Origin of the sequence: Natrinema sp. CGMCC1.2065, assembly GCF_051225675.1 — an archaeon.
Taxonomy (GTDB): domain Archaea; phylum Halobacteriota; class Halobacteria; order Halobacteriales; family Natrialbaceae; genus Natrinema; species Natrinema thermotolerans.
In genome coordinates this window covers 165056-273862 of the sequence record NZ_JBPJSJ010000002.1, presented here as the reverse complement: position 1 = coordinate 273862, position 108807 = coordinate 165056, and the positions used below count along the sequence as shown (strand labels likewise).

Annotated in this window: 120 protein-coding genes and 1 tRNA gene (2 of these 121 only partly in view); 49 read left to right on the top strand and 72 right to left on the bottom strand. The window is 66.2% G+C overall.

Going from position 1 to position 108807, the window contains the following annotated elements; translation table 11 throughout:
- Positions 1-276: the end of an amidohydrolase family protein gene (locus ACSBP4_RS04690; RefSeq protein ID WP_435551497.1), read on the top strand. 777 nt of this gene lie to the left of the window's left edge; only the last 276 of its 1053 coding nucleotides appear in the window; its start codon lies beyond the left edge, outside the window; the stop codon is at positions 274-276.
- Between the two features lie 7 nt (positions 277-283).
- On the opposite strand, the gene ACSBP4_RS04685 is transcribed toward ACSBP4_RS04690, so the two are convergent.
- From ACSBP4_RS04685 to ACSBP4_RS04670, 4 genes are all read right to left on the bottom strand, one after another.
- On the bottom strand, positions 284-784 hold the full coding sequence (locus ACSBP4_RS04685; RefSeq protein ID WP_049804830.1) for a gamma carbonic anhydrase family protein: 501 nt from the start codon (positions 782-784) through the stop codon (positions 284-286).
- A 310-nt stretch (positions 785-1094) separates the two neighbouring features.
- Positions 1095-1439 (bottom strand): DUF3006 domain-containing protein, encoded by a 345-nt coding sequence (locus ACSBP4_RS04680; protein WP_435551496.1) that lies wholly within the window; start codon positions 1437-1439, stop codon positions 1095-1097.
- Positions 1436-2482 carry a ComEC/Rec2 family competence protein gene (locus ACSBP4_RS04675; protein ID WP_435551495.1) on the bottom strand — a complete coding sequence of 349 codons (1047 nt, stop codon included), beginning with the start codon at positions 2480-2482 and terminating at the stop codon, positions 1436-1438. The genes ACSBP4_RS04680 and ACSBP4_RS04675 overlap by 4 nt, the downstream gene beginning before the upstream one ends.
- 137 nt (positions 2483-2619) lie before the next feature.
- Positions 2620-3015 carry an OsmC family protein gene (locus ACSBP4_RS04670; protein ID WP_006650478.1) on the bottom strand — a complete coding sequence of 132 codons (396 nt, stop codon included), beginning with the start codon at positions 3013-3015 and terminating at the stop codon, positions 2620-2622.
- Positions 3016-3148: 133 nt separating this feature from the next.
- On the opposite strand from ACSBP4_RS04670, the gene ACSBP4_RS04665 reads away from it, so the two are divergent.
- Both ACSBP4_RS04665 and ACSBP4_RS04660 read left to right on the top strand, forming a co-directional pair.
- Complete coding sequence (locus ACSBP4_RS04665; RefSeq protein ID WP_006650479.1) at positions 3149-3343, top strand: hypothetical protein; 195 nt, start codon at positions 3149-3151, stop codon at positions 3341-3343.
- Between the two features lie 11 nt (positions 3344-3354).
- Complete coding sequence (locus tag ACSBP4_RS04660) at positions 3355-3939, top strand: metal-dependent hydrolase (protein WP_435551494.1); 585 nt, start codon at positions 3355-3357, stop codon at positions 3937-3939.
- Between the two features lie 69 nt (positions 3940-4008).
- Here the strand turns inward: ACSBP4_RS04660 and ACSBP4_RS04655 are convergent, their stop codons facing one another.
- Positions 4009-4737, bottom strand: coding sequence for a metal-dependent hydrolase (locus ACSBP4_RS04655; RefSeq protein ID WP_049966445.1), 729 nt, complete (start codon positions 4735-4737; stop codon positions 4009-4011).
- A gap of 329 nt (positions 4738-5066) precedes the next feature.
- Here ACSBP4_RS04655 and ACSBP4_RS04650 point away from each other — a divergent pair, with 329 nt between their 5' ends.
- Complete coding sequence (locus ACSBP4_RS04650) at positions 5067-5330, top strand: hypothetical protein (RefSeq protein ID WP_435551493.1); 264 nt, start codon at positions 5067-5069, stop codon at positions 5328-5330.
- A 79-nt stretch (positions 5331-5409) separates the two neighbouring features.
- On the top strand, positions 5410-7629 hold the full coding sequence (locus tag ACSBP4_RS04645; protein ID WP_435551492.1) for a DHH family phosphoesterase: 2220 nt from the start codon (positions 5410-5412) through the stop codon (positions 7627-7629).
- Between the two features lie 81 nt (positions 7630-7710).
- On the opposite strand, the gene ACSBP4_RS04640 is transcribed toward ACSBP4_RS04645, so the two are convergent.
- The 3 genes from ACSBP4_RS04640 to ACSBP4_RS04630 all read right to left on the bottom strand — a co-directional run bounded on the left by ACSBP4_RS04640 (position 7711) and on the right by ACSBP4_RS04630 (position 9124).
- The gene (locus ACSBP4_RS04640; RefSeq protein ID WP_435551491.1) at positions 7711-8031 is read right to left on the bottom strand and encodes a hypothetical protein; all 321 of its coding nucleotides are present in this window, start codon (positions 8029-8031) and stop codon (positions 7711-7713) included.
- Positions 8018-8407 carry a HalOD1 output domain-containing protein gene (locus ACSBP4_RS04635; RefSeq protein ID WP_233274361.1) on the bottom strand — a complete coding sequence of 130 codons (390 nt, stop codon included), beginning with the start codon at positions 8405-8407 and terminating at the stop codon, positions 8018-8020. Before ACSBP4_RS04635 ends, ACSBP4_RS04640 begins: the two co-directional genes overlap by 14 nt.
- A gap of 72 nt (positions 8408-8479) precedes the next feature.
- The gene (locus tag ACSBP4_RS04630) at positions 8480-9124 is read right to left on the bottom strand and encodes a helix-turn-helix domain-containing protein (protein ID WP_435551490.1); all 645 of its coding nucleotides are present in this window, start codon (positions 9122-9124) and stop codon (positions 8480-8482) included.
- A gap of 134 nt (positions 9125-9258) precedes the next feature.
- On the opposite strand from ACSBP4_RS04630, the gene ACSBP4_RS04625 reads away from it, so the two are divergent.
- Entirely contained in the window at positions 9259-9735 is a 477-nt protein-coding gene (locus tag ACSBP4_RS04625; protein WP_435551489.1) for an SHOCT domain-containing protein, read from the top strand.
- An 85-nt stretch (positions 9736-9820) separates the two neighbouring features.
- Here ACSBP4_RS04625 and mnhG read toward each other — a convergent pair whose 3' ends face one another.
- From mnhG to mbhE, 7 genes are read right to left on the bottom strand one after another with little or no spacing between them, the layout of a single operon-like run.
- Positions 9821-10195: a monovalent cation/H(+) antiporter subunit G gene (gene mnhG / locus ACSBP4_RS04620; RefSeq protein WP_049966450.1), complete on the bottom strand. Its 375-nt coding sequence runs from the start codon at positions 10193-10195 to the stop codon at positions 9821-9823.
- Positions 10192-10482, bottom strand: coding sequence for a monovalent cation/H+ antiporter complex subunit F (locus tag ACSBP4_RS04615; protein WP_006179456.1), 291 nt, complete (start codon positions 10480-10482; stop codon positions 10192-10194). The genes mnhG and ACSBP4_RS04615 overlap by 4 nt, the downstream gene beginning before the upstream one ends.
- Positions 10475-11080, bottom strand: a complete 606-nt coding sequence (locus ACSBP4_RS04610) for a Na+/H+ antiporter subunit E (protein WP_006179454.1) — start codon at positions 11078-11080, stop codon at positions 10475-10477. Before ACSBP4_RS04610 ends, ACSBP4_RS04615 begins: the two co-directional genes overlap by 8 nt.
- A complete protein-coding gene (locus ACSBP4_RS04605) occupies positions 11080-12729 on the bottom strand; it encodes a complex I subunit 5 family protein (protein WP_435551535.1) in 1650 nt (549 codons plus the stop codon). The genes ACSBP4_RS04610 and ACSBP4_RS04605 overlap by 1 nt, the downstream gene beginning before the upstream one ends.
- A gap of 11 nt (positions 12730-12740) precedes the next feature.
- Positions 12741-13094, bottom strand: coding sequence for a sodium:proton antiporter (locus ACSBP4_RS04600; RefSeq protein ID WP_006650486.1), 354 nt, complete (start codon positions 13092-13094; stop codon positions 12741-12743).
- Complete coding sequence (locus tag ACSBP4_RS04595; protein ID WP_006650487.1) at positions 13091-13555, bottom strand: MnhB domain-containing protein; 465 nt, start codon at positions 13553-13555, stop codon at positions 13091-13093. Before ACSBP4_RS04595 ends, ACSBP4_RS04600 begins: the two co-directional genes overlap by 4 nt.
- On the bottom strand, positions 13552-16008 hold the full coding sequence (gene mbhE, locus ACSBP4_RS04590; protein ID WP_049966452.1) for a hydrogen gas-evolving membrane-bound hydrogenase subunit E: 2457 nt from the start codon (positions 16006-16008) through the stop codon (positions 13552-13554). The genes ACSBP4_RS04595 and mbhE overlap by 4 nt, the downstream gene beginning before the upstream one ends.
- A gap of 160 nt (positions 16009-16168) precedes the next feature.
- Between mbhE and ACSBP4_RS04585 the strand changes: the two genes are divergently transcribed.
- Entirely contained in the window at positions 16169-17830 is a 1662-nt protein-coding gene (locus ACSBP4_RS04585) for a tRNA uridine(34) 5-carboxymethylaminomethyl modification radical SAM/GNAT enzyme Elp3 (RefSeq protein WP_435551488.1), read from the top strand.
- A 377-nt stretch (positions 17831-18207) separates the two neighbouring features.
- Here the strand turns inward: ACSBP4_RS04585 and ACSBP4_RS04580 are convergent, their stop codons facing one another.
- From ACSBP4_RS04580 to ACSBP4_RS04570, 3 genes are all read right to left on the bottom strand, one after another.
- Positions 18208-18561, bottom strand: coding sequence for a hypothetical protein (locus ACSBP4_RS04580; protein WP_049966454.1), 354 nt, complete (start codon positions 18559-18561; stop codon positions 18208-18210).
- A gap of 65 nt (positions 18562-18626) precedes the next feature.
- Positions 18627-19460: a ZIP family metal transporter gene (locus ACSBP4_RS04575; RefSeq protein ID WP_435551487.1), complete on the bottom strand. Its 834-nt coding sequence runs from the start codon at positions 19458-19460 to the stop codon at positions 18627-18629.
- 60 nt (positions 19461-19520) lie between these two features.
- Complete coding sequence (locus ACSBP4_RS04570) at positions 19521-20165, bottom strand: hypothetical protein (RefSeq protein WP_435551486.1); 645 nt, start codon at positions 20163-20165, stop codon at positions 19521-19523.
- Between the two features lie 238 nt (positions 20166-20403).
- On the opposite strand from ACSBP4_RS04570, the gene rqcH reads away from it, so the two are divergent.
- On the top strand, positions 20404-22563 hold the full coding sequence (gene rqcH / locus ACSBP4_RS04565) for a ribosome rescue protein RqcH (RefSeq protein ID WP_435551485.1): 2160 nt from the start codon (positions 20404-20406) through the stop codon (positions 22561-22563).
- Between the two features lie 147 nt (positions 22564-22710).
- Here rqcH and ACSBP4_RS04560 read toward each other — a convergent pair whose 3' ends face one another.
- The 3 genes from ACSBP4_RS04560 to ACSBP4_RS04550 form a co-directional block, all read right to left on the bottom strand.
- Positions 22711-23754 carry an NAD(P)/FAD-dependent oxidoreductase gene (locus ACSBP4_RS04560; protein ID WP_435551484.1) on the bottom strand — a complete coding sequence of 348 codons (1044 nt, stop codon included), beginning with the start codon at positions 23752-23754 and terminating at the stop codon, positions 22711-22713.
- Positions 23751-24110 (bottom strand): thioredoxin, encoded by a 360-nt coding sequence (trxA, locus tag ACSBP4_RS04555; RefSeq protein WP_435551483.1) that lies wholly within the window; start codon positions 24108-24110, stop codon positions 23751-23753. The genes ACSBP4_RS04560 and trxA overlap by 4 nt, the downstream gene beginning before the upstream one ends.
- Before the next feature lie 224 nt (positions 24111-24334).
- On the bottom strand, positions 24335-24988 hold the full coding sequence (locus ACSBP4_RS04550; RefSeq protein WP_049966460.1) for a class I SAM-dependent methyltransferase: 654 nt from the start codon (positions 24986-24988) through the stop codon (positions 24335-24337).
- A 111-nt stretch (positions 24989-25099) separates the two neighbouring features.
- Between ACSBP4_RS04550 and ACSBP4_RS04545 the strand changes: the two genes are divergently transcribed.
- Entirely contained in the window at positions 25100-25483 is a 384-nt protein-coding gene (locus ACSBP4_RS04545; RefSeq protein ID WP_006650497.1) for a DUF302 domain-containing protein, read from the top strand.
- A 64-nt stretch (positions 25484-25547) separates the two neighbouring features.
- Here the strand turns inward: ACSBP4_RS04545 and ACSBP4_RS04540 are convergent, their stop codons facing one another.
- Together ACSBP4_RS04540 and ACSBP4_RS04535 are read right to left on the bottom strand one after the other, a co-directional pair.
- Complete coding sequence (locus ACSBP4_RS04540) at positions 25548-25973, bottom strand: universal stress protein (RefSeq protein WP_006650498.1); 426 nt, start codon at positions 25971-25973, stop codon at positions 25548-25550.
- Between the two features lie 341 nt (positions 25974-26314).
- Positions 26315-27463: an MBL fold metallo-hydrolase gene (locus ACSBP4_RS04535; protein WP_049966462.1), complete on the bottom strand. Its 1149-nt coding sequence runs from the start codon at positions 27461-27463 to the stop codon at positions 26315-26317.
- Positions 27464-27779: 316 nt separating this feature from the next.
- On the opposite strand from ACSBP4_RS04535, the gene ACSBP4_RS04530 reads away from it, so the two are divergent.
- Positions 27780-28229, top strand: coding sequence for a pyridoxamine 5'-phosphate oxidase family protein (locus tag ACSBP4_RS04530; protein ID WP_049966463.1), 450 nt, complete (start codon positions 27780-27782; stop codon positions 28227-28229).
- A gap of 236 nt (positions 28230-28465) precedes the next feature.
- Here the strand turns inward: ACSBP4_RS04530 and ACSBP4_RS04525 are convergent, their stop codons facing one another.
- Positions 28466-28906, bottom strand: coding sequence for a universal stress protein (locus ACSBP4_RS04525; RefSeq protein ID WP_435551482.1), 441 nt, complete (start codon positions 28904-28906; stop codon positions 28466-28468).
- Between the two features lie 186 nt (positions 28907-29092).
- Between ACSBP4_RS04525 and ACSBP4_RS04520 the strand changes: the two genes are divergently transcribed.
- Positions 29093-29509, top strand: a complete 417-nt coding sequence (locus ACSBP4_RS04520; protein ID WP_049966465.1) for a CBS domain-containing protein — start codon at positions 29093-29095, stop codon at positions 29507-29509.
- Positions 29510-30026: 517 nt separating this feature from the next.
- Positions 30027-30617, top strand: a complete 591-nt coding sequence (locus tag ACSBP4_RS04515; protein WP_049966466.1) for a nitrous oxide reductase accessory protein NosL — start codon at positions 30027-30029, stop codon at positions 30615-30617.
- Positions 30618-30650: 33 nt separating this feature from the next.
- Here the strand turns inward: ACSBP4_RS04515 and ACSBP4_RS04510 are convergent, their stop codons facing one another.
- The 9 genes from ACSBP4_RS04510 to ACSBP4_RS04470 all read right to left on the bottom strand — a co-directional run bounded on the left by ACSBP4_RS04510 (position 30651) and on the right by ACSBP4_RS04470 (position 39642).
- Positions 30651-31559 (bottom strand): ABC transporter permease, encoded by a 909-nt coding sequence (locus ACSBP4_RS04510; RefSeq protein WP_049966467.1) that lies wholly within the window; start codon positions 31557-31559, stop codon positions 30651-30653.
- On the bottom strand, positions 31556-32293 hold the full coding sequence (locus tag ACSBP4_RS04505; protein WP_049966468.1) for an ABC transporter ATP-binding protein: 738 nt from the start codon (positions 32291-32293) through the stop codon (positions 31556-31558). Before ACSBP4_RS04505 ends, ACSBP4_RS04510 begins: the two co-directional genes overlap by 4 nt.
- The gene (locus ACSBP4_RS04500; protein ID WP_435551481.1) at positions 32290-34275 is read right to left on the bottom strand and encodes a NosD domain-containing protein; all 1986 of its coding nucleotides are present in this window, start codon (positions 34273-34275) and stop codon (positions 32290-32292) included. The genes ACSBP4_RS04505 and ACSBP4_RS04500 overlap by 4 nt, the downstream gene beginning before the upstream one ends.
- 241 nt (positions 34276-34516) lie before the next feature.
- Positions 34517-35641, bottom strand: coding sequence for an aminotransferase class V-fold PLP-dependent enzyme (locus ACSBP4_RS04495; protein ID WP_435551480.1), 1125 nt, complete (start codon positions 35639-35641; stop codon positions 34517-34519).
- 98 nt (positions 35642-35739) lie between these two features.
- Positions 35740-36363: a class I SAM-dependent methyltransferase gene (locus ACSBP4_RS04490; protein ID WP_049966471.1), complete on the bottom strand. Its 624-nt coding sequence runs from the start codon at positions 36361-36363 to the stop codon at positions 35740-35742.
- 8 nt (positions 36364-36371) lie between these two features.
- Complete coding sequence (locus ACSBP4_RS04485; RefSeq protein WP_049966472.1) at positions 36372-36584, bottom strand: YgaP family membrane protein; 213 nt, start codon at positions 36582-36584, stop codon at positions 36372-36374.
- 138 nt (positions 36585-36722) lie between these two features.
- A complete protein-coding gene (locus ACSBP4_RS04480) occupies positions 36723-36959 on the bottom strand; it encodes a hypothetical protein (RefSeq protein ID WP_084158334.1) in 237 nt (78 codons plus the stop codon).
- Between the two features lie 5 nt (positions 36960-36964).
- Positions 36965-38311 carry an FAD-dependent oxidoreductase gene (locus ACSBP4_RS04475; RefSeq protein WP_435551479.1) on the bottom strand — a complete coding sequence of 449 codons (1347 nt, stop codon included), beginning with the start codon at positions 38309-38311 and terminating at the stop codon, positions 36965-36967.
- A 68-nt stretch (positions 38312-38379) separates the two neighbouring features.
- Positions 38380-39642, bottom strand: a complete 1263-nt coding sequence (locus tag ACSBP4_RS04470; RefSeq protein ID WP_435551478.1) for a hypothetical protein — start codon at positions 39640-39642, stop codon at positions 38380-38382.
- 137 nt (positions 39643-39779) lie between these two features.
- Here ACSBP4_RS04470 and ACSBP4_RS04465 point away from each other — a divergent pair, with 137 nt between their 5' ends.
- Positions 39780-40451: a helix-turn-helix domain-containing protein gene (locus tag ACSBP4_RS04465; protein WP_435551477.1), complete on the top strand. Its 672-nt coding sequence runs from the start codon at positions 39780-39782 to the stop codon at positions 40449-40451.
- Positions 40452-40502: 51 nt separating this feature from the next.
- Here ACSBP4_RS04465 and ACSBP4_RS04460 read toward each other — a convergent pair whose 3' ends face one another.
- On the bottom strand, positions 40503-40736 hold the full coding sequence (locus tag ACSBP4_RS04460; RefSeq protein WP_049966476.1) for a hypothetical protein: 234 nt from the start codon (positions 40734-40736) through the stop codon (positions 40503-40505).
- A 240-nt stretch (positions 40737-40976) separates the two neighbouring features.
- Between ACSBP4_RS04460 and ACSBP4_RS04455 the strand changes: the two genes are divergently transcribed.
- Both ACSBP4_RS04455 and ACSBP4_RS04450 read left to right on the top strand, forming a co-directional pair.
- Complete coding sequence (locus ACSBP4_RS04455) at positions 40977-41417, top strand: DUF302 domain-containing protein (protein WP_049966477.1); 441 nt, start codon at positions 40977-40979, stop codon at positions 41415-41417.
- Positions 41418-41419: 2 nt separating this feature from the next.
- Positions 41420-41980: a class I SAM-dependent methyltransferase gene (locus ACSBP4_RS04450; protein WP_435551476.1), complete on the top strand. Its 561-nt coding sequence runs from the start codon at positions 41420-41422 to the stop codon at positions 41978-41980.
- A gap of 44 nt (positions 41981-42024) precedes the next feature.
- Here ACSBP4_RS04450 and ACSBP4_RS04445 read toward each other — a convergent pair whose 3' ends face one another.
- The 4 genes from ACSBP4_RS04445 to ACSBP4_RS04430 form a co-directional block, all read right to left on the bottom strand.
- Complete coding sequence (locus ACSBP4_RS04445; protein WP_435551475.1) at positions 42025-42327, bottom strand: hypothetical protein; 303 nt, start codon at positions 42325-42327, stop codon at positions 42025-42027.
- Complete coding sequence (gene cydB, locus ACSBP4_RS04440; protein ID WP_435551474.1) at positions 42327-43328, bottom strand: cytochrome d ubiquinol oxidase subunit II; 1002 nt, start codon at positions 43326-43328, stop codon at positions 42327-42329. The genes ACSBP4_RS04445 and cydB overlap by 1 nt, the downstream gene beginning before the upstream one ends.
- Positions 43321-44745, bottom strand: a complete 1425-nt coding sequence (locus ACSBP4_RS04435) for a cytochrome ubiquinol oxidase subunit I (protein WP_435551473.1) — start codon at positions 44743-44745, stop codon at positions 43321-43323. Before ACSBP4_RS04435 ends, cydB begins: the two co-directional genes overlap by 8 nt.
- A gap of 208 nt (positions 44746-44953) precedes the next feature.
- Entirely contained in the window at positions 44954-45679 is a 726-nt protein-coding gene (locus tag ACSBP4_RS04430; protein WP_435551472.1) for a DsbA family protein, read from the bottom strand.
- Positions 45680-45786: 107 nt separating this feature from the next.
- Between ACSBP4_RS04430 and ACSBP4_RS04425 the strand changes: the two genes are divergently transcribed.
- From ACSBP4_RS04425 to ACSBP4_RS04410, 4 genes are all read left to right on the top strand, one after another.
- The gene (locus ACSBP4_RS04425) at positions 45787-46335 is read left to right on the top strand and encodes a hypothetical protein (protein WP_435551471.1); all 549 of its coding nucleotides are present in this window, start codon (positions 45787-45789) and stop codon (positions 46333-46335) included.
- On the top strand, positions 46332-46808 hold the full coding sequence (locus ACSBP4_RS04420) for a hypothetical protein (protein ID WP_435551470.1): 477 nt from the start codon (positions 46332-46334) through the stop codon (positions 46806-46808). Before ACSBP4_RS04425 ends, ACSBP4_RS04420 begins: the two co-directional genes overlap by 4 nt.
- A 156-nt stretch (positions 46809-46964) precedes the next feature.
- Positions 46965-47327 carry a winged helix-turn-helix domain-containing protein gene (locus ACSBP4_RS04415; RefSeq protein WP_435551469.1) on the top strand — a complete coding sequence of 121 codons (363 nt, stop codon included), beginning with the start codon at positions 46965-46967 and terminating at the stop codon, positions 47325-47327.
- Positions 47327-47590: a DUF7521 family protein gene (locus tag ACSBP4_RS04410; RefSeq protein ID WP_435551468.1), complete on the top strand. Its 264-nt coding sequence runs from the start codon at positions 47327-47329 to the stop codon at positions 47588-47590. The genes ACSBP4_RS04415 and ACSBP4_RS04410 overlap by 1 nt, the downstream gene beginning before the upstream one ends.
- A 13-nt stretch (positions 47591-47603) precedes the next feature.
- Here the strand turns inward: ACSBP4_RS04410 and ACSBP4_RS04405 are convergent, their stop codons facing one another.
- Positions 47604-48527: a sulfite exporter TauE/SafE family protein gene (locus ACSBP4_RS04405; protein ID WP_435551467.1), complete on the bottom strand. Its 924-nt coding sequence runs from the start codon at positions 48525-48527 to the stop codon at positions 47604-47606.
- A gap of 332 nt (positions 48528-48859) precedes the next feature.
- On the opposite strand from ACSBP4_RS04405, the gene ACSBP4_RS04400 reads away from it, so the two are divergent.
- Complete coding sequence (locus tag ACSBP4_RS04400) at positions 48860-49231, top strand: thioredoxin family protein (RefSeq protein WP_049966486.1); 372 nt, start codon at positions 48860-48862, stop codon at positions 49229-49231.
- A 374-nt stretch (positions 49232-49605) separates the two neighbouring features.
- Here the strand turns inward: ACSBP4_RS04400 and ACSBP4_RS04395 are convergent, their stop codons facing one another.
- From ACSBP4_RS04395 to ACSBP4_RS04385, 3 genes are all read right to left on the bottom strand, one after another.
- Positions 49606-50013: a helix-turn-helix domain-containing protein gene (locus ACSBP4_RS04395; RefSeq protein WP_006179413.1), complete on the bottom strand. Its 408-nt coding sequence runs from the start codon at positions 50011-50013 to the stop codon at positions 49606-49608.
- A 102-nt stretch (positions 50014-50115) separates the two neighbouring features.
- Positions 50116-51156, bottom strand: coding sequence for a sulfite exporter TauE/SafE family protein (locus ACSBP4_RS04390; RefSeq protein WP_006650527.1), 1041 nt, complete (start codon positions 51154-51156; stop codon positions 50116-50118).
- Positions 51156-51302 carry a DUF7512 family protein gene (locus ACSBP4_RS04385; protein WP_006650528.1) on the bottom strand — a complete coding sequence of 49 codons (147 nt, stop codon included), beginning with the start codon at positions 51300-51302 and terminating at the stop codon, positions 51156-51158. Before ACSBP4_RS04385 ends, ACSBP4_RS04390 begins: the two co-directional genes overlap by 1 nt.
- 362 nt (positions 51303-51664) lie before the next feature.
- On the opposite strand from ACSBP4_RS04385, the gene ACSBP4_RS04380 reads away from it, so the two are divergent.
- Entirely contained in the window at positions 51665-52510 is an 846-nt protein-coding gene (locus ACSBP4_RS04380) for a universal stress protein (protein WP_049966487.1), read from the top strand.
- Positions 52511-52777: 267 nt separating this feature from the next.
- Here the strand turns inward: ACSBP4_RS04380 and ACSBP4_RS04375 are convergent, their stop codons facing one another.
- From ACSBP4_RS04375 to ACSBP4_RS04360, 4 genes are read right to left on the bottom strand one after another with little or no spacing between them, the layout of a single operon-like run.
- Positions 52778-53401 carry a DUF1641 domain-containing protein gene (locus tag ACSBP4_RS04375; protein WP_435551466.1) on the bottom strand — a complete coding sequence of 208 codons (624 nt, stop codon included), beginning with the start codon at positions 53399-53401 and terminating at the stop codon, positions 52778-52780.
- On the bottom strand, positions 53402-54544 hold the full coding sequence (locus ACSBP4_RS04370; RefSeq protein WP_435551465.1) for an NAD(P)/FAD-dependent oxidoreductase: 1143 nt from the start codon (positions 54542-54544) through the stop codon (positions 53402-53404).
- A gap of 1 nt (position 54545) precedes the next feature.
- Positions 54546-54785, bottom strand: coding sequence for a sulfurtransferase TusA family protein (locus ACSBP4_RS04365; RefSeq protein WP_006650532.1), 240 nt, complete (start codon positions 54783-54785; stop codon positions 54546-54548).
- Positions 54786-54789: 4 nt separating this feature from the next.
- Entirely contained in the window at positions 54790-55140 is a 351-nt protein-coding gene (locus ACSBP4_RS04360; protein ID WP_006650533.1) for an SHOCT domain-containing protein, read from the bottom strand.
- Positions 55141-55478: 338 nt separating this feature from the next.
- On the opposite strand from ACSBP4_RS04360, the gene ACSBP4_RS04355 reads away from it, so the two are divergent.
- Positions 55479-55919, top strand: coding sequence for a thioredoxin family protein (locus ACSBP4_RS04355; RefSeq protein ID WP_435551464.1), 441 nt, complete (start codon positions 55479-55481; stop codon positions 55917-55919).
- A 103-nt stretch (positions 55920-56022) separates the two neighbouring features.
- On the opposite strand, the gene ACSBP4_RS04350 is transcribed toward ACSBP4_RS04355, so the two are convergent.
- The 6 genes from ACSBP4_RS04350 to ACSBP4_RS04325 all read right to left on the bottom strand — a co-directional run bounded on the left by ACSBP4_RS04350 (position 56023) and on the right by ACSBP4_RS04325 (position 61746).
- Complete coding sequence (locus ACSBP4_RS04350; protein WP_006650535.1) at positions 56023-57420, bottom strand: sodium-dependent transporter; 1398 nt, start codon at positions 57418-57420, stop codon at positions 56023-56025.
- 191 nt (positions 57421-57611) lie between these two features.
- A complete protein-coding gene (locus tag ACSBP4_RS04345; RefSeq protein WP_435551463.1) occupies positions 57612-58094 on the bottom strand; it encodes a cupin domain-containing protein in 483 nt (160 codons plus the stop codon).
- Positions 58095-58254: 160 nt separating this feature from the next.
- A complete protein-coding gene (locus ACSBP4_RS04340) occupies positions 58255-59427 on the bottom strand; it encodes an inorganic phosphate transporter (RefSeq protein ID WP_049966492.1) in 1173 nt (390 codons plus the stop codon).
- A gap of 53 nt (positions 59428-59480) precedes the next feature.
- Positions 59481-59942 carry a YeeE/YedE family protein gene (locus ACSBP4_RS04335; RefSeq protein ID WP_435551462.1) on the bottom strand — a complete coding sequence of 154 codons (462 nt, stop codon included), beginning with the start codon at positions 59940-59942 and terminating at the stop codon, positions 59481-59483.
- A 46-nt stretch (positions 59943-59988) separates the two neighbouring features.
- Complete coding sequence (locus tag ACSBP4_RS04330; protein WP_006650539.1) at positions 59989-60546, bottom strand: YeeE/YedE family protein; 558 nt, start codon at positions 60544-60546, stop codon at positions 59989-59991.
- A gap of 6 nt (positions 60547-60552) precedes the next feature.
- Complete coding sequence (locus ACSBP4_RS04325) at positions 60553-61746, bottom strand: MBL fold metallo-hydrolase (RefSeq protein WP_006650540.1); 1194 nt, start codon at positions 61744-61746, stop codon at positions 60553-60555.
- A gap of 246 nt (positions 61747-61992) precedes the next feature.
- Here ACSBP4_RS04325 and ACSBP4_RS04320 point away from each other — a divergent pair, with 246 nt between their 5' ends.
- The 3 genes from ACSBP4_RS04320 to ACSBP4_RS04310 all read left to right on the top strand — a co-directional run bounded on the left by ACSBP4_RS04320 (position 61993) and on the right by ACSBP4_RS04310 (position 63281).
- Positions 61993-62238, top strand: coding sequence for a sulfurtransferase TusA family protein (locus tag ACSBP4_RS04320; RefSeq protein ID WP_006650541.1), 246 nt, complete (start codon positions 61993-61995; stop codon positions 62236-62238).
- Position 62239: 1 nt separating this feature from the next.
- Positions 62240-62818: a DsrE/DsrF/DrsH-like family protein gene (locus tag ACSBP4_RS04315; protein WP_435551461.1), complete on the top strand. Its 579-nt coding sequence runs from the start codon at positions 62240-62242 to the stop codon at positions 62816-62818.
- A 169-nt stretch (positions 62819-62987) separates the two neighbouring features.
- Complete coding sequence (locus ACSBP4_RS04310) at positions 62988-63281, top strand: hypothetical protein (protein ID WP_015298865.1); 294 nt, start codon at positions 62988-62990, stop codon at positions 63279-63281.
- 29 nt (positions 63282-63310) lie between these two features.
- On the opposite strand, the gene ACSBP4_RS04305 is transcribed toward ACSBP4_RS04310, so the two are convergent.
- On the bottom strand, positions 63311-63922 hold the full coding sequence (locus ACSBP4_RS04305) for a hypothetical protein (protein WP_435551460.1): 612 nt from the start codon (positions 63920-63922) through the stop codon (positions 63311-63313).
- 193 nt (positions 63923-64115) lie between these two features.
- On the opposite strand from ACSBP4_RS04305, the gene ACSBP4_RS04300 reads away from it, so the two are divergent.
- Positions 64116-65183: an mRNA surveillance protein pelota gene (locus tag ACSBP4_RS04300; RefSeq protein WP_435551459.1), complete on the top strand. Its 1068-nt coding sequence runs from the start codon at positions 64116-64118 to the stop codon at positions 65181-65183.
- Between the two features lie 25 nt (positions 65184-65208).
- Here ACSBP4_RS04300 and ACSBP4_RS04295 read toward each other — a convergent pair whose 3' ends face one another.
- From ACSBP4_RS04295 to ACSBP4_RS04285, 3 genes are all read right to left on the bottom strand, one after another.
- Complete coding sequence (locus tag ACSBP4_RS04295) at positions 65209-65961, bottom strand: TrmB family transcriptional regulator (protein ID WP_006650544.1); 753 nt, start codon at positions 65959-65961, stop codon at positions 65209-65211.
- A complete protein-coding gene (locus tag ACSBP4_RS04290; RefSeq protein WP_435551458.1) occupies positions 65958-68954 on the bottom strand; it encodes an MMPL family transporter in 2997 nt (998 codons plus the stop codon). The genes ACSBP4_RS04295 and ACSBP4_RS04290 overlap by 4 nt, the downstream gene beginning before the upstream one ends.
- Positions 68955-69134: 180 nt before the next feature.
- Positions 69135-69884, bottom strand: a complete 750-nt coding sequence (locus ACSBP4_RS04285) for an MBL fold metallo-hydrolase (RefSeq protein WP_435551457.1) — start codon at positions 69882-69884, stop codon at positions 69135-69137.
- Positions 69885-70167: 283 nt separating this feature from the next.
- Here ACSBP4_RS04285 and ACSBP4_RS04280 point away from each other — a divergent pair, with 283 nt between their 5' ends.
- A complete protein-coding gene (locus ACSBP4_RS04280; RefSeq protein WP_049966495.1) occupies positions 70168-70428 on the top strand; it encodes a hypothetical protein in 261 nt (86 codons plus the stop codon).
- A 55-nt stretch (positions 70429-70483) separates the two neighbouring features.
- Positions 70484-71317: a hypothetical protein gene (locus ACSBP4_RS04275; protein ID WP_435551456.1), complete on the top strand. Its 834-nt coding sequence runs from the start codon at positions 70484-70486 to the stop codon at positions 71315-71317.
- 31 nt (positions 71318-71348) lie between these two features.
- On the opposite strand, the gene ACSBP4_RS04270 is transcribed toward ACSBP4_RS04275, so the two are convergent.
- Positions 71349-71690, bottom strand: a complete 342-nt coding sequence (locus ACSBP4_RS04270) for a DUF7344 domain-containing protein (RefSeq protein ID WP_435551455.1) — start codon at positions 71688-71690, stop codon at positions 71349-71351.
- 121 nt (positions 71691-71811) lie between these two features.
- On the opposite strand from ACSBP4_RS04270, the gene ACSBP4_RS04265 reads away from it, so the two are divergent.
- The gene (locus tag ACSBP4_RS04265; RefSeq protein WP_435551454.1) at positions 71812-72357 is read left to right on the top strand and encodes an acyltransferase; all 546 of its coding nucleotides are present in this window, start codon (positions 71812-71814) and stop codon (positions 72355-72357) included.
- A gap of 60 nt (positions 72358-72417) precedes the next feature.
- On the opposite strand, the gene ACSBP4_RS04260 is transcribed toward ACSBP4_RS04265, so the two are convergent.
- Both ACSBP4_RS04260 and rocF read right to left on the bottom strand, forming a co-directional pair.
- Positions 72418-73587 (bottom strand): NAD(P)/FAD-dependent oxidoreductase, encoded by a 1170-nt coding sequence (locus ACSBP4_RS04260; RefSeq protein ID WP_006650551.1) that lies wholly within the window; start codon positions 73585-73587, stop codon positions 72418-72420.
- Positions 73588-73694: 107 nt separating this feature from the next.
- The gene (gene rocF / locus ACSBP4_RS04255) at positions 73695-74615 is read right to left on the bottom strand and encodes an arginase (RefSeq protein ID WP_006650552.1); all 921 of its coding nucleotides are present in this window, start codon (positions 74613-74615) and stop codon (positions 73695-73697) included.
- Between the two features lie 97 nt (positions 74616-74712).
- On the opposite strand from rocF, the gene ACSBP4_RS04250 reads away from it, so the two are divergent.
- Entirely contained in the window at positions 74713-75420 is a 708-nt protein-coding gene (locus tag ACSBP4_RS04250; protein ID WP_435551453.1) for a metal-dependent transcriptional regulator, read from the top strand.
- 139 nt (positions 75421-75559) lie between these two features.
- Complete coding sequence (locus tag ACSBP4_RS04245) at positions 75560-76093, top strand: Rrf2 family transcriptional regulator (protein ID WP_006179387.1); 534 nt, start codon at positions 75560-75562, stop codon at positions 76091-76093.
- A 109-nt stretch (positions 76094-76202) separates the two neighbouring features.
- On the opposite strand, the gene gyrA is transcribed toward ACSBP4_RS04245, so the two are convergent.
- The 4 genes from gyrA to psmA all read right to left on the bottom strand — a co-directional run bounded on the left by gyrA (position 76203) and on the right by psmA (position 82374).
- Positions 76203-78692 carry a DNA gyrase subunit A gene (gene gyrA, locus ACSBP4_RS04240; RefSeq protein ID WP_435551452.1) on the bottom strand — a complete coding sequence of 830 codons (2490 nt, stop codon included), beginning with the start codon at positions 78690-78692 and terminating at the stop codon, positions 76203-76205.
- Positions 78693-78893: 201 nt separating this feature from the next.
- Positions 78894-80825, bottom strand: a complete 1932-nt coding sequence (gene gyrB / locus ACSBP4_RS04235) for a DNA topoisomerase (ATP-hydrolyzing) subunit B (RefSeq protein WP_049966500.1) — start codon at positions 80823-80825, stop codon at positions 78894-78896.
- Between the two features lie 111 nt (positions 80826-80936).
- Positions 80937-81641, bottom strand: a complete 705-nt coding sequence (gene psmB / locus ACSBP4_RS04230; RefSeq protein ID WP_006650557.1) for an archaeal proteasome endopeptidase complex subunit beta — start codon at positions 81639-81641, stop codon at positions 80937-80939.
- Positions 81634-82374, bottom strand: coding sequence for an archaeal proteasome endopeptidase complex subunit alpha (gene psmA / locus ACSBP4_RS04225; protein WP_049966501.1), 741 nt, complete (start codon positions 82372-82374; stop codon positions 81634-81636). Before psmA ends, psmB begins: the two co-directional genes overlap by 8 nt.
- A gap of 480 nt (positions 82375-82854) precedes the next feature.
- On the opposite strand from psmA, the gene ACSBP4_RS04220 reads away from it, so the two are divergent.
- The 11 genes from ACSBP4_RS04220 (at position 82855) to ACSBP4_RS04170 (ending at position 94172) form a co-directional block, all read left to right on the top strand.
- The gene (locus tag ACSBP4_RS04220; protein WP_049966502.1) at positions 82855-84093 is read left to right on the top strand and encodes an NRAMP family divalent metal transporter; all 1239 of its coding nucleotides are present in this window, start codon (positions 82855-82857) and stop codon (positions 84091-84093) included.
- Positions 84094-84170: 77 nt separating this feature from the next.
- Positions 84171-84692 (top strand): hypothetical protein, encoded by a 522-nt coding sequence (locus ACSBP4_RS04215; RefSeq protein ID WP_233274362.1) that lies wholly within the window; start codon positions 84171-84173, stop codon positions 84690-84692.
- Between the two features lie 54 nt (positions 84693-84746).
- Positions 84747-86006, top strand: coding sequence for a hypothetical protein (locus ACSBP4_RS04210; protein WP_435551451.1), 1260 nt, complete (start codon positions 84747-84749; stop codon positions 86004-86006).
- Positions 86003-87007 (top strand): two pore domain potassium channel family protein, encoded by a 1005-nt coding sequence (locus ACSBP4_RS04205; RefSeq protein WP_435551450.1) that lies wholly within the window; start codon positions 86003-86005, stop codon positions 87005-87007. Before ACSBP4_RS04210 ends, ACSBP4_RS04205 begins: the two co-directional genes overlap by 4 nt.
- 107 nt (positions 87008-87114) lie before the next feature.
- A complete protein-coding gene (locus ACSBP4_RS04200; protein WP_435551449.1) occupies positions 87115-88572 on the top strand; it encodes a dihydrolipoyl dehydrogenase in 1458 nt (485 codons plus the stop codon).
- Positions 88573-88830: 258 nt separating this feature from the next.
- On the top strand, positions 88831-89124 hold the full coding sequence (locus tag ACSBP4_RS04195; protein WP_435551448.1) for a hypothetical protein: 294 nt from the start codon (positions 88831-88833) through the stop codon (positions 89122-89124).
- A gap of 104 nt (positions 89125-89228) precedes the next feature.
- Positions 89229-89471, top strand: coding sequence for an amphi-Trp domain-containing protein (locus ACSBP4_RS04190; protein ID WP_435551447.1), 243 nt, complete (start codon positions 89229-89231; stop codon positions 89469-89471).
- A 242-nt stretch (positions 89472-89713) separates the two neighbouring features.
- Positions 89714-90070, top strand: a complete 357-nt coding sequence (locus ACSBP4_RS04185) for a DsrE family protein (protein WP_435551446.1) — start codon at positions 89714-89716, stop codon at positions 90068-90070.
- 122 nt (positions 90071-90192) lie between these two features.
- A complete protein-coding gene (locus tag ACSBP4_RS04180; protein WP_435551445.1) occupies positions 90193-92664 on the top strand; it encodes a DNA topoisomerase VI subunit B in 2472 nt (823 codons plus the stop codon).
- A complete protein-coding gene (locus tag ACSBP4_RS04175) occupies positions 92661-93752 on the top strand; it encodes a DNA topoisomerase IV subunit A (RefSeq protein ID WP_015298872.1) in 1092 nt (363 codons plus the stop codon). The genes ACSBP4_RS04180 and ACSBP4_RS04175 overlap by 4 nt, the downstream gene beginning before the upstream one ends.
- A gap of 114 nt (positions 93753-93866) precedes the next feature.
- Positions 93867-94172 carry a hypothetical protein gene (locus tag ACSBP4_RS04170; protein WP_006650568.1) on the top strand — a complete coding sequence of 102 codons (306 nt, stop codon included), beginning with the start codon at positions 93867-93869 and terminating at the stop codon, positions 94170-94172.
- Positions 94173-94190: 18 nt separating this feature from the next.
- On the opposite strand, the gene ACSBP4_RS04165 is transcribed toward ACSBP4_RS04170, so the two are convergent.
- Positions 94191-94889, bottom strand: a complete 699-nt coding sequence (locus ACSBP4_RS04165) for an MBL fold metallo-hydrolase (protein ID WP_435551444.1) — start codon at positions 94887-94889, stop codon at positions 94191-94193.
- 92 nt (positions 94890-94981) lie between these two features.
- Positions 94982-95719: a fumarylacetoacetate hydrolase family protein gene (locus ACSBP4_RS04160; RefSeq protein WP_006650570.1), complete on the bottom strand. Its 738-nt coding sequence runs from the start codon at positions 95717-95719 to the stop codon at positions 94982-94984.
- A gap of 276 nt (positions 95720-95995) precedes the next feature.
- Between ACSBP4_RS04160 and ACSBP4_RS04155 the strand changes: the two genes are divergently transcribed.
- Positions 95996-96070 (top strand) — tRNA-Glu (locus tag ACSBP4_RS04155).
- 321 nt (positions 96071-96391) lie between these two features.
- Here the strand turns inward: ACSBP4_RS04155 and ACSBP4_RS04150 are convergent.
- Both ACSBP4_RS04150 and ACSBP4_RS04145 read right to left on the bottom strand, forming a co-directional pair.
- Entirely contained in the window at positions 96392-96715 is a 324-nt protein-coding gene (locus tag ACSBP4_RS04150; RefSeq protein ID WP_435551443.1) for a zinc ribbon domain-containing protein, read from the bottom strand.
- Between the two features lie 126 nt (positions 96716-96841).
- Entirely contained in the window at positions 96842-97216 is a 375-nt protein-coding gene (locus ACSBP4_RS04145) for an aspartyl protease family protein (protein ID WP_006650572.1), read from the bottom strand.
- 200 nt (positions 97217-97416) lie between these two features.
- On the opposite strand from ACSBP4_RS04145, the gene lrp reads away from it, so the two are divergent.
- The 3 genes from lrp to ACSBP4_RS04130 all read left to right on the top strand — a co-directional run bounded on the left by lrp (position 97417) and on the right by ACSBP4_RS04130 (position 101127).
- Complete coding sequence (lrp, locus tag ACSBP4_RS04140) at positions 97417-97881, top strand: HTH-type transcriptional regulator Lrp (RefSeq protein WP_006179369.1); 465 nt, start codon at positions 97417-97419, stop codon at positions 97879-97881.
- A 412-nt stretch (positions 97882-98293) separates the two neighbouring features.
- Positions 98294-99232: a hypothetical protein gene (locus tag ACSBP4_RS04135; RefSeq protein WP_049966572.1), complete on the top strand. Its 939-nt coding sequence runs from the start codon at positions 98294-98296 to the stop codon at positions 99230-99232.
- Complete coding sequence (locus ACSBP4_RS04130; protein ID WP_435551442.1) at positions 99229-101127, top strand: pyrroloquinoline quinone-dependent dehydrogenase; 1899 nt, start codon at positions 99229-99231, stop codon at positions 101125-101127. Before ACSBP4_RS04135 ends, ACSBP4_RS04130 begins: the two co-directional genes overlap by 4 nt.
- A gap of 70 nt (positions 101128-101197) precedes the next feature.
- Here the strand turns inward: ACSBP4_RS04130 and ACSBP4_RS04125 are convergent, their stop codons facing one another.
- The 4 genes from ACSBP4_RS04125 to ACSBP4_RS04110 form a co-directional block, all read right to left on the bottom strand.
- Positions 101198-103162, bottom strand: a complete 1965-nt coding sequence (locus ACSBP4_RS04125) for a PQQ-dependent sugar dehydrogenase (protein ID WP_435551441.1) — start codon at positions 103160-103162, stop codon at positions 101198-101200.
- 247 nt (positions 103163-103409) lie between these two features.
- Positions 103410-104486, bottom strand: a complete 1077-nt coding sequence (locus ACSBP4_RS04120) for a sodium:calcium antiporter (RefSeq protein WP_049966575.1) — start codon at positions 104484-104486, stop codon at positions 103410-103412.
- 89 nt (positions 104487-104575) lie between these two features.
- Entirely contained in the window at positions 104576-105679 is a 1104-nt protein-coding gene (locus ACSBP4_RS04115; protein WP_435551440.1) for a sodium:calcium antiporter, read from the bottom strand.
- A gap of 131 nt (positions 105680-105810) precedes the next feature.
- Positions 105811-106107 (bottom strand): ArsR/SmtB family transcription factor, encoded by a 297-nt coding sequence (locus ACSBP4_RS04110; RefSeq protein ID WP_006179363.1) that lies wholly within the window; start codon positions 106105-106107, stop codon positions 105811-105813.
- A gap of 133 nt (positions 106108-106240) precedes the next feature.
- Between ACSBP4_RS04110 and ACSBP4_RS04105 the strand changes: the two genes are divergently transcribed.
- Positions 106241-106543 carry an amphi-Trp domain-containing protein gene (locus tag ACSBP4_RS04105; RefSeq protein WP_006650578.1) on the top strand — a complete coding sequence of 101 codons (303 nt, stop codon included), beginning with the start codon at positions 106241-106243 and terminating at the stop codon, positions 106541-106543.
- Between the two features lie 17 nt (positions 106544-106560).
- On the opposite strand, the gene ACSBP4_RS04100 is transcribed toward ACSBP4_RS04105, so the two are convergent.
- A complete protein-coding gene (locus ACSBP4_RS04100) occupies positions 106561-107871 on the bottom strand; it encodes an ABC transporter substrate-binding protein (RefSeq protein WP_435551439.1) in 1311 nt (436 codons plus the stop codon).
- 337 nt (positions 107872-108208) lie between these two features.
- Between ACSBP4_RS04100 and ACSBP4_RS04095 the strand changes: the two genes are divergently transcribed.
- Both ACSBP4_RS04095 and ACSBP4_RS04090 read left to right on the top strand, forming a co-directional pair.
- Entirely contained in the window at positions 108209-108469 is a 261-nt protein-coding gene (locus ACSBP4_RS04095) for a HalOD1 output domain-containing protein (protein WP_049905924.1), read from the top strand.
- Between the two features lie 104 nt (positions 108470-108573).
- Positions 108574-108807 carry the 5' end (the start) of an MOSC domain-containing protein gene (locus tag ACSBP4_RS04090; protein WP_435551438.1) on the top strand. Its footprint extends 540 nt past the window's final position, so 234 of the gene's 774 nt are visible here — the first part of the coding sequence; it begins with the start codon at positions 108574-108576; its stop codon lies beyond the right edge, outside the window.

Here is a 108807-nt window from a genome sequence, read left to right as displayed (position 1 = left end):
TTCCGTGAGATGGAATTTCTCGCGAAGCTGTCGGAGCTGCCTGCCCCCGAGATCCTCCGGATGGCGACGGTCAACGGGGCCGAGATCGCGGATCTGGAGTACGGTTTGGTCGAGCCCGGGCGGGAGGCCCGCCTGCTGGTGCTGGATGGCGACTCCGATAACCTCGCGGGCGCTCGCGATCCGGTTCGAGCCGTGGTCCGGCGGGCCGGCGTCGACGACGTGCGAGAGGTTCTCTACGGTACGGGCGCGACCGCGGCCGGCGACGGCGACCGCTGAGGGACGGTCAGTCCAGCCGTTCCGACGTCTCGGCGTGTTCCGACGCGAGTTCGACGTACCGGTCGGCCGTCGCCTGCAGGTGGGCGTCCTCGATCTCGGTCTTCGGCTCCGCGGGGGTGCCGGCGACCAGCGTGGACTCGGGGATCTCGGTGCCCTCGGTGACGACGCTGCCGGCGGCGACGACCGATCCCTCGCCGACGTGGGCACCGTCCAAGACGACCGCGTTCATGCCGACCAGCGCGCGCTCGGCGACGGTCGCGGCGTGGACGATGGCGCTGTGGCCGACCGTCGAGTACGGCGCGAGTTCGGCGTCCTCGTGGAGGACGGCGTTGTCCTGGACGTTCGCCCCCTCGCCGACGACGATCCGGCCGTGATCCCCGCGGATCGTAACGTTCGGCCAGACGCTCGCCTCTTCCTCGATGACGACGTCGCCGATGACGACCGCCGCGTCGTCGACGTACGCGGAGTCGGCGACCTGCGGTTCGGTCCCGTCGAACGATCGTAACATGGCCGTTCCTGTCTCGAGGACGGTCTTCAACCTGCCCATCCCGACTCGCATGCACGTCGTCGACTCGAGCGATCGGTTCCGGGCGTTCAGCGCCGTAAGGGGGACGATGCTGCCGACTCGCTGGATTCGTTCGTCGCGAGGCCCAATACGTTTTGGCAGTAGGGCTAATGCCGAGACTTCCCAACGTGGGGATGGCGACACGCCATCGTCGCACCGACGGCCGCGTGTCGCCTGTCATCCCCCCGAACCCACCCGCGGTTCGGTACTTCCCCTTTCCGTTTCGTCCCCTCCACTCACCCGTCCGCTGGCGCTACTCGTCGGGCAACCGCTCGGAGAGTCGGTCGAACCGCTCCCGGGCGGACTCCCGACGCGCCCCTTCCGCGTCCGCTCGGTAGGTCGCCTCGAGCAGCGTTCCGTCCGTCTCGACTCGAACGTCGAAGACGGCCCCCTCGTGGCGGCCCTCGGCCGGCAGGGCCTCGACGCCGACGACGAGTTCGTCGACGACTGTCGGCCGTCTGGCCTCCGTTCTGTCCCTGGGTACCTCGCCAGGCACGTTCTCGGCCGCCCCGTCGTCGTCACCATCGTCCTCGAGCAACAGCACCGCTTGCTCCCCGTCGACGATGCGGTCGAGGACCCCGGTGTAGGGTTCGCTCATCGGGGGAGCGTACGGGCGGGAGTGCTATCAAACGAGGGTCGGACCTTGTCGGCGCGCGGGCGCTCGCCTCCGTTCGGTTCTGTCGCGAGCGACGACTGCGCATCGGCTTTCCGCTCGAGCAGCGCTTCGGGATCGGTCGGCCCCTCGCGTTCGGTCGCAACGTCGATCTCACTGCCGTCGGTCGCGAGAACGACGGTCCCGTGGACGCCGGTCCAGTAGGTCTCGACGCCACGGTCGGCAAAGGCCGCCAGCACCTCGTCGTGGGGGTGGCCGTACCGCGAGTCGAGCGGGCTCGAGACGACGGCCACCTCGGGGGCGACCGCGTCGAGGAACGGATCGGTCGAAGCGGTCGAGGAGCCGTGGTGGCCCGCCTGGTAGGCGTCGGCGGCGAGGTCGTCGCCGCGTGTTTCGACCAGTCGGCGTTCGGCCTGCTCGTCGATGTCACCGGTTGTCAGGTAGGAAAAATCACCGTACTCGAGCGCGAGGACGACGCTGTTGGCGTCGGTGTCGTCACCGGTCCCGTCTTCGGGCGGGTTCAGGACGGTCGCCTCGAGGCCGTCGCTCTCGAGCGGGAGGGTATCGCCCGCCGCGACCTCGTACAGCGTCACGTCGTGGGCCTCGATCGCGTCGAGATACGCGTCGTAGGTGGCGGTCGTGTGCGGGACGCCGGAGTCGTAGACCGCGCCGACGCCCTCGCCGTTCGTCTCGAGGTACTCGATGACGGCGGGGTGGCCGCCGATGTGGTCGGCGTGACCGTGGGTCGTGACCAGGTGGTCGATCCGGTCGATGTCGTGGGCTTCGAGGTAGTCGACGACCGTCGCACCGTCGTCGCGGTAGTCACCGGTGTCGATCAGGATCGTCTCGTTCGACGGCGTGATCACGAGCGTCGAATCGGCCTGCCCGACGTCGATGTGGTGGATCTCGAGGTCGCCGCCGGATTCGGCTGCCGCGGTCCCGTTGCCGTCGTCCACGCCACCGAATCCGCCACAACCGGCGAGGACGAGCAGTCCCGCGACCACGACGACCGTGCTGGTTCGACCCATTCGTATCGTGACGGACGGCCGCGGGGACAATGTGCGTTCGGACCTCTCCGATCACGGAACTGCTTGGACGGCTGACCGGAACGGGCAAGCGCCTACGGGGGCAAAACGGGAGTGGCGGCCGTGGAGCCGGACTGTCCTCAGAACGCGTCGCCCTCGAAGCTCGTCTCCGCGTGCAGCCCGTCTTTGAGCGCGTCGTGGACCTTGCAGAGTTCGAAGGCCCGCTCGAGGATCTCCTCGCCGGTGTCGTCGTCGACGTCGGCCGCGACGCGGATATCGAAGCTGATCGACTCGAGTTTGTCGTCGTCGTTGAGTTCGCCGTCGATGTCGATCTCGATCCGGCCGAGATCGTCGGCCCCGCGCTGTTGGCCGCCGACCCGCAACGCCGGTACGTAACAGGAGCCGTAGGCCGCAAGCAGCGTCTCGAGCGTTCCCGGGGCGTCCTCGCCGTTGGCGTCGATGGTCGTCTCGAAGTCGCGGATCTCGTTGGTCGCGCTGTACCCCTCGTCGGAAACGGTGGTGACCTGCTTCGCCATAGCACTCGAGTCGTCTACGAGCGATGGTGTAAACGTTTGGTCGTTGGCTCCGTGAGTCGGAATCGCGGCGTCTGGCCTGCACCTGCAGCGTGGTTCGACTTGCCGGTCGCGGGCCAACGTCCGCGGACGAACGATGGTGTCTCTCGACAGACGGTCGATCAACAGGCTCAGCGTCCTCTCGACGCTGATCGACAGCGCGCTGGAGTTTCGACGGGGGCGGCCGAAGAGCGGACTCCTGCTTCTCGGCGCCGCCGCGCTCTCCGCACGGCTCCCGGGCATCGGAACGGGCGCGTCGCTGGCCCTTCGAGCAATACGGCGGCTCCGCTAGCGGGTGATTCGATGGTCGATGTCACCGGTCACCTCGCGATGGCGCTGTTGTTCGCTGCCCCAGCGTGGCTCGTCTGGGGTCGCCGAGCGGCGCTTGTGTTCGCCGGCTTCACGCTGGTGACGGCCATGCTCCCGGACACCGATCTCGTCTTGCAGGGCGTTCTTCCGATCAGCCATCACGGCGTGACCCATACCGTGCTGTTCGTGGCGCTGAGTAGCGTCCTCGTCGGCACGGTCGCGGCCCGCTATCTCACCGACTGGTTCAACGCTACCCGCTGGATCCGAAGCACCGACATCGGGAGCGAGGCGGTCTTCGTGTTCGCGACAGCGGGGCTGCTTACCGGCGGTATCAGCCATCTGTTTGCCGATGTCCTCTCCGCGCCGGACATCGCGCCTCCGCTCTCGCCGTTCTGGCCGGTCTATTCCGACCCGGTGATCGTCGACGTCATCTACTACGACTCGCCAGTGTGGAACTTCGGCCTGTTCGGCGTCGCCGTTGCCCTCCACTTGCTGCTCGTCCGGGACGATCGGTATCCGCTCGAGACGCGCTACCGAATCGGAAGCACCGAGCCGTCCGCTACCGGTACTGACGACTGATTGCTCGGTCGGGCCAAGAAAAGGCGATCGCGGGTCGCATCGACCGACTCGCTCGTCGCGGCCCTCCGCTCAGCCCTCGAGTTCGAACGGCTCGTCGGCCTCGATCGTGTGGACCTCGGCGTCGCTACCGGTGCCCGTGACTTCGCTGGCGAAGTCGTCGGGGTCCTGTTCGATCGGCGGGAAGGTGTCGTAGTGCTGCGGGAAGGCGTGGTCGACGTCGAGCCAGTCGACGGCGACGGCGGCCTGCATCGGTCCCATCGTGAAGTGGTCGCCGATCGGGACGATCGCCGCGTCGGGCTCGAGATAGGGGCCGATGACGTCTTTCATCTCGCTCATCAGGCTGGTGTCACCGGCGTTGTAGATCGTCGTCGACTCCCCGTCTTCGACCTGCGTGGGCTTCGTGTCCGAAATGACGAAGCCGGCGGGCATGCCGGCGCTCATATCGTTCTCGGTCATGATCCCGTTGGTGTGGTCAGCACGGGTCATGGTGACGTAGGCGTCGCCACACTCGACGGTGCCGCCGAGGTTCATCCCCATCCCGCCGACGGCGTCCTCGAAGCCGAACTCGTCCTCGCAGTAGGAGACGAGTTCCGGCGTCGCGACCAGCGTCGCATCCGAGAACTCGCCCGCGTGAGCGATGTGGTCGGCGTGGCCGTGCGTCAACAGCACGTAATCCGGCGTATCGACGTCCGCCGGCTCCAGATCCGTCTTCGGGTTGTCGAAGAACGGATCGATCAGCAGCTCCGTCTCCCCCACGGTGACGTGCCACGTCGAGTGGCCGTGCCAGGTAAGTTCCATAGCATCCGCCCGATTCGGGCGAATGTAACTTAAAAGTGGGCGAGGCGGACGACTCCTCGAGCTGACGGCGTCGGCGATGTCGCGGTCAACGGGTACCTGACCCACCATCGGGGACCGTCGGCCCGCCGTCCCCGAAGTGGACGATCACCATAATTTATGCCTCAGCTCTTGCTACGCCAGCAAGCCGCAGGCGAACTGACACACCACGCATGCGGCGGTGGTCCCCGTGCCCGGCCCTGACAGGTCGTTGCGGGGATCACTGGCTTTCGGCAACTGCCGGTCGACCGGCGATGCCGTGGCGTTTTTTAGCTCCGGTCCGTACGGCGACTATGCTCGCGCTTACGCTCGAGGAGTTCATGGTGGAGTTGAACGACGGTGCGATCAAGAACGTCGGTCCCAACAACAAGGCGGCGACGGCCAAGCTGTTCGACGTCGAGTCGGCCGAAGCGCGGGAGTTCGGCGACAAGCGCGTCAAGCTGGTCTTCGAGGACGAGGACGACAACGAGATCCAGATCTCGCTGTTCCCGGAGGACGTTCGCGACCTCGTCGAGGACATCGAGGCCCTCGAGGAGGAGTCGCCGGTTTTCGACTGAGATCGGGGTCACGGACGGGGTTCGGCTGGCGAACGCATTCCGACAACCGTTTTAGGGCGAAACTGCTTGGTCCGAGTAGATGGGTAACTGTATCATCTGCGGCACACCCGTTGACGGCGAGATCTGCGAGAGCCACGAGGAGGACGCCGTGTTCGAATTCCGCGGCACCGCCGCCTCACAGCTCACCCCCGGTCGGTACTACCGGGGTACCGTCGATGGGTACGCCGACTTCGGTGTCTTCGTCGACATCGGAGATCACGTCACCGGACTGTTGCATAGAAGCGAACTCGACCAGCGACTCGAGAGTCTCGACTGGGAACCGGGCGACGACGTCTTCGTTCAGGTCCTCGACGTTCGGGACAACGGCAACGTCGACCTCGGCTGGTCGATCCGCCAGCGCGAACGCGAGTTCCGTGGCAAACTGATCGAAACCGAGGACGACGAGTTCCAACCCGACGACCTCGAGGACGATGCCGACGCCGAGAACGGCGACGACGGCGCGACCGAGTCGTCGACCGACGACTCCGACGCCGCCGAGGAGACAGAAGCGACGACGACCGACGACCGCGCCGCGAAGGCCGGCGAGTTGCAAGCCGCCGCCGAGGAGACCGAAACCGAAGCCGAAACGGTCGACGAGCAGCCCGCGGCCGCCGAGGCCGCCGGCGCTGTCACGAGCAGCGGCTCGGTCGCGACCGAGTCCGCCGCCGCCTCGACCCCGGCCACCGACGACGCGGCCGACGCCGAACCCGAGGCCGAGGACGAACCCGCGCTCAAGCGGACGACCGTCGAGGCCATCGAGAACCAGGTCGGTAGCGTCGTCCGCCTCGAGGGCGAAATCACCGGCGTTCGACAGACGAGCGGTCCGACGGTGTTCGAACTGACGGACGAAACCGGCAGCGTCGAGTGTGCGGCCTTTGAGGAGGCCGGCGTTCGCGCGTACCCCAACGTCGAGATCGACGACGTCGTCGCCCTCGAGGGCGAGGTCGAACACCACCACGGCGATCTGCAGGTCGAGACCGAATCCCTCGACGTTCTCGAAGACGACGACCGCGAGCGCGTCGTCGACCGCCTCGAGACGGCGATCGAACGCGAGGCCCGTCCGGCCGACGTCGCGCCGCTTGCCGACCACGAGGCCGTCGCGGCCGTCGAGGACGGCGTTGCCGACGCGGCGACCGCGATCCGACGTGCCGTCATGGAGGCGCGGCCGATCGTCGTCCGCCACGGTGCGACCGCCGACGGCTACGTCGCCGGTGCAGCGATCGAACGCGCCGTCCTCCCGCTGATCCGGGAGAAACACACCCGCGACGACGCCCAGTATCACTACTTCGAGCGCCGCCCGCTCGACGGCCGCGTCTACGACATGGACGCCGCCACGGGCGATGTCACCTCGATGCTCGAGGCCCGCGACCGCCACGGCGAGCAGCTGCCCTTGGTCGTACTGGTCGACGCCGGCTCGACCGTCGAATCCGTCGACGGCTACGACCTGCTCTCGCTGTACGACGCCGACTCGCTCGTGATCGACGACAGCCGAGCCGACCAAGAGGTCACCGACGCCGTCGACCTCGCCGTCGCGCCCTCGCTCGCCGGCGTCGATGTCTCGGACGTGACCTCGACGGCACTGGCGGCCAACGTCGCCGCCCACGTCAACGACGACGTCCGGGCCGACCTCGAACACCTCCCCGCGGTCAGCTACTGGGAGGACGCCCCCGAGGCCTACCTCGAACTCGCCCGCGAGGCCGGCTACGACGAGACCGGCATCTCCGAGCGCCGCGAGGCCGTCGCCTTGCAGGCCTACTACCAGTCCTACAAGGACAAGCGCGAACTCATCATCGACCTGCTGTTCGGCGACGGGGACACCGAGCGCCCCCGCGACGGCGACCTCGCCGCCCACGTCTCCGAACAGTTCCGCGACAAACTCGAGACCGAACTCGAGACGGCCCGCGAGAACCTCTCCGTGCGGGGCGTCGACGGGGTCACCGTCTCCGTCCTCGACACCGACGCCTTCACGCATCGGTACAACTTCCCGACCACGATCCTGCTGCTGGACGCGCTCCACCGCAGCGAACGCGATCGTGCCGACCCGCCGGTCGTCACGCTCGGCGTCGGCGACGACGAACTCCACGTCCGCGCGACCGAATCGGTCGACGTTCGCGAACTCGGCGACGCCATCGCCGAGGCAGTTCCCAACGGCGGCGTCACCGTCGTCGGCGGTCAGGACGGCCACGTCGAGTTCCTGCCCGGCGAACGCGATGCGGTTCGTGAGGCCGCGCTCGAGGCGCTCGGCGAGACGCTCGCGTAAGCCCCGTTCTTCCTCCGTCGTCCGCTCGATCCGCGAGCGGCGGCGCTGTGGTGGTCGGAACTCGAACCGGGACCGCGATCACTAACGCGTTCCGTCCGACGACTCGCACGTGCAGTCGGCTCGCGCGGACGCCGCGTCGAACCGCTCCCCGCGCGTCACCGCGTCCGCCTCTCGGTCGAAGCGGACGAGACCGTCGGCCGCCAGTTCGGGGAGTACGACGTGGTGGAACTCGTAGACGAGCGTGACGTAGGCGTCGCAGTCGAGGCGTTCGTCGGGGCGGAGAATCGGCGTGGCCTCGAGCGAGCCGTCGTCCGCGAGCGCGGCCAGCACTCGGTCCCGCTGGGCTCGCAACGCGGTCGCGAGGTCCGTACCGCGTTCTGCCGTTCGGCTATCGGGTCCCACTCGAGACACCCGTGGTCCCGTCCGGGGCGTTCGCCGCCGGCTGCTTCCCTTGAGGATCGATCTCGATCGCGCCAGCGCCGGACACCGTCACCTCGAACCCCTCGTAGGGGAACGAAATCCGAGCCGGCTCCGCGTCGTCGACCGACCCCGGAAAGAGGGAATCGAGCGCGGCCGTCTCGACGGCGGTGTGGAGCGGCTCCAGATCGACCGGAGTAGTGCTGCTCGCGACCGCGACCGCTGCGACGACGGCGAGACTCGCCCGATCGCGGGTCCGATCGTACGTCGCCCGGAACAGCCCCGCGTCGGGATCGAACTCCACGGCGTGCATCGAGTCGACGATCTCGAGGGCATCGATCGAGCCTGCTGGCGTATTCATTACCTGTAAAAGGGTATCGACGGGGATGACGGTGGGTTTTGCTCGAGCAACATGCATTTAAGTCGGTCGGACTCACTCCGTTATCAGCGAACTCGCGACGAGTCGCCGCAGCCCGCGTTGCAGCCGCGAGGACACCGCTTGCCGGCTGATGTCGAGTTCGTCGGCGAGATCGGCCTGCGTGGCCTTCCGCGGCGAGTCGAAGTAGCCCCGGGAGTAGGCCAGTACCAGCGCGGTCCGCTGGCCCTCGGTGAGATCGTACTCTCCGTCCGACTCGAGCGGCGAGAGCGCGTGTAGTTGCGCGAGCCGAACCGGGATCTCGTTCGCACGGCAGTACGACTGGAACTCGGCGACCGACGCTTGGTCGGCGCTTCTGACTTCGAACGTCCAGTTCTCGCTGTCGCCGAACCCCGAGAGGAGCGTCACGTCGGTCTCGACGAGTCCGGTGAGGACGCTCGCGTAGTCCAGGTTCCAGTCGATGCGGACGAACAGTTGCGCCTCCAATCGGTCGATTATTTTGAACGCCTCGATCCCCTCGTCCTCGCTCAGATCGGCCGTCAGCTCGTCGATCCCGGCCGCGGAAATCCAGAAGTAGGGAACGACGGCGTTGTCCGTCGGGACGACTCGGTCCAGTTCGATGGTCGCGTCGGGGAACGCCTCGAAGACGGCGGTCAACGGGAACTCGGTCCGGTCGATGGTGAACGACGCCTCGATAGCCATACTCGTGAGAGGTGCCGACACACCGTGAACGATCGGGTTGCGGTGCCGTCGGACCGTCGATCGGTGCCGCCTCGCGACGCTCGGTGATCCCTCGGACCACCAACGTATTTCCCCTCCACGCCGAATGCACACGCATGAGCGGACCCGAGGGAATCGGCCGCGAACCGGCCGGCGACGATCCGTGGACCCGACTCCGCGAGAACGCCACGGGGATCGTCTCGCTGCTCGTGACGGCGATCTGGATGGGGGCGATGTTCACCGGGCAGGACTGGTGGCTCGCGGCGTTGCTCGTCGGTTATATCGCCGTCGTCCCGGTCGTCGCGATCCTGTTCGGCGACGAGGATGACATCGAGGAGTGGGCCGACGAGTTCCGTTCGTCGGCGGAGACCGAACGACCCGAGTCGACGACCGACACCGCGACGGACTCGCGTGACGCCCTCGAGACGCTGCGCGAGCGCTACGCCGCGGGTGAGTTGAGCGACGAGCAGTTCGAGCGCAAACTCGAGCGTCTGCTGGATACGGAGTCGCTCGAGGACGCCCGGGAGTGGACACGAGAGCGCGACCGGACCGGCGACGGGGTTCCTGAACGGGACCTCGAGTACGACCGGTGACGGGGGAGACGGACGGCTGACAGTCGCTTTCGGTCCGTCCGCGACGTCCTGCGATCGTACTGGGGACCCGTTCTAACGGTCCGGCTCAGTCGTCGGTCGGTTCGGCCTCGTCCGTTCGCTCGGCGCGGTCGGGGCGTTCGACGGCGTCGGGATCGGGCCAGGTGACGCTCCCGAGGAACGGGACGCCGATCTGTTCTGCGGCCCGGGCGATCATGTGGGTGCCCGTCGGCACCGTCAGGAACAGGAAGCCGATGCCGATGAGGGCGGTCAGTCCCTCCGAGCCGGGGCCGAACTCGACGAAGCCGGCCAGGAAGATCGCGGCGGTGCCAAGCGTCGTGGGCTTGCTCGTGGCGTGCATCCGGTTGTAGACGTTGGGCAGGCGAAGCAGCCCGATCGTCCCGACGGTCAGGAAGAAGACCCCGATGGCGATCAGGCCGACGACGACGGCGGTGTGGATCATTCGATCACCTCCCCGTCGGTGACGAACTTGGCGACGGCAACGGTCGCGATGAAGCCGATGATCGCCAGTACGAGGCTCACCGTGATGAAGAGGCCCCGACCGGTCAGCAGCGCGAAGAGGACGGCAATCGCGATGACGTTGGTCGCGATGGCATCGAGCGCGACCACTCGATCCGGGTTCGTCGGCCCGCGGATCACCCGGTAGCCACAGGCGACACAGAGGCCACTGACGACCACGAGCGCGGCCCGGATCGCCGTCTCGAGGACGGCGGGATCGCTTTCAGTCATCGCCGACACCTCCCCGTTGGCGGTCCGCCGTACTGTCTCTTTCCCCGCCGGAGACGACGATCGGCCGCGGCTCGTCGTCGGGCGAGGCGTCCTCGGCGAATATCTCGAGGGCGTAGTCCTCCCAGGTACGGATCGGTTCGGCGATGGCCTCGGGGTTCCGGCCGTTGACGCCGTGGACGTACAGGGCGTTGGTCTCGTCGTCGTAGTCTAGGGTCACCGTGCCGGGCGTGATCGTGATACTGTTGGCGATGACCGTGACCGCGACGTCGGACTCGACACGCAGCGGTACCAGGATCACCTCGGGCTCGATCGGCATGCCCGGTGAGAGGACGCGGTAGGCGACGTCGACGTTCGCCCACAGGAGTTCCCGCGTGAACGCCCCCAGATAGAGCCCGGCGTAGGGGAGCGCACGAACCCCGCGGCCGAGATCGAGTCGCCGACCGTAGAGCCGGCGGAACACGTACGCGATCGGCAATCCGACGATCAGTCCCGAGAGGAAGCCCCGAAGCAGCGAGATCGGCGTCAGCGGCTGGCCGACGACGAACACCCACAGGACGGCGAAGACGACGCCGACGACCGGCCAGGTGCGAACCCGCATTAGTGATCACCCCCGCTCGAGCCGCCGAGGTCGCTCGCTTTCTGCGGGTCGACCGCGTCGACGTAGGTATCCGTGTCGAGGGCGGCCTCCGCGGCCGTTTCCGCGAACTCGTAGACGGGATCGAAGCCGACCCCGACCACGACGATCGTGGCCGCAAGGACCATGAGGACGCCCACTTCGACGGGATCGATCGTCGCCGCGTCGACGGCGTCGGTTCGAGCGCCCCAGAAGCTCCGGTTCCACATGCGAGTCGCGTACGCGATCGTCAACAGTGAGCCGACGAGCAGGAGGACGAGAACGGGGCCGGCCCCCGCCCGCGCCGCGGCGTCGAAGACGAGGAACTTACCGAAAAAGCCCGACAGCGGCGGAATGCCGACGAGCGCGAGCGAGGCGATAAAGACCGCGATGGCAAGCGGTGGCGACCGGCCCGCCAGCCCGCCCAGATCGGCGAAGCGGCTCGTCCCCGTCGCCGAGCGAACCGTTCCGACTGCGAGGAAGAGCAGTCCCTTCGCCAGCGTGTGATTCAAGGCAAACACCAACGCGGCGATAATCGCGAACTCGCGAAGCGTCGGGTCGACCGTCGACGCCGCGATCGCGACCGGAACGGCGATGAATCCGACCTGGCCGATGCTCGAGTAGGCGAACACGCCCTCCATGGTGTCGCGGCCGACGGCCCCGATGCCGCCCACGAGGATGCTGCCGGCGCCCATGACGAGCAGCGCCGCACCGACGAACGGCAGCGGCGAGTCGCCGGCGATCGCGGCGTCGACGACCGGCAGCGGGAGGTCGACGGCGACCTCGGCACCGGCGAAGACGGTAAAGGAAAGCCGGATGATCGCGTAGATGCCGACCTTCTTGGTCGCGCCGGCGAGCAGGGCGGTGATCTGGGGCGGTGCGGCCCGGTAGGCCGTCGGGATCCAGAACTGGAAGGGGACCAGCCCGGCCTTGATCGCGAACACCGACAGGAGCATGCCGAGCAGGCCGACGACGGGAACGGGCTCGAGGCCGTAGGCTGCCGGCTCGGCGAGCCGTTGGGCGAGATCCGCCATGTTGAGCGTGCCGGTCGTCGCGTAGATCCCGCCGACGCCGAGCAGGAAGACGGCGCTTGCAAGCAGATTGAGCGCGACGTACCAGAACGCGGCGCGGGTGTGTTGGGGGCCGCCGCTGTAGGCAACGAAGACGTAGCTGGCCATCAGCATGACCTCGAACCAGACGAAGAGGTTGAAGAGGTCGCCGGTGAGGAACGCTCCCGTCACGCCCAGCGCGAGGAAATGAAAGAGCGGGAAGTAGTAACTACGGCCCTCCCCGCCGGGGAGGTGTCTGGTCGAGTAGACCAGCGATCCGATGCCGAGGACGGCGACCATCGTCAGCATGAACGCCGAGAGGCCGTCCGCGACCAGCGTGATCCCGAAGGGGGCCGGCCAGTCGCCGACCTGGTAGGTCGCGATCCCCGGCGCCGACGGCGCGAGGACGATATACCAGTCGATCGCCGCCACCGCGAGCCCGTAGCCCGCGCCGGCTGCGAGACTCACGGCCGCTCGAGCCCGGGGGTGGCGGCCGAGAAACAGCGTCGCGGCGGCCGCGACCAGTACGATCAGCATCGGCGCGATCACGAGCTGTGACTCGGTTCCGACCGGCGTCGCGGTCATCGTCGTCATCGTCATTTCCGATCACCCAGTTCCGTTACGTCCAACGTGTCGTGTTCCTCGTAGACCCGATACGACAGCACGAGCGCGAAGGCCGTCATGCCGAAGCCGATGACGATCGCGGTCAACACCAGCGCCTGGACCAGCGGATCGGCCGTCTCCGGGACGTGGTCCCCATGACCGGCGAGTACTGGCACCGAGTCGGCTGTCGCTGGCGCGATCCCGCCCATCGCCAGCAGGTAGACGTTCGCGGCCTGACTGATGATCGCCAGCCCCCAGACGACCCGGATCAGGTCCCGCCGCAGGAGCAGGAAGGTCCCGAGGGCAAACAGCGCACCGACCGCGGCCGCCAGAACGATCGCCGTCATTCGGCTCCCACCACCGAGAGGATCGTGAGCAGTCCGCCGACGACCACGCAGTAGACCCCGAAGTCGAAGGCCATCGCGCTCGCGACCTCGAGGTGGTCGTAGATCGGCACCCCCTCGAGCATGACGAACGTCTGGGTCAGGAAGGGCCGATCGAAGACCAGCGGGACGAGTCCGCTGAGGACCGCGATCGCGAACCCGTAGGCGAACAGGCGGCGATACGCCAACACGACGCGGTCCCGGGAGGGTTCCTTGCCGGGATCGACCTCGCGGCCGAGGACGCCCCGCTCCAGGAAGTCGAGTCCGAACGCCATGTAGACGATCCCGAAGGCCGTCACCGTGAGGACGCCGCCGATGAACCCGCCGCCGGGCAGGTTATGGCCCTCGAAGAACAGCGAGATCGCGACGACGAGGACGATCGGGACGATCGCCCGCGCGGTCGTCCGCATGATGACCGTCGTCACGCGTCCTCACCTCCGCTGGGGCCGCCGTCGGTGCTGGCGTCGGCGGCGGTCGGTCCGTCGCCGCTCGAGTCGGCGGGCGATCCGTCGTCGCCGGCGGGACTCGCGTCGCCGCGACCGCGCATGACGATCAGCGTCAGGATCGAGATCGAAGCGAGCGCGATCACGGCGAGTTCGCCGAGCGTATCGAAGCCGCGGAAGTCGACGAGGGTCACGTTGACGATGTTGGTCCCGCCGCCGCCCGGAACCGCCCGCTCGGCGTAGGCGCGGGCGATCTCGGTCGGCCCGTCGGGCCGAGCGTCGGTCGTGACGAGGATCGTCACGAACACGGTCACGCCGACGGCGACCGAGAGGACGGCATCGCGGGCGACCCGCCCGACCTCGATCTCGTAGCGTTCGGGGATCTCCTCGACGACCAGCAGGAAAATCACCAGCACGAGCGTCTCGACGACCAGTTGGGTCAACGCGAGATCGGGCGCGCTCGCGAGGATGTAGAAGATCGCGATCATAAAGCCGAGGATCGAGAGGGTGAGGATCCCGGCGATGTGGCTGTCGGCGCGTGCGACCGCGACCGCACCGACCACCGCCACGAGCAATACGAGGGCGATGGGGATCGTGACCTCGAGTCCGATCGTCGCCGGGACGATGGCACCGGCGGCCACGAACCCGGTGAGCGCGAGCGCACAGGTCGCCGCCAGCGTCCACGTCGCGTACGTCCGGAGATGGCCGTTGTGGACCCACTCGGCGAACAGCCGTCCCTCGTCGGTGAGTCCCTCGACGATGCGGTCGTACCACCAGTTCGCGCGGATCGGTGGGACCGCTGCCAGCCCCGCACGGATGCCGTCGTGGATCCGTCCGTAGGCCGGATACGCGAGGACGCCGGCCCCGATCGTGACTGCGCTCATGCCGACCGGCGTCGAGTACGAGGTCGGAAGGCCGACGTGCATCGCGTGGGGGTCGACCGCCGTCGCCTCGAGTCCCGACTGAACGATGAGGTCGACCGCTCGCTGCGGGTCGACGCTGACGGCCGCGGCCAGCAACGCGAGGACGGCCGGCGGGACGAGCAGGCTCACGTTCGGCCGGTGGACGTGGCCGAGCGCCTCGGGGCGCTCGCCGAAAAACAGCGAGAGGAACTTCAGCGAGTAGAGGACGGTGAAGATACTGCCGAAGACGGCGACGGCGGGGTAGAGCCATCCCAGGAGTCCGATCTCGTGGTGATGGCTCGCCTCGACAGCGGCCTCGAAGAGCAGTTCCTTGGAGTAAAAGCCGTTGAAGGGCGGAATACCGGCCATGCTGAGCGCGACGACGCCGGTGATCGCCGCCGTGACGGGGAGATCGTGACGGAGGCCACCCAACTCCCGGATCTCGCGGGTCCCCGCTTCGTGGGCGATGATACCGGCGACGAGAAAGAGCGCGGCCTTGAACAGTGCGTGGTTGAGGAGGTGGAACACACCGGTCTCAGCGCCGTAGACGGAGGTAAAGCCGAAGCCGGCGACCATCAGTCCGAGGTGACTCGCAGTCGAGTAGGCAAGCAGTTCCTTGATGTCGGTCGCGGCGACGGCCATGATCGCACAGACGGTCATCGTCGTCAGCCCGAGCGTCGCAAAGAGGAAGAGCCACTCCTCGCCGACGAGCATGGGTCGGACGCGACCGATGAAGTAGACGCCGACCTTGACCATCGTCGCCGAGTGGAGGAAGGCGGAGACCGGCGTCGGAGCCGCCATCGCGTTGGGCAGCCAGAAGTGGACCGGCACCTGTGCGGACTTGGTGCCCGCACCGATCGCCAGCAGGCCGAGAACTGGGAGGAACAGGCCCCGCTCTCGCAAGGCATTGCTCATGGTCTCGGGGTTTTCGAGCATCGTGGCCAGGTCGAACGCGGCCCCCGGGCCGAGGACGTCGCCGGCGACGATCGAGAGCAAGAGGAGGCCGACGAGCAGGAACAGGCCGCCACCGACGGTAATGAACATGGCCATTCGGGCGGCGTACTGCGAGGAGTCGTCGGCGGTGTAGTAGCCGATCAGGACGAACGAACAGAGACTCGTGAGTTCCCAGAAGAGGAAGATCGCGACCAGGTCGGCGGCCAGCGCGACGCCGACGATCGAGCCCATAAACGCAAGCAGGGCGGCGTAGTACCTCGGGAGACCGGCCTGACCGTGCATGTATGCGGGGGAGTACGTGAACACGAGCGCGCCGATACCGGTGGCAAGCATCGCGAACAGCAGTGCCCAGCCGTCCACGTAGAACTGGAGTGCGATATTCAGCGACGAGATCCACTCGAGGGAGACGCTGCCTTCGGTGCCGTACTGTGTGGCGAGCAGGCCGAACGACGCCAGCGAGACGACGGTTCCGACGAACCCGGTCGTTTCGCCGAAGAGACGGAAGACGAGCGGCGTCAGTGCTGCCGCGACGAACGGCAACGCGACCGCGGCGACGACGACCGCCAGGTCGGGAGACATTCGGTACGCCGAGGATAGGGTGAGACGTCCCTTAAGCGATTACCTTTCGGAAGCCCGACTGATAGACGGAACCGTTACACACGGACTGGACGTCGCGGTAGTAGCGGCCGGATCGAAGAGTCCGACACGCTTATTCGCGAACGGCGACCATTCGTACGTAGTGAGTACCGAGACGCCCGAACCGACCGAAACCGAAGCGTTCGAGCGGGTCTGTGAGACGCTCGTCGAGCGGATCCTCGCCGGCGAGATCGAGCGCGACGAGGTCGAGAAAGCGAAGCTCGAGGCCTGCTCGGAACACTCGGCACCCAAGGTGCCGAAGAACTCCGAGCTACTGGACTACGCGCCCGAAGAACACCGCGAGGACCTGGAAGCGGTGTTACAGCGCAAACCGGTCCGAACGGCCTCCGGCGTCTCGCCGGTCGCGATCATGACCTCGCCCGAGCGCTGTCCTCACGGAAAGTGTCTCTACTGTCCCGGCGGCCCCGACTCGGAGTTCTCGAGTTCCCAGAGCTACACGGGCGAGGAGCCCGCCGCCGCCCGCGGCGTCCAGAACGACTACGACCCCTACGGGCAGGTCACGCTCCGACTCGAGCAGCTGCGCCAGATCGGCCATCCCGTCGACAAGGTCGAACTCATCCTGATGGGCGGGACGATGACCGCTCGCAGCCACGACTATCAGGAGTGGTTCGTCAAGCGCGCCCTCGAGGCGATGAACGACTACGACGTCGACAAGGAGCCGGAGCCGGCTCAGGGCGTCAGCTTCGCCGAGGACCCCGAGGAGTACGAGTGGCAGTACCTCGAGGACGTCATCGCCGAGAACGAGACGGCCGACGTTCGCAACATCGGGACGACCTTCGAGACCAAGCCCGACTGGTGCGATCCGGAACAGATCGACCGGATGCTCGATCTGGGCGGGACGAAAGTCGAGGTCGGCGTCCAGACGACCTTCGAGCGGATCAACCGGGAGATGCACCGGGGCCACGGCGCGCAGGTGTCGATCGACGCCAACCGCCGGCTCCGGGACTCGGCGTTCAAGGTCGGCTTCCACATGATGCCCGGCCAGCCCGGAATGAGCAAGGAGATGTGTCTCGAGGACTTCCGGCGGCTCTTCGAGCAGGAGCAGTGGAAGCCGGACTACCTGAAGATCTATCCGACGCTGATCGTCCGGGGAACGGCGACCTACGACTGGTGGCACAACGGCGAGTTCGAACCGCTGGGCAACGACGAGGCCGCGGAGCTGATCGCCGAGATCAAGGACATGATTCCCCGGTACACGCGACTCCAGCGCGTCCAGCGGGACATCCCCGCGGACTTCATCGACGCCGGCGTCTGGAAGTCCAATCTCCGCCAGCTCGCCCGCAAGCGCATGGACGAACACGGCTGGTCTTGCGACTGTATCCGTTGTCGCGAAGCGGGGATGAACGACGAGGACGCCGAGAACGTCGACCTCGACGTGTTGACCTACGAGGCCTGCGGCGGCACCGAGCATTTCATCTCCTTCGAGGACTTCCAGAAGGACCTGCTGGTCGGCTTCTGCAGGCTCCGGTTCCCCAACGACCCTGTCCGCCCGGAACTCGAGAACGCCGCGCTGATCCGGGAACTGCACGTCTACGGCTCCGAGGTCGCCATGGGTGACGAGAGCGAGACGGATCAACATCAGCATCAGGGCTACGGCCGCCGGCTAATGAATCGCGCAGAGGACCTCGCGGCCGACGCCGGCTACGACAAACTGAGCGTCATCTCCGGCATCGGCGCGCGGGAGTACTACCGGAACAAACTCGGCTACCATCAGGACGGCCCGTACGTGAGCAAACGTCTCTAGGCCGTTCGTGTGTGGACGGACCCGCTCGAGAGTCGATCGGGACCGCTGCCGGCCGCTCCGACTCCCGACTGCGACGAATCGAGACACGAAATCGCGTCGCGCTTCGCATTTTCCCTGCGGAAATAGTTCATCTTCTGAACTCGAAAAATTTATTATTCTATATGTCGTATACTCGCGTGCCGACAATCGTCGGCACCGTTGTCATCCCCTCCACCCCCCATCCCACTCCGACAGCGGCACACCGCACTGTCCCGCGAGCGCGCCGGCACCCATCCCATCGCTCGACTCCCCCTAGAGCGACACCGGCACGCTCGGTTTCCGTTCTCGCAGCTCGTTCAAGGTGACGCCACGCTGCCGTGATCAGTACGGCCGCTCCGTCAGCGGCTCGCAATTTCGCGCAGGTATCCCGTCCGAACCTCGTAGACGAGAGCCGTCAGGAGGAATCCGGTCCCGATCCCCCAGAACAGCCGCCGCTCCGCGTCGGTACCGGCGGTCCCGAACAGCAGACAGAGACCGCCGCCCAGCAGCAGGGCCGTCCGGATCCGAGTCGGCGCCGGCACCGCCTCGTCGCCGGTGGCCGCCAGGTACAGTTGCGGCCCGACGATCGGGATCGCGATCACCACCACGAACGCGTAGATCGGTCCCTCGAGGCCGAGGGCTGCACCGAGCAGGAAGGCGGCCAGACAGAGGGCGAACGCGACGGCGAGGACGCTATTTTCGCGGGAAACCATACGTTCGTGTGGCTCCGGTGACGTATGTTTCCTTTGACCCGTGGGCCGGTGGACGAGACACCCGGTCAGACCGCGAGGACGGTGTCGACGAGCAGCATGACCGCGAAGCCGAGGACGAACGTCGCCGTCGCGGTGTCGGCGTAGCCGTGGCCGTGGCTCGAGGGGACCAGTTCCCGGAAGACGACGGCGATCATCGCCCCCGCGGCGAAGCCGGCGGAGAGGGGGAAGAGCCCGGAGACGACCGCGACGAGCGAGAAGCCGATTGCGGCGGCGATCGGTTCGGGGACGCCGCCCGAGAGCGTGGTATAGAGGAGCGTTCGGGGGGCGGAGACGCCGGCCCGGACGGCAGGCACCGCCATCGCGAACCCGTCGGGGACGTTCTGGACCGCGATCGCCGTCGCGATGGCGAGGCCGAGCGCCGTCTCGCCGCTCGCGAAGGCGATCCCCACCGCCAGCCCCTCGGGGACGTTGTGGATGGTGACGGCACCGCCGACCAGTGCGGCGCGACGCAGGTCGTCGGCGTCGTCGCCGAGCGGTTCGAGGTCGCCGTCAGCCTCGGCCGACGGTAGCTCGCCGGCGGGGTCGAACGTCGGTCCCGTCCCTTCGACCCGTTCCCCGCGAAAGAGGAGATGCAAGTGCGGGAGAACGGCGTTGACGACCAGCAGGAAGCCGCCGCCGGCGAGGAGACCGGCGGTGACCTCGAGCGGCGACCCCATCTCGAGGCCGGGCAACACGAGGGCGAAGACCGCGGCTCCGACCATGATGCCGGCTGCGAGGCCGAGCGACCCGTCGTAGACGCGGTGGCTGATTCGGTCGGTGAGCAGGAGTGGTAACGCCCCGATCCCGGTGGTACAGCCGGCGATGGTCGCGACGACGACGACTTCCTCGAGCGACGACATACGGGTTCTCTCCGAGGCCGGCTCGAAAACGGTTGCGGTCGGATACCGCGGCGCCCGTCCTCAGTCGATCGAAACCTCGAGTTCGAGCAGTCCCAGATGTGGCGGCGCACCGCCGCCGTTGGTCCGGAACTCCTGGGGCGTCGAGTTGACGACGCTGTAGAAATCGTCCTGACTGGTCGGCACGAGCGTGCTGCCGTCGTCGCGCTGGAGGAAGGCGGGCGTATCGGTTCCCTCGATGAGTTCCAGCTGTTCCTGCCAGTCCTCGTCGGCATAGATGAACGTGCCAAAGGAGAACCGGCCGGCGGCGAGGGCGTCGTGTTTCGAGAGGAACATCCCGGACTCCTCGGCGTTGTACTCCTCGTCGCTCACCCAGGCGATCGCCGCGATCCCCTCGGCCTGAAGGAGATAGAAGTCCCACGAGAGCGTCGCGTCGAAGACCGCCCAGACGCTTCGGGGGCCGACGGTGTGGAGTTCGACGCTGAACGCGGGTCGAAGTCGCTCACCTTCGGGCTCGGGGACGAACGTCGCGTCGTAGCCCGGCGAGCGAATGCCCCGATCGTGATAGACGACGCCGTCCATGTCGACGTCGGCATCGATCCGGTCGACGATCCCGCGGACCGTCGCGCCGCCCTGTTGCTCGAGGTGATCGAGAAAGTCCGGAAATCGGGAGACGTCGGACCAGGGCGGTTCCTCGTTCGCGCTCATCGGGTCGACCCCCCGTTCCCGACCGTCCGCGTTCGGTCCGTGTCCCCTCGCAGTCGCTCGTTCGACTCACGGGTGACGCCACCCACGGCCTCGTGCATGCTCCCTACTGGGTGCCCGCGAGGATTAGATGTTCCGACAGCGACCGACGAGTCGGTCGCCCGCCTTGCGGACGCTCGTCGACGCGATCGCCCCGGACCGGAGCGACACCCCTTTTTGACCGGACCGGGCAGTGTGTAGTATGGATTCGAAGCGGGAGCTGACAAGCGTCGACCTCGCGGCCCTCGTCGGGGAACTCGGCACCTACGAGGGAGCGAAAGTCGACAAGGCCTACCTCTACGGCGACGATCTCGTCCGCCTCAAGATGCGGGACTTCGACCGGGGCCGACTGGAACTAATTCTCGAGGTCGGCGAGGTCAAGCGGGCCCACACGGTCGCCCCCGAACGGGTGCCCGACGCCCCCGGCCGGCCGCCCCAGTTCGCGATGATGCTCCGGAACCGACTGTCGGGAGCGGACTTCGCGGGCGTCGAACAGTACGAGTTCGACCGCATCCTCGAGTTCGTCTTCGAGCGCGACGACGGCACCACCCGGATCATCGTCGAACTGTTCGGGCAGGGCAACGTCGCGGTCACCGACGGCGAGTACGAGGTGATCGACTGCCTCGAGACCGTCCGACTCAAGTCCCGAACGGTCGTCCCGGGCTCGCGCTATGAGTTCCCGGATACCCGGACGAACCCACTGACGGTCTCCCGGGAGGCGTTCGACCACGAGATGGACGACTCCGACACCGACGTGGTCCGGACGCTGGCGACCCAACTCAACTTCGGCGGGCTCTACGCCGAGGAGATCTGTACCCGCGCCGGCGTCGAGAAGGGGCTTGACATCGACGACGCCGACGAGGACGTCTACGACCGGATCTACGAGGCCATCGAACGGCTCGCACTCGACATTCGCAACGGTAACTTCGACCCGCGGCTCTACTTCGCGGGCGACGACGAGGCCGACGGGGACGACGAAAGCGAGGGAACCGACGCAGGCGACGGTCCCGTCGTCGACGTCACGCCGTTCCCGCTCGAGGAACACGCGGACCTGCCCGCCGAGGGCTACGACTCGTTCCTGTCGGCGCTGGACGACTACTTCTTCCGGCTCGAACTCGCCGAAGAGGAAGAGCCCGATCCGACCGATCAGCGCCCGGATTTCGAGTCGGAGATCGCCAAACACGAGCGGATCATCGAGCAACAGCAGGGGGCGATCGAGGGGTTCGAGCAGGAGGCCGAGCAGCTTCGCGAGCGGGCGGAGTTGCTCTATGCCGAGTACGGACTCGTCGACGAGATCCTCTCGACGGTCCAGCAGGCCCGCGAGCAGGACCGCGCCTGGGACGAGATCCGGGAACGGTTCGAGGAGGGGGCCGACCGCGGTATCGCGGCCGCCGAGGCGGTCATCGACGTCGACGGCAGCGAGGGGACCGTGACCGTCGACCTCGACGGCGAGCGGATCGAACTGGTCGCCGATCGGGGCGTCGAACAGAACGCCGACCGGCTCTACACCGAGGCCAAACGCGTCGAGGACAAAAAGGAGGGCGCGCTGGCGGCCATCGAAAACACCCGCGAGGACTTAGAAGACGCCAAGCGACGCCGCGACGAGTGGGAAGCCCAGGACGCCGCGAGCGACGACGAGGACGAGGCGGACGACGAAGGGCCGAAACGGGACTGGCTCGCCGACCCCTCGATTCCGATCCGCGAAAACGAGCCCTGGTTCGACCGCTTCCGCTGGTTCCACACCAGCGACGACTACCTCGTGATCGGCGGCCGCAACGCCGACCAGAACGAGGAGATCGTCAAGAAGTACCTCGAGCCGGGCGACAAGGTCCTGCACACGCAGGCCCACGGCGGTCCCGTCACCGTGCTGAAGGCGACCGACCCGAGCGAGGCCTCCTCGAGCGACATCGAACTCCCCGAGTCGAGCATCGAGGAGGCGGCCCAGTTCGCGGTCTCGTACGCCTCGGTCTGGAAGGACGGCCGCTACGCGGGCGACGTCTACGCGGTCGACGCCGATCAGGTCTCGAAGACCCCCGAGAGCGGCGAGTACTTGGAGAAGGGTGGGTTCGCGATCCGCGGCGATCGGACCTACTACCGCGATACCCCGGTCGGCGCGGCGGTCGGGATCCAGTGTGAGCCCTACACGCGAGTGATCGGCGGCCCGCCGTCGGCCATCGAAGACCGGACGGAGACGACGATCGAACTCGAGCCCGGGCAGTACGCCCAGGCGGACACGGCAAAGCGACTCTACCGGCGGTTCCGCGAGCGCTTCGAGGACGAGTCGTTCGTCCGCAAGATCGCCAGCCCGGACCGGATCCAGCACTTCATGCCGCCGGGCGGTAGTCGGATCAAAGAGGAGTAGTCGCGCCGATCCGCACGCGATGGCCGCGGATCACCGTGTCGAGTCGGTGTCGGACCGGACCCCATCCTCGAGGGCGTCGAAATAGAGAGTCAGGGTCGAATGCGCGTGCCAACCCGCGCGAGGGAACTCTACCAGTGACGTGGACGACTACTGCGAGACTTCGAGCGCGGGCGCCGTCGTCCGCTCGAGCGCCTCGAGGTACGCTTCGGCGTCGAGGGCCGCCATACTGCCGGTTCCGGCGGCGGTGATCGCCTGTTGGTAGTTTGGATCGGCGACGTCGCCGGCGGCGAAGACGCCTTCGACTGCGGTCTCGGTCGTCGCGCGGCCGGCGTCGTCGGTTCGCGTGTGGAGGTAGCCGCTCTCGTCGCGGTCGACGGCGGTTCCCGCGAGGAAGTCGGTGTTGGGCGTGTGGCCGATCGCGTAGAACACGCCGCCGACGTCGACCGTCTCGCGCGTCACGTCGGCGCCGTTCGCGGCTTGCTCGAGGGGATAGCCCTCGGGGTGCGAGACGAGCGTCGCGCCGGTGACGCCGTCTTCTTGGGAGCCCCGCAGCGCCTCGAGTTCCGTGTTCCAGCGGAACTCGATGGTCTCGTTGTCGCGGGCACGGTCGGCCATGATCTCGGACGCGCGCAGTTCCTCTCGGCGGTGAACGACGGTCACGCTGTCGGCGAACTTCGCGAGGAAGAGCGCTTCTTCCATCGCCGAATCGCCGCCGCCGATCACGAGGACGTCGTCGCCGCGGTGGAACGCGCCGTCGCAGGTCGCACACGTCGAGAGGCCATACCCCATCAGTTCGGCCTCGTTTTCGGCACCGACCCAGCGAGCGCTCGCGCCGCTCGCGACGATCAGCGCACGCGTTCGCAGCCGATCGCCGTTCGAGAGGTCGAGTTCGAACGGCCGGTCTCCGAGCGTCGCGTCCTCGACGGTTCCGTGTTCGAATTCGGCGCCGAAGCGCTCGGCCTGGTCCTTGCCGTTCCCGATCAGTTCCATCCCGCCGACGCCCTCGGGGAAGCCGAGGTAGTTCTCGACGTCCGTCGTCAGCGTCAGCTGGCCGCCCGGTTCGGGTCCCTCGAGTACCAGCGGCTCGAGGTCGGCCCGCGCGGCGTAGACGGCCGCCGAGAGACCGGCGATGCCGGAGCCGACGATCACGACGTTACGAACGTCCGCGGTCGCGTCGGTTGCCTCGTTCATTCGGTGTATCTCTCGATCAGGGCTCGGAGTCGGTTTTCCGGTAACACGCCGGACTGCTGTTCGACCTGCTCACCGTCCGCGAAGAAGACGAGCGTCGGCACGCCACGAACGCCGAACGACCCCGCGAGCTGCTGGTGTTCGTCGACGTCGACCTTGGCGATCACGGCGTCGGTCGTGTCGGCCAGCTTCTCGAGGACGGGATTGAGCATCTGACAGGGGCCACACCAGTCGGCGTAGAAGTCCACGAGAACGACCTCGTGTTCCGCCGTGACGTCCTCGAGGTGGCTTCTCCCGTCGATGTAGAGCGGTTCGTCGAGCGATCGTGCCGAAACGTCGTCGCGTGCATCAGTTGCCATCACCACTACGTATGGACCGACACCGCTTAAAGGTTTTGTACATAGTGTACAATATAGTGGCAGCTATTCTCGGGCGATCACTCCCGTTACACGGAGTACGTGGTTCGACGGCTGTGAGAAGTACATGCGTGGCCGTCTTCGGGATTGGCGGCGGGGTGAAAACCGGTTCCACCCCGTTCGGTTCGGTACGAGTAGTTTTGTGCATATACCTAATAACCGTTCGTTCAACGAGGCGGCCGCTCCGCGGCACTCGCGTCGAAGCGGGCGAAATACCCCGCTCGCGTCCCGACGCGACCGTTGAACGTCAATCCGCGTCGTTCGGCGCGGCGTCGTAGCCGTTCGAACCCGACGAAGTGCGGGTCGGGGAGCGATTCGCCGACGACGAGTCGGCCGTCAGGCTTGAGGACCCGCTCGAGTTCGTCGAGCGCCCGCTCCTGGTCGGGAACCTCGCCGAGGACCAGGACCAGATACGCGGCATCGAACGTGTCGTCCGGATACGGAAGCGCTCGTGCGTCGCCGCGGACCGGTTCGACGGGCAGGTTACCCGCCGCTCGCGTCCGCGTCCGGAGGTGTTCGACCATCTCCGATTGGACATCTACGGCGTGTACCGTCCCCGACGGCTCGACCGCCCGCGCGACCGTCCCCGTGTAGTAGCCCGTTCCCGGCCCGACCTCGAGAAGACGTTCTCCGGGCCGGGGCTCGAGTACGTCACACAGCCTCGAGCGAGTGATGACCGGACGCGGCAGATCGATCGCGTTGCGCTGAGCGTACGGACACGGTGACGGGTTCGACCGCCACCGGAGGGCGTATCCGAGTCCGGCGAGCAACACGAGCCCGAGCAGGGCGGCGACCGCTCGCGGGAGACGACGAGAACTCATAGGAGTACAGTCTCCACGGACGGACTACTGTCTTCCCCCGAACCGACGCGAGCCCTGCGGGCTTGCCGTTGCTACCCCAACGACGATCACGATCGAAATCGACCGTCTACTATGTCCGACACGCTTCGCACGCGAACGGACGGCGAGTTCGACGACGTCGTCGCGGAAACGATCGGCGCCCTCGAGGACGAAGGATTCGGCGTCCTCTGCGACATCGACGTTCGGGAGACGCTGCAGCAGAAACTCGACGAAGACTTCCGACGGTACCGGATCTTGGGCGCGTGCAATCCGGGGTTGGCCCATCGGGGACTCGAGGACGACCTCGACCTCGGGACCGTACTCCCCTGCAACGTCGTCGTCTACGACGATGACGGCGGCGTCGTCGTCAGCGCCGTCGACCCGCGACGGCTGATCGGCGTCACCGAGAACGACGACCTCGACCCGATCGGTGACGACGCGTACGAGCGCTTCGAGCGGGTTCTCGAGTCCCTGTAACACCGCGGTTCTAAGCGTACGGCACCACGATCTCCGCTCGTGTCGTGGCGCGTTCCGGTCGCCACTACCGGACCACGAGAACGGGAACCGGTGATCGTCGAACGACGGTTTCCGCGACGCTCCCGAGCAGGACGCGGGAGACCCCCTCCTTGCTGTGGCTGCCGATGACGATCAGATCGACCGATTCCTCCGCCGCCTGCGCGACGATGCGGTCATCCGGTTCGCCCGTGACTATGTTCGTTTCGAGACTGCGACCGTACTCGGTTGCGAGGTCCGTCGCTGTCTCGAGGACATCGGCTGCGTGTTCCTCCGCTTTTTCGGAAACGGGTACTTGCAGTTCCGGTCCCAGGAGTTGTGCCCACCGCCCGTCCGGCACCTCGATGACATACAGCGCGATGACGGTCGCATCCGGGAATTCGTCGAAGGTCAATTCGAGGGCTTCCGTCGCCTGCGGCGTCCCGTCGTAGGGAACGAGAATTCGGTCGGCCATGACGAATGGTTCGCCAACCCGGTATAAAGTCGTCACGCCGATCTCATGGCTGAAAAATAGATCTGAAGGGCGCTGTCGGACGTTTGCCGTGTCCTCCGTTCCGTGAACTTCGGTCAGTTTCGGCTCGGTCGCTGACGCGTCGAGGCGGACCTCTATAGTCAATGGCACCGAATCGCACGACAACGCTGTGATCAGTGTATCCGATCCAGTGACTCCGACAGCAATGAGTGTCCGCTATCCACTGTGGCAGTACCACACTGAACGGAACGGGTGAAACCGGCCACGGAGTCGCCTGCTGACACCGTCTGGCAGTGATCCCGTGTCCGACGCTCGCCGGCGAATCAGGCCGCGCAGTTGTTGGGGCCGAGTTCGAGTTCCGTCGCCTCGGACTCGTCCTCGGGGGGCTCCGTCCCCGTGTTGATCTCGAGTACGCGCTCGTAGTTCGGCGGCTTTTCCGGGTCGTTCTCGACTATCCGATCTACGAACTCGTCTTCGTCCAATCCGAGCAATTCGAGATCGTCGCGGAGATCGCCCAGACGAGCGCCGATCAGTTCGCCCGGCGAACCGACCTCGTATCGGTTGTCCGCCGTGACGGATACGTGTCCCGGGAGGATTCGCGTCTCGTCCGGTAACTCGAGAACGGTGTCGTGGAGCGATTCGTACAGTAGTTCGGCGCCGTTGGCCGCGTCCTCGTCACCGAACTGAAGCTCCGTCCGGCCGACGGACTCGACGAACAGCGTGTCACCCGTCAGCAGCGCCTCACCGTCGACGAGATAGTTGACCATCTCGGTCGTGTGTCCCGGCGTCTGTAGCGTCTCGATTTCGACGTCGCCGAGGGCGATCGTCTCGCCGTCGACGAGGGGTTCGTAGTCGTATTCGACGCCCCGCTCGCTCGCACGTTCGCCGAGATGGTAGGGAACGTCCAGCTCGGTCGCCAGTTTTCGCCCGCCCGAGATGTGGTCGGCGTGGACGTGGGTATCGAGGACGCGCTCGATCGCGAGTCCGGCCTCCTCAGCGGCGATCTTGAACTGATCCGTCTGTCGGGTCGGGTCGACCACGACCGCCGACTCGGCGGCCGTCGAGCCGACGACGTAGCCGAGACAGCCCTTTGCCCGGCGCTGTAGCTGCAGGACGACGAGATCCTCGTTTGCCGTCTCGACGGGAACGACCTCGTACACCTTGCTCCAGTCTTCCATGCCGCCTTTCACGACGGCCACGTCGTCGTAGCCGCGTTGCTCGAGTTCGAACCCGAACGGCGTCGACGTGAGCCCCTTCCCACAGATCGCGACGATCGAGTCGCCGTTGCTCGCTGCCTCGATGCGCTCGATTTTCTCGTCACCGAACTCGTCGCGCGGGTCGAACGGGACGTTTTCGGCACCGTGAATCCGCCACCCCTCGTAACTGTCTTCGGGGCGCGTATCGACGAGCGTGAACGACTCGTCCGAGTCGATCATCTCCGCGAGCCGTTCGGGAGATAGTTGGGTCACCATTGGACTCACCTTGCAAGACTCATACTGCGAGCCCGTTGATAGGTATCGTCCCTGCACAGGCACCCTCGACGACCGGGACGGGATTCGACCGACTCGAGGGCGTGTCTCGCGGCCGATCGGCTCGCTTCGGGACACGCTTGGCCGCCGCTATCGGAGCCGCTGAAACGAATGACAACGCTGTCGTGCGGTCGGGTGTGCAACGATTGTCAGTGGCTACGAGACGATCCCGGCAGGTCGGTGGCGACGTTCCCGTTCCCGTGATAGTACGGCCTCCAATAATAGGGGGACTTTTAGCCAGCGCATCGTCGGGGACCGTATGCAGGACCCTCGATGGCTGCAACTGAGCGAGGACGAACTAAACGAATTCCTCGGTCGCGGCGGGACCGGCGTCATCTCCTTCGCCACGGATCCCGACGAACCACCGGTTTCGATCCCCGTCTCGTACGGGTACAGCGCGGACGTGAAGCGGTTTTACTATCGACTCTCGATCCCACAGGACAGCAGAAAGGAGGACCTCGTGGACAACCCCGTCTCCTTCGTGACACACGACGAGACCGACACCGGCTGGCGAAGCGTCGTCGCTACGGGACGGCTTTCGGATACGGCCGATGCGCCGTACGAATCGACGGAAATTCAGGGGATGTGGGGGATCCAGATCCCGATCGTCGACGTGTTCGAGCGACCGCCGAGGGAGATGACGTTCCGCTATTTCAGCCTCGATCCGGACGAGATAACGGGGCGGAAAGAGGTCCGGACCGATGCGTAGCGAGCGGACGTCCATCAACGGCTCATACGGGCAACTGTCCCGATTCCCCGTGCAATCGCGGGACGGTCGGGTCTCGTCGGAACTGACGGACGGCAGTCCGTGTGATACGGTAACGCTGTTGGGCAGAACGGCGTGAAGATCGGGCGCTCTGCTGTGGCCGTCGCCGGTAGGCCGCGAATTGGCGACCGACTTCGTAGTGACTTCTGTCCGACAGTGTAAGCGACGGGCGTGTTCCGTTATCGAACGATCGTCACCGGGACTGGGGAGCGCCGCGTGACGGTTTCGGCCACGCTTCCGAGCAGGACACGAGTGACGCCGGACCGACCGTGACTTCCCATGACGATGTGATCGACGTCGTTTTCGTCGGCGTACTGGACGATCGTTCGAGCGGGCGGTCCAGTTTCGACCGCGGTGTCGATCGTAGCCGTCTCGAGAACTCCCGCTTCCTCCGCTCGGTCGCGCGCGTCTTCGCCGAGTTCGTTGCCCCGTTCGACGGCCTGATCGTGGATCTGTGGATCGTAGTAGCCGCCGCCCCCGTAGTCGCTGTAGACGCCAGCCATCGGATCGACGACGTGTAACGTCGTGATTCGCCCGCCGTCGTGATTCGAGACCGCGTGATCGAACGCGGCCCACGCTTGCGATGAGCCGTCCAACGGGACGAGTACGTGCGTTCCCATACGGGAGACACGTCAGCAACGCACAAGAAACCCGCCGGAAACGGCCCGCTCGCGATCGGTTCGAGCGCGACCGTCGAGGACTCGAGTACGGTCGCGTGACGGTCGTACCGACGAGAGAGTCCGCCGTCGTCACACTTGGGCCCCGAGACTAAGACGTCTCGCGTGGTCGGCCTATCCGGTGTCCTCATGCCGATCGATGACTTAGCCCGCAGCGATGTCGTAACGGCCGCACCCGACGCGTCGGTCCCCGAACTCGCGGCGATGATGGACGAGGAGAACGTCGGGAGTATCGTGATCACCGATGACGATGCGCCGGTGGGTATCGTAACCGACCGCGACCTGACTGTGCGCGTCCTCGCCGACGGGGCCGACGCCGAGCAGACGGCAACGGACGTAATGACCGAGGATCCCTGTACGATCGAACGGGACGGCGGGTTTTACGAGGCGACGGATCTGATGGCCGAACACGGCGTGCGCCGCCTCCCCGTCAGCGACGGCGACCAGCTCGTCGGCATCATCACGGCCGACGATCTGACGGAACTCATCGCCGACGAGGAACAACAGCTCGCGGACGTCATTCGGGCCCAGCGACCCGAGTACTGATCCCCGGCGATCTGTGGCCCGTCACCGTTCGCCGTCACGAGGCAACTCCGTTGGCGTGCGGCCGGCCTCGGCGACGACCGAGACACACCGACTCGTCCGCCGGTCGCTTGACGGTCGCCGGTGACGACGTGGTCGACTGCCGATCGTCCGGCAGTTCCGAACGCTCGAGCGCCTCGGACGGCCTCCTTTTTCGGAGCGTTTGTGTGTACTTGGGACAAGTCTGCCATCCGATTCCGTGGCCGGTGACGGCGCGCCCGCTTGCGACCGGTGCATGGTGAGGCCGCCGTAGACGACGGCCCGCTGACGAGCAGTGCTGCACCGAGTGCGATCGCCGGGTTCGCCGTCTCGCGGTTCCAGCGTTCCCGGTACGCCCCCGGTCTCGCGAACGGCAACCACGATCGAGCCGAGCAACAGCGCGGTGCCGGCGTCGATCTCGTGGTGGTTCCGTGCGGACGGCTGCACACTGTTTCGTCGATTGGACCAGACTCCACTTATCGGTCGCTACCCAAGGACGCACATGGACGAATACCACGGGAGTGACGGCGAACGAAGCGTGCCGCGTCGAACGATCCTCGCCGGATCGGCCCTCACCGGACTGGCCGCGCTGGCCGGGTGCCTCGACGGTGACGAGGCGAGCGGTCCCGACCCGGTCACGATCGAGGACGGGACGAACTGTGACAACTGCACGATGCCGATCGTCGACTACCCCGGACCGGTCGGGGAAGCGTTCTACGACGACGCCGAGGCGTTGCTCGACGAAGACCGTCCGGCACAGTTCTGCAGTTCCCTCTGTACGTACGCGTTCACGTTCGAACACGAGGACGATCAGGAGCCGAGCGTGACCTACGCGACCGATTACTCGAGCGTCGACTACGAGATCGATACCGACGGCGACGCGCCCGAAATCACCAGCCACGTCGAGGCGGACGACTTCGCGCCGATAACCGACCTCACGCTGGTCGTCGACAGCGAGGTGGAGGGCGCGATGGGGCCGTCGATGATCGGCTTTTCCGACTCCGACGACGCGGACGCGTTTCAGTCGGAACACGGCGGCGATCTCTACGAACACGGCGACGTGAGTCGCGACCTCGTGATGTCGATGATGTAGCGACCGACCCCACGACCGCGTTCGAAACGACGGCTACCGATTTATCGCGCCGGTCGCGACGGCGAGGGACCCGATCGTCCACACCGCGAGCCCCGCCAGACTCGCCGCGGGCGAGGCCGTCTGTGGCCCGGTTCCCGCCGCCGTTATGACGACGGTTTCGAAGACGAGCCCGCGGTACGCGCTGAGCGGGCTCGCCGCGAGCGCGTAGACGAGCGACGACTCGCCCAGATAGCCGCTTGCGAGGCCGTAGACGAGCGCGAGATCCAGCCCGACCAACACGACGACCAGCGCGACGACGGACAGCGCGAGGGCGCTTCGCGTTCCGCTTACGAGCGCCGAGATCGCGATCGCGACGGCGAGGATCGATAGCGCGAACAGCGCGGTCAACACGACGAACCGCGCGAACAGGAGCGGGGAGTCGGCACCGGCGTGCGACGCGTACCGGCTGAACGGTTCCTCGCGACCGACGACGACCGCGCCGCCGACGAGCAGAAGCGACGCGACGACCGTCCCGAGGAGCCCGACGGCCCTGCCGACGAAGACGCCGACGACGTGTTCGCGCGGTGCGATCGGATACGTCTCGAGGACGTCGAGTTCGCCCCGTCGGCGGTCGCCGAGGATCGCCCGGTAGCCGAACGCGACGGCCACGATCGGGACGAGCAACTCGAGCGGGGTCAGGAGATCGACGATCGTCGGGACGTAGCCGGCCCCGACGCCGCCACCCACCCACGCGATTCCCAGCAGGACGGCTGCGAACGCCGCTCCGAGGAGGACGAACGTCCGGGTCCGGGAGAGGGTTCTGAGTTCGCGGACGACGACGCGTTCGATCCGGCGGGTCGGCTTCGGCGCACGGTCGGCCGACCCTGAGGGCTCGAAGTCGGTCTCGTCGTCGGTCGCCGTCGTCGCGTCGTCGTCGCGGACCGAGCGTGGCGTGCCGGTCACGCGGTCTCACCCTGAACCCGAACGCGACTGAGGTCGCCGGTGATCGACGACTCGTAGACGTCCTCGAGCGACTCGACGCCGAGGCGATCGCAAAGCGCCGTCGGGCTCCCGCGTTCGACGACGGCGCCGTCGTCGAGGACGACCACCTCGTCGGCCGTCCGCTCGACGAGTTCGAGATCGTGCGAACTCACCAACACCGCGGTTCCGGTGGCGGCGAGTTCGTCGGCCACCGCGAACACGTGCTTGCTCATCCCCGGATCGAGTCCGGACGCGGGTTCGTCGAGGGCGACCAGCGGCGGGTCACCGATCGTCGCCTGTGCGATCCCGACGAGTCGCGTCATCCCCCCGGAAAGCGCCTCGACCCGACGCGTCGCGGCGTCTTCGAGTCCGACGCGCTCGAGTCGTGCCATCGCCTCGTCGCGTCCACCGCCGACGAGCGACGCGTAGAACGCGAGCGTTTCGAGGACGGAGAACCCGGGCCGAAACTCGGGCTGCTGAGGGAGATACCCGACCTCGCGGGCGGCCGCCGGCCCGTGATACGCGACTGACCCGCCGGTGGGTTCCTGGAGTCCGGCGAGCGTGCGAAGCAGCGTCGTCTTTCCGGTCCCGTTCGGACCGATCAGGGCCGTCACCGCGCCCGGTCGGACGGGGACGGATACGTCCTGTAGGATGGTCACGTCTCCGTACGCGAAATCGACGTTCGATGCCTCGAGTAGGGGTTGGGCTGTCGTCATGGTTCGATCGTAAGTGAGCCGTCGCAGGATCTGGCGCGATCGGCGTACTCGGTCCGTTCGAGCAGTTCCGGGTTGTTCGGTTCGCACGTGGGCTCCGTGTCGGTGACACTACCCGTCCGCATTCCGGACACCGACGCTTCGAACCCCGAGAGCGCGTCGAGCGCCGGCGCTCGGGCGAGCGTCGCTGCCCCGTCGGTGCGGTGCATCCGGCCGTCGACGGTGTCGGTCGGTGAATACGACCGGGACGGCGGGTCGCCGTCCGCGATACTGGTGGCCCCTTGCCAGTAGTTCCCGCGACCGTCGTACGTCCAGACGCGCAACGGTCCGGCGCCCGCGGTGGCGTGGTCGTCGTTGCCGACGAAGTCGTTCTCGACGACCCGGTTCGTCGGCAGTATCACCCGATCGTTGACCCCGACCCGGTTCCCCGCGAAGACGTTTCGCTCGTAGATCGAGCCGGACGCCGCAAGCTCCAGTCCGACGTCGTTGGCTTCGAGGACGTTCTCGGCGACGTACGTGTCCGAACCGCCGATGTAGGCGCCGACCTGTGAGCCCCTGATCTCGTTGCCGACGACCGCGTTCCGCTCGGGCCCCGTCATGACGTAGATCCCCGTATCGATGACGCCGTTCAGTCGGTTGTCCGTGAGTAGCGTGCCGTCGGTGTGCATCAAGTGGATTCCCAGTAGGCTTTCGTCGATCGTGTTCTCCCGGATCACGATCCCCTCGGATCGGTACGCGTAGATCGCGTCCCGCCCGTCGACGATCGTCGTTTCCTCGATCACGCCCGGCGACCGGAACGCCATGATTCCGGCGAACCCGTCCTCCCACCGTTCGTTGCCGCGGACGGTCGCGTTCCGAACGACCGTCTCCGGGCTCTCACGAAGGATGATCCCGTTCGAGGGCGTCTCGATCGTCACGTTCTCGACCGACAGCCCCGCGGCGACGTGGGCCGAGATCCCGGCGTCCGCACCGGTGTAGTACGTCAGGAACTTCTCGTCCCAGGCGTCGTCGTCGATTGCCTGTCCGGGGACGTCCTCGGCACCGGAGGTCAGCGGCCCGACGCCGGTGATCTCGAGGTCACGGATCCCGACTCGCGGTTCGGTGACGGTCACGACCGAGCCGTTGCCGTCGCCGCTGATCGTCGGCGTTCCGTCCCCGGCGAGCGTGATCGGCCGGTCGATCTCGAGGGTCTCCTCGTAGGTCCCCTCGGAGACCAGAACCGTGGTGTTTGCGGGCGCTTCGTCGATGCCTGCCTGGACGGTATCGACGACGGTGATGTTTTCGGGGGCCGTGTCGATGCGTTCCCGAACGACGTCGGCGTCCGCTCCGACGACGGTCGAGACCGGCCGATCGGTGCGGGCCTGCGTCGACTCGACGGTCGCATCGGCACGGCGGTCCTGCTCGGAAACGCGGTCGCGGACGCCGGTCACGTCGTCAGTGTCGAACGACTGCTCGAGGGTTTCGTCCCACGAATACACCTCGCCGCCGTGAGCCGTCGCGAACGCCGCCGCGTCCGCTCGGTCAGCGAACGAAACGACGGTCTCGCCCGACGGCGCTCGGGCCTCGCTGCCGACGACGAACCACGCGTCAGTGGCGTCGATCCACGGGAGCTGTCGGTCGGTGACCGGATATCCCTCCTCGTTCAACTCGACCGCCGCGTCGCCGTAGTCGGTGACGTACACCGCCAGCGGATAGCCAAAGCGCTGTTCGTGTCCGTCCTGCCGCTGGGCCTCGACGAACGTCTCGACGCCGTAGTAGCCGACGACGTACTGATACTGCGAGTAAAACGCCTGCGCTCGCGGGAGCGTGACGTTCTCGTCGAGTCGCTGTTCGTTCTCGAGCGTGAGTCCTACGGAAACGGTTTCGTCGAACGGGGCCGGTTCCGGGGGCGCCGGATCGGCGTCACCGACGAAGAGGCCACCGAGTCCGACGGTGCCAACGAGTACAATGGCAGCCAGTACGATCTCTCGAGATGGCCGGGACACAGGTATCCTTGGATCGTCGGCGAAAAAGCCCCTCTGGTCCGTCTATCGAAAGATCCCGGCAACAGCCGTAACACGGATCAGACGGAAGTCGGTTCCCTTCGGGGCGGCAGCTGCCCCCGGATCACGGATGTCCGGGTCCGGTCTCATACGGACCGTTGTCCGTCGGTTCCGGTGCAACGGCGACCGTCCTGTGGTTACACTGCGAACTCGGGACGACGGTCCGTGTGAGCGGGCGATTCCGTTACCACTCCGGTTGCAAGGACTCGAGCAGCCGATCGACCTCGTTCTCGGTGTTGACGGCGTGGACGGACGCCCGAATCGCGTTCGGGGAAGGGAGGTCCCGCAGGACGATCCCGTCGGCGGCCAGCCGCTCGACCGTCGCCGCCGGGTCGTCGACATCGATCGTCACGAGCCCCGACTCCGGCGTTGACGGACTGAGCAGACGATCGGCGGGGACACCGTCCGCCAGTCGGCCGGCGAGACGGCGAACGCGGTCTTCGGTCTCGACGTCGTCGATCACATCGATCGCTTCCCGGAGCGCGACGTGCGGTGCCGGGTTCGCCGATCCGACTTCGAACCGGCGCGCGCCGGCCGCGTACTCGTAGGGGTCGGCCGACGGCGTCTCGACGCTTCGGTAGCCGACCGTCCGCGGCTCGAGACGCTCGGCGACGTCGCGGGCAACGTAGAGGAAGCCGCCGCCCCACAGCCCGAGCAGCCACTTGTGGCCGGCGGCAGCGACCGCGTCGGCACCCCACTCTCGGACGTCCATCGGCAACTGTCCGGGGACCTGCACGGCGTCGACGAGGGCGAGCGCACCGGCGTCGTGGGCGATATCGACCATGTCCGCCACGGGAAGCCGCGTCCCGTGGGTCCACGTGACCGCGCTGAAGCAGACGACGCTGGCGTCCGCGACGGCCTCGGCGAAGCGCTCGAGATCGACACGACCGGCCTCGGTCTCGACGACGCGAACCTCGACGCCGTCCCGCTCGAGGCGTTGCCACGGGAGGATTCCGGCGGGGTGTTCGAGGTCCGTCCGCACGACGACGTCTCCGGGCTGCCAGTCGATCGCGTTAGCGACGGCGTTGATCCCGGCCGTCGTACTCTCGGTGAGCGCGATCTCGTCCGCGTCGGCGCCGACGAACGACGCGACCCGCTCTCGAGTGCGGTCGAACGCTCGAAACGCCGTCTCGTAGGGGTGGTCCCCGATCGGCGACTCGTACTCGTGTTCGCGGACGAACTCGTCGGCAGCGTCGACGACGTATTTCGGACTCGGCCCGTGAGCGCCGAAGTTGAGGTAGGTCCCCTGCTGGAGGGCGGGGATATCCGCCCTGAGTTCGGCGGGTGTCGTCGTCGTACTCGGTTGCATACTACTTCCTACGGACTCGTGTGGTAATAATATTGGGTGTGGGGCGAAATACTACTATGGGCGGTCGGACGCGTCTTGACACTGGGTCTCGGTCACCGTCAGTCGGTCGTCGATCCGCCCGTCGTCCGTTCGAACAGCAGTCCGTAGTGATAGGGTGGGAGTTCGATCCGCTCCACGAGGGAAAACGCCCCGCCGTCTAGCACGGCAGCGGCCGCGTCGTCGGGCGGCAACCGCAGGTCGGTCGGCGGTCCCCGCGGCTCGCCCGCGACGGTGGTCGTCTCGCGTGGCCGATCGTGCCAGTTGACGACGGCGAGGTGCCCGCTCGGTCGGAGTGACTCCGCCGCCTCCTCGACGAACGCCCGTTTGTCGTCGATGCCATGGAACGTGTTCGCGAGCAGGACGACATCGACCCGCTCCGGGAGCAATCGGGCCATTCGCCGCGCGTCGCCGTGTACGGGGACGACGTTCTCGATTTCCTGTCGTTCGGCGAGGCGGGTACACTCCTCGAGCAGCGACTCCTCGAGGTCGAGCGCGTAGACCGGTTCGGGAGCCGTGATCCGGGCGGCGGGAAGCGCGAAGTAGCCGTTCCCGCAGGCGACTTCCGCGACCGTCAGGCCGGGGGCGATCCCCAGACGACGGAGCGTCGCCCCCGGCGTCGGCCACAGTCTGCCCCACCAGTCCCAGTCGGGCTGGCCCGTATTTCGAAATCGTTCCGCGTCCATGGGTGGGGTTACGAAGACGTGTCGACGCCCAGAATCCGGTACAGGAGACAGGTTCGAGTCAGCGCCGTTCCGACCAGGACGCCCCCGATCAACAGCGCGACGGCACCTACTGCCGTCCCGAACTCGAGCGCGCCGACGAGCGTTGCGACGCCGACGGCGGCCAGTACCGCACCGCCGACCGCACGGACGTTCCGGTCCATCGTTCCGATATTGTGCTTCATGTCCACAAGTACGCACAGAACACCCTTAAACGTTTCTCGACTTCCGAGTTCCGGCGAGCTGTCGTAGCCACTGAAACGGTTGCCACACCGATCGCAACACTGCCGTGCGGTCGGGTGGGCAACGACTGTCAGTGGCCACTATGGCCGGACGTCCGCCCCGTCGGCCGCGGCCGCCCACCGTTCGGGGAGGCGCGCGTAGATCGTCGCGTTGCCGACGAGCGCGTCGACGGTCGTGTACTCGTCGATCGCGTGGACGGCGACGATCTCGCGCGTGTCGCCCGGCGGGTTCGCCGTGTCGATCGCCAGCAGATCGAGCGCGAGGGCGGCCAGCTCTCCGCGGCGGTCGGCGACGAACGCCTCGAGTTCGTCGGTCATCGCCGTCACTCGAGGTTCCCCGAGAGGACTTTCGCCGCCGTCAGGATCGGGTCCCAGACGGGACTAAACGGCGGCGCGTAGGCCAGGTCCGCGTTCTGCAGTTCGGTCACGGTCATGTCGGCCGTCAGCGCCGTCGCGACCGTGTCGATTCGCTTTGCACCTTCGCGACCGACGACGCTTCCCCCGAGCAGCCGGCCGCTCTCCCGATCGGCCAGCAGGGAGACGGTGAGTTCCGCGCCGTCGGGATAGTAGTGTGCGCGCGACGACGCCGAGATCGTTACCGAAGCGGGATCGAAGCCCGCCTCGCGGGCCCGCTCCTCGTCGACGATTCCCGTCCGGGCGGCTCCCAGTTCGAACGCCTTCACGATGGCCGTCCCCGCGATGTCGCCAACCGGCGTGGGATCGCCGGTGACGGTCTGGCCGATCGCCCGGCCCGCGCGGTTGGCGGTCAGCGCCAGCGGCACGTGGTCCGGCTCCCCGGTCACGACGTGGGTCGACTCCGCGCAGTCGCCCGCCGCGTAGACGTTCTCGTCGTTCGTCCGACCGAACTCGTCGGTCGCGACCGCGCCAGTCGGCCCGCGTTCGATCCCGGCCGACTCGGCGAGGTCGGCGTTCGGGGCGACGCCCACGCCGACGATCGCGATGTCCGCGTCGACGGTGTCGTCCTCGAGTTCGACCCCGTCGATCCGCTCGTCGCCGACGAACCCCGACACGGCGGTCTCGAGGTGGAGATCGACGCCCTGCTCGCGCAGGTGGTCTTCGACGACCTCGGCGACCGGCTCGCCGAACGGCTGGAGGACGTGGGGCAACATCTCGTAGAGGTGGACGTCGGCCCCGCGGGCCGACAGCGCTTCGGCCATCTCGATCCCGACGTAGCCGCCGCCGACGATCGCGGCGGTCTCCGGGCCCTCCTCGGTGACGTAGTCCTCGATGGCGTCGGCCTCGTCCATGTCGTGGATCGTGAACACGCCCTCGAGGTCGAGGCCGTCGAAGGGCGGTTCGATCGCGCTCGCACCGGTCGCGACGAGGAGGTCGTCGTAGGACTGTTCGTACGTCCCGTCGTCGGCCTCGACCGTCACCGTCCGTCCCTCGCGGTCGATGTCGACGACTTCCGCGCCGGTTCGCAGGTCGATGTCCCGTTCCTCCCTGAACGCCTCGGGCGTCACGGTAACGAGATCGTCGAGGTCGTCGACCGCGCCTTTCACGTAGTAGGGCATCCCGCAGGCGGCGTAGGAGACCCACTCCCCTTTCTCGAAGACGATCACCGCTCGGTCGGGATCCTCGCGTTTCGCCTTGCTCGCGGCGCTCATTCCCGCTGCGTCACCGCCGATAACGACGAACGTCTCGTTCATATTCGGCGGTAGGGTCGCCGTGCGTAAAGTATTTTCCAAAATCCCCAATATTATACAAGCATGGTGGGCTATCCGAACGGGGTCTCCTCGAGCCGTCGCCGGACGGAACGCCCGCCCGCGAGAGCCGTCCAGAGATCGACGACGAACGCCGCCCATGCGGCGGCGAGCAGGAGATAGCCGCCGAGCGTGAGAAGCGATGCGACGCCGTCGGCCAGTGGCACGGCCGTCAACCAGAGGAGGAGCATCCCCGCGTTCGCGATCCCGACCTGTATCCAGGACGGCTGTGGCCCCGTCTCGGCCGCCGTCGCGATCGCGTCGACGAACGCAGCCGGGTCCCGTCTGGCCGCGACAGCGACGACCGGGAGGAAGGCCATCGCCAGTTGCAACAGCCAGCCGAAGACGAGTCCGTTGATCGCCGCGCGTTCGATCGCGGCGGCCGGGACGGCAGTCGGGAACAGCAACACGAACGGGGCGATCGGGACCGGAACCAGCAGCCAGAAATACGCGCCCAACACGAGCGCGATCCGGCTGTCCTGCTGGCGATCGCTGTGTCGGTACGTCCCGACGACCGACGCGAGCAACGCACCGGTCCCGACCACGTAGAGCGCCAGCCCGCCGATCGTGAGTTCGTGCCGGGCGGTCCACGGCCCGACGACCAGCCCCGCCGCGCCGATCGTGAGTCCCCAGTACGTGATCGTGCGAGCGCGGGGGAACCGACGGTCGGTCCCCAGCAGTTCCGGGAGTACCGTCAGGAGGACGCCAGCGACGACGAGCGCGAGGAACCCCCAGACGTTGGCGTGGACGTGGGCCTCGAGCGACCCGAAGTAACCCCCCGGTCCGTGAACGCCGAACAGCATACCGAGCGCGGCCAGGATGCCGACGACCAGAAACCACGGCGCCGTTCGGAAGTACCGCGCCGAGCCGGCGGCCGCGGTCGACGACGGCAGTCGAAACACCGTCACCAGCAACGACAGGAGCGCGCCGAGGACGAGAACCGCTCCGGCCCCAGCGGTAGTCGTCGACCCCGTTGTCATCCCAACCAGCAGCAGCGGATAGCCGGCGTTCACCGACACCCATTGCAGCCATCGGCTTCGGCCGGCGGACGATCGCCGACCGGTCGACCGCGCCGCGACGAACGTCGGCAGGACGCCGAACACCGCCTGGGTCAGCCCGCCGATCGTAACGAAGTGAACCGTCACCCACCGGAGGCGGGGGAGCGGCTCGAGGAGTCCGGCCTCGACGGTCAGCGTTCCGATCGCGGCGAGCAGGCCGACCGTCAGGTACACCCCTGCCATGAGGATGAACGGATCGTTCCGCGTCTGCATGTTCATAGTTGTGTCACTACTCTCGCGTTCGCTTCCCCGTCGCGTAGGCGTTCGGCCGTACGGGTAGCCCCGTCGCGAACATATAGTTCTGCCACTAATATGTTAGCAGAGAACGTAAAAGGGAGCGACGAGTCAGGTCCTGTATGCCACGAGCCACGCTCTCGATCTCGTTGCCGGACGGGATCTGGATCCGAGACGTCTCGAGGACGCACTCGGAGGCGGTCTTCGAGATCGTCACCGCACTCGCGGGAGAGCAGGCGGGGATCGCACTACTCAACCTGACGACGGACGACCCGCTCCCGATACTGACGGCCATCGAGCAACGGTCCGACGTCGTCGACGTGGAACTGCTCTGGAAGCAGGAGGAGACGGCGCTCCTCCAGGTCGAAGCGACCAGTCCGCCGCTTCTCTTGCCGATGTGGCAGGCCGGGGTGCCGATCAGACTGCCGTTTTCGATCCAGAACGGCGAAGCGACGTGGGAACTGGTGACGTCCTCGTCGCGATTTTCGGCTCTCGGGGAGGCCCTCGAGGCCGCCGGGATCGAGTACACGCTCGAATCCGTCGCCGAAATCGGGACGACACAGGCGGACCGACTGCTCACGGACAGACAACAGGAAGTAATGACGACGGCACTGGAAGCCGGCTATTACGCGACGCCGCGGGAGGCGACGTTGACGGACGTCGCCGATCGGTTGAACGTCTCGAAAGCGACGTGTAGCGACGTGCTACATCGGGCCGAGGGGAGCATCATCTCGTGGTTCGCCGACGAACAGTTCGGGCCGGCATCGGAGCCGCGATCACACCTCGAGCGGTGAACGACGGGAAGGGACGACAGGCGCGGCCGGTTCGGTTTCCGCGGGTTCGATTCAGGTGTCACAGTCCGAACAGCGGGTCCGAAACCGCAGTCCGATCCCGATCACGCCGATCGTGACGAGGGTGACCGCCAGTTGCACGACCCCGCTGCTCGCGTTCCCGGCCGCGGCTCCGCCGGCGACGGCAGCGGTCCCGCCGACCACCAGGCCGCCGGTTCCGAGACAACAAAGGCTCGCAACGCCCGCGAGTCCGAGAAGCGACCGTCGGGAGGCCGAGTCGGAGTCCATGCGTCGGTTTTCGATCGGGTGTGCGTAAATGTATTGGGGCGTTTTTCCGCCCTCGCGGACGGGACGGGGTCTCGGAACGAGCGAAGCAGCGGACCGTCGATTCGGTGACTCTCGACGAGGCGTCGAGACCGTGTCCCGGTCGGGAGGCGGCCTCGACACGCCGACACGCGCCGAGCCGTTTTCGTGTGCGGAGACGAGCCGTCGAAAGGCATTTGTCTTAAACGCCCAATACTCCACACAATGGCGTTACCCATTGACCCGAGTCAGATCGATCCGGACGACATCGGTGCCACACAGACGACCCTCGAGATGGACCACGAGGAAGCCATCGAACACGTCCGCGAGGTGTTCACCGACGCCGGCTTCGGGGTCCCCGTCGAGTTCTCCCCGTCGGAACTGTTGAACGAGAAGGTCGACGCCGACCGCGACCCCTACTACGTCCTCGGGGCGTGTAACCCGGCAGTGGCCGACCGGGCGCTCGAGGCGACCGACGGGAAGATGGGCGGACTCTTCCCGTGTAACGTCGTCGTCCGGGAGGAAGCGCCCGGCCGCCAGCTGGTCTATCACGTCTCGATCATGCGGATCGCACGGCTCGTCGGGATGGCGCCGGACGACGACGAGATGGCCGATATAATCGCGGATACCGGCGAAATCGTCGACGACGCCTTCGAGGCCCTGTAACCATGGGTCACCACACGTTCGACGCCGAGCGAGCGGACAAGTTAGAGGAAGCCGAGCAGCGATATCGGTTCGTATCGGCCGAGGAACTGCTGTGGGCGCTCTCGCTTTCGCCGGACGACACCGTCGCCGACCTCGGGAGCGGGACCGGCTTCTTCACCGACGACGTCGCTCCACACGCTGGGGCGGTCTACGCGGTCGACCTGCAGGCGGCGATGCACGAGTACTACCGCGAGAAAGGCGTTCCGGAGAACGTCGATCTCGTGACCAGCGACGTGAGCGACCTCCCGTTCGACGACGGCGACGTCGACGCCGCGTTCTCGACGATGACCTACCACGAGTTCGCGAGCGACGAGGCGATCGCCGAGATCCGGCGGTCCCTCGCTCCGAACGGGCGACTCGTGATCGTCGACTGGGCGGCGACCGGCACCGGCGAGGCCGGTCCGCCGGTCGAGGAACGGTACAGTGCCGACGAGGCGGCGGACGCGCTCCGCGAGGCCGGGTTCGAGATCGAACACGGGGCCGTCCGTCCGGAGACGTTCCTGTTGATCGCGACGCTCGAGTGAGCCGGCTGCTCACTCGAGCGGGTCGTGACTGGGAGGCACCCGTTTCAGTCCGTCACCTCGGGTGGTCCATCGGCTCCCGTCGCTCGAAGCCAGCCCTTGATCAGTTCGTTGACGTTGTGGAAGACGATCCCGACCGACAGGAGCGTCGTCGTCAGATAGACGACGAACCCGGGCGGGCCGCCGACCGTCGCGCCGAGGAAGCCGCCGGTGATCCCGACGACCGTCAGCTCGAGCCACGTCAGCAGGACTCGAGAGCCGAGTCGGGGTTGCCGTCCGGTCGTCGTCCGGTCGCCGGTGCGGCCGTCGTCGCGAGCCGCGGGTCGACCATCATCGCCGTCGGCTGCCATCAGTACGACTCACCCGTTTCGATCGGCCCGCTGAACGCGGTGTAGAGGACCGCGAAGTAGACGAACACGAGCGGCAACAGGACGGCCGCGCCGACGGACATGAGATTGAGCTGCAGCGTCGAGACGATGGCCGTCTCGACCGTCAGTCCGGCCGCTCGATCGATGGACGGGTACATCAGGCCGGCGACGATGGCGACCAGCGCGAAGACCAGCCCCGCGGCCGCGCCGAACGCCACGTAGTAGCGGTCCGCCCGCGTCGCCGCCGCGTACGCGCCGGCGAACGCGAGCGTCGCGAGGACGAGCGCCAGCACCGGTGCCGAGAGCAGGGCCGACCGCAACGCCGGTTCGGCCACGTACACGGAGCCAAGCGCCGCGACGACGAGGACGAGGTACGCGCCGAGCGCGCGGTAGCCGTCCGTCCGGAGGTCGTCGCGTAAGTCGCCTCGAGTCTTCAGTCGGAGGAAGGCCACGCCGTCGACGACGGTGAGCGCGACGACGGCGAGACCGACGACCAGCGCCGGGAGGGTGACGATCGACGTCGCGCCGGTCACCCAGTTCGCGGTGAACATGCCCAGAAAGAAGGGGGCGGTGAGGCTGCCGACGACGAACGCCCGGCCCCACCAGCGCTGCCAGCCGTCGTCGTGGCGCTGTTCGTACATCTCGGGCGCGAGCCCTCGGACGATGAGCGCGCCCAGAATGGCGAACATCAACAGGTAGTGGCGGCTGAAGAGGTTGGCGTAGACCGACGGAAAGGCCGCGAACAGCGCGCCGCCGAAGACGACGAGCCACACCTCGTTGCCGTCCCAGAACGGCCCGATGGCCGCCAGCAACCGTTCGCGTTCGTCGTCGTCCTCGCGCGTCGCGAACAGCGCGCCGACCCCGAAGTCGAAGCCGTCCAGAAAGAGGAACATCGCGAGGATGAAAAACACCAGTCCGAACCAGAGGTCGGCCAGCGGGAGACCGAACAGCGGCTCGGTCGCGAGCGCGGCCGGCTCAGTCATCGGCGCTCACCTCCGATGCGGGCCGGTCCGACGCGTCCCGCGTCGCGAGGTCGTCCCCGTCCGGCGGGCCGGCCCGAACGATGCGGACGACGACATAGGTGTAGAGGGCCAGGAGGCCGAGGTAGACGACCGCGAACCCCACGAGCGTCACCGTCGCCTCGCCGGCGGTCAACCCCGGCGAGACGCCGTCTGTCGTCCGCAAAACGTCTTGTACGACCCACGGCTGGCGGCCGACCTCCGTGACGATCCAGCCCAGTTCGACCGCGACAATGCCGAGCAGCGTCGAGAGCATCAGGGCCTTGTGAAGGAGATCGTCCTCGAGGAGTTCGCCGCTCCACCAGCGGTAACCGCCCCAGACAGCGAGCAGGACGAACCAGAACCCGAGCCCGACCATCATCCGGAACGACCAGAAGACGATCGCCACGGGCGGCTGTTTTCCCTCGAACTCCTCGAGTCCCTGAATCGTCGCCTGCGGATCGCCGCCGCTTGCGAGCCACGACGCGCCGCCGGGGATGCCGATGCCGAAGATCTCCTTGGCCCGCGGATCCAGCAGCTGGTCGAGGCTGGTCGGGAATGCGACGATGTACTCGGGGACGTAGGAGTCGGTCTCCCAGACGGCTTCCATCGCGGCGAACTTCTGGGGCTGGGTCTCGACGATGTGTCGCGCGTACAGGTCGCCGTGTAGCACCTGCAACGGCGCAGTAACGAGCAACGCGATGAGGCCGAACTTGAGCGTCGTCTCCCAGAACGCGACGTTCTCGACCGGGTACTCCCAGACGTGGTGTCTGAAGACGAAATACGCGCCGAGCCCGGCCATAAACAGCGCGACGGACTCGACGGCGGCGTTTTGCATGTGGACGAACATCCAGGGGAACCGGGGGTTGGCGTAGGCCGCGACCGGATCGACCAGTTCGACGATCGTGTGGCCGTTCGCCGTCGTCAACTCGTAGCCCCGCGGGGTCTGCATCCAGGAGTTGGCGACCAGGATCCAGACCGCCGAGAGCCACGTCCCCAGTCCGACCGCGACCGCCGACACCATATACAGCGCGTTCCCGACCCGCTCGCGCCCGAAGACGAAGATGCCGAGAAACGTCGCCTCGAGCATGAACGCCATCATGCCCTCGAGCGCGAGCGGGCCGCCGAAGAGTTCGCCGGCGGTCGTCGAAAACGCCGCGAAGTTGGTCCCGAACTCGAACTCGAGGACGATACCGGTCACGGTGCCGACAACGAAGCTGACGGCGAAGATCCGGGTCCAGAACCGGCGCAACTGCTCGTAGATCGGCTCGCCGGTACGGATGTCCTTCCACGTGAAGTAGACGAGGAAGGGGGCGAGCCCCATGCTCATCACCGGGAAGATGATGTGAACGATCGTGGTGAGCGCGAACTGCAGCCGACTGCCGAGGACTGGGTCGATCATGGCTGTTGGGAGCGGAACCTGTGTCGGTCGTCCGTCCGTTCTCGTGAACCGCGAGCGGCGTCGATTGGATCTCGGTCCTGCCGGGAAGTAGGGCTTGGGGTACGAACGTCGAAACAGCGCCTGACGCGGCCGTTTGCCGACGCAACGCCGATAGCCCGGACGACCGCCGAGCCCGTCGGACGGACGCCGGATCCGACGCCGTTCGGTGCTACGCGTCCCTGACCCGTTCGATCGCGTCGTCGAACCGTTCCGGCGGCTGGGCACCGGTGAGCGATCCCGCCGCCTCGGACTCCGGATCGAAGACGACGAACGACGGCGTGCCCGAAATACCGAACTCGGTCGCCCGTTCCGCATCGGCTTCGACCGCGGCTTCGAACTCCGACCGTCGGTCCTCGAGACACGACTCGAGGGCGTCCGCGTCGACGGCGTCGACGGAACGGGTGTACTCGAGGAGGTTGTCCGTCGACGCCCACCCCGAGTTCTTCTCGCCCTGTTCGTCGAACACCGCCGTGTGCCAGTCCCAGTATGCGCCGGGATCGTCGTCGCGAACCCGCTCCCAGACGCACTTGCCGGCAACCGCGGCGGTCATCGAGTCCGCACCGAAATAGGGCACCGAGACGAAGACGATGCGAACGTCGCCCGGTTCGACGTACTCCCGAACGAGATGGGGGAGCGTCTCCCGCTCGAACTGCTCGCAGAACGGGCACTGGAAGTCGGTCCAGTAGTAGATCTCGAGCGGTGCCGCTCGCGAGCCCATGATCGGCTTTCCGCCGAGATCGACGCCGAACGCGGACGTCTCGTCGCTCGAGTGAAACGACGGGGAGAGGTGCTGTGCGGTGTCGTCGGATCGCGTGAGATAGTAGGCGCCACCGGCGCCGAGCGTCACGGCGGAACCGGCGAGAACGGCGCGACGGGATGGCTGCTCGAGTGACATCGGTGTTGCCGAGCGTTTCTGGTCCGTGTTCCTAACGGAACCGCCGATTTGCTGGGTCAGCAAATCGGAGTTGGTGATTTCAGGCCGTCTCCCGTCGGTTCGATCGGATGACTATGCGCGCCGCGGGCCGGGCGTATCTGACGAACCTTCGCGCAGCGGTCTCGTACCCGTTCGAAACGTGGCGGGGGACGATCGGGTTCGTGTTCGTCACGGTCGCCACCTACGTCCTCCTGATTCTGAGTACGATGCCCGAGTTCTCGCTTCAGATGCTCGGCGACGGCCTCCACTGGTTCGAGTACGTCGTCGTCTCGCTCACGGAGACGGTGTACCGCACCGACGGCTGGACCGGACTCGGGATCGTCGTCCTCTACGCGCTGCTGTCGGGGATCGCCGTCGTCAACGCCGTCACACAGCTGCGAATCGTCGGCGTCTCGAGTCTCGCCGACCTCTCGGGAGTCGTCCCCGGACTTCTCGCCTCTGGCTGTGCGAGCTGTGGTGCCGGTCTCCTCGGTTTTCTCGGGTTCGCCGGAGGCCTCGCGACACTCCCGTACGACGGCGCGGCGCTTCGCGTCGCCGGGCTCGTGCTGTTGCTGTTCTTCCTCGGACGGGCGGGCCATCCCGAACGGTGTGTCATCGCGACGGAGGGGGCGAAATGACGGGCCGGGGATTCCTCCGACCGATCCGCTCGGATCGCCGGGCGATGGGGTACGGAGCGGCCGCTGGAATCGGCGTGTTCCTGCTGTTCGGACTCGTCACCGGCCTGATTCCGAACCCGCTCTACGTTCGGATGGTCCCGCGGACGCCCGTCGACTACCTGTTCCTGACGTCGACCGCACTGCTCGCCGGTGCGTACACCGCACAGCGGCTGGCGACCGAGAGAGTCGAACCCGGACTCGAGGACGGCGACACGAGCGGCGAAGATCGCCTGGCGCTTGGCGGTCTCGTCGGCGGGTTTCTGGCAGTCAGCTGTCCGATCTGTAACGTCGTTTTGCTCGCGTTGTTCAGTTCCTCCGCGATCATGACGTACGTCGATCCGTTACGACCGGTTTTCGGGGCCCTCTCAGTGGTCCTGCTGCTCGGGCTGATCTACGTCCGCCACAGCCGGACGTGTCCGACCTGTGCCGTCTGATCGGTTTTGAACTGCGTTCGAACAGCCGTCCGCCCCGACGAGTCGCTATGACGGCATCTCACCGACGCCGCTCGAAGGGCAATACAAGACGGTTGCGGTGATTTGCCGGGTCAGCGAATCGTGGCCTATTTGCCGCTGAACGAGAGGGTCTCTCGTGTGCAACCCGGTGGTTCCTCGGACTCGGCGGCGATCTTCCAGCTCCTCGCGGACGAGTACGCACGGAAGATACTCCTCGCCGCCGATCGGGGCGGACCGAAGACAGCGAAGACGCTCAGCGAGGAGTGTGACGCCTCGCTGACGACGGTTTATCGCCGTGTGTCGACGCTGCAAGAATACGACCTCATCGAGGAATGCAGAACCGTCGACGCGGACGGCTCTCACCGAAGCGAGTTCGAAACCACACTCGAGGAACTCCACGTCGACGTCACCGACGGACAGCTCTCGCTGACGATGGAGACGCGCGACGAACTCGCCGACAACTTCACCGACCTCTGGCGCGGGATCCGGGGTGAGGAGTGATGGACGCGTCGTTCCTGCTCGCCAAACTGATCACGCTCGTTTTGAGTCTCGCCGTCGCGTATCTGGCGTTTCACGGCTATCGGCGGAGCGGACGGACGCCGATGCTGTACGTCTCCGGCGGGTTCGTCTTCATCGGTGCCGGGGCGATCTGTGAGGGACTCATCTATCACGTGTTCGGGACGACGATCGCGTCCGCCGCCCTCGTGCAGGCTGTCATCGTCTCGAGCGGGATGGGACTCGTTTTGCTCTCGCTGACGAAGTGACGTTGCCCCGAATCTAGAAGAACAGTGCCGGCACGGTGTTCCGGAAGATGTTGAGCGAGATGACGAACAGGAGCCCGACGACGAACCAGTTGAACGTCCGCTCGTCGAACTCGAGGCGCCGGAGGTACGTGCCCAGCAACAACCCGACGATGGTGACCACCGCGATCATCGAACCGAGCCAGAGCCGGTAGGTCGTCAGGAGGTCGGTGAACAGCGCCATCTGCACGAGACGGACCGTGAAGATCGTCCCGAGTACCATCGACAGTCCGCCGATGTATCGCTCGGTGTCGCGTTCGAAGGTGTGGAAGTACGCCGGGAGGAGCGGCCCGAGGTTCGCGAACGCAAGCAGGAAGCCCTGAAAGAACCCGGCGGCGCCGAGGGCGAACGGGTGGTGGGCTTGCTCGACCGTGACGAAGTTCTGTACGAACTGAAAGGCCACGTAACCGAAGAGGACGAGACCGATGACGAACGCGACGATCGGGCCGACGCTGAACGTCGCGAGCGCCGCAACGCCGACGATGGTCCCCGCGATCGCGAGTACCAGCAGCGTCCACTCCTCGCGAACGAACGCCCGTCCCGTCCCGGTTTCGGCGATCTGGAACATGTTGAGCATCCACGGCGGGATCGCCAGGACGACGACGGCGACGGTCGGATCGATCACCGATGCGACGATCGGCGTCATGATGAGCGAGTAGCCGAACCCGGTCATGCCCTTGACGGCGCCGGCGACGATCGCGACCAGGACGATCCCGGCGAGCAACCCGACCGAAAGGTCGGACTGGACACCGTTCCCGACGTTCTCGAATCCGGGGAAGAAGACGACCGCGGCGACGAGAACGGCCACCGTCGCGCCGACCATCGTCACTTCCCGGTATCGGAACGCGAGGAGGTTGGTGAGAAACTGTTCGACGTCGACTCTGGATTCGGAGGCACTCATGCTAGTTCGAAGGTTGGTGGAGACGGGACGGGACCGTCGTTTGCAGGCAATCATCGGGCCCGACGTATTCGACTGTGCGATACGGCGAGATTCATCATCGCTCGAGTCACCGGTAGTCGGCGCCCGTCTCGAACCGGGCCTTCTCGAGGGCATTCACGAGGGGTTCCCGGAAATCCACGCGTCATAGATGGCGGCGATATTCACTGCCTCCTCCGACCATGGCGGGGCGTCACCGTCGACCGCGTTCAATCAGTGGCTCGGTCTAGCAAGAGCAGTCGGTATTGTACACTGGACACAAAACACTGAAATACGCTCGGGACCTACCAACAGTGATGACCGACTCAACGCCGCCGGAGTCAACCGGCAACGGCCCCACGACCCGAAGCCCCGTCCAGTTGACCGACGGGACCGACTACGACGAACTGCTCGCGACACACGACCTCGTCTTGCTCGAGTTCGTCACGTCCGGCTGTGGTATCTGTGCGTCCATGGAGCCGGTACTCGGTGTGGTCGCACGCAGCGCACCGGGAGTCGTCGCGACGGTCAACGCCGGTCACGTCCCGGATCTCACCGCCGAATTCGACGTTCGGAGCGTCCCGACGCTCGTCGTCCTGCGTGACGGCGAGGCGGTCGCTCGCTTCGACGACGGCTTCCAGCAGGCCGACACGCTCGTCGACGCGCTCGAGACACACGCAGTGCAGTAGCGCGGCCGCAGCGGCCGACTGCGTCGCGTTCCTTCGGAGCCGTCTTCGTTCCCGACTCGAGACTGACGCGGTTCACTGGTCGGTCTCGTCGATGCGTCGAGCGACTGTCGTCGGACCGACCCGATCTTTCTCAGAAACGCCATACCTACGCTATCGCGGATCTCGGTTCGTCGGTCGGATCCGTCGAGTATGGTACTCCCGACCGGAAAGTCCCGTCCCTTGCTTTCTCACGAGGGGCGTCCGCTGCCGGCGGCCGGACTGGAGACGGGGTCGAATCAAGCGTTCGATTGCTACTTCCGCTACAGCCGCGGGCTTTCGCGGGGCTACTGCTGTGAGAAGACGCGTATAATTAGCGGATATCGACCGGGAGACGGTTAGCTCTGGGCAGGGATCTCGGTATCGGCCTCCGCATGTTCGTACTTGTCCTCGAACTCCTGGATGAGTTGCCCCATCTTCGCGTACCAGTCGTTTAGTTTTCGCTGCATGTCGTTTGCGATCTGGGTCGGGTCCGTCGGGTAGTAGACGTGATAGTACCCGCCCTGATCGTAGTTGATCTGCTCTTTTTGGATGAACCCGCTCTTGAGCAAGCGCTGGATCGATCGGTACGCGGTCGAACGCTCGCGGTCGACCCGATCGGCGACCTCGTCGATCGTCAGCGCTTGCTCGCTCTCGACGAGGACGCGAAAGCAGTCCTTGTCGAGTTGCTTGAGTCCGTGGATACACTCCAGTAACCCCTCACACTCCATGTCCTGCTGTAGTTGCTCTGCCATCGAGTTTGCCATGTTACTATCCGGTGATAGGGGCCGCATCGCTATAAGGGTTGTGTGAATATCGTGCAATCTCGATGAACTGCGATGAAACGCAACGAGCGGCGGAGAGCGTCCTCAGTCCGCCGACGGTACGGACGCGTTCGCCTGTGCGCGCATCTCCGTCACAGTGCTGTAGATCACGGCCCCGCTGACCATGAACGCCGAGAGCAGGATCAGGGCGAAGCCGACGGTGTTGAAGATCTCGATGGCGAAGTAGTCGCCGGCCTGCTGGAACGCCACGGCGATCGACCCGCCCAGGAGCATCAGTCCGAAGTAGATCTTGATGTCGTCTTCGTTGACGATGCTGGTCGCGGCCGAACCGATCCTGGCGCCCAGCGCGCTCCCTGCGAGCAGCGGCGCGACGATCGAGAGGTCGACGCCGCCTTCCATCCCGTAGAGGAACGACCCGATCCCGCCCGAGAACACGATCTCGAAGAGGTCGGTCCCGACCGCGACGGGAACGGGCACCCCGATGAGGTAGAACATCGCGGGCATCCGGATGAAGCCGCCGCCGACACCCAGGAAGCCCGACAGCAGTCCCGTCGCGAACGCGACGCCAAGGACCATCCACAGCGAGACCTGGATGCCGCCCGCGATCGTCATCATCGGCGGGACGCGGTAGGACTGGATCTTCTTCGCGATGTCGGGGATCGCGTCCGGATCGATCTCGTCGTCGGCCGCGTCGTGGTGGCCGCCACCGGACCCACTACTGCCGTCGTTTTTGAGCGCGTTCCGCGTGACGAACACGCCGATCGCGCCCAGCAGGACGACGTACGTGATACCGATGACACCGCTGGCGAGGCCGAGATCCTCGAGGTAGAACACTCCGATTCGCCCGACCTCGATACCGACCGATGTCCCGACGATCATCAACCCGCCGAGTTTGTAGTCGACTTGGCCCAGGTCGTGGTGCTTGAGCGTCGCGATGACTGCCGTCCCGAAGACGAAAGCCATCCCGCTCCCGACGGCGACTCTGGCGGGATACCCCATCACGAGCAACGCGGGCGTGACGAGGAACGAGCCGCCCATCCCGAAGAAGCCGAACAGGACGCCGACCATGAAGCCGAAGCTCACGAACAGTACGAGCGTCGTCAGTGCGATTCCAAACGGTTCCATTATGCGTGTTTGATCCGTTCAACGACCGGCGTTGCGACTCGCTCGAGCGCGCCGTACCCGACGTAGAGGACGAACGCCTCGAGGAGGACGGCACCGACGAGGGCGCCTGCCTGTACTGCTGACGAAGACGTGGCGAGATCGATCATCGGGATCGACCACCGCCGTTCGGTTGTGTACTTCTCATGGGTTTCTGCTCAGTACTGTCTACCCGGAGGACGACTATAACGCTTTTGGGAATTGCGCACAATATTACTGCGATCTATCTCACGGCTATCCTACGAAGATATGCGAATAACTTACGAGAATATACGGGTCGGGCCAGGACTCATCCGTGCGGTTCGCGCGCGGTCAAAACGATCGAATCGGGCGGTTCCATCGGTCACGCCCTCGTCGTCTGCTCGGTTGACACTTGCGGAGTTCGAGTCACTGTCCGCCCGTCCACGACCGCGTGGCCGACGCCGGTATTGGTAGCCGGAAACAATATAGTGTCGTCGGCCCTACGAGTAGTATGAAAGCGATCTGTGCGACCGACCTCTCCGCCGCCAGCGAGGCGACGATCGAGAGCGAGACCTGCCTCGAGTGTCTCGGCCGAATCGGCGTCGAGGAGATCCATCTCGTGACCGTGATTCCGTCGAACGTCCACGCGGGCATGCCCGGGATGAACTTCGAGAAACGCCGCGAACAGGCGCTCGAGCGCTACCGCCGCGTCGTCGAAGACGCGGGCTTCGATGTCGAGACGCACGTCGTCCGCGGGACGCCCCACCGACGAATCAACGGCATCGCCGAGGCCGTCGGTGCCAGCCTCACGGTCGTCGGCTCGCGCGGGAAGAGTCCGCTCGAGAACCGTGTCATTGGTTCGACCGCGCGCAACCTCGCGCGCACGACGGTCGTGCCGTTGCTGGTCAACCGGATCGAACGCGAGGCGGATGAGCCGGACGTCGTCCGCGAACACCTGTTCCGGCGGGTGCTGTACGCGACGGACTTCTCCGAGAACGCCGAGCGGGCCTTCGAGGCGTTCTCGTACCTCCGCCACGCGACCCAGGAGGCAACGCTGGTCCACGTCGAAACGCCGAAGGACCCGGGGCTTCCGGAGGACGACGATCCCGAAGCGCGACTAGCGGAGTTGGCGACGCGACTCGAGGACTGGGGGATCGAGACGCGAACCGTAGTCCGACGGGGCGATCCCGCCGACGAGATCCTCGCCGCGGAGGCCGAGTACGAGCCGACTACGACCCTCGTCGGCTCGCGCGGGCACAGCCGACTCCGCCGACTGTTGCTCGGGAGCGTCTCCGAAGACATCGTCGCACGGGCGGACGGGAACGTCATGCTGATCCCGCCGAACCGAGCGGCCTGACCGGCGATCCGAAACCGAGCCCGGCTTGCCATGCAGCGACACGAGTGCCGACGCGACCTCCGTCGCCGTCGCCTCGCGGGTACCGCCGTCGTCCCGTTCCTCGAGAGCGGTAGCGACGACGTCGAACCCGACAGCGACGGCAGACGGGCGAGTGACCGGTCGTCGGCTTCTCCCACTGCCAGGAGCCACACGTCCACGCCGACAGCGGCGACTCACGCCCGGTGAACGCGGACGGCCCGAATTCGCTGTGAGAGGCGGGGTGACCAGTTATCCCGTCGTTCGTCCCAGCGCTTTCGCGAGTGCGAGCAGAAAACCGATTCCGGCCTGAGTATCCGGATCGCGCAGCGCTTTGGCGACGCCGACCGGACCGACGGGGTCCGCAGGCTCGGCCCCGGCCTCGCCGACGGCCTCGAGCAGGTCCCCGAGCGTCCGAGCCACGTCGTCGTCAGCCGCCGTGTCGGCTACCTCACCGAGACGTGTCCCGGTCGCCGCGAGGTCCGTGACCATGTCGTCGTCCATCGCCGACGACGCGAGCGCGAACAGGTCCGCCAGCGCCAGCAGGTCGTCGAGCGTCCCCGACCGCTGGAGGCGAGCGAGCGTCTCGATCGCGTCGGCCAGGTCGTCGGCGTTCTCGCCGGTCGCCTCGCCGAGCCGCGCGGCCTCGGGCGTCGCCAGTTCGTCGGCTGCCGCACCGAGGTTCGTCGCCGTCCCGGCCACCTCCTCGACCATCCGGTCGTCCATCGCGGCGGTCGCGAGATCCGCCGTATCGAGCAGTTCGTTGACGACCCCGAGGCGCTCGATGAACCGTGCGACCTCCTCGGGGTTGTCGGCGACGAGTTCCTCGAGCGTCGGCTCCCCGGTGTCGGTGGTCTCGGTTGTGGATTCGGACATCTACAGCAACCCCCGTGCGGTGAGCCAGTAGGACTCGTTGTAGCCGAGCTTCGCCCAGTGGAGCGGTTTCGACGGTTCGCGGACGTACGGTTCTTCACCGTACTCGAACTCGATGAACGTCGCCTCGTCCATGCCGGCCTCGAGGAAGCAGACGGTCTTTCCATCGTAGGTCGCAGTCGGCGTTTCCCCGCGGGCGCGGCTGGCGATCCGATCGGCGACGGCGCCCGCCTCGTAGTGGGCGACGCTGCCGGCCTTGCTCGTGGGAACGTCCGCGACGTCACCGATCGCGTAGACGTCCTCGGCCTCGGTCGCCTCGAGCGTGTGCCTGTCGACGTCGACCCAGCCGTCCTCGCCCAGCCCCGCGTCGATCACGAGATCGCTGCCCCGGTGGGGTGGAATCGCCACGAGCAGGTCGTACTCGAGTTCGTCGCCTTCGACCGTCTCGATGACCTCCGCGTCGGGATCGACCTCGTCGACGTTGAAGAACGTCTCGAGGGCGATGTCGCGTTCCTCGAACAGGTCGGTCGCCCAGTCGGCGACCGACTCGAGGCCGTGGGCGCGGTTGATCGGGTACGTGTAGGTGATCTCGACGTCCTCGCGCCGGCCCCGCTCGCGGAGCCAGTCGTCGACCATCAGCGGGAACTCCACGGGCGCGGCCGGACACATGTGTGGGACGCCGACGACGCTCAACACGAGGTGGCCCTCGGTGAACTCGGCGAGTTCGTCTCGGAGTCGCGTTGCGCCGTCGGGGCCGTAGAAGTGATGGCCGCCCTCGGCGAGTCCGGGGACGGCCTCGGGCTCGAGGTTCGCGCCGGTCGCTAGCACGAGCTGGTCGTAGCGCAGCGATGCCGTCCGGTCGGCCAGCGAGAGCCGGTTTCGGTCCGTATTGACGTCGGTGACTTCGTCGATTGTCAGCGAAACCCGGGAGTCGACCAGGTCCTCGATCGGCCGTTTCGCGTCGTCGACCGTCTTCTTCCCGAACGGCACGTACAGGAACGTCGGCTTGTAGACGTGGTTCGGATCGGCCGTGATCAGTCGGACCTCGACCGTGCCGGCCTCGATTTCGGACTGTAGCTCGTCCGCGAGTCGATTCGCGAGGACCGTTCCGCCCGTTCCGCCGCCGACGATAGCGATTCGGTGCATTTCAGTTGACCTCCAGGTAGATGCTCCAGTACTCGTCGCGCTCCTCGATCTCGAGTAAGTCGTGGCCGGCCTCCTCGAGCCACTCCGGAACGTCCGTCGTGGAGTTCCGTGCGGTGGTCTGGAGTTCGACCACGGTACCGGCGTCGAGTGTCTTCACCTTCCCGATGAGGTCCATCAGCGGGCCGGGACACGATGCGTCCTTCGAGTCGATCGTCACGTCCGGATCGTCTGTGTCAGTCATTGGTCTACGATTGCAGGTTGCGTCGTCGTCGTTCGAACTCGTCCGTCGAGAGTTCCCCGCGGGCGTAGCGCTCGCGGAGTTGCTCGAGCGCCCGGTCGGATCGGTCGGCGCGATCGATGCGGTCTCCCGGGCGTCGACTGCCGGCCCAGACGACCAGCAGTGCGAGCAGCCCGAGTAGCAGGACCGGCCAGCGGAACAGCCAGCCGCCGACCGCTCCCCAGCCGCCCATCGATCCACCGGCGCTACCGCCGTGGGGCTGGGCGGACGCCGTCGTGGCCGCGGCGACGAGGAAGACGACGCCGAGGGCCGTCGCTCGTCCCGCATACCGTTCGATCGCGTCGCGTGGGTCGGTCATCGTTCGATCACACTCGGAGAGAAGTATTGTATAGTAATGGCATTATTGAGAAAGCCACCTGTTCAGGAATCAGCAGTGGATATATATGCGACGACCGTCCTCGTCCGGTTTCTCGGTCGTCGGCCCGAACCCTGCGATCTCCAGAGAGCGATAGAAACGGATCCTTCCCCCGAAAATCCGCTCCGAAGGTGTACTACCCATTCGACTCGGTGCGACTGCCGCGACCGTCGATCGGTCGGTCACGTCGTCCGCGAAGAGTGGTTTCGGCCGTTTCGTCGAGCCAATATTGCCCTAGAAGTACAAAATCATTATAATCGTGGAGTCCCTACTGGTAGCCGATGAGCGAGTCCATCGACGACGAACGACAACGGATCCGCGAGCGGAAGAAACAGGAGTTGCGGGAACGCCTCGAGAACGGTGAGAGCCTCGACGCGGCCGACGCCGGCGAGGGTGTCGACACGCCCGACGAGCCGATCGCGATCACGGGGCAGGACCACCTTGACGAGGTCGTCGGCGAGTACGACGTGGTCCTCGTGGACTGTTATGCCGACTGGTGTGGCCCCTGTCAGATGCTGGAGCCGACGATCGAGGCCCTCGCAGCCGAGACTGACGCCGCGGTCGCGAAAGTCGACGTCGACGCGCACCAGCGGATCGCCCAGCAGCTGGGCGCTCGCGGCGTGCCGACGCTCGTCCTCTACGCCGACGGCCAGCCGGTCGAACGCATGGTCGGCGCACAGGACCGCGGGACGCTCGAGGGGCTGATCGCACAACACGCGTAGCGACCCAGCAGCAGCGACCCAGCAGTCGTCCTGACTGTTCGAACAGTGTCTCTCCTCGTTCGTGAACACCGAGCGACGGCAGCTCGAATCCCGGTGGGCCGTGTCAGTCACCAGTGGCGCTTGCGACGGCGATCCGGCAGACGATCGTCCCGGTGATAGCGACGACGGCGCGCCCATTCAGCCCCAGTGAGATGCCGGCAAGAGACGTGAACGTACTCAGCAACGAAAACAGAACGACGACGGGTAGTACCCAGCTGACGGTCATTACCCACGGCGTGGCCAGCGCGTCCAAGCGGCCGGCACCAGCGCTGAACTCCTCGATTGCCTCCGTCCGCAGGATCCACCCGGCGATCGCGAGAAACGCGAACAGCCCGACCGACAGCATGATATCGACGAGCGGTCCGGAGACGAACCGGAAGACCGAACTCGCGAGTGCCAGTCCGCCACCGGTCACTGCGATCAGGAGCGAGACTCCCACTGTCGCCCGTCGGCGCGAGACGCCGTACTCGTCGACAAGTGTTGCAACAGGTGTCTCGAGGAGGCTGATGCCACTGGTCACGGCGGCCAGCAACACGGTTGCGAAGAAGACCGTCGCGACGACGGCACCGCCCGGCAGCGAGCCGAACACCGATGCGAGCGCGACGAATAGCGCCCCCGGACCGCCCTGTCCCGGATCGATACCCTGTGAGAACAGCAGCGGGATCACGATCAGTCCGGCGAGTACCCCGATGACCGTATTCGAAATCGCGATGACGAGCGTGGCACGCGGAAGCGACGCATCGTCCTCGAGGTAGGACGCATAGGTAAGCATCGCACCGGCGCCGAGCGAGAGCGTGAACAGCGCTTGTCCCGCCGCCGGGCCGAGAATACTCACGAAGTTTGCAGCGAGGTACTCGCCGTCGAAGCCGAGATAGAACGCGTAACCGGCGGCAGTATCCGGCTGCGTCATCGTCCACGCCGCGAGACCGATAAGGAGTACCACGACGGCCGGGAGCATGACCTTCGAGACCCGTTCGATGCCGCGGCTCACACCGAAGAAGACGATCGCGGCGATGATAGCGAGAAAGGCCAGATGGAACCCCACTGCCTGCAGGCCGTAACTCATCTGCCCGAAGTACTGCGCTGGCTGGCCGAAATACGCACCAACCGGCGAAACCAGCGTATAGCGGAGGATCCAGCCGCCAACGACCGAGTAGAAAGAGAGCATCACGATCGTCGTGACCACGTTAAACGACCCCAGCGCCGGTCCCTCGGGGGAACCGATGAGCGAGCGAAGGGCCCCGGTCGGCGTCTGTTTTCCGCGTCGCCCCAGCACGAATTCGGCAAGGAGGCCCGGTACACCGACGCCGATGATCAGCAGTAGATACATCACGAGGAACGCACTCCCACCGTTCTCGGCCGTCAGCCACGGGAACCGCCAGATGTTCCCGAGTCCGGCGGCGCTGCCGACCGCAGCGAGAACGAACCCCAGATTCGAAACCCACGAGTCACGAGTAGCCATCAGTGTGGACGCTCGTTAAGGGAGAGGTAAGTCGGTATTGATTCGGCCGGTTACACGCTGTTCGCCGTCCACGACCTCCCACGCTGGATCCGGACGCGGTAGTGCCGAGCCGACGCCAGTACTATCGTCGCTCTTGAAAGTCACTGCACACCCGATCGCAGGACAACGTTGCGACCGGTGTGGAAATCGTTTCAGGAGCTACTATCGACCTCGAGTTCGGTACCACAGTCCGGGCATTCCATCGCCGGCTCCCCGTCGACCATCGTGAACTCCATGTACTCGCTTTCGCCACAGTCCCGACACGGCACTGCGACTCGGATGTCGGTCGACTCCTGTGGCGTGCCGAGCGCGAGCGCCCGGAGGGGCTCGTCGGCTTCGTTTCGCCCCTGCTGGTACTCCCCCGCATCGAACCGGATCATCTCGCCCTCGCTGACCGTGACGGTTTCGCTAGCCGCCCCTAGCTCCGGTTTCGTCTCGAACGTGGCCTCCCCCTCGAGGACGAAAAACGTCTCCTCTTGGTCGAGATGTGTATGGAGTCTGCCGGCGAACTCCTCGCCCGGCTCGAGTGCGTAGTAGTTCATCGAGAAATCCGTGGCGTCGAGCGGGTCCGATACGCTTCGTCGCTTCTGGCCTCCCGATTCCGGCGTCATGTCGTCGAGATTTATTTTCTGCATGCAACCATGGATAGCAATCTCGAGGACGAAAAGGATACTGCGACTCGCAAGCGGTACCCGGTGTCCGTCACCTCTCGAGAACGCATGGACGACCGCGACAGCGACCGGGAGCCGACCGAAACGGGCCAACTCGAGGAGCCGACCGCGTCCGCCCGCGACCTCAGAGTTCCAACAGCAGCATCGCGCCGTAGCCGAGTCCGAACGCGAGTCCGAACGACCCGACCCACGCGGCGACGGTGAGTCCCAGCTTACGGGGGCTGACACCGTCCCCACCGGTGACCGCGAGCCCGCTACCGATGATGGCGCTGACGATGATCTCGTTGAACGAGACCGGGACACCCAGCAGGACCGCGGTCTGTGCGATGAGAAACGACGGGACGAGCGTCGAGATCGATCGGCGCGGCCCCAGCGACGCGTACTCCTGCGAGATCGACTTGATCATGCGGGGTGCGCTCGTCCAAGAGCCGACGAGGATCCCGACTCCGCCGCCGAGCAACACCACCAGCGGCGAGACTGACGGCACGGCCTCGAGGAGCGGGAACAACGGACCGACCGCCAGCCCGACCTGACTCGCGCCCGCCGAGAACGCCACGAGCGAACCGAGCGCGAGCAGGAACCGACGCAGACCGCCGGCCTGATCGCGACCGACGTCCCAGCGAACGACGGCCGCGGCGATCGCTCCGAAGCCGAGCGAGATCGCGGTCGCGGTGGCGACGCCGTCGACGGGAACCAGCGTGGCCCCGGCGGCGGCGAGCGTCCCCCCGACCGACGAGAGAAACGAGAACTCGAGGTTCGCGACGACCGTGCCGACGATCCCGGCGAGGATCGGGACGCTGACGTCCTCCGGGACGTCCGGTCGCGGGAGGATACTGGCGAGCCCATAGGCGATCCCGCCGCCGACGAACGGCGTGAGTAGCCAGACCGCGCCGATCTCGACGTACTTCCCCCAGGCCGGATCGCCGCCGAGCGCGAAGCCGACGCCGATGACCGAGCCGGTCACGGTGAACGCGGTCGCGATCGGGTAGCCGGTGGAGATGCCGATCGCCATCAGGCCGGCGCCGAGCAGCAACACGACGATGACGCCGGTGGTCGGGAGCGTGACGCCCTCGACGAGGCCGCTCCCGACGGCTTCCGAGACGCTCGCGCCTTGTGTCACCGCGCCGGCGAACCCGAGGATACCGACGAGAAACGCCGCGCGCATCGTCGAGATGGCGTTCGCCCCGACGGCCGGGGCAAACGGCGTCGCGCCGCTCGAGCCGGCACCGATCACCCAGGCCATAAACAGGCTCGCGAGCGCGGCGGCTGCAAACAGTAGTATCGTTCCTGGATCCATTAGTGTATGAACCGCCTGTCTTTCAGGTTGTGAAACACGAGCTGTGAACGGCGTTAGTCGGCACCTGCCGGGGCTGTGTCGGCCGCGGCGCGCTTGCTTCGCCAGGCTCCCTGCAGGTACGCGCCGGCGAACATGCCGGCGAGCGCCCACAGGATGGAGACGTTACCGATCCCGAGGCTGGCGTAGGCGGCACCGGGACAGATGCCCGAGAGGCCCCACCCGACGCCGAAGAGCGCCCCGCCGATCAGGACGTTCCGGTCGAACGGCTTCAGCCGACGTTCGTATCGATCGCCGGTCAGCGGCGCGCTATCGCGGAGTCGGGGCATCACGGCGAAGGCAATTCCCGAAACGATCGCCGCGCCGAACATGACGAACAGCAGTCCGAAGTCCTCGAACTGCAGGAAGTGCAGCACGACCTCCGGACGCGCCATCTGGCTGAACCCGAGCCCGAACCCGAAGATCAGGCCGCCGACGAGGATCAGCGGCATGAACAGGGGATGGCGATCGCCGCTCACGGGCCGTCACCTCCCTGTTCGCCAACTCGAGCGATGACCGTCTCGCTCATGGCGACACCCCCAGTGCCGAAACGACCTGTGCGGTCACGATCGCGACCGTCAGGAACGTCGCCACGCCGACCAGCGACGTCTTCGACGCCGAACCGACGCCACAGACGCCGTGACCGGACGTACACCCTTTGCCGATTCGGGTGCCGATCCCGACGAACACGCCGCCGACCAGCAGTCGCCAGGGCTGTACGTCGGTCGACCAGAGCGTCACGCCGCCGACCTCGTACAGTTCGCCGGTGGTCCCGGGCTCGTAGAGCGAGGTCGTCAACACGCCCGACTGGACCGTCGCCGCGAACGCGAACGCACCCAGGATGATACCGAGCGTGAACACGACCCGCCAGTCTCGCGACGAGACGTACTGCTGGAACCGGGACTGCCCCGAGACGTACGACAGCGTCGACTCGAGGAACGTACTCGCCCCGGCCGGGATACCGGTCCCGACGTAGATCACGACCGTGCCGAGACCGACGAGCAGTCCGCCGATGGCGTACCGGCTGATCCCGTTGGGGAACAGCTCGGCGGTCAGTTGGAGCGCGATTGGATCAGCTACCATGTGGCGTTAGTCACCGGCGAGCGACTCCTGGCTCGCCGCGCAGTTGTTCGGGCCGAGTTCGAGTTCGAACGCCTCCTCGTCGTCGGCCGCTTGCTGCCCGAGGTTCGTCGCGATGATGGCCTCGTAGTTGGCCGGTCGGGGCGGCATGTCCGAGAGGATCAGCTCGACGAACTCGTCCTCGTCCATCGTCAGGGCGTCCATCTCCTCGACGAGGTCGCCGATCGGCGCGGTGTAGGTGCCGTCGGCGGCCGGGACGGCGGAATCGCTGAAGTGAGCGCCGCCGATCAGGGTCTCGTCGGGCAGGGTGAGGACCCGCTCCTGGAGCGACTCGTAGAGGGTTCGGGCCGCGTCGGGGGCCCCGTCGTCGCCCTCCTCGAGGTCGGGGCGGGCGACGCTCTCGATGAACAGCCCGTCGCCGGTCGCGAGCAGGCTCGCATCGAGCAGGTACGAGGTCATCCCGGTCGTGTGGCCGGGCGTCGCGATCGTCTCGATGGTGGCGTCGCCGACCTGGAACTGGTCGCCGTCCTCGGCCTGGGTCAGCTCGTCGGCGTAGGTGACCCCGCGGTCGACCGCCGCTGCGGGGATGACGCCCTCGACCCCGTCGTCGTCGAGGTCGCGGACGCCAGAGATGTGGTCGGCGTGGATGTGCGTATCGAGTGCGTACTGCAGGTCGACGCCCAACTCCTCGGCGTCAGCGAGGTAGCGATCGGTAAACGCCCGCAGCGGATCGACGACGGCGGCCTCACCGCCGTCGACGAGCAGGTACCCGAGACAGCCCGAGGAGGGGCGCTGGTACTGGTAGAGCGTCCCCGAGCCGTCGTAGCCGGTAACCTCGACGCGCTCGTAGATGCGCGCCCAGCCGTTCATCCCGTCCTCGAGGTGATTGACATCGTACCCGCGGTCCGCGAGCGTGCCTGCGACGAACTCGCTGGCACCACCCTTGGCACAGAGGACGGTTACCTCGCGGTCCTGGGGGATTCGTGCAAGGACGTCGTCGTCGATTTCGTCCTCGAGGAACTCGAAGTACGGGACGTTGATCGACTCGACGGTCTCGCCGTCGACGTGCCACTCGTCGTAGTCCGATTCCATACGCGCATCGAGGAGCGTGACGTCTTCGCCCGCGTCGATGCGGCTCTTCAGCGTGTCCGGCGTGATCGTTTCGACTTCTGCGTCCGGGGTCGGGAAGTCTTCTGGGTTCATTGTCGTACATCCCTCTGTATTGGCTGGTCGCATAAAAGGATTTGCATAGTAGTTCCTCCATCGCACAATATAGCGCCAGTAGGATGTGGGAGGAACCACCTTAAGAGACCATAAACGCAATCTAGATGGTTGTATTGCGCCTGTGCGGGGGACCGGTTGTTTGTGTATTCCACAATAACCGACATCCTTTTAACCTCGTGGCCAATATTGTGTAGTAGCTCCAATACAGATACGGAGTATCCAACTATGAGTGACGAATTCGACATCACGGAGACGCTCGACGTCAAAGGTGCATCGTGTCCCATGCCAGTCGTCAAGACCAAGTCCGCCATCGACGACCTCGACGAGGACGACGTCCTCGAGGTCGTAGCGACGGACTCGGGTAGTATGAGCGACATCGACGGCTGGGCGACCGGGACCGATGGCGTCGAACTCCTCGAGCAGGTCGAGGACGGCGACGTCTACAAACACTACGTGCAGAAGACGGCGTAAGATGAGTACGGACACACAGTCGGCGACGGACGGCGAGCCGATGACCGAGGAGGAGCTGCGGACACAGGTCGCGGAACTCGAGGAGAAAGTCGCCGCGCTCGAGACGGCGGTCGGCGACGATCAGCAGAAGATGACCATCGTCGCCACGCAGGGCAGTTTCGACATGGCGTATCCGCCGCTGATCCTCGCGAGTACGGCGGCCGCCTTCGGCTGGGACGTCGTCGTTTTCCACACGTTCTGGGGGCTCGACATCCTCCACGAGGAGAAGTCGAAGGACCTCAAGCTGAGTGCCGTCGGCAACCCGAGCATGCCGGTCCCGAACGCCGTCGCTGCGCTGCCCGGGATGGACATGATGGCCACGAAGATGATGCAAAAGAAGATCGACGAGAACGGGACCGCCACCATCGAGGAGTTGATCGATCTCTCACTCGAAAGCGGCGTCGACCTGCAGGCCTGCCAGATGACGATCGAGTTGATGGACTACGACGAGGACGACTTCTACGACGGCGTCACGACGGGTGTGGGTGCAGCCACTGCGTTGCAACACATGGCCGAATCCGACATCCAGCTCCTCGTCTGATCGCTGACCGACACCGAGTCTACGCTTTCGAAGCCGTGCCTTCCGTCCTCGAAGCGAGTGCCATCGGGGCAGCCCGGATCCCGCCGTCAGCTACGGGCCACCCTCCCGCTGGCCGGTGGCTGCATCTGCCGGCCCCACGACTACACCGCGGTTCGTGGACGTGACCACCATGGTCGATATCGATACCGACACCGATTCGGACCCCGAACTCGGGACCGCGACGATCGTCTACGAGACGCCCGGCGAGACCGACGAACGGGCCACGGTCGACAACGACCGCATCGCTTACTTCCAGGATCACTGGCTGTTCGCGTACGGGACCGACGACGACGGCAACGACGTCGTTCGCCGGGTCCCCAAAGAGCGTGTCCACTACGTCGAACGATCCGTCGAGGAGATCGAGGCGACCTTCGAGTCCGGCCTCGAGAAGGCCAAAGGAAAACTCGAATCGCTTCGGGACTGATGAACCCGCTCTGGCAGTGTCGTCCGCGTCTACCGGTACTCCGAGGCCGGTTCGTCCACGTGTGATTCCCGGATCGAGATCCTGATGTCGGAGCCATCCTCGAGTTCGCCCGACGATCGGTCGGTACCTCCGGGTTCGGACGAGTCGCGCTCGACGGTCCGCATCCGTTCGCGTTCGGACGCGTCGTACGCTGAACTCATCGCGATCAGGAACCCGACCATCGCCGTCACGAGCGCCACGACGCCGATTGCGACGGCACCGATCGAGGCCACGGTACCGGAGAGGACTTCCCCGGAGACCAGAAGCGAGACGGCCGTCACGACCGCGATCAGGGTCAGGAGCCGGGCGAGTCGGCCAGTGTCGAGCCCTCGGTAGCTCTTCTCACCGGTCGTGTCGGCCAACACCGAGAGGATCCCGTCGTAGGAGTCGTCGGTGCGGGCGTTCCCCAGCGAGTGGGTCGACTGTGCGACCCAGACGCCGGCGGTGAAGTTCAGGAACGCGACGAACGACACGAGTCCGATCTGGCCGTCGATGAACAGTCCCGACACGATCGCCCCCGTAAACGTCATCGCCATGATGGCGTGAGTCACTAACGACCGTGTTCCGAAGTCTTCCAACCGAGCCATGTGTCCCAGGTTCATACGTGAACGAGGACCGCAGCGCGGATAGCCTCGCGCCCTTACTATGTTGAATGATGACAATTAACACGAAGGTCTCTGCCGACTGATACGACCGTCGATTCCCGCGTCGCGGCGGCTCGCGGGCGGTCCGGGACGAGAACCGCCGGACGACCCGATCGCAGTCCACTTACCGCCACCCCGCGAACGACCGGCCATGCAGATCAAAGACCGGGAGCAGGTCGAAGGCGGCCGCGAACGGGTCACGGTCGTCCCCGAGAGTGTCGACGACCTCTGGCACCTGCAGTACGTCTTAGAGCCCGGCGACCGCGTCGCGGGCGATACGACCCGGCGGATCCAGCGCAACGACGACCAGATGCGCGATACCGGCGGCGAGCGCGAACACATGTGGGTCGCCATCGCCGTCGAGGACGTCGAGTTCCACAAGTTCGCCAACCGACTGCGCGTCGGCGGCGAGATCGTCGCCTGCTCGCGCGAGGACCAGCTGAACTTCCATCACACCCTCAACGTCGAACCACGCGACGAACTCTCGATCGAGAAGCGGTTCAAACCCGACCAGGAGGCCCGCCTCGAGGAGGCCGAAGAGGCGACCGAAAACCCCGACGTGGCCATCGCGACCGTCGAGGAAGGACAGGCCCACGTCCACACGGTCGCCCAGTACGGCACGGAAGAGCGGGCGACGATCACCGGCACGACCGGGAAAGGCGAGTACGCCCGCGGCCGGTCGGAGCTGTTCGAAGAACTCGGCGACGTCCTCAAACGCCAGGACGTCGACGCGATCATCCTCGCCGGCCCCGGCTTCACGAAACAGGACGCCTACAAGCACCTCGAGCAGAACGAGCCCGAGGTCGCCGAGACGGTCACGATGGTCGATACGGCCGCGGTCGGCGATCGGGGCGTCCACGAGGTCCTCAAACGAGGGGCGGTCGCGGACGTCCAGGAGGAGACCCGCATCGAGAGCGAGGCCGAGTACATCGACGAACTCACGCGGCGCATCGCGGACGGTGCCAAGGCGGCCTACGGCCCCGAACAGGTCGAGAAGGCCGCCGAGTTCGGCGCGATCGAACACCTGCTCGTCCTCGACGACCGCTTACAGAAAGAACGCGGTCCCGACGGCGAGTGGGCGATCAGCGTCGACGACGTCATCCGGACGACCGAGCAGAAAGGCGGCGAGGTGACGGTCTTCTCGAGCGAGTTCCCACCCGGCCAGCAGCTGTCGAACCTCGGTGGGATCGCCGCCCTGTTGCGGTATCGCCTCGAGTGAGTCCGTCGGCTTCGCCGACGGGCGCTTAGTCGCCCCTGACCTCGTCGCTGGCTTCGATGAGTTGGATCAGCACCGAGGCGAACACCGACTCCGAACTCCAGATCGCCGTTTCGCCGCTCTCCCCGCCGAGGACGCTCAACAGGATGCTGTCGTCGTCAGCGACGGCGATACGGCCGGAGCGTTGATCGTCCCCCCGGTGGCTCGGTGGGGTGTCGACGACGATCCCCTCATGGTCGGCGAACCGCTCGTGGATCGCCGGCGTCCTGCTGACGATGACGACCGAGACGCCGGCCGCCGCCCGCTCGGAGAGGGTCCGTTCGATCGAGTCGGTCACCAGTTCCGAGAGGCGCGTCCCGAAGATGATCCGATCGTCGGCCTTCGAGACGAGTTCGATGATCCGGTCGGTAACGCGGTCGCGACCGCGGACCGTCCAGATGTCCTCCTGGGTTTCCTCACCCGAGGGTTCGTTCTTGACCGTTTCGACGTACTCGAAGGCCCGGTCCTGTTCGCGTTCGAACTGATTCCGGAGCGTCTCCCGGGCGGTGTCGACGCTCACCGGCCGGTACCGGATCGGGTTCGACTGCTGGACCTCGAGCAAACCCTTCGATTCCAAACTCTCGGCGACGCTGTAGACCTGCGACCGGGGGACGTCGGTGACGTCGGCGACATCGCGGGCGGTCCCCGCGCCGAGCCGGTGCAAGGCGATGAAGACCTTGGCCTCGTAGCTGGTCAGCCCCAGCGTTTCGAAGGCGTCGACGGCCGCGTTCTCGTCGCTCACTCGTTGCTCCCTCCGTCGTCGGTCGGTTCGCCGCCGTCACTGGCGGTCGGTGCGGAGCCGGTGGCGCCGGCCGTATCGAACGAGACGTCCGGGCCGAAGTACCGCGTCCACAACACGAGCAGCGACGGGAGGACGACGACGCTCGCGAGGAACGCGTACGTGATCGTCAGCCCGGTGATGATCCCGAACTGCTGGAGCGCGGGGAGGATCGCGAAGGCGAGCGTCCCGAACCCGCCGACGGTCGTCGCCGCGCTGCCGAGCAACGCGCCGCCGGTGCCGGTGACGGTCGTCCGCAGCGCCGACCAGACGTTGCCCTGGCGCTTGAGTTCGAGCCGGTAGCGTTCGCTGATGTGAATGCTGTAGGCGACGCCGAGTCCGACGGTGAGACTCGTGATCATCCCCGTGAGGACGTTGAAGGGCATCCCGATGAGATACATCGTGCCGAGGATCCAGGCCACGGAGAACGCGACCGGGAGCAGGGTGACCGCCCCCAGCGACGCGCTGTTGCCGGCCAGCCAGTAGGCGGCGGTGAGGAACAGGAACACCGCCACGAGCGTGATCAGCAGACTCTCGAGGACGGTATCGAGCAGGTCCTGTTCGACGATGTGGCTGACGACCGGATCGCCGGTCGCGATGGCGCTCCACTCGCCGTCGCCACGATCCTCGAGATCACCGGCGATGGCCCGCATCTCGTCGGTCGTCTCCGCGCTTGAGGCATTACCCTGAACGCCGACGATCAGCCGTGCGGACTCGTACTCGCCGCCGTCGGTCCGGTGGATGACCTGACTCGCGGCGTCTTCGTCGATCTCGAACAGCTGGTCGTACAGCGCCGAGACGTTCTCGTCGGGGACGCCGTCGCCGTCCGTATCGGCCGCGGTGAACGACTCGTTGAACGACTCGTTCTGGCCGGCGACTTGTTCCATCGTCGAGAGCGGGCCCTGGATGTCGGCGTCGCCGGTCGCGAGCGTGTAGGCGACGCCGCCTTCCGCGGCGGCCTCCTCCTGTGCCTGCGCGGTCGCGTTGAGGAACTCGTCGTCGGCGACGTCACCTTCGACGAGGATCTGTGCCTGACTGTTTTCCGGCTGGAAGTGTTCGTTGACGTACTCGAGGTTGTCCTTGGCGTGGTACTCGCCGGGAGCCATCCCGCCGGGCAGGTTCTGCGTCCACTCCGGCGGGCTGTCGGCGAGGAAGTCCTCCTGCTGGAAGCTGGTGTCGACCTGCGTCGCCCCGTAAGCGCCGCCGGCGGTGATCAGCGCGACGACCAGCAGGACGGCAAGCGGGAACCGACGGGCGGCGGTCGAGCCGACCGTCAGCACCTCGCTGAAACGGCCGCCGCCGGTCCCGAAGGCCCGTTTGCGGCGGTCGAAGCCGCGGGATTCGAGGAACTCGTCGATCTCGACCTTGGCGGCGGGAATCAACGCGCCGAAGACGATCAGCGCGGCGACGATACCGACGGAGCTGACGACCCCGAACTCGCGGATGGGGCCGATCGGACTGACGAGGTTCGAGAGGAACCCAATGACGGTCGTGGCCGTCACCCAGACGAGGGCGGCGCCGACGCCGGCCAGCGCGACCGTCATCGAACCGCGGACGGTCCCCTCGGCGCCGTCGGCCTCGCGCTGTTCGCGGTGGCGCATGAAGACGTGGATCGCGTAGTCGATCGAGAGCCCGATCAGTAACACCGGGACCGCGACGAACATCTGGTTGAACGCGATATCGGCCCAGCCCATGAAGCCGAACGTCCAGACGAGGACGGCGACGATGCCGGCGACCCCGAGGACGATATCGAGCAGGTCGCGGTAGGCGACGAGCAAGGCGACCACGACGAACAACAGCGCGAGCGGACCGACGATAGCGAGGCTGTCGCCCATCGAGCGGTCGATCTCGTCGGTGATGACACCGGCACCGAAGACGAGATAGTCCTGTTCGTGTGTCTCCGCGATATCGCGGATCTCGAGTTGGTTATCGAGGATCTCGTCGCTGATCATGCCGCCTTCGATCCCGCCCGCACTGCCACCCGCGGTCGACTGCGTGATCGCCGTCATTCGCGTTTCGGCCTGCGTCGAGCCGGGTTCGTACGACGACGGCATGAATCCGATCGCCAAGTTGTCCTCACTCTCGCCCGACAGCGTCGACTCGAGGGTTCGCTCGAACTCCTCGTCGTCGAGGCTCTCGAGGGCCTCGATCTGTTCCTCGAGCGGCGGTTGCTCGCTGCTCTGGAGGGCGGCGTACTCGGCCTCGAGGACGCCGACGGTTCCGTTCCGATACGCTTGCTGGCGTTGGGCCGAGAGTCGCTGGTACTCGGGATCTTCCGCCGGCTCGTCCGTCTGGGACCGAATCTCGTACTGCTGTGACTCGATCTCACGGACTTCCTGAACCGCAGCCTCGTACCGTGCGGTCTGGGTCTCGGTGAGGCCGACCGTCGCGTTCTCGATGGTCGCGTTGAGCTGTGCCTCGAGTTCGGCGGCCTGTCGCTGGTACTCCGGATCGGACTCGTTGTACGACTCGTTCAGTTGTTCGTACTGTCGCTGGATTCCGACGGTCGTGTTGAGTCCGTCGCTGAGCCGCGACCGCGTCGCGTTGAGTTCGGTCGCCTGTTCGTTTTTGATCACCGACGTCGCGATGACGTTCTCGACACCGACCATCGACTGGTTCTCGACCAGCGTCTCGTTGATCGACTCGTCATCGCGGATCTCCTGTTGTAACTCTAAAGAGTCGAGCAGCGACTCCTTCGTGAGAACGTTGTCATCCTCGCCACCCCGAACGATCAGTTGGACGGTAGTGGCGTTTTCCCGTTGCTCACTGGTGAAGTTCTCATCGATGCGCTCGAGGGCTTTCGCTTCGTCGGACTCGCTCTCGAACTGGGAGAGCGAAGAGTCGTCGTCGACCATCGGCATACCCGCGCCGACGAGTGCCGTCGCGAGCAGAAGGACGACGAGAACGATTCGCGTGTGGGACATGAGGGCGTCCGCGAGCCGATCGGGCAGGCTCATGCGGTCACCTCTCGGTTCGGCCGTGTGGATTCACGTTGGACCATTCTGTTGTTATGATCCTACAAACGCGACTATACATATTTGTTTGGAAATGGGGTTTTAAAACAGATAAAACTCAATATGCCTGGTTGGAAATTTCAAAAAATACTTACAACGCTGACTTTCTTCAGCTCCTGACCGTCACTCGTTTCGACCCGACTCGATCGAGATTGTCTGAAGATCCTCGGCGAACCGAACGTCGCCGTCGTAGTGGGCTCCGATCGACTCGAGCATTTCCTCGTGCTGGCCCTCGGTGTGGGGGTAGAGGTGGGTCAGGTAGACCCGGCCGATCTCCCGGCCGGCCAGTGCGCGGCCGAGGCTGTCGGGCGTCGGGTGGTTCGAGACGTCGACGCCGTCGGGGAACGAACAGTCGTGGGCGAGGATCGCCGATCCCTCCGCGAAGTTGGCCAGCCCTTCGAAGGCCTCGCTGTCGCCGCTGAAGGTAAACCGGTCGTCGAACCGATAGGACAGACACGGCAGCGAGTGGCGCGTCTCGTAGGCCGAGACGTCGAACCCGGCGACCGAGAACTCGCCGGGGACGACCTCCCGGACCTGCAGGTCGATCTTGTCCTGCATGTACTCGTGGACCGCGAGCAGGTCGTCGAGCAACGCCTTGGTTCCCTGCGGCCCGACGACCTCGAGGTGGTCTTCGCCGGCGAGCCAGCGGGCCTTCACGAGCGGGAGCAGGTCGGAGACGTGATCGAGGTGGTGGTGGGTCAGCAGCACCGTCGAGACGCCCTCGTAGCCGACGCCGGACTGTTGGAGCCGCTGGAGGGCCCCGGCTCCGCAGTCGATCAGGACGGTCCGTCCGTCCTCCTGGACGAGGATGCCCGCCTGAAACCGTTCGCCAGTGGGCAACGCCGAGCCCGTTCCGAGAAAGGTGACACGCATACGCTGGAGTGGCACGTCCGCCCCGATAAGGGTACCTCTCGCGAGCGCACCGGTCGGGTCCGAACGGATCACAGCGACGACCGACGAGGACGCGACCGGTTTCGCGGTCAGCAGGTGTTCCGACTCCGTCCCGAGGACACGAAGATTCAAGCGGTTCGACGCCACATCGTCGGTATCGATCGATGGCATCGCTTCCGACGGCCCGCAGTCACGGACGCTCGAGCGGCGACGTGACCGCCGTCGCCGACGACGGTGATCGGCCTCCCGATCGGACGGTGAGCCGATGATCGAGGGCCTCGAGGACACGCTCCCGCCGGCGGTCACGAGGGCGACGCTCTATCGGATCGCTGGCTGGCTCCTGCGGCTCTACGTGGCCGGCTGTTTGCTCCTCGGGTCCTACAGCCTGCTGTGGGTCCTCGAGGTCGGTGGCGTCCTCCCCGACCGGTGGCTGTCGACGGCCTGGATCGGCATCGCCGGGCTGGGGTCGGTGTTCCTCGCATTCGCGATTCCCCTGTTCTATCTCGCTCGCGGCGCGGACGGGTGATCGAACGCGACCGGGGGCTTTACCCTCTCGCCGTCCCGACGGGACGACGAACACCATGACGGTCGTCCTCGCCGGCGTCGGCGCCGACAGCACGAACCTCGGTGCCCTGGCCCCGCTGTACGACGACGGGCGGTTCGAGTACGTTCCGATCCCGGAGAAGACCCGCGAGACGGCCGAACCCGAAACGCTCGGCTCGTGGAAGCTGCGGGCCGGTGACGGCGTCGCCGCGGACTTGACGACCCGCATCACGCCACAGCCGGTCCACGACGGGACCGAGACCGTCGCCGGCGACGCCCTCGAGTCCTGGCCGCTCCATCGTGACCCCAACTTCGCGGCGCTGACCTACGGCGAACACCGGACCAGCGGCTACGTCTCGCGGTTACGCGCGCTCGAGCCGGGCGACGTCGTCGGGTTCTACGCCGGCCTGCGACGCCCCGACGGCGACCGCGCGCACCGCTATCTGATCGGGTACTTCACCGTCGACGAGGTGGCCGTCGTCGGCCCGGAGACGCCGCCGGCCGAGCGGGCGGCGATCCTCGACGCCCATCCCGAGAATGCCCACGCGAAACGCGCACAGAACGGGGATCTCTACCTCGAGAAGCCGGTCGTGATCGTCGACGGCCGCGAACCCGGCGGGCTCTTCGAGCGGGATCCGATCCGGCTCAGCGACTACTACGTCAAGCCGGGCAACGAGCGGGCACAGTACTACCTCCGCGAGGAGATCGCTTCGCAGTGGAACGTCCGGGCCGGCGGCGAGAACATGATGTACAAACCGGCCTATCGCTGTGCCCGCTCGGGGTCGGCCTTTCGGGACCTGGTCGGGGTTCCGGGCGCGCGGACGGCCGCGGAACGCGACCGCTGGAACCCGGATCACCCTCGGCAGCCGTAGACAGCGGCCGCCGGGGAATCGACTTCTGCCGTCAGGACGAGACCCTTTCGATCCCGTCGAGAAACGGTGCAATGTCGTCGACGTTCGATCCGGTCGTGACCGTCGCGTCCGACCGGTCGTACTCGACGACGTCGTGATCGTCGAGTTTCGGCAGGTAGTAGTGGATCAGTTCGACGGTGACCGCACGACGATCAGTCCATCCGGCGGAACTCTCTTCGAGGGAGCGATCCGACGCGGCGAGGCGACGACCGAGTTCGTCGGGCGACGCCGGCTCGCCCGCCCGAAGCGCCTCGAGGACGGTCCGGTGTGTTTCGTCCGCGAGCAGTGCGTAGATGGTCTCGGTCTCGAGGGCGGTCTGTCGGGAACGGGACATAGCGGTGGGTCAGTTCGGAGCGCAACAGCAGTATCCCCTTACTAGTTGGGCACCTAGCGATAGTCACACGCGGTTCCGCATCGCTCGGTTTCATGTGCCAACGGCTCGAAACCGCGATCCAGTGACGGGTTCCGACGATACGACGCCACGACACGAGCGCGTCGAACGCCACGCGACGCCCGGGCCGCGCAACTCGCTGGCCCACTGGACGGCCGCCCGCAACCCGCTCCGGGTCGCGATCAACTACGTCGTCGTCTGGCTGGTCCGGATCTCGCCGAGTCTCAAACTCAAGCGCTGGCTCCTGCGTCGGATCGGCGTCACGGTCGGCGAGGGAGTCTCGTGGGGGCTCGAGGCCACGCCGGACGTTTTCTGGCCGGACCTGATCACCGTCGAGGCCGACGCGATCGTCGGTTACGACGCGACGATCCTCTGTCACGAGTTCCTCTTCGAGGAGTACCGGACCGGCGAGGTCGTTGTCGGCGAGCGGGCGATGATCGGCGCGGGTGCAATCGTGTTGCCCGGCGTCGAGATCGGAGCGGGCGCTCGGGTGGCGGCGAACTCGCTGGTGACCCGCGACGTGCCGCCGGGGACGACGGTCGCGGGCGTCCCCGCGGAACCGATGGGCGAGGCGACCGGTGACGGATCGACAGACGAACGGCCGGACTAGGGCGTACTCGCTCGAGCGGGCAAGAAAACGGACTCTCGAAGTCGGGGCGTCAAAACCGAGCTACAACGACGACCAGGACTTGCGGGCCTCGTTCCAGGAGGTGATGTCGGCGATCCAGCGGGCGGCGATCATCTTCTTCAGGTTCTTGGCCGGGATGCCGCCGAAGGTGTCGACGGGCAGGGAGATGCCGAATGCGGGCTTGACCTCGTGGGCGACGGCTTCGTCACCGACGGAGATGACGGTCCCCTTGTCCTCGTGTTCCCAGGTCTTCAGCGGGCGGTTCTGGATCGCGCGGGCGATGTTCTCGCCGGCGACTTCGGCGGCCTGCCAGGCGGCCTGTGCCGTCGGCGGTGCGGGCTGGTCGCCCTGATCGATGATCGCCGAGTCGCCGATGGCGAAGACGCGCTCGTCCGAGGTCTGGAAGTTCGCGCTCGCGTTGACGCGGTTGTGTTCCTTCTCGAGGTCGGCGTCGTCCATCGCGTCGCGACCCGTAATGCCGCCGGTCCAGACGAGGACGTCGTGATCGAGGGGTTCGCCCTCGTCGAACTCGATGTGGTCTGCGGTGGCTTCGGTGATCGGGTCGTCGGTGTGGATGTGGACGCCGGCGTCCTCAAGGAGGTCCCGCAGGGCCTGCTGGATCTCGGGGTCGTTGCCGGGGAAGATCTCCTCGAGCGCCTCGACGAGGTGGATCTCGATCGGCGCGCGGTGTTCGTCGCGGAACTCGGCGATCTCGCCGGCGGTCTGGATACCCGAGAGGCCGGCACCGCCGATGACGACCTGTGCGGGCTCGCCGCGGGTCGCCTCCTGGCTGGCCTCTGTGACCGCTTCGTGGATCTCCAGCGCGTCGTCCAAGCTCTTCAGGGTCAGGGAGTGTTCCTCGAGGCCGGGGATGCCGTAGTAGGCAGTCTGGCTGCCCAGTCCGACGAGAACGTAGTCGTACTCGACGTCGTCGGTGTCTTCGAGTTCGACGACCTGCTCGTCGACGTCGAGGCCGACGACCTCGTCCTGAATGAAGCGGGTCGCGGGGTCGGCGATCTCCTCGACGGGGAAGGTGATGTCCGATCGGACGCTGGGATCGCGGATGACGCGGTGGGATTCGTGGAGAACGAGGTGATAGTCGACATCGGCGATCCAGGTCAGTCGCGCGTTGCCCCCGAGTTCGGATTGGAGCTTCGTGATCGCACCGGTTCCGGCGTAGCCGGCTCCGAGCACGACGACGTTCTCAGTCATACGGCATACTGAGAAACACTATGATACAAAGCTGTTGAAACCGGTTGCTCCACGAACAATGTTGACAAACGTCTCGTTTCGTAGAGCGGGCGTCGACGACTGGTCGGTCAGAAGATGCGCTTGCCGAACGTACTCGCGGTCAGTTCGGCTGCCAGCGTCGCCGTCTCGTTGCCCTCGTCCAGGATCGGATTGACCTCGACGACGTCCATCGATCTGAGGACGTCGTCCGCGCGGTCGCGCCGCGAGAGGGCCTCGAGGGCGGCGTGGGCCTCCCGGTAGGTGACGCCGCCGCGGACGGGAGTGCCGACGCCGGGCGCGGTCTTGGGATCGAGCCAGTCGAGGTCGAGACTGACGTGGACGCCGTCGGTCCCGTCGGTTGCGACAGCGAGCGCGTCCTCGACGACGGACGAGACGCCCCGCTGATCGATGTCGGACATGGTAAAGACGGTCAGTTCGCTCTCCCGGAGCAGTTCGCGTTCGCGATCGTCGATGCTCCGGAGACCGACGTACGCGATCGAAGACGCCCGGAGCCGGGGGGCGGGAGCCCACTCCGTCTCGCCGAACGACCCGTGGCCAAGCGCCGCGGCCAGCGGCATCCCGTGGACGTTGCCGCTGGGCGAGGTCTCGGGCGTATTGATGTCGGCATGGGCGTCGAACCAGATCGCGCCGAGGTCGGCCTCGCGTGCCGATCCCGCCAGTGAGCCGATCGCAACCGAGTGGTCGCCACCGAGAACGAGGGGGAACTCCCCGTCCGCGAGCGTCGCCGCGACGCGGTCGCTCACTCGCCGACAGACGTCTTCGACCTCCCGGAGGAACTTCGCGTTCCCGTCGGTGGGCTGGTCGGCGTCCGGATCCCGTTCTTCTGCTCGGGGCATCGTCAGGTCGCCGTCGTCGACGGGTTCGACGTCCGCCTCGGCGAGTCGGTCGGCCAGATCCGCGTACCGGATCGCGGACGGTCCCATGTCGACCCCCCGGCGGTTCGCCCCGTAGTCCATCGGCGCGCCAATGATCCTGACGGTTCGGTCCATATCCACGATAGAGGGTCGACCGGCTTGGTCGTGGCGATCCCGCGGCGTTCTCGGGGGCGACAGGTTTAGGGTTAGACCCGTCTAATTCCGGGACAGCATGATGCTGAGCGACGTGATGGAGGACTACCTCAAGGCGATCTACCAGCTCCAACGCGGGACCGACGAGCGGATCCGCACGTCCGAGATCGCCGGGGAGTTAGACGTCACGTCGCCGACGGTCACCAGCATGCTCGACAAGCTCGAGGAACGGGAACTCGTCGACCGCGAGAAGTACCGCGGCGTCACGCTGACCGACGAGGGCGAGACGGTCGCCCTCGAGATCGTTCGCCACCACCGCCTGCTCGAGGCCTACCTCACCGAGCATCTCGACTACGACTGGTCGGAGGTCCACGCCGAGGCCGACCGACTCGAACACCACATCAGCGAGGATTTCGAGGCCCGCGTCGCCGACGCGCTGGGCGAGCCCACGGTCGATCCCCACGGCTCGCCGATCCCGGGCGCCGACCTCGAGCCGCCCGAGCGGCCCGCAGGCAAGGCTATCTCCGAGTTCGATGAGGGGGCGGTCGTCACCGTCGCGGAGGTTGCCGACCGCGACCCCGAGGTTCTCTCCTATCTCGCTGACCGCGGCGTCGAACCCGGCGTCGAACTCGAGATTCTCGAGGTCGCCCCCTTCGGCATGGTGACTGCTCGCTCGAGCGAGAGCGAGGAGCCGGTATCGCTGCCCGAAACGGTCGCACACCACGTCCGCGTCGTGACCCCGGCAGAGCCGGATCCGGATAGTTCGCAAGCGTTTGACTCCCAGTGAATCGTGCCAACGGACACCTAGTTTCCGTCGCGGAACGAAAAGAAACATCTTCACGTCCCCCGTGCAAACGTCACGTTCCCCCACGAATCCGACGGACTCACCCGCCGGGTTTAAGGAAACCAAATACGAATAAATACCTATGTCATCCATCGAACTCACACCCAGCCAGAAGAAAATCCTCCGCGCGCTCACGAACCTCCACAAAGAGTCCGAAGATGCCATCAAAGGCGAGGACATCGCGGAACAAGTCGACCGTAACCCCGGCACGATCCGTAACCAGATGCAGAGTCTCAAAGCCCTCCAGCTCGTCGAGGGTGTACCGGGGCCGAAAGGTGGCTACAAGCCCACTGCAGCCGCCTACGAGGCACTCGAGATCCAGCAGATGGACGAGCCCGCCGCGGTCCCGATGCAACACGAGGGCGAACCAGTCGACGCCACCATCATCGAGGAAATCGACCTCTCGAGCGTTCACCACCCCGAACTCTGCCGGGCCGAGATCCACATTCAGGGGACGCTGAGCGACATCCACGAGGACGATTCGGTCACCGTCGGTCCGACGCCGCTCTCGAAGCTGCTGATCGAGGGAACAGTCGACGGCAAGGACGACACGAACAACATCCTGATCCTGCGGATCGACGACATGGTCGCGCCCGCCGAGGAACCGGCCCACTGATCGGCACTCGACCGCCGTCTCTCCGTCCATCTAGCGTCTGCTCTCTCCGCCGTATCGGTTCGAAAACAGCGTTTTTCGCCCGCTCGAGCAGCGCCGAGGCGCGGCCGGCTCAGTCCGTCGCGTCGACCGGTTCGTCGCCGGTTTCGGCGGCGGCTGCTGGGATGTCGTCGACCGCAGCGACTGCGTCGCCCTCCTCGACGTCCATGACGATCACGCCCATCGTGTTCCGGCTGACGGTCGAAATCTCGTCGACGCGGGTCCGAACGATCTGCCCGCGTTCGCTCATCAGCACGAGCTGGTCGTCGTCGGAGACGGCTTTGACGGCCGTCACGGGCCCGTTTCGCTCGCCGGTCTTGATGTCGATCAGGCCCTTGCCGTACCGCGACTGCGTGCTGTACTCCGAAAGCGGCGTCCGCTTGCCGTAGCCGTTCTCGGTCACTGTCAGCAGCGCCTGCTCGTCGCCTTCGTCGGTCGCGACAAGTCCCGCCACGGCGTCGCCGTCCTGCAGTTTGATGCCGTTGACACCGCGGGCGTTCCGTCCCATCGCGCGGACCTCGTCCTCGTCGAAGCGGATCGTCATCCCGCCCTCGGTCGCGATGACCAGGTCCTGCGAGCCGTCGGTGACCTCGACGTCGACGAGTTCGTCGCCCGCCTCGAGATCGGCGGCGATGATCCCCGTCGAGCGGATGTTGTCGAACGCCTCGCCGGCGGTGCGTTTGACGTAGCCGTTCCGGGTGGCCATGGTCACGTACTCGTCGTCCTCGAGGGCGTCGGTGTCGACGATGGCTGTGATGTCCTCGCCGGGGTCGAGATCGAGGATGTTGACCGCCGATTTCCCGCGGGCCGTCCGGCCCATCTCGGGGATCTCGTAGGTCTTGAGCCGGTAGACCTCGCCCTGATTCGTAAAGCAGAGCAGGTAGTCGTGGGTGTTAGCCCGGAAGACCGTCGCGACGCGGTCGTCTTCCTTGACGTCCGCGCCGATGATGCCCTTGCCACCCCGGCCCTGGGGGTCGAACTGGTCGATCGGCATCCGCTTGACGTAGTCGTCTTCGGTCATGACGACGACGACCTCCTCCTCGGGGATGAGGTCCTCATGGGTGACCGTCCCCTCGTCCTCGACAATCGAGGTCCGGCGGTCGTCGGCGTACTCGGCTTTGATCTCGCGGAGTTCGTCTTTGATGACCGCAAGCAGTTCGGCCTCGCTCTCGAGGATGGCGGTCAGGCGCTCGATCTCGGCCTGGACCTCCTCGTACTCCTCGTTGATCTCGGCGGCCTCCATCGAGGTGAGACTCCCCAGTTGCATCCGGACGATGTGGTCGGCCTGGTCCGCGGAGAAGTCGTAGGCGTCCTGGAGGTTCTCCTTTGCGTCCGACCGCGTCTCGCTGTTCTGGATCAGCTCGACCACGTCCTCGGCGTTCTCGACGGCCGTCAGCCGCCCCTCGAGGATGTGGGCGCGGTCCTCGGCCTCCGCGAGGTCGTACTCGCTGCGCCGGCGGACGACCTCGCGGCGGTGGGCGACGTACTCCTCTAACGTCTCCTTGAGCGAGAGGACCCGCGGCTGGCCGTCGACCAGCGCGAGGTTGATGACGCCGAAGGTCTTCTCGAGATGGTTCTCGAGCAGTTTGTTCTTGACGACCTCGGCGTTTGCCCCGCGGTTGAGTTCGACGACGATCCGGACGCCGTCGCGGTCGGACTCGTCGCGCAGGTCGGAGATCCCGTCGATCTCGCCCTCGTTGACGTCGTCGGCGATGCGCTCGACGAGGCGGGCCTTGTTGGCCTGGAACGGGAGTTCGGTGATGACGATCCGCTCACGCCCGTTCTTCCACTCCTCGACCTCGAACTCGGCCCGGACGCGGAGGCGGCCACGCCCGGTCTTGTAGGCGGAGTAGATCGCGTCGCGCCCGACGATGTTCGCGCCGGTCGGGAAGTCGGGGCCCTTGACGTGTTCCATCAGGTCTTCGACCGTCGCGTCGGGGTCGTCGATCAGTTCGATCGTCGCGTCGATCACCTCGCCGAGATTGTGCGGCGGGATGTTCGTCGACATCCCGACCGCGATCCCGGAGGACCCGTTGACGAGTAGGTTCGGGAACGCCGCCGGCAGGACGTCGGGTTCCTGCAGGCGGTCGTCGTAGTTCGCGGAGAAGTCGACGGTGTCTTTCTCGATGTCCGCGAGCAACTCCTCGGAGATGGGCGACATCCGGGCCTCGGTGTATCGCTGTGCGGCCGGCGGATCACCGTCCATCGAGCCGAAGTTGCCCTGGCCGTCGACCAGCGGATAGCGCATCGAGAAGTCCTGGGACATCCGAACCATTGCGTCGTAGATCGGGCTGTCGCCGTGGGGGTGGTAGTCACCCATCGTCTCCCCGACGATCGAGGAGGACTTCCGGTGGGACGAGCCGCTCGAGACCCCCATCTCGTGCATCGCATAGAGGATGCGCCGGTGGACGGGTTTCAGGCCGTCCTCGACGCGGGGGAGCGCACGGCCCGCGATGACGGACATCGCGTAGTCGATGTAGCTCTGCTCCATTTCGTCCTCGATGCGGACGTTCTCTACCGCTCGCGCCTCGATATCAGTCGGATCGGGTACGTCTGAACTCATGTCTTCATTTGGTTTCGTGGTGGTATCCGGTCAGCTTACAAGCACTGCATCCGTGAGAGCGTCCGCTCTGCGGACGCTCGAGCGGGCCGACGACCGACCCGGAGCGCGGCTTACCGCGCGGCGGGGAGGGAGGAGTGCTTTTCATCGAAGTTTTACCGAGTGCGGTCGCGAAGCGACCGCACGCAGGGTAAAAGTTCGGGTCTAGATGTCGATCCACTCGGCTTCCGGCGCGTGTTCCTTGATGAACTGCTTGCGGGGTTCGACGGCGTCGCCCATCAGGACGGAGAACATCTTGTCCGCCGCGGCCGCGTCCTCGATCGTGATCTGCTTGAGGATGCGGTTGTCCGGGTCCATCGTCGTATCCCAGAGCTGTTGTGGGTTCATCTCGCCTAAGCCCTTGAACCGCTGGACCTGCGAGGGGTTACCGTCGCATTTCTCCGCGACGATCTCGTCGCGTTCGGCCTCCGTCATCGCGTCGTAGGTCTCGCCGCGATAGCGGATGCGATAGAGCGGCGGCTGGGTCGCGTAGACGTAGCCACCCTCGAGCAGCGGGCGCATGTGCCGGTAGAAAAACGTCAGCAGGAGCGTCCGGATGTGAGCCCCGTCGACGTCGGCGTCGGTCGCCATGATGATCTTCTTGTACCGGACGTCCTCGATGTCGAACTCGTCGCCGATCCCCGCGCCGATGGCGGTGATCATGTTCCGGATCTCGTCGTTCTCGAGGATGCGATCGAGCCGGTGTTTCTCGACGTTGAGGATCTTCCCTTTGATCGGCAGGATGGCCTGAAAGTCGGGGTTGCGGGCCTGTTTCGCGCTGCCGCCGGCGGAGTCTCCCTCAGCGATGAACAGTTCGGCCTCCTCCGGGTCTTTGGTCTGGCAGTCGGCCAGTTTCCCGGGCAGCGACGTGGACTCGAGGGCGGACTTGCGCCGCGTGAGTTCCTCGGCCTTCTGGGCGGCCATGCGGGCCTTGGCGGCCTCGACGGCCTTGTTGACGATCGACTCGGCGGTGTCGGGGTGTTCTTCGAAGTAGGTACCAAGCCCCTCGTGCATCGCGCTCTCGACGATCCCTCGGACTTCGCTATTGCCGAGTTTGGTCTTCGTCTGGCCCTCGAACTGGGGATCGGGGTGTTTGATCGAGATGACCGCCGTCAGCCCCTCGCGGATGTCCTCGCCCGTGAGGTTGTTATCGAGGTCCGAGAGGAGGTCGTTCTCGTTGGCGTAGTCGTTGACACACCGCGTCAGGGCGGTCTTGAAGCCGGTGAGGTGGGTCCCGCCCTCGCGGGTGTTGATGTTGTTCGCGAAGGCGTGGATCGAGCCCTGCAGTTCCTCGGTGGCCTGCATCGCGACCTCGATCTGGATGCTCTGTTCCTCGTCCTCGAAGTAGATGACGTCCTCGTGCATCGCCGAGCGCGTCTCGTTCAGGTACTCGACGAACTCGCGGATGCCGCCGTCGTACTCGTAGGTCTCGGTGACCACGTCGCCGTCGTCGGTCTCCTCGCGCTCGTCGCGGAGCGTGATACGGACGCCCGAGTTGAGGAAGGCCAGCTCGCGGAGTCGGTTCGAGAGCGTCGAGAAGGACATCTCGCCAGTCTCGAAGATGCCCGTATCGGGCCAGAACTGGATCTGCGTGCCGGTCTCCTCGTCGGGCTCCATATCGCGGACCCGCTCCATGTCGCCGACGGGTTCGCCGCCTTCGAACGCGTGGCGGAAGACGCCGCCGTCGCGTTTGACTTCGGCCTCGAGTCGTTCGGAGAGGGCGTTGACGACGGAGACGCCGACGCCGTGGAGGCCGCCGGAGACCTGGTAGGACTTGTTGTCGAACTTGCCCCCGGCGTGGAGGACGGTCAGAATGACCTCGAGTGCAGGGCGGTCGTACTCCTCGTGTGTGTCGACGGGGATGCCGCGGCCGTCGTCGGCGACGCTCACCGAGCCGTCCTCGTGGATGGAGACGGTGATATCGTCGCAGTGGCCGGCCAGCGCCTCGTCGATCGAGTTGTCCACCACTTCGTAGACCAGATGGTGGAGTCCTCGAGAATCGGTAGAGCCGATGTACATCGCCGGTCGCTTTCGTACAGCCTCCAGGCCCTCTAAGACCTGAATCTGCCCGGCTCCGTACTCGCTTTCCTGGGACATGTAAAACCTGCTTTCGGATAGCGGTCCGGCCCTAATAAAAGTCACGTGTACGCGCGCGAGCGCGGATCCGGTGAATCGCGGCGGCGAACCCGAAACGACCGTCGAAGCGGCTTAGATGACCGCGTCGAACTCCTCGTGGCCCTGAATGTCGACGCCCTCGCCGGTGACTTCCGCGAGGAAGACGCCGTTGCCCGAGCCGGTGTCGCGCTCGACGGCGCTTTTGATCGCGCGGGCCGCGACGGACTTCGCGTCCGCGAGCGAGAGGTCGTCCTCGTACTCCTGCTCGAGGAGGCCGTAGGCCAGTTGCATCCCGGAGCCGGTGACGGTGTAGTCGTCGGCCATGACACCGCCGGCGGGGTCGATGCTGTAGACGTGGCTGCCCTCGCTGTCGACGCCGCCGAGGATGGGGTTGATCGCCCGGAACGGGCCGCCCCGGGCGAAGTTACCCGCGAGCGTCGCCAGCGCCTCGATCGGCATCGGCTCGTCGCGCCGGGATTCATAGAGGTTGACCTCGGCTCGCAGCGTCGAGATGAACGACTGCGCGCCGCCGACGGAGCCGACCAGCGTCAGTGCGCCGGTCGGGTGGATCTGCTCGACCTTCTGGACGTTCTTGTTCGAGACGAACCGGCCGCCGAGGCTGGCGCGCATGTCCGTCGCGATGACGACACCCTCGTCGGTCGTGATGCCGATGGTCGTCGTCCCGGTCTTGTTGACCGTCTCGTCGTCGGTGCCGGCCGCTCCGCCGTTCGGCAGCGACCCCAGTTCGGGCTCGTACGGCGAGGGGTCGCCGTTGCCCTGCGAGAGCGGGTTATTCATCGCTTTCCTCCGTGTCGATCTCCGCGACGATCGACTCGAGGCGCTCGTCGTCGACCGTACTGAACGACTCGTCCTCGGTCGTGATCGTCGCGACGTCGACCGCTTCGGCCGCGACGGACTCCTCTTCGGGCTCGTTGAGCGCGCTGATGGCGAGTTCGATGCCGGCGTCGATGTCCAGATCCTCGCGGTACTCCTCCTCGAGGTAGCCCTGGATGACGTCGCGGTCGCCGCCGACGGCGGCGGCCTGCCACTCGTAGTCGGTGCCGGAGGGGTCGGTCTCGAACAGCCGCGGCTGGCCGTCCTCGACGCCGCCGACCAGCAGCGCGACCCCGAACGGCCGTGCGCCGCCGGTCTGGGTGTACTCCTGGATGTGATCGGTGATCGATCGAGTCAGCGTCTCGACGCCGATCTCCTGACCGTAGCGGAGCTGTTCGCCCTGTGCGCGTCGCCGTGCGAGGTCGATCAGCTGGCGCGCGTCGGCGACGTGGCCGGCGCTTGCGACGCCGACGTGGTCGTCTGCCTTGTGGATCTTCTCGACGCTCGAGCGCTCCATGAGCGGCGAGCTGATCTGGCGGTTCGCGGCGAGGACGACGCCGTCGGGCGTTCGAACGCCGACGCTCGCGGTGCCGCGTTTGACGGCCTCGCGGGCGTACTCGACTTGATAGAGGCGTCCGTCCGGGGAGAAGATGGTGATACCCCGGTCGTAGGCCTGCTGTTGGGATTGTCCTTGCATTTGGTCTTCACCTGTGGTAAGGGATAGAAATATATAGGCCTTCTTCTGAAGGCAACTTGGCCTGTATCGGCCGCTTCGACCCGGACTCCCAAGAAAGTGGTGCCAGCAGGGACTCGAGGGGGGCGGCCCGAGACGGGACCGATCGGCGGCGTCGGCCGACTCTCGAGAGACGACGTCTCGATCGGGTCGGCGGGCTGATCGGTCGGTGTCGGCGATCACTGCCGCTCCGAGCCCGACGCCCTCGAGGTCGTCACGCTGGGTCGATCCGTCACGAATCGGTGAACATCGGATTACTCGAGTCGGCTTTGCGAGGGGTGGGCTGCTATCTCAAGCTTTCCGCTCAACCGGATCCCAATCGTTGCTTCGGGTACAGCATTCCGTGCGACAGTACACAGGTGCAATTCGTCCGGCCACGAGTCGATGCGGCCGGACGGGCTCGAGCGGCCAACGCGTCTGCCGGTTTTCGGAGCAGTCCCACACATGGAAGAACACAGCACCGTGGTCGACGTTCCTGTCGAAAAGGCTAAACAAACAATTCACCAGTACGGGCTCGGTCTCCTCTTCGCGGCGAACATTTTCGGAGCCGGGTCCGTCTACATTCTGACACAGGCGGGTGTCAGTTTCGGGTTCGGCCTGTTGTGGGTCCTGCCGCTGGCACTCGGCGTCGGGCTGACGATGCACGAGATGTCGGCCCGCCTCGCGGCGAAGGACGAACCGCTCATGGACTATATCAGGGACGTGATCGGTCCGACGGCGGCGAAACCGTTCGCGCTCGGAATCGCGTTCATCATGCAGTTCTGGAGCGTAGCGAACTACGCGCTCGCGGGAGCAGCACTGGTCTTTCTGACCCCACTGTCGAACGTATATGTAGGGATCATCCTCATGGCGGCGCTGGGCATCTCGCTCGTTGAACTCCGGGTGTACAGCCGCATCGAGGGCGTCATCGCGACGCTCGTTCTCGCGATCTTCGCCTCGTATCTAGTCATCGTCGCGAACCTCCAGCCCTCGCTTGGCGGCGTCGCGATGGGGTTCGTTCCGACGATATCCGGCGATCTGAACTATCTCACGATGATCATCGCGCTGATGGGGACGACCGTCTACTATCCGAACTTCTTCATCCAGACGAGCATGCAACACGAGAAAGACTGGACGAACGTCTCCCGCTACCGCAAAGATCACACCGTCGGACTGGCGGCCGTCGTCGCGCTCAGCGCGACGGTCGTCATCGCGGCGGCGATGGCCGTCCCCGACGGGACACTCACCCTGACTGCCCCCGCGGAACCGCTGATCGACATGATCGGCCCGTGGGTACTCGGGGTGTTCGTCCTCGCGGTCGGTGCCGCCTCCTTCACGAGCGCGACCGGCACGCTGTTCGCCGCCGGCTTCATGGTCCCCCAGTCGTACGAACTCACGACCCACTTCGGTGACCTGCACTTCCGCCGGACCGTCCACTTCCTGATCGCCCTCTCGGTCGCCCTCGCGATCCCGATCCTCGCCTTCACCGAGTTCACGCCGGTCAGGCTGGCGCTGCTCATGCCCGCCGTCAACGGCGTCGTCGGGCTGCCGATCACGGCGCTTGCACTGTTCGCGGCGATCAAGCGCTACTTCGAGCCGAGCCGACTCGAGCAGGCGATCTTCTTTGCGGCCGTGGTCGCGATGTTCCTGACGTCGCTCGTGACCGCCGAGTCGCTCGTTCGCTCGATCGCCGGGCTGCTCTGACGGCGCTGGCCTCGAACCGGTCCGGCCTGCATACACGGGCAGCGGCCTCTTTTCGCCGAGGCGTGGATCTCGAGGCCATGAGCGAGTACGACGGTACCGAGAACCCCGACACCCCGTGGCGCGAGGACGGGACCGGCGAACACGACAACCGCGGGGACGACGGGGTGACCGGCGGGGACAAAACGCCGTTCGAACCAAACCGGGCCGAACGCGGAACGTGGCTGTCGGCGGCGATCGCCCTGGTCGGGCTCGCGGTCCTCGGGCAGGCGTTCGTCCTCGAACTGGCCGCGGGCCAGTTCTGGAACGATGTCTTCGTCGGCGCGACCCTGTCGATCGCCGGCGCGTACAACTACGTCCGCCGCACGAACGGGGCGTTCGGGAGCATGGGCGTCGCGGTCCTCGCGGCGCTCGTCGGCCTCTGGCTCGTCGCCACCACGTTCCTGCTGGGTGCCGGCAGTGGCGGCGTCGAGACGGCGAGCGAACCCGGCTTCTGGATCGACGTCGTCGCCGGACTGCTCGCCACCGCGCTGGGGACTTACAGCGTCGTCCGGATCCGAAACCGACGCCGAGCCGTCGACGTACGACCCACGGCGACCTGAAAGTGGCATTGTCCGGCCCAACCCACTTACCGCCCGTTCCGGTACGATACGTCCATGCTTCCGTTCGTCGCGATCGCCCTCGCGGTGGTCGGCGTCGCGGTCGTTCTCGAGGTCGTGTCGTACCGAGCGCTCGAGCGGATCCCCTCGGTCGCCACCGAAGAGTTCCCCGAGATCGACCGGGGGTTACTGGGGAAGTTCAGCAGTTTCGACTCCGAACTGGGCTGGTGTCCCCAGCCGAACCGGGAGAAACAGAAAGACACCGGTGACCACCTCCCCGGCGAGGAGGTCCGTTCCGTCGTCACTTACTCGACCGACGAGTACGCGAGCCGGGTCTGTCCCGCCAAAGAGCGCGATTCCGACGCCGAGCTGACGGTCTCGACCTACGGCGATTCCTACTGTTTCTGCCGGGAGGTCGACGACGACGAGACCTTTCAGCACTACCTCGCCCAGGAACTCGACACTCACGTCGCCAACTACGGCGGCGGGAATTACGGCCTCGATCAGGCCCTGATGCGGCTCAAACGGCAGTACCCCGAGGACCCGACCGACCACGTCTGCATGGTCGTCACCGCCTCCTCGATCGCCCGCATCCTCTCGGTCTGGAAACACTACCAGGAGTTCGGCAATATCTTAGCGGTCAAGCCCCGGTACGTGCTGGAAGACGGCGAATTAGAGCGGATCGAGAGCCCCGTCGACGAGAAGGAGGAGTTGCTCGATCTCGAGTCCAAGGCGGATTTCCTCCGAGAGTACGACTTCCACTACGACCACTGGTTCGAGCCCCATTTCGCGACCCGTCCTTACACCGCTGACTTCCTCGCGAAGAACGAACACGTCCGCTACGCGGCGTACACGGCCGGCAAGGACCTCGAGCGGCGGCTCGGCCGCTCGATCCCGGGAATCGACTTCGATCTGGCCCAGACACAGTCGGCGCTCCGCCTGGAGCGGCCCCGCGTGCGGTACCACGAGCGACTGTTCGACACCCACGAGGCCCTCTTCGACGCGCTCATCGCGGAGTTCGTCGACTACGCGGACAAGCGGGACTTCGAGCCGACGTTCGTGATGGTCCAACAGCTCCGGTACGCCACCTACGAGGCCGAACACGGCCCGATCTACGGCGACCTGCTCGAGCGACTCGACGAGCGCTACGATGACCTGACGACGATCGACATGGCGACCCACCTCTCGCCCGATGACGGCGACGTCGAGTCGCTGTACGTCGAGCGCGGCGAGGGCGGCCACTACAGCCCCGAGACCAACGCGGAGATCGCACAGGTGCTGGCCGAGGCCCTCGAGCAGCGGGCGGTCGTCGAATGAACCCGGTCTATCTCGCCGTCGGGATCGTCATCCTCGTCACCGGCATCGTCGACATCGTCTGGACGACGCTGTGGGTCGACGGCGGCTCCGGCCCCGTGTCGGGCCGACTCACGACGGGGGTCTGGAAGGGGCTGCGCGCCGCGACGGGGGACCGCAACCGCGCGCTCAGCCTCGCCGGCCCCCTCATTCTGATGCTCACGCTCGCGACGTGGATCGGGCTGATCTGGGTCGGCTGGACGATCATCTTCGCGAGCGAGCCCCTCGCCGTCGTCGACAGCCGGACCGGCGGCCCCGCCGACTGGTGGGGTCGGTTCTACTACGTCGCCTACACGATGTTCACGGACGGAAACGGCGACTACACGCCCGTTTACGGCGGCAACGTCTGGGAGGTCGCCAGCGCGTTCACGACGGCCTCCGGCATGGCCTTCGTCACGCTCGGCGTCTCCTACGTGCTGACCGTCCTCGGTGCCGTCGCCGACAAACGCTCCTTCGCCAGCACCGTGACGGGGTTGGGCGACCGCAGCGAGGCGTTCCTCCGAACCGGCTGGAACGGCGAGGACTTCCGCGGGCTCGAGCTGACCGTCGAGTCGCTCGCGGCGGACCTGAGTACCCTCGCCGAACAGCACAAGTCCTACCCGATCCTCCACTACTACCACAGCGAGCGGGCCGACCGGGCCTCGGCCGTCGCCGTCCCGATCCTCGACGAGGCGCTCATGCTGTCCCGGTACGCGATGCCCGAGGGACAGGGGCTCGACCCCGCGATCGTCGAGAACGGCCGCTCGAGCGCACAGAGCTACCTCGAGACCTTAGACGACTCGTTCATCGACCCCGCGCCGTCGGTCCCGCGAGCGCCGGACCTCGAGCGCCTGCGCGAGGACGACGTCCCGACAGTCTCTGACGAGGCCTTCGCCGAGGCGCTGGCCGACCAGACCGACCGGCGACGGCGACTCCTCGGTGTGGTCGAGGCGGACGCCTGGGAGTGGCCGCCGATCGAGGAGTAACGCAGGGGTAGCCCACAGTCATTTTCCGACACCACCGGAACGGGTTCCGACCGAATCGGGCGGAAACACGGCCCGATATTCATTGCGTTGGCGGCCGTCCCCCACGTATGGAAGAGTACGACTTTCTGGTCATCGGTTCGGGATCGGGACTGGACGTGGCGAACGCGGCGGTGAATCAGGGCCAATCGGTCGCAATCGTCGAGAAGGGACGGCTCGGCGGGACCTGTCTGAATCGCGGCTGTATCCCCTCGAAGCAGTTGTTGTATCACGCCGACGTGCTGGAGACGATCGAGCGGGCCGACGCGTTCCACATCGACGCGACCGTCGAGGACGTCGACGTCGCCGAGATCGTCCGCGAAGTCACCGCGGACGTCCACGGCAGCTCCGACTCGCTCGAGCGCGGCCTCTCCTCGTCGGACCGGCACGACCTGTACCAAGCGGAGGGGCGGTTCGTCGACAAGCGGACGCTCGAACTCGCCGGCGGCGATCACGACGGCGAGCGTCTCACCGCCGAGACCGTCCTCGTAGCGGCCGGGACCCGGCCGGCGATCCCGCCGATCGACGGGATCGACTCCGTCGACTACCTCACCAGCCGCGAGGCGCTCCAACTCGAGTCGCCGCCGGACCACCTCGTGATCGTCGGCGGCGGCTACATCGCCGCCGAACTGGGGCAGTTCTTCGGTACCTTCGGCAGCGACGTGTCGATCGTCGGCCGGCGGCCGCACCTGCTTCCCGACGCCGACGACGAGGTCGCCGCCGAGTTCACCGAGCGCTACGCCGACCGGTTCGACGTCTACACGGGCTACGAGGCCACCGCGGCAATGCAGTCGGGGGAGTCGATCACGGTCGAGGCACGGCCGTTCTCCGAGTCGGACGGCGACGCGGACGCGGAGACGACCGGGCCGGGCGAGACGGTCTCGGTCACCGGCGACGAACTGCTCGTCGCCGCCGGTCGCGTCCCCAACACCGACACGCTGAACGTCGAGGCCGCCGGGATCGAGACCGATGCCGCCGGCTTCGTCGAAACCGACGAGTACCTGCGGACGACCGCCGACGGCGTCTGGGCGCTGGGCGATATCGTCGGTGAATACCTGCTGAAACACAACGCAAACCACGAGGCGCGGACCGTCGCGCGGAACCTGTTCGGCGAGGACCTCGAGCCGGTCGACTACTCGGCGATGCCCTTCGCCGTCTTCGGCTCGCCGGAGGTCGCCGGCGTCGGGCTGACCGAGGGGGAACTGCGGGAGGCGGGTCGGGAGTACGCCACGCGCACCTACCGCTACGAGGATACCGCCCGCGGGAAGGCGATGAAAGCCGAGGGGTTCGTCAAGCCGATCATCGACCTCGAGGGCGAGATTCTCGGCTGTCACATCGTCGGGCCGGACGCCTCGGACTTGATCCAGGAGGTCGTCGTCGCGATGACGGCCGGCTCCGGGACGGTCCAGGACATCCGGCAGTCGGTCCACATCCACCCCGCGCTCTCGGAGGTCGTCCAGCGGGCCTTTTCGGGGCAGTTCACGCGGGGCGGGCACGACCACGGACACGACCACAGCCGCGATCAGTGAGACGGACACCTATAGTAGCCATTGAAACGAGTCACACACTGATCGCGACGCTATCGTGCGATCAGGTGTGCAATGACTTTCAGTGGCTACTATATTGCTGTTCTGTCAGCAACTCCCGGCGAACCCGAGACTTGCCACGCGGGTACGCCGCTACGATAGGGACAGCCGATCTCTAGTAGCCACTTACGGAGCGCGTACGCGGTACCGAGATCGCGAACGACCACAGTATTATGCCGCTTGCTTCCCTACGGTGTCGGGATGGCAGACACGGAACGCGGACGAGAGCGGCAAGCGGACGACGAGGACCGACGCGAAGACGACTCTTCGGACTCGCTTCCCGAGTGTCACCGCCGTGGCTGCACCGAGCGGGCGACGTTTGTCGCCCTCGAACGATATCAGGAGGAGACCGGACACGGTGCCGTCGAGGCGGAGGCCGTTCTCTGTCAAGAGCACGCCACCGAGGAGAGTCCCGCGAATCTCGATGGCAGTTACGCGGAGTACGTATTTCGCGTCGAGCCGCTTCAGGGGACGCCGGATCCGGACGCGGCGTGATCGACCGCCTGTCGTTCGATTCCCCTCACGGTGACGCCGTCGATCACCGAGCGGTTTGAGAGCGGGCCACACCTATATTGGAATCCGGAACGTGAGGAAAATCGATGCCCGAAGAGCAACTGTTCAAACTCGAGGAACAGCGGACGAGAGCCGAAATCTCCGAGGCGCTACGCGATGCCGCCGAACAGGTCGAATCCGGGTCCGTCCAGCTGAAAAGCGAAACGGAAGCCCGAGACGTTACCGTCCCGGAAACCGCCCGATTCGAAATCGAACTCGAACGACTCACTGATTCGGAAACGGGGGAGGAGCGGTACGAACTCGAGTACGAGATCAGGTGGACCGAGTGACGCTCCCGGCGTTTCGAATCCGTCCGCTGTATTCAGCACGCCACTCCGAGCCGCTACCGAGGATTTCAACGAGGCAGGGACCGCCCGAGGCCGATTCCGGCGGGACGATACCGTTCCAATGCAGTCCGTCCCGGTATCGTAACCCCTCGCCTCGGCTGACCCTCGCCACCGCCGACGGGTCTGCGTCCACGGCACACGACCGCCGTTCCCTTTTATAGGCCACTGGCCTACCGTCCTCCGTAATGACGAACGCAGCAATCGTAATTCTGGCAGGCACCGACTCTCACAGCGATCTGGGGCGACTCGTCAACGGCCTCGAGGCGGCCCGGGAGTTCGCCGAGAACCCCGACGACGACCTCGACCTCATCTTCGACGGAGCCGGCACGCAGTGGATTCCCGAACTGGAAGACGCAGACCACGACTACCACGACCTCTACCGGTCGGTCAGCGACGAGGCGGCGGCCTGTGACTACTGTGCGGGCGCGTTCGGCGTCGAGGACGCCGTCAACGACGCCGGCGTCGTCACGGTCGACGACAACGAGGGTCACCCGAGCATCCGCTCGCTGGTCGACGACGATTACGAGATTATTACCTTCTGAACGGCGGTTTCGTTCCGTTAGCGCGCGGTATCCGCGGATCGAACCGAGACGAAACGCGCGGGGGATTCACTTTCACTCCGGTAGCACACACCTTTTAGCCTCCCCGTTAGTACAGGGAGACGATGACGTCGTTCCAGTCGACACTCGGTGACGAGCCGGGGATCGCCGAGGAGCTGGCCGAGAGCCAGCAGTCGATCTCCATCGCCGAGTTCTTCGAGAAGAACAAGCACATGCTCGGCTTCGACAGCGGCGCTCGAGGCCTCGTCACGGCCGTCAAGGAGGCCGTCGACAACGCCTTAGACGCCGCCGAGGAGTCGGGAATTCTCCCGGATATCTACGTCGAGATCGAGGAGGCCGGCGACTACTACCGCCTGATCGTCGAGGACAACGGGCCGGGGCTGACCAAGGAATCGCTCCCGAAGGTATTCGGGAAACTGCTCTACGGCTCTCGCTTTCACGCACGCGAACAATCTCGTGGCCAGCAGGGGATCGGGATCTCCGCGGCCGTCCTCTACTCGCAACTGACCAGCGGCAAGCCCGCGAAGATCACCAGCCGCACGCAGGGCTCCGAGGAGGCCGAATACTTCGAACTCATCATCGATACCGACGACAACGAGCCCGAGATCAGCGTCGAGGAGACGACCACGTGGGACCGCCCCCACGGCACGCGCATCGAACTCGAGATGGAAGCCAACATGCGCGCCCGCCAGCAGCTCCACGACTACATCAAGCACACGGCGGTCGTCAACCCCCACGCCCGCCTCGAGCTGCGCGAACCGCAGGAACACTTCAAGTTCGAGCGCGCGACCGACCAGCTCCCCGCAGAGACCGAGGAGATCCGCCCCCATCCCCACGGCGTCGAACTCGGGACGGTGATGAAGATGCTGACGGCGACGGACTCCCAGACCGTCTCCGGGTTCGTTCAGGAGGAGTTCACCCGCGTCGGCAAGAAGACCGCCGACTCGATCATCGACGAGTTCCGCGATCGTCACTACGGCCGCGAGATGCGCTGGCGACCGCCCGCGAGTCACGAGAACGTCGACCTCCACGCCGCAGTCGAAGACGCCACTGCGAACAAAGGTGCCGAGGCGACGGCCGCGTTCGCCCAGTCCATCGCCGACGGGGTCGACGACTACGACCGCATCGCCTACCACGAACTGCTCGAGACGGTCGAGTCCGCCGCCGAAGCTGTCGAAGACGACCACGGAACGACGTTCGGCGACACCGTCCGGGAAAACGCCGTCGAAGCCGTCTGGCTCGAGCTGATCGACGCCGTCGAAACCGAGTCGGTGGACGACGGTGGCGCTGACGACGAGTCGCGACTGGTTGCCGACCTCTACGACCTCGCGGACGAGGCAACGAGTACCCGCAAGGACGACGAGACCATCCACGCCTTCGCCGACCGGCTCGGGGCCGCGTTCGGGGACGAACTCGCGGCCGGCGACGACGAGGGGAACGTCCGCCACCGGCTCACGCGGACGCGGCTCCGGGCGTTCGTCGACCGCGCGGCCGACCTCACCGAGGAGTACGACGACGTCTCCTTCGGCGAGACGGCCCGCGAGAACGTCACCGACGCAATCTGGGACGTGATGGCCACCGTGCCCGACGACCCGCCGCTCGTGCGGGAGCTGAACGGCGACCGCGACGCCACCAGCGACCTCGTCGACGCGATGCGGGCGACCGACATCATGGCACCGCCGACGCGGTGTCTCTCGCCGATCTCCGAGGACCTCATCACCGCGGGCCTCGAGAAGGAGTTCGACGCGGACTTCTACGCTTCGGCGACCCGCGACGCGGGCGTCTCCGGCGGCGATCCGTTCATCGTCGAAGCCGGGATCGCCTACGGCGGCGACCTCCCCGCGGAGGGCACCGGCGAGGTCATGCGCTTTGCCAACCGCGTCCCGCTGGTCTACCAGCGCGGGGCCTGTGCCACGACGGACGTAGTGAAGTCGATCGGCTGGCGCAACTACGGGTTAGATCAGCCCGGCGGCTCCGGCCTGCCCAACGGCCCGGTCGTGATCATGGTCCACGTCGCCTCGACGAACGTCCCCTTCACCAGCGAGTCGAAAGACGCCGTCGCGAACGTCCCCGAGATCGAAGACGAGATCGAACTCGCCATCCGTGAGGCCGCTCGCGATCTCAAGAGCTACCTCAACAAACGGCGCTCGATGCAACAGCGCCGGAAGAAACAGAACGTCCTCGGGAAGATCCTCCCGGAGATGGCCGAGAAAGTCGCCGAGGTCACCGACCGCGACGAACCCGACATCGACGACGCGATCGCTCGCATCATGAACAACGTCCTCGTCGAGCGCAACGTCGAGGCAAACGGCGACGGGCGGGCCGTCTCCGTCGTTGTCGAGAATAACTCGAGTACCAACGAATCGCTCGAGATCACCGACATCGTCTCGGCCGAACCCACCGCGCTCTCTGACGGCGCGACCGTCGTCGAGATGGACGGCGAGTGGTTCGTCAAGTGGGAACCCGAGGTCTCGAGCGACGACGAAGCGGCCCTCGAGTACGAGGTACCGGACGACGCGACCTTCGATCTGGACGTCAAAGGCGTCGAAAGCGAGAAACTGACCGTAAACCAATGAGCGCAGACGATACCCAGGAAGCCAGAGAGCAGTTGATCGATCTCGCCGCGCAGTTTTACGACCAGTTCGAACTGGGCGAGATCCCCCACATGTCCGTGCCGACGCGGACGAAGAACAACATCGAGTACGACGAGGACAAAGACGTCTGGGTCTACGGCGACCGCGAGTCGACCCGGTCGGCCAACTCGGTCCAGGGCGCTCGGAAGCTCCTGAAGGCGGTCTACACGATCGAGTTCCTCGCCGACCAGCTCGAGGAGGACCGCTCCTCGACCCTGCGTGAACTCTACTACCTCTCGGAGAGCTGGGACAACGAGGAGGCCCAGTTCTCGAGCCAGGACGAGTCGAACAACCTCGTCGAGGACTTAGAGATCGTCTCGGGGGTCACCCGCGAGGACTTCCACATGCGCCCCGAGGAGTCGGGCGCGACGATCATGGGGCCGTTGCACCTGCGCGAACAGACCCGCCGCGGCGAACGCGAGATCCACTGTCAGGAAGACGTCGGCGAGGGCGGCTACCAGATCCCGAACAACCCGGACACGATCGAGTTTCTGGGCTCCGACGCCGACTTCATCCTCGCGGTCGAGACCGGCGGGATGCGCGACCGGCTCGTCGAGAACGGCTTCGACGAGGAGTTCAACGCGCTGATCGTCCACCTGAAGGGCCAGCCCGCCCGCGCGACCCGCCGGATCACCAAGCGGCTCCACGACGAACTCGACCTGCCGGTCACGGTCTTTACCGACGGCGACCCGTGGTCGTACCGCATCTACGGCTCAGTGGCCTACGGCTCGATCAAGTCCGCCCACCTCTCGGAGTATCTCGCGACCCCCGAGGCGGACTTCATCGGTATCCAGCCCGCCGACATCGTCGAGTACGACTTGCCCTCCGACCCGCTGTCGGATTCGGATATCAACGCCCTCGAGAGCGAACTCGAGGACCCGCGGTTCCAGACCGACTACTGGGAGGAACAGATCGAACTCCAGCTCGATCTCGGGAAGAAATCCGAACAGCAGTCGCTGGCCGCTCGCGGGTTGGACTTCGTGACGGACACCTATCTGCCCGAACGCCTCGGCGAGATGGGCGTCCTCTAAGCCTGCGTCTCGAGGGCCTTCGACGCCGACAGGACCAACACTCGTAGCTCGCCCTGTGACTGCAGGTACAACCGGTTCCCGTCTGCGTGGCCACTCACCGTCTAGAACGGTGACATGGCGGACGACAAAAACGACGAACGACCGTTGCACAGCGACCCCGACGAGGGCGCGATAGACGAACCGACGACTTCCGGCGCACAGGAAGCCGACGAGACCGCGTGGATGATGAAAGAGGGGATCACGGTCGGGCTGATCGCCATCGGAGCCATGGTCCTCCTCGGCCTCGGCCTCCTGCAGGGGTCCGGGCTCGTCGACTTCTTCGCCCCGATCGCCGACTCCGGAGTCGGGCAGTGGCTCGCACTCGGCGTGCTGGCCCTGGCCGCAGTCGCGCTCTTTGCCTGGTCTCGAGTGGGCGTGTAAGCACGGCCGCCGGCGCACCTACTCGTCGAGGACGACCGGGACGCCGCGGGTCGCCACGTCGACGACGAACGCCTCGGCGTCGGTTGCGAGCGCCCCGTCCGCGTCGTAGTGGACCGGCAGGACCAGATCGGGGCGGATTTCACCCGCCAGCGACGCGGCCTCGTGGCGGTCCATCGTGGCCGAACCGCCGATCGGCGGGAGCAGGAGGTCGATCGCGAGCGACTCGTGGAGCGGGAGGGCGTCGGTGCCGCCGGGCCAGAACGCCGTGACCCCGTCGATCGTCACGCCGAAACCACAGCCCCGCCCCTCGGGATGTGGAACGGTCCCGTCGGCGTCGGTATGTGGCCCAGCGGGGTCGTTGTACGCCGGCGTCGTGAACAGATCCAGCGGGCCGAGGACGAACGACTCGTCGGCACGGACGCGTTCGACGTCGAACGGCAGGGTTTCCGGCCGCTCGTCGACACCGTCGCTCTCGCTCGCGTCGACCGACTCGTGAACGACGACCAGCGCGTCGTCCCGGGCGACCCGTCGGATCGCGTCGGGATCGTAGTGGTGGCCGTGAGAGACGAGGATCAGGTCGCCGTCCCGTGGCTCGAGCCCCTCCAGTACCCGTTCCGGGCCGGGATCGGTGTAGACGACCGCACCCGTCTGTCCCTCGAGACGAACGGTAGCGTGGCCGAGCCAGTCGACGGTCACCGCGTCGAATCGGACGGTCATGCCCGGAGACACGAGCGAGAGATCCGAAAAGGCTTCTCTCAAGGGAGATAGACGCTGGCTAGTCGATCGATTGTCGGCTCCGGCGGGCCGGTTCAGGGGATCCGGACCGAATGCTCGAGGGTACCGACGCCGTCGACCGTGATTGCGACGGTGTCGCCGTCCGAGAGCGGGCCGACGCCCTCGGGCGTGCCCGTCGCGATCACGTCGCCGGGCTCCAAGGTGAGGTAGGTCGTGATCTCGGCGATCAGTTCCGGGATCGGGAAGATGAGTTGCTCGCGGGAGCCGTCCTGCTTCAACTCGCCGTTGACGCGGGTTTGCACGGACGCGTCCGCAGGGACTTCGTCGGGGGTCGCCAGCACTGGCCCGATCGGAGCCGCGCCGTCGAAGGCCTTCCCGCGGACCCAGTTCTGTTCCTGTCGTTGATCGTCGCGGTTCGAGAGGTCGTCGACGCAGGTAAAGCCCTCCACGACGTCCATCGCGTCGGCTTCGGCGACGTGGCGGCACTGTTCGCCGATGACGACGCCGAGTTCGGCCTCGTGGTCGATCCGTTCCTTGCCCGCGGGCAGGGTGACGGTATCGCCGTGGGCCGCCAGCGCGTTCGGCGGCTTCAGGAAGAGCAAGGGTCGATCCGGCACCTCGGAGTCGAGTTCCGCCGCGTGGTCGGCGTAGTTCCGCCCGATACAGACGATCTTCGACGGCTCCGTCGGCGGCAACACGTCGATTTCGTCGCTCTCGAGGTCGTAGCTTTCCGTTCCGAAGTGGACAGTGCCGTTCTCGTACTCGCCGCGGCGGACCGCACCGGCCGGGTCGCGAAAGCGGGCGTATTTCATGCTCGGTGGAATGGACACCGGGCATCAAAAGCGTTGAGAAGCCGGTCAGTTCGAGGGCCGATTCGCGGATTCGGCAGCGACCGCCTGCGGGTGAAACGGGTCGCTCGAGCGGGCTGCTGTTAGCACCCTGATGAGTCAACGTGCGTGATATCGTGGCACTGCCGGCCCGGAACGGAACGTTTTTCATTAGGCCTCGGCAACAATGAGTTGCGAGACGCGCTCCCGTTGGTGAGACGGTCGCAGTCCGTCGAGGCTCGGTGCGCGAACGCAGTGAACGCTCCGTTGGTGTAGTCCGGCCAATCATTTCGGCCTTTCGAGCCGATGACCTGGGTTCAAATCCCAGACGGAGCACTCTTCTGAACGAACGAAGTGAGTGAAGAAGGAAGCGCACGCTCTGGGATTTGAAGTAGAGAAGTCGCAGCCCGCGAGCGAACGAAGTGAGTGAGCAGGAACGTCTTCGCGTGGTTCAAATCCCAGACGGAGTACTTTTCGGCGAACAAATCCGTGAGCCGAAAATGTGACCCTTGATTTGAATCAGACCAGTCGCACACAGCGTAGCGAGTACGTCTGGGCGTGGTTCAAATCCCAGACGGAGCATTTTCCTATCAGTAATCCTCGAGCCCCGGCTACGGTTCACGTACTTCCGACCAGAGACGTGAGCGGAAATCCGTCTCACTCGAGTTTCCGGAAGCAGTTGTGACAGTACGATGCGACGGGGTCGTTCGCCGCGGCACAGACGGCACATTGGTCGTCACGAGCCACCGATGGTCGCGATCCCGGGGTGGCCGCAAAGAGGCGTTTCCGGGGGTCGGAGTACGCATCGAGAACATCGCCCCACGTGACCACCGGATCCGTATCGGCGTTCCCTGTACGGTCGGTGACGCGTTCGATCAGCGAACTGCGTTGCAGTCGGCCGAGTCCGTGCCAGAGACCGAGAAAGCAAAGCGACGGGAGCAGACAAAGCGAGAGGACCGCACCCAGGAGTACGAGGCTCATAGAAAGCAGTTCGTCTCGGCCACTGTAACCGCGCCCGTGAAATCGTTCGCGAGTCATATACGCCGTCACGGACCGCGGCGGGACGATCGGAGTACCCGCTCGTGTGGCGACTCGTCGAAACCCCCGCTAATCGGCGTTCACGGTGGTGTTTTGTAGTTCGCAATCGACGTAGAACCCGTCCAGTAGATCGCTCCCGAGCAGGACCTCGCCCGTGTACGGCTGGCGGTCGTCCACGTCGGCCAAGACGACTCGAGGCCCCCGGTCGACGCTCCGGACGTCGACGCTGATCGCGACGATGTCGCGACTCTCGGCGCTGCCGCCGGACCTGACGGTGACGTCGTCGATCGCGCCGGTACTACCGATCCGCTCGAGGAGGGTTTCGTCGATCGTCGTCCGGTCCGCCCCGGTGTCGGCCTTCGCGACGACCGTTTCGGTCGCGTCGGTGCCGCTGACTGCGACCGTCTCGAGGCGGCCGACAACCGGTTTGGCTGGCTCTGTCATACCGACCCGTTAGGAGCGACGCCACTAGAGCGTTCCTGTCCGTCGAAGCGCCGCGGGAGTCGTCGGAACGGTCGCGTTTTCGACCCGTAGGTGGACAGGGGGTGAGCCGAAACCGTCGGTGCCGAAACAGTCCGACCCAAGCCCGAGATAGAAGTTGATATCCGTAAACTCCTAATATAAGAAGCCGTTTAGATCAATCAATGACGTACGAGAATCTGGATTCCGATCTAGTAAACGAACTGCTCGACGACGGCCGCTCGAGTCTCCGCAGCCTCGCGGAGGAACTCGATGTCTCCGTAACGACCGTTTCGAACCACCTCTCCGACCTCGAGGACGAGGGCGTGATCGAGGGGTATACGCCGAAGATCGACTACGACGCGGTCGGCTACGACGTGACCGCCGTGATGCAACTCAAGGCCGAAGGGAACGCCCTGCCCGAGATCACGGAGACGCTGAAAGACCACCGCCAGATGATCTCGGTCTACGAGGTCACGGGTGACTACGACGTGATCGCCATCGGGAAGTTCAAAGACACCGACGACATGAACGATCAGATCAAGCAGTTGATCACCGATCCCGACATCAACCAGTCGAGTACCAGTATCGTCCTCAACGCCGTCAGCGAGAACGAGCAGTTCGAACTCGAGACGGACGGGGACAGCTAACGGTCGACCGACGGCCGGGACCGATTGCATCGATCAGCGGCGGCTTCGGCCCGCGGTCTCCTGACGAGTTGCCACAGCTGGCTCACGCCGCCCCGTGAGACCGGCGACGTGGGCTGGTCCTCGCCGTCGATCGTGTCGGGGGAAACGTGGGACCGTACCGAATCGGGCCGTCGTCGACGAAGCGTTATTTATCACTCGTCCCCGGTTCTGGATAGGGATTACTGCCACAACGGATATTGAAACCAGTGATTGCGTTTCGGAGCGATGTTCTAATCAGTGGTTGCCGGCCCCCATCATATGCTGGGTGTTCGGTCCGTAAATGCAGCCCACGGGGCCACCGGAATAAATATGTTGCAAACGATGCAACTATGAACGCTTCTAATGGCCAGTGTGGTGTTCGTTAACTGGTACCATGGCATATGGAACTGCACCTGAAGAGCGATACAGTTACGGGGAGGTAAGCGACGAGGACCGTCGCGAGTTCCTGAAGGCGCTGGGCGTCGTCGCCGGCGGCGGCGTTGCCGGTGCGACGCTCCACGATCTCCGCGGGGAGGTCGCAAGCGGCGCTGCGGGCGGTCTCGCCGAGATGGGCGAGGCGGTACGGGCCGGGTTGACCGGCACGCTGGACGGCGCGCTGTTGGCCGAGGAACTGACGGGACTCGAGGGGAGTTTCGAACTGTTGCCCCAGCTGGCGTCGATGGGGGTACCCGAGCAGGGGGCGTCGGCCTATCAGGAGCTGACGACGCCGGCATGGGCGATCAACGACCACCTCGCGGAGGTCGGGTTCTTCGCGAGCGCGGAGGAGAACCTGCCGGCGTTTACCCCCGATCACATCGAGGAGACGACCCGACAGCTGCTCCACATCGAGGAGCTGCCGGCGACCCTCGCGGAGGTCGGGTTCGCCGAGGGCGAGCGGACGGCGCTGGTGACGAACATCGTCAATTCGCGCGAGCAGCTTTCGTGGTGGATGAAGACGCCGGACTATCCGCCGGCCGAAGCCGTCGAGGACGGGGTCGTTCACGAGTTCGTCGCGCCGCTGCACCGGCGGGCCGCGGAGGGTGCCCTGCTGTGGATCGACGGCCTGGATCACTTCCTCTGGCAGAACGAGGTGCTGGTAACCGACGAGATGATCGACCGCGGGCTCTGGGACGTTAAGTCGATGCTCGGCGGCTACTACCTGTTGGGGTCGGCCGCCCGCGACCTCGCCAGCGGCGAGATCCCCGACGAACAGCTCTCGGCGCTGATCACGGGCAGCGCCGCGATCGCGATCATCGGCCAGGAGTTCCTCCGCAACGACGTGGTTCACATTGACGATCGGATGCGGGCACCCCGGGAGGTGAGTCACCCATGACCTTCGATACCGAACACATGGACCTGCCGTCGGACGCACCGTGGGACGAGAAACCGGGCGAATCACACGTCGCACAGGGCGATATCGATACCATTCCCGAGCGCGAAATCACCCAAGAAGACCTCAGTCGGACCGCGGACGACGAGACGAACTGGCTGCTGTTCGGCGGGGCCTACGAGAACCAACGCCACACCCCGGCGGAACACATCACGCCGGACAACGTCGACCAGCTCGAACTCGAGTGGCGAATCGACCTCGCGCCGCCGCAGGCGCTCGAGCCGAACCCGAGCCACGAGTTCCAGGGGTCGCCGCTGGTCGTCGACGGCGATCCGCCGATCATGTACACGACGGTCGGGGCCGACCAGCTCTACGCGCTCAACGCCCGGACCGGCGAGAAGCTGTGGGAACACTACTACGAGCCGGCCGTGGGCTATTCGGAGGACGCGCCACCGGCCGAGCGCGGCCCGGCGGTCTACGGCGACACCGTCTACAAGAGTACGCTCGATCTGGGCGTGCTGGCGGTCGATCGCTACACCGGCGAGACGGAGTGGTACTACAACGGGGCGGCGGCCTACCGTGGCGAGGTCGCCGAGGACCTCATCCACGAGGAGCTGCAGTGGGTGCGCGAGCGGGGGTCGACCTCCTCGTTCCCGCCGCTGATCTACGACGGCACGCTGCTGAAAGGCAGCTTCGGCGGCGAGTTCGGCGTCAGCGGCTTCTTCGACGCGATCGACCTCGAGGGGAACCCGCAGTGGCGGTTCAACATGACACCGTCGGAGGAGTGGGTCGGCGAGTCGTGGCGACACGGCGGCGGGACCGCCTGGGCCTCAGCGGCCATCGAGCCGGAGTCGGGGACGGTAATCGTGCCGTCGGCCAACCCGGGGCCGTGGTACGGGACCGTTCGGCCGGGCTACAACCCCTTTACCTGTGGGAAGGTCGGTATCGACATCGAATCCGGCGAGTACCAGTGGCACTACCAGGACTCGCCCCACGACTGGTGGGACTACGACTCGCCGAGCCCGCCGATCGTCTTCCGCGAGGAAGCGGACGGCGAAGAGACGCGGTTCGCGGCGTGGCCGGGCAAGACCGGCTGGGTCTACACGGTCAACATGGAGACCGGACAGCTCCACCAACGCAGCGAGGAGTACGTCCAGCACGTCAACACCTTTTCCCTGCCGCCGTACGACGACATCGACAGCGCCGAGTGGATGATGCCCCATCTCACCGGCGGCACCAACCCCCAGCCGAGTTCCTTCGATCCCAACACCCGGACGATGGTCGTCAAGGGGGCCAACGAGCCGATGGCACTGTCGTGGTACGAGGAGGAGTACGAGGCCGGCGAGCGATACATGGGCATGGACATCGTCGGTGGAGATCCGCCCGAGGACATCGAGGAGCCCGACGAGCCGACGCTCAATGCCGAAGAGGTCGCCGAGGGCGAAGACCCACACCTCGAGGCGGAGGTCGACGAGGGAGAGGGCGACAACGGCGAATCCACTAACGGCGAAGACGGCGACGCGTCGGGCCGACCCGCCTACCCGCCGGAGTGGAACGGTGCGATCGGCGTCATCGCCGGGATCGACCCCTACACCGGCGACGTGAAGTGGCAGGAATGGTACGACTGGTCCAACTACCACCCCCGCGGCGGGTCGTTCACCACGCCGACCGGGCTGGCCTTTGCGGGCACGCCAAACGGCGTGATGGCCGCCTACGACGTCGAGTCGGGCGATCGCCTCGCCGAGTTCGAGGTCGGCGACCACGGCGTCGACGGCGCGCCGATCTCCTGGGTCGACCCACACGAGGAGAAACAGTACATCGCGATGCCCGCCGGCGGCGGCCACCACACCGACGTCGAACTCGGGACCACGCTGGCCGTCTTCTCGCTCGAGATGTGAGCGGCTGGCCGAATTTTTTCGCGTGGACGGAATCGCAAAGCGACTGCACCGGCGATGGCCGGGCGTCGCGTTAGTGTTCGGATCGCTGTTGGGGAACGATCCGGTAGACCGCACCGTCGTCCTCTTCGATGGACGGCGTCGCCGACGTCAGGACGTAGAGTTCGCCGGCGTCGTCGCGGCCGAAGCCGTAGACGAGGCGGTTCATGTTCCCGTCGACAGCGACCGGCTCGCCGTCATCGTCCTCGGTCCCGTCGTCGTCATCCCCGCTTGCGGTCTCGACCTCGAGTTCCTCGATCGGCCAGAGTCCGCCCTCGCTTTCGGTTTCCCCGCCGTCACCCCCGTCATCGCCGTCGTCGCCTTCGCCCGGCGGATCGATGAAGGGGTCGTCGTCGTCCTCCTCCGTCTCGACCGTCGCGTTCTCCTCGAGCCACGCGGTCGGTGGGCGGGCGATGAACAGCCGGCCGGGGCTCTGGCCGTCCCTGCTCCAGTCGCCGAAGACGTAGGTGCCGGCGAGGGGGTCGACCTCCTCACCCTCGTAGAGGTAGCCCCCGATCACGGAGACGCCGACCGGTTCGCCGTCGGCCTCGTGGGGGTACTCGAGGACCGGATCGAGCAGTGGCTCGCCCCCGCGGACCGACTCGGGCGTCTCCTGGGGACACTCCTCGGGCGGCTCCGTCGGTGATTCGGTGCTGAAACAGTGGGTCCCTTCCCTGACGTTCCAGCCGTAGTTGCCGCCGCGTTCGACGTGGTCGACCTCCTCGAACAGTTCCTGACCGACGTCGGCAGCGAGGATCGCCCCCTCGCTGGTGAGGGTCATCCCCCACGGGTTGCGCAGCCCCCATGCGTAGTACTCGTCGCGGTGTCCCTCCATATCGACCAGCGGGTTGTCGTCGGGGATGCCGTAGGCACGCTCGTCGCCCTCGTCGGCGGCGTCGCCGCCTCCGTCTCGGGACGTCTCCGACGTCCCGCCGTCCACATCGATCCGGAGAATACCACCCAGCAAGTTCTCCTCGGTGTCCTGGCCGTTTCCGCCTTCGTTCTCGTCGTACCAGTCCTCGACGTGTCCCTCGCCCGAATCGTTGGCCCCGCCGCCGTCACCCGTGGCGACGTAGAGGAAGCCGTCCGGGCCGAACGCGATCGGGCCCGCGTTGTGGTTGAACTGCGGCTCCGGGATCTCGAGGATCGTCCGTTCGGAGTCGGGATCGGCGCTCGCGTGGTCGTCGTCCGCCGTCTGGAACTCCGAGAGGACGAACGTGTGATCGTACCCCTCGGGGGTACCCTCGCGGGGCGGTGCGCTGTAGCGGACGAAAAAGCGGCCGTTCTCCGCGAAGTCGGGATGGAAGGCCAGTCCGAGCAGTCCGCGCTCGTCGAATCCCTCCCGCAACTCGACCAGTCGGTCCGAGACGTCGAGGAACGGCTCCGATTCGAGGCCGTCCTCGCCGTGGACGGAGATCGTACCGGTCTGATCGACGATGAACCGGCGATCGGCGTCCTCGTCGGCCGTCTCGAGCGTGATCGGGTTGGCGAACCCGTCGGCGACGGGCTCGAGGCCGACCGTCGGTCCCTCGCCGATCAGCGGCCCGTCGTCGGTCGCCGCCCCGTCGCCGCCATCGCCTCCGACGAGTTCGATCTCGCCGTTCATCGAGGAGCGATGCGGGCCACAGAAGTACCCGACCATGCCCTCCTCGGCGGTGAACTCGACGGTCTGGGTCTCGCCCGAACTGGCCACGAGATCCGTCTCGAGGAGCCGCTCGTCGTTCTCGTCGACGATGACGAAGTTGTGGGCCGCGCCGTCCAGGTTCTCCCACGTGAGGGTGTACTCCTGGCCCGCCTCGAGCCGGAGGGTCGGGTTCCGCTCGTCGGCGATGGCGTCGGGCGTTTGCCCGACCCAGCTACTGACTCGGCCGCCGAGTTCGATTTCGCTCGGGAGCGCCTCCTGTGCCAGCGCCGTCGACGCGACGCCGGCTATGGAAAGTGCCGCCGATGATCGAAGGAGCCACCGCCTCGAGAACGCGTGATCGTCGTTCCGTGTCATAGTAAACCAGTACGCCGGGTAGCGATCCGTTCCCGCCCGCGTACTGGATATGGGGTCTCGGTAGTGCGCAATAAACCGGTCCGATCGTTCCCCGCTCAAGGTCGACTTGGGCGGCGCGAGCGGTTCCAACACCGGCTTGCCGTCGCCTAATTACTCCTTTCGATCCGGCCGCCTATAGACGTGAATCGTTACCGTATCTCCTCACACTGAGAATCGCGGCCGTCCGGCCGTCCGACGGCGGGTCCCGTCAGAGGTAGTTCGCGACCCAGTACGCGGCGTAGAGTCCACACAGCAGGAGGCCGCCGACGCGGCCGACGCGTCCGCGGGCGAGCATGGCGGTCGCGACGAGCAGACAGACGCCCAGAAACGGCCAGTGGATCGTCAGCACGTCCCCGCCGGTTTCGATCGGATGCACCGCGGCGACGATGCCGACGTTGGCGGTCACGTAGAAGACCGTGCTGCCGATCACGTTGCCGACCGCCAGTTCCGGCCGGTTCCGCCGGACCGGTTCGACGGTGAGCGCGAGTTCCTCGAGCGAGGCGATGAAGCTCAACACCGTCGCCCCGAAGGCCAATCCCGAGATACCGAGCGCGAGGAAGAGCCCCTCGGCGCTGACGACCGTGATCCCGGAGCCGATCGTCATCCCCACGACCGCGAGAGCGGCGACGCCCAGGTTGAAGAGCCCGCTCCGGTCCTCGAAGGCGGGGACGAACTCGTCGAGGTCGAGGTCCCAGCCGTCGGCCGCCGTCTGCCCGTCGGATTCGGGGGCCGTCAGATCTCCGCCATCGGGCGTTTCCGGTCTCGGTTCCGCGCCGCCCTCGAGCGGAACGGCCTCCTGAACCTCCGCCGAGAGCAGAAACGTCGTCTCGGTCCGGCGTTCGCGCCGGAAGATGTAGGCGAGCAACGGGACGAACAACACGAGCAGCCCCGCGCCCTCGAGGGGAGTGAGCCGGCCGTCGAGCGACAGCGCGAACGCGGGCAGCGGCACCAGCACGAGCATGAGCAGGTACGCCCGGGGGACGGCCGTTCGAAAGGGCACGAGGAGTCCGGCGAGCCCGAGGGCGACGGCGAGGACGAACAGCGACTCCCCGAACACCGTCCCGAGCGCGAGGTCGGGGAGGGAGACGAACGCCGCGGCCACGCCGAGGACGGCGTTCTCGAGGTCGATGCCGGCCAACACGACCGCGAGGAAAAAGCCCGAGAGTCCCAGCGAGACGGCGCTTCTGGCGACGGCCTCGATGAAGACCTCGACGCACCAGATCACGAGGACGACCCCGAACAGGAAGAGGGCCACGAGCGCGACCGTCGAACTGGGGACGACCATCGCGGCCGAGCTACATCGTCGGAGTACTTAATTTTCGACCGCTGGACCGGCGTGTGGGGCAGCCCCGCTCCGGCGGAGCGTCGCCCCGATCAGAGTGCCTCCGGGATCGGAACGCCGCCGAAGACCAGCAGCGAGACGAGCCAGTAGGCGGCGTAGAGGCCCAGCAAGACGAGCCCGTGTCGCCGTCGGAGCCGTCCGCTCGAGACGAAGACGGCGGCGACGGTGGTGAGGACGACGACGGCGGGCAGATGAAAATAAAGGACCGCACGCGGGATCGTCACGTCGGCGACGAACGTGATGACGCCGACGTTGGCCGTCACCGAGAAGACGACGCTGCCGATGACGTGGCCGATCCCGATCTCCGGGATGCCACGCCGGACCGGCTCGATCGTCAACAGCAGGTTCTCGACCGTCAACACGAGCGTCAACACCGTCGCCCCGAAGACAGTCTCCTCGATCCCCCACGACTCGACGATCGCCTCGGAGCCGGCCTCGAGCAGCATGGCCCCGACGATCACGCCGAGCAGCGAGACGGCGGCGAGGCCGAGCCAGAAGGCCCCCGCGTAGCGTCGCTCGGCGACGTACCGGTCCTCGGGGATCTCCTCTAAGACCGTCCGACTGTCGACGTCTCCGATGGCGAGGTCGTCGAGCGGGACGCCGCCGTCGGCCTCGAGTCGCTCGGCGATCTCGGAGTCCCTGAACACCGGCACGTCGCGCTGGAGTTCCCGGGCGACGATATACCCGAAGAGACCGACGAAGATCGCGACGAGGACGAGCCCGTGGACGAGCCCGAGTCGATCGACGGCGACGAACGGGACCAGCAAGAGCGGCGCAATCACGAACAACAGCAGGTAGTCCCGTGGGACCTCGACGGGAAACGGCTTGTAGATCGCCGCGGCGGCCAGCGTGATCCCGGTGATTGCCAGAGCGGTTCCGAGCGCGGTACCCAGCGCCACCCCCTCTAGGTCGCCGGCCCCGAACACCAGCGCGACGACCGTGTCGTCGAACTCGATGCCGGTGAAGACGATCGCCAGCGCGAAGATCGAAACGCCAAGCCCCATCGCCGCCCGCGTGAGGTAGCTGATGAGTTTCTCGACGCTATAGGTCAGGGCGATCGCCCCGACGGCGAGAACGAGGTACGCGAACCACGTTCCCTGGGAGTCGACCACACCCTCGAGGGCCGCCTCGATCATACCATCGATCCACGGTGCATGGTCACATATAGCTAACAGTCCGGGGAGGAACGTCCGTTGGAAATCTATACACGCATCGTGGTCGGTGGTCCGTGACGCTCGCGTCCGACGGGAGGCCCGGGCGGAGCGGGTCAGTCGTCCGCCGCGGTGTCGTGTTCGTCGGCCTCGTCGGCTTGCAGGACGAAGGTCCGCTCGGGCGGCGGCGCGATCCGTAACTCGACCCGTTGGACGAGTTCGTAGTATTTCCTGTTGCCGCGTCTGTAGTGGGTCACCAGTCCGGCCTCCTCCAGCGTCGAGAGGTGATGGACGGCGGTCGTGCCGTCCATCCCGGTCGCCTCCGCGAGTTCCGAGACGTACATCGGTTCCCGCGAGAGTTGCCTGAGGATAGCCAGGCGAGTGCCGTTACCGAGCGCCTCGAGAAGATCCATGCCACTAGTTTTCACTCGCCGGCCACAAGAAGGGTTTCCTCGATTCGGCTAGATACCCGCCGCGTTCGGCCGCTTCGAACGTATCGACTTCCCTGACTGCGGTTTTATCGGTGTCGGCGTGGGAGCGAGGACCATGAGCGACCGCGTCGACTTCCCCGACGATCGGACCGGCGACCGGCGGACGATCACCAGCGGCTTCTTCGAACAGGAGGTCTACCTCTCCAGCGAGGAGACCGCGGCGTTCCTCCACGAACTGGCCGAGCAACTCGAGGCCGGTTCCTCGTTTACGATCTCCGCCTCGGAGTGGGAGATCCCCTTCGAGTACGACGACCCGATCGAGGTCGAGATCGAGTTCGGCGACCAGCGCGACCGGGAACTCGAGGTCGAACTCGAGTTCACTGCCCCGGCGGGCGGCGAAGACCTCTCCGTCCGGTAGCGGTGGTTCTCGCGGAATCACTCGCCCTCGAGCAGGCCACCCTGTGCCAGTGCGTCCTGGAGGCTTCGCCACGCGTCGGGCGAGTGCCAGCCCCAGCCGTGTCGCCGGACCCCCTCGCTTGTAGCGAAGCGCTCGGTCGCCCGCTCGAAGGTCCGGGCGAGGCGGTCGGCCGACTCGTCGGTCTCGCTCGCGGCCGTCCGAGCGACCGACTCGGGCGCGCACACGGCGTCCGCCCAGCCCGCCAGCGTCGTCTCGAGGAACGCCGCGAAGCGGTCCCGATCCCGCCGGAGTCGATCTTCCGCTGCGATCAGTGCCGGTCCGTACGCCGGGTAGGCCGCCGACACGGCGAGGGAGTCGACGGTTCGGCCCGCCGCCTCGAGCCGGACCGGATCGGGTGCCATTCCCGTCACGGCGTCGACGACGCCCGACTGCAGCGCCGCCCGCTCCTCGCCGTCGACGGCGACGAGTTCGACCGCGTCCCGGATGCCGGCCTGCTCGAGGAGGAGCCGCCCTAACAGGCCGGTTTCGGTCCCGTTCGGCATCCCGATCCGACGCCCGCGGAGCTGTCCGACGGCCTCGAGGGGGTCGCCGAACGCGGACCGCGTGGTGTAGAGGACGACCGGTGACCGCTGGAAACAGACCGCGATCGGAACGACGGGGTGGCCGAGCGAGCGCGCCCGGAGAACCGTCGCCGCGCCGGCGACGCCGACAGCATACTCCCCGGACGCGACGGCCAGCGCGGCCGCCCGCGAGCCGTCGGCGGACTCGAGCGCGAGCGACACGCCGCCGTCGGTGTCTCGCGCGGCCAGCAGCGGCAGGTGCAGTCCGTTCGGCCGCCAGTTGAGCGCGACGGTGACCCGCCCCTGGTCCGATCGCTCGGCCGATTCGGACGCCGGCCCGTCGGTACCGCCCCCGTTCCGTTCGTCGTCGGCGGATTCGGCCCCCGCTGGTTCGAGGCCGGCGTATCGCTCGCCCTGCTCGAGCAGGCGGTCGGCGTGGCGGGCGTCGACCCGCCGGACCGTCTCGGCTTTGGGGGCGACCGCGTGCCACGCTTTCGGCGGCCGACCGGGGGAACCGGTCGTCGCCGTCGTCTCGGCGATCAGCCCCGCGGCCGCCAGTTCGGTCAGCGCGTCCGCGGTCGCGTGCTTGCTCAGTCCGGCCCCGATGTGGGCAGCCGTCCGGCTCGCCGCGTCCGACAGGTCCGGATCCGCCCGCCGACACAACAGGTACGCTAGCACCCGTGCCTGCCGTTCGCCCGTCCCGAGGGACAGCCGGTCGACTACCGGCTCGTCCTCGTCGGTCAGGACCGGGAACGTCCGGACGTCCATCGGGCGGGCTTCCACGCCGACCGGCTTAAATCGGGTGTCGGTGCGGTGTCGTCACGACCTCGAGAAACGGCGTTAATTCGACGATTAGGACCGAAAAAGCCGGTGCTGGAGTCGGTGTCCGAGGGACGACCGATCGGTTCACACGTCGGTGCGTCGACCGAGCGGACGGAGCCGAGCGCAGAAACAGCGATCGATATCGACGCTCGAGTGCATCGGTCCTGGTCCATCAGGTTCAGAGACGTGACGGCCGAATACTGCTGAACAGGTATTCTGACCGCGCCCAGAACACGCCGGTATTCCAAAACCTATTAATGTGGCGGTGTGGCCGTAGTCGGCAATGGACCAGACCCACCATATGGCGGCAGATACTGATGCGGTACACGAACGGATCGTCGCCGGTATCGCGGCGCTCGAGGGAGCCGACCCGACGGCGTTACCGCCGCTTTTCGACGCGGTCGACCCCGACGCGCTCGCGGCGCTTTTCGCGACCACCGAATCGGGCAATCGCCGGGCCGGTCACGTCGGCTTCACGTACGCGGGCCACGAGGTCCGTGTCGAGTTCGACGAACGCGGTGACCCCGTCGTGACGATCGATTGACTGCGGCTCTCGACGTGACGACCGCCCGATCGGATCGCCGCTCTATTGCGACGCGGTTCCGTTCGAACGAAGACTAATGGATCATCGGCGGATAGCTCCTCGCAATGACACGACTCGACCGGCTCACCGTGTATCCGGTGAAGGGACTGGACGGCATCGACCTCGAGGCGACCGATGTCCTCGCGGGTGGCACGCTCGCTCACGACAGGGAGTTCGCCCTGTTCGACGCCGACGGTGAGGTCGTAAACGGCAAGCGGACCGACCGGGTCCACGACCTCGAGACCGACTTCGAGCCGTCGACGGCGACGCTTTCGGTCACGGCACCGGACGGCGAGCGC

Bases quoted from the DNA above. Each gene is read 5' to 3' on its own strand.
- ACSBP4_RS04685 (WP_049804830.1), bottom strand. From the start codon at position 784: ATGTTACGATCGTTCGACGGGACCGAACCGCAGGTCGCCGACTCCGCG.
- ACSBP4_RS04680 (WP_435551496.1), bottom strand. From the start codon at position 1,439: ATGAGCGAACCCTACACCGGGGTCCTCGACCGCATCGTCGACGGGGAG.
- ACSBP4_RS04675 (WP_435551495.1), bottom strand. From the start codon at position 2,482: ATGGGTCGAACCAGCACGGTCGTCGTGGTCGCGGGACTGCTCGTCCTC.
- ACSBP4_RS04670 (WP_006650478.1), bottom strand. From the start codon at position 3,015: ATGGCGAAGCAGGTCACCACCGTTTCCGACGAGGGGTACAGCGCGACC.
- ACSBP4_RS04665 (WP_006650479.1), top strand. From the start codon at position 3,149: ATGGTGTCTCTCGACAGACGGTCGATCAACAGGCTCAGCGTCCTCTCG.
- ACSBP4_RS04660 (WP_435551494.1), top strand. From the start codon at position 3,355: ATGGTCGATGTCACCGGTCACCTCGCGATGGCGCTGTTGTTCGCTGCC.
- ACSBP4_RS04655 (WP_049966445.1), bottom strand. From the start codon at position 4,737: ATGGAACTTACCTGGCACGGCCACTCGACGTGGCACGTCACCGTGGGG.
- ACSBP4_RS04650 (WP_435551493.1), top strand. From the start codon at position 5,067: ATGCTCGCGCTTACGCTCGAGGAGTTCATGGTGGAGTTGAACGACGGT.
- ACSBP4_RS04645 (WP_435551492.1), top strand. From the start codon at position 5,410: ATGGGTAACTGTATCATCTGCGGCACACCCGTTGACGGCGAGATCTGC.
- ACSBP4_RS04635 (WP_233274361.1), bottom strand. From the start codon at position 8,407: ATGAATACGCCAGCAGGCTCGATCGATGCCCTCGAGATCGTCGACTCG.
- ACSBP4_RS04630 (WP_435551490.1), bottom strand. From the start codon at position 9,124: ATGGCTATCGAGGCGTCGTTCACCATCGACCGGACCGAGTTCCCGTTG.
- ACSBP4_RS04625 (WP_435551489.1), top strand. From the start codon at position 9,259: ATGAGCGGACCCGAGGGAATCGGCCGCGAACCGGCCGGCGACGATCCG.
- mnhG (WP_049966450.1), bottom strand. From the start codon at position 10,195: ATGATCCACACCGCCGTCGTCGTCGGCCTGATCGCCATCGGGGTCTTC.
- ACSBP4_RS04615 (WP_006179456.1), bottom strand. From the start codon at position 10,482: ATGACTGAAAGCGATCCCGCCGTCCTCGAGACGGCGATCCGGGCCGCG.
- ACSBP4_RS04610 (WP_006179454.1), bottom strand. From the start codon at position 11,080: ATGCGGGTTCGCACCTGGCCGGTCGTCGGCGTCGTCTTCGCCGTCCTG.
- ACSBP4_RS04605 (WP_435551535.1), bottom strand. From the start codon at position 12,729: ATGACCGCGACGCCGGTCGGAACCGAGTCACAGCTCGTGATCGCGCCG.
- ACSBP4_RS04600 (WP_006650486.1), bottom strand. From the start codon at position 13,094: ATGACGGCGATCGTTCTGGCGGCCGCGGTCGGTGCGCTGTTTGCCCTC.
- mbhE (WP_049966452.1), bottom strand. From the start codon at position 16,008: ATGTCTCCCGACCTGGCGGTCGTCGTCGCCGCGGTCGCGTTGCCGTTC.
- ACSBP4_RS04580 (WP_049966454.1), bottom strand. From the start codon at position 18,561: ATGGTTTCCCGCGAAAATAGCGTCCTCGCCGTCGCGTTCGCCCTCTGT.
- ACSBP4_RS04575 (WP_435551487.1), bottom strand. From the start codon at position 19,460: ATGTCGTCGCTCGAGGAAGTCGTCGTCGTCGCGACCATCGCCGGCTGT.
- ACSBP4_RS04570 (WP_435551486.1), bottom strand. From the start codon at position 20,165: ATGAGCGCGAACGAGGAACCGCCCTGGTCCGACGTCTCCCGATTTCCG.
- rqcH (WP_435551485.1), top strand. From the start codon at position 20,404: ATGGATTCGAAGCGGGAGCTGACAAGCGTCGACCTCGCGGCCCTCGTC.
- ACSBP4_RS04560 (WP_435551484.1), bottom strand. From the start codon at position 23,754: ATGAACGAGGCAACCGACGCGACCGCGGACGTTCGTAACGTCGTGATC.
- trxA (WP_435551483.1), bottom strand. From the start codon at position 24,110: ATGGCAACTGATGCACGCGACGACGTTTCGGCACGATCGCTCGACGAA.
- ACSBP4_RS04550 (WP_049966460.1), bottom strand. From the start codon at position 24,988: ATGAGTTCTCGTCGTCTCCCGCGAGCGGTCGCCGCCCTGCTCGGGCTC.
- ACSBP4_RS04545 (WP_006650497.1), top strand. From the start codon at position 25,100: ATGTCCGACACGCTTCGCACGCGAACGGACGGCGAGTTCGACGACGTC.
- ACSBP4_RS04540 (WP_006650498.1), bottom strand. From the start codon at position 25,973: ATGGCCGACCGAATTCTCGTTCCCTACGACGGGACGCCGCAGGCGACG.
- ACSBP4_RS04535 (WP_049966462.1), bottom strand. From the start codon at position 27,463: ATGGTGACCCAACTATCTCCCGAACGGCTCGCGGAGATGATCGACTCG.
- ACSBP4_RS04530 (WP_049966463.1), top strand. From the start codon at position 27,780: ATGCAGGACCCTCGATGGCTGCAACTGAGCGAGGACGAACTAAACGAA.
- ACSBP4_RS04525 (WP_435551482.1), bottom strand. From the start codon at position 28,906: ATGGGAACGCACGTACTCGTCCCGTTGGACGGCTCATCGCAAGCGTGG.
- ACSBP4_RS04520 (WP_049966465.1), top strand. From the start codon at position 29,093: ATGCCGATCGATGACTTAGCCCGCAGCGATGTCGTAACGGCCGCACCC.
- ACSBP4_RS04515 (WP_049966466.1), top strand. From the start codon at position 30,027: ATGGACGAATACCACGGGAGTGACGGCGAACGAAGCGTGCCGCGTCGA.
- ACSBP4_RS04505 (WP_049966468.1), bottom strand. From the start codon at position 32,293: ATGACGACAGCCCAACCCCTACTCGAGGCATCGAACGTCGATTTCGCG.
- ACSBP4_RS04495 (WP_435551480.1), bottom strand. From the start codon at position 35,641: ATGCAACCGAGTACGACGACGACACCCGCCGAACTCAGGGCGGATATC.
- ACSBP4_RS04490 (WP_049966471.1), bottom strand. From the start codon at position 36,363: ATGGACGCGGAACGATTTCGAAATACGGGCCAGCCCGACTGGGACTGG.
- ACSBP4_RS04485 (WP_049966472.1), bottom strand. From the start codon at position 36,584: ATGAAGCACAATATCGGAACGATGGACCGGAACGTCCGTGCGGTCGGC.
- ACSBP4_RS04480 (WP_084158334.1), bottom strand. From the start codon at position 36,959: ATGACCGACGAACTCGAGGCGTTCGTCGCCGACCGCCGCGGAGAGCTG.
- ACSBP4_RS04475 (WP_435551479.1), bottom strand. From the start codon at position 38,311: ATGAACGAGACGTTCGTCGTTATCGGCGGTGACGCAGCGGGAATGAGC.
- ACSBP4_RS04470 (WP_435551478.1), bottom strand. From the start codon at position 39,642: ATGAACATGCAGACGCGGAACGATCCGTTCATCCTCATGGCAGGGGTG.
- ACSBP4_RS04465 (WP_435551477.1), top strand. From the start codon at position 39,780: ATGCCACGAGCCACGCTCTCGATCTCGTTGCCGGACGGGATCTGGATC.
- ACSBP4_RS04460 (WP_049966476.1), bottom strand. From the start codon at position 40,736: ATGGACTCCGACTCGGCCTCCCGACGGTCGCTTCTCGGACTCGCGGGC.
- ACSBP4_RS04455 (WP_049966477.1), top strand. From the start codon at position 40,977: ATGGCGTTACCCATTGACCCGAGTCAGATCGATCCGGACGACATCGGT.
- ACSBP4_RS04450 (WP_435551476.1), top strand. From the start codon at position 41,420: ATGGGTCACCACACGTTCGACGCCGAGCGAGCGGACAAGTTAGAGGAA.
- ACSBP4_RS04445 (WP_435551475.1), bottom strand. From the start codon at position 42,327: ATGGCAGCCGACGGCGATGATGGTCGACCCGCGGCTCGCGACGACGGC.
- cydB (WP_435551474.1), bottom strand. From the start codon at position 43,328: ATGACTGAGCCGGCCGCGCTCGCGACCGAGCCGCTGTTCGGTCTCCCG.
- ACSBP4_RS04435 (WP_435551473.1), bottom strand. From the start codon at position 44,745: ATGATCGACCCAGTCCTCGGCAGTCGGCTGCAGTTCGCGCTCACCACG.
- ACSBP4_RS04430 (WP_435551472.1), bottom strand. From the start codon at position 45,679: ATGTCACTCGAGCAGCCATCCCGTCGCGCCGTTCTCGCCGGTTCCGCC.
- ACSBP4_RS04425 (WP_435551471.1), top strand. From the start codon at position 45,787: ATGACTATGCGCGCCGCGGGCCGGGCGTATCTGACGAACCTTCGCGCA.
- ACSBP4_RS04420 (WP_435551470.1), top strand. From the start codon at position 46,332: ATGACGGGCCGGGGATTCCTCCGACCGATCCGCTCGGATCGCCGGGCG.
- ACSBP4_RS04410 (WP_435551468.1), top strand. From the start codon at position 47,327: ATGGACGCGTCGTTCCTGCTCGCCAAACTGATCACGCTCGTTTTGAGT.
- ACSBP4_RS04405 (WP_435551467.1), bottom strand. From the start codon at position 48,527: ATGAGTGCCTCCGAATCCAGAGTCGACGTCGAACAGTTTCTCACCAAC.
- ACSBP4_RS04400 (WP_049966486.1), top strand. From the start codon at position 48,860: ATGACCGACTCAACGCCGCCGGAGTCAACCGGCAACGGCCCCACGACC.
- ACSBP4_RS04395 (WP_006179413.1), bottom strand. From the start codon at position 50,013: ATGGCAAACTCGATGGCAGAGCAACTACAGCAGGACATGGAGTGTGAG.
- ACSBP4_RS04390 (WP_006650527.1), bottom strand. From the start codon at position 51,156: ATGGAACCGTTTGGAATCGCACTGACGACGCTCGTACTGTTCGTGAGC.
- ACSBP4_RS04385 (WP_006650528.1), bottom strand. From the start codon at position 51,302: ATGATCGATCTCGCCACGTCTTCGTCAGCAGTACAGGCAGGCGCCCTC.
- ACSBP4_RS04380 (WP_049966487.1), top strand. From the start codon at position 51,665: ATGAAAGCGATCTGTGCGACCGACCTCTCCGCCGCCAGCGAGGCGACG.
- ACSBP4_RS04375 (WP_435551466.1), bottom strand. From the start codon at position 53,401: ATGTCCGAATCCACAACCGAGACCACCGACACCGGGGAGCCGACGCTC.
- ACSBP4_RS04370 (WP_435551465.1), bottom strand. From the start codon at position 54,544: ATGCACCGAATCGCTATCGTCGGCGGCGGAACGGGCGGAACGGTCCTC.
- ACSBP4_RS04365 (WP_006650532.1), bottom strand. From the start codon at position 54,785: ATGACTGACACAGACGATCCGGACGTGACGATCGACTCGAAGGACGCA.
- ACSBP4_RS04360 (WP_006650533.1), bottom strand. From the start codon at position 55,140: ATGACCGACCCACGCGACGCGATCGAACGGTATGCGGGACGAGCGACG.
- ACSBP4_RS04355 (WP_435551464.1), top strand. From the start codon at position 55,479: ATGAGCGAGTCCATCGACGACGAACGACAACGGATCCGCGAGCGGAAG.
- ACSBP4_RS04350 (WP_006650535.1), bottom strand. From the start codon at position 57,420: ATGGCTACTCGTGACTCGTGGGTTTCGAATCTGGGGTTCGTTCTCGCT.
- ACSBP4_RS04345 (WP_435551463.1), bottom strand. From the start codon at position 58,094: ATGCAGAAAATAAATCTCGACGACATGACGCCGGAATCGGGAGGCCAG.
- ACSBP4_RS04340 (WP_049966492.1), bottom strand. From the start codon at position 59,427: ATGGATCCAGGAACGATACTACTGTTTGCAGCCGCCGCGCTCGCGAGC.
- ACSBP4_RS04330 (WP_006650539.1), bottom strand. From the start codon at position 60,546: ATGGTAGCTGATCCAATCGCGCTCCAACTGACCGCCGAGCTGTTCCCC.
- ACSBP4_RS04325 (WP_006650540.1), bottom strand. From the start codon at position 61,746: ATGAACCCAGAAGACTTCCCGACCCCGGACGCAGAAGTCGAAACGATC.
- ACSBP4_RS04320 (WP_006650541.1), top strand. From the start codon at position 61,993: ATGAGTGACGAATTCGACATCACGGAGACGCTCGACGTCAAAGGTGCA.
- ACSBP4_RS04315 (WP_435551461.1), top strand. From the start codon at position 62,240: ATGAGTACGGACACACAGTCGGCGACGGACGGCGAGCCGATGACCGAG.
- ACSBP4_RS04310 (WP_015298865.1), top strand. From the start codon at position 62,988: ATGGTCGATATCGATACCGACACCGATTCGGACCCCGAACTCGGGACC.
- ACSBP4_RS04305 (WP_435551460.1), bottom strand. From the start codon at position 63,922: ATGAACCTGGGACACATGGCTCGGTTGGAAGACTTCGGAACACGGTCG.
- ACSBP4_RS04300 (WP_435551459.1), top strand. From the start codon at position 64,116: ATGCAGATCAAAGACCGGGAGCAGGTCGAAGGCGGCCGCGAACGGGTC.
- ACSBP4_RS04290 (WP_435551458.1), bottom strand. From the start codon at position 68,954: ATGAGCCTGCCCGATCGGCTCGCGGACGCCCTCATGTCCCACACGCGA.
- ACSBP4_RS04285 (WP_435551457.1), bottom strand. From the start codon at position 69,884: ATGCGTGTCACCTTTCTCGGAACGGGCTCGGCGTTGCCCACTGGCGAA.
- ACSBP4_RS04280 (WP_049966495.1), top strand. From the start codon at position 70,168: ATGATCGAGGGCCTCGAGGACACGCTCCCGCCGGCGGTCACGAGGGCG.
- ACSBP4_RS04275 (WP_435551456.1), top strand. From the start codon at position 70,484: ATGACGGTCGTCCTCGCCGGCGTCGGCGCCGACAGCACGAACCTCGGT.
- ACSBP4_RS04270 (WP_435551455.1), bottom strand. From the start codon at position 71,690: ATGTCCCGTTCCCGACAGACCGCCCTCGAGACCGAGACCATCTACGCA.
- ACSBP4_RS04260 (WP_006650551.1), bottom strand. From the start codon at position 73,587: ATGACTGAGAACGTCGTCGTGCTCGGAGCCGGCTACGCCGGAACCGGT.
- rocF (WP_006650552.1), bottom strand. From the start codon at position 74,615: ATGGACCGAACCGTCAGGATCATTGGCGCGCCGATGGACTACGGGGCG.
- ACSBP4_RS04250 (WP_435551453.1), top strand. From the start codon at position 74,713: ATGATGCTGAGCGACGTGATGGAGGACTACCTCAAGGCGATCTACCAG.
- ACSBP4_RS04245 (WP_006179387.1), top strand. From the start codon at position 75,560: ATGTCATCCATCGAACTCACACCCAGCCAGAAGAAAATCCTCCGCGCG.
- gyrA (WP_435551452.1), bottom strand. From the start codon at position 78,692: ATGAGTTCAGACGTACCCGATCCGACTGATATCGAGGCGCGAGCGGTA.
- gyrB (WP_049966500.1), bottom strand. From the start codon at position 80,825: ATGTCCCAGGAAAGCGAGTACGGAGCCGGGCAGATTCAGGTCTTAGAG.
- psmB (WP_006650557.1), bottom strand. From the start codon at position 81,641: ATGAATAACCCGCTCTCGCAGGGCAACGGCGACCCCTCGCCGTACGAG.
- psmA (WP_049966501.1), bottom strand. From the start codon at position 82,374: ATGCAAGGACAATCCCAACAGCAGGCCTACGACCGGGGTATCACCATC.
- ACSBP4_RS04220 (WP_049966502.1), top strand. From the start codon at position 82,855: ATGGAAGAACACAGCACCGTGGTCGACGTTCCTGTCGAAAAGGCTAAA.
- ACSBP4_RS04215 (WP_233274362.1), top strand. From the start codon at position 84,171: ATGAGCGAGTACGACGGTACCGAGAACCCCGACACCCCGTGGCGCGAG.
- ACSBP4_RS04210 (WP_435551451.1), top strand. From the start codon at position 84,747: ATGCTTCCGTTCGTCGCGATCGCCCTCGCGGTGGTCGGCGTCGCGGTC.
- ACSBP4_RS04205 (WP_435551450.1), top strand. From the start codon at position 86,003: ATGAACCCGGTCTATCTCGCCGTCGGGATCGTCATCCTCGTCACCGGC.
- ACSBP4_RS04200 (WP_435551449.1), top strand. From the start codon at position 87,115: ATGGAAGAGTACGACTTTCTGGTCATCGGTTCGGGATCGGGACTGGAC.
- ACSBP4_RS04195 (WP_435551448.1), top strand. From the start codon at position 88,831: ATGGCAGACACGGAACGCGGACGAGAGCGGCAAGCGGACGACGAGGAC.
- ACSBP4_RS04190 (WP_435551447.1), top strand. From the start codon at position 89,229: ATGCCCGAAGAGCAACTGTTCAAACTCGAGGAACAGCGGACGAGAGCC.
- ACSBP4_RS04185 (WP_435551446.1), top strand. From the start codon at position 89,714: ATGACGAACGCAGCAATCGTAATTCTGGCAGGCACCGACTCTCACAGC.
- ACSBP4_RS04180 (WP_435551445.1), top strand. From the start codon at position 90,193: ATGACGTCGTTCCAGTCGACACTCGGTGACGAGCCGGGGATCGCCGAG.
- ACSBP4_RS04175 (WP_015298872.1), top strand. From the start codon at position 92,661: ATGAGCGCAGACGATACCCAGGAAGCCAGAGAGCAGTTGATCGATCTC.
- ACSBP4_RS04170 (WP_006650568.1), top strand. From the start codon at position 93,867: ATGGCGGACGACAAAAACGACGAACGACCGTTGCACAGCGACCCCGAC.
- ACSBP4_RS04165 (WP_435551444.1), bottom strand. From the start codon at position 94,889: ATGACCGTCCGATTCGACGCGGTGACCGTCGACTGGCTCGGCCACGCT.
- ACSBP4_RS04160 (WP_006650570.1), bottom strand. From the start codon at position 95,719: ATGAAATACGCCCGCTTTCGCGACCCGGCCGGTGCGGTCCGCCGCGGC.
- ACSBP4_RS04150 (WP_435551443.1), bottom strand. From the start codon at position 96,715: ATGAGCCTCGTACTCCTGGGTGCGGTCCTCTCGCTTTGTCTGCTCCCG.
- ACSBP4_RS04145 (WP_006650572.1), bottom strand. From the start codon at position 97,216: ATGACAGAGCCAGCCAAACCGGTTGTCGGCCGCCTCGAGACGGTCGCA.
- lrp (WP_006179369.1), top strand. From the start codon at position 97,417: ATGACGTACGAGAATCTGGATTCCGATCTAGTAAACGAACTGCTCGAC.
- ACSBP4_RS04135 (WP_049966572.1), top strand. From the start codon at position 98,294: ATGGCATATGGAACTGCACCTGAAGAGCGATACAGTTACGGGGAGGTA.
- ACSBP4_RS04130 (WP_435551442.1), top strand. From the start codon at position 99,229: ATGACCTTCGATACCGAACACATGGACCTGCCGTCGGACGCACCGTGG.
- ACSBP4_RS04125 (WP_435551441.1), bottom strand. From the start codon at position 103,162: ATGACACGGAACGACGATCACGCGTTCTCGAGGCGGTGGCTCCTTCGA.
- ACSBP4_RS04120 (WP_049966575.1), bottom strand. From the start codon at position 104,486: ATGGTCGTCCCCAGTTCGACGGTCGCGCTCGTGGCCCTCTTCCTGTTC.
- ACSBP4_RS04115 (WP_435551440.1), bottom strand. From the start codon at position 105,679: ATGATCGAGGCGGCCCTCGAGGGTGTGGTCGACTCCCAGGGAACGTGG.
- ACSBP4_RS04110 (WP_006179363.1), bottom strand. From the start codon at position 106,107: ATGGATCTTCTCGAGGCGCTCGGTAACGGCACTCGCCTGGCTATCCTC.
- ACSBP4_RS04105 (WP_006650578.1), top strand. From the start codon at position 106,241: ATGAGCGACCGCGTCGACTTCCCCGACGATCGGACCGGCGACCGGCGG.
- ACSBP4_RS04100 (WP_435551439.1), bottom strand. From the start codon at position 107,871: ATGGACGTCCGGACGTTCCCGGTCCTGACCGACGAGGACGAGCCGGTA.
- ACSBP4_RS04095 (WP_049905924.1), top strand. From the start codon at position 108,209: ATGGACCAGACCCACCATATGGCGGCAGATACTGATGCGGTACACGAA.